The sequence below is a fragment of the Pseudomonas sp. B21128 genome, assembly GCF_044218865.1.
Classification (GTDB): domain Bacteria; phylum Pseudomonadota; class Gammaproteobacteria; order Pseudomonadales; family Pseudomonadaceae; genus Aquipseudomonas; species Aquipseudomonas iridis.
This window is the reverse complement of record NZ_CP162590.1, coordinates 2,993,641-3,108,983: the sequence shown is the minus strand read 5'-3', so window position 1 is coordinate 3,108,983 and position 115,343 is coordinate 2,993,641. Positions and strand designations below refer to the sequence as shown.

The following is a 115,343-nucleotide window of genomic DNA, read 5'->3' as shown; positions in this document are numbered from 1 at the left end:
CTGGCAGGAACGCACGGATGCCGTTAACGTCGACAGTGAAGCCGCCTTTAACCTTACCGTTGATAACGCCCTTGACCACTTCCTCGGCTGCGAAGGCAGCTTCCAGAACGATCCAGCATTCAGCGCGCTTGGCTTTTTCACGGGACAGCTTGGTTTCACCAAAACCGTCTTCAACCGAGTCCAGAGCAACGTGAACTTCGTCACCGACATTGATAGTCAGATCGCCAGCGTCGTTGTAGAACTGCTCAAGCGGGATGAGTGCTTCAGACTTCAGGCCAGCGTGAACGGTTACCCAGCGAGCCTGGTAATCGATATCAACGATAACACCGGTGATGATGGAGCCTGCCTGAAGGTTCAGGGTTTTTAGGCTTTCTTCAAAGAGTTCCGCAAAGCTTTCGCTCATTTTAATTCCTGTAAATGAGGGCGAAGGATACGCCCATCTCCACACCCCAGACGGTGTGGGTTAGTTTCATATAGAAGAAGCGCCGCAGGACTATGACTGGTCCCCTGCGACCTTCTTGGTCACCCGGCGATATCGCGAATGGCGATCTCGCTCATGATGCGTTCAAGCACCTGATCGATGGACAACTCCGTGGAATCCAGCTGTATGGCATCAGCCGCCGGCTTGAGCGGGGCTACTGCGCGCTGGGTATCACGCTCATCGCGTGCACGGATCTCATCTAGCAGACTCGACAGACTAACACCCTCGACTTTGCCCTTCAACTGCAAATATCGACGGCGCGCCCTCTCCTCGGCACTGGCGGTCAGGAAAATCTTCAGCGGTGCGGTCGGAAAAACCACCGTACCCATGTCGCGACCATCGGCCACCAGACCCGGCGCCTCCTGGAACGCGCGTTGACGCTGCAGCAGCGCCTCGCGTACAGCCGGCAACGCAGCCACTTGCGAAGCGCCGGAACCGACGCTTTCAGTGCGAATGACATCGCTGACTTCGTCACCTTCCAGAATGATGCGTTGCAGCTGACCGTCGGTCGCCGCAATGAACTGCACATCCAGATGAGCGGCAAGTTTCTTCAGCAACTCCTCATTGGTCAGGTCGACACCATGGTTGTGCGCAGCAAACGCCAGCAAGCGGTAAAGCGCACCGGAATCCAGCAGATTCCAGCCTAGACGCTTGGCCAGAATCCCGGCGACCGTGCCTTTGCCCGAGCCGCTTGGCCCATCAATGGTGATGACCGGTGCAATGTTTTTCACGACTGAGCCTCTTGTGCCACACGAATGCCGACCTGAGCGCACAGCGCGAGGAAGTTCGGGAACGATGTCGCGACGTTGGCGCAATCATGGATGCGAATCGGTGCGGTAGCGCGCAATGACGCAACACTGAAAGCCATGGCAATGCGGTGATCGCCGTGACCATGCACTTCGCCGCCACCGATCTGGCCGCCGTCGATGATGATGCCGTCCGGGGTCGGTTCGCACTTGACGCCCAGCGCCAGCAAACCGTCCGCCATGACCTGGATACGATCCGATTCCTTGACCCGCAGCTCTTCGGCGCCGGTCAGCACTGTGCGCCCTTCGGCACAGGCGGCGGCCACGAAGAGCACCGGGAACTCGTCGATGGCCAGCGGAACCAGCTCCTCCGGAATCTCGATACCTTTGAGCTTGGCTGCTCGCACGCGCAAGTCAGCCACTGGCTCGCCGCCGACTTCACGCTGGTTTTCCAGCGTGATGTCCGCACCCATCAGGCGCAGGATGTCGATGACACCGGTACGGGTCGGATTGATGCCAACGTGCTCAAGCACCAGCTCGGAACCTTCGGCGATCGAAGCCGCCACCAGGAAAAACGCTGACGATGAGATGTCGCCCGGCACTTCGATATGAGTTGCGGTCAACTTGCCGCCGGACTCGACCGAAGCCGTCGCGCCGTCAACGCTCACCGGGTACCCGAAGCCACGCAGCATGCGCTCGGTGTGGTCGCGGGTTGGCGCAGGCTCGGTGACAGTGGTCTTGCCTTCAGCGTACAGACCCGCCAGCAGCAGGCAGGATTTCACCTGCGCACTGGCCATCGGCATGGTGTAGGTCAGGCCTTTGAGCTTGTGACCGCCACGAATAGTCATCGGTGGACGACCTTCGGCGGCGGTTTCGATCACGGCGCCCATTTCACGCAGCGGATTGGCCACGCGATTCATCGGACGCTTGGACAGCGAAGCATCGCCCGTCAGGGTACTGTCGAAATTCTGCGCCGCCAACAGGCCGGACAGCAGACGCATCGATGTACCGGAGTTGCCCAGATAGATCGGGCCCGGCGCAGGCTTCAGGCCATGCAGGCCGACACCGTGAATGGTCACGCGACCATGATGCGGGCCTTCGATGACGACGCCCATGTCGCGGAACGCCTGCAAGGTTGCCAGAGCGTCTTCGCCCTCAAGGAAACCTTCGACTTCGGTGACGCCTTCGGCCAGCGAACCGAGCATGATCGAGCGGTGGGAAATGGATTTATCGCCCGGTACGCGAATCCGACCGGACAGGCGGCCACCAGGTTGAGCCAGGAAGATCAGATCGTTGGAATTCATAGCGTCCACATAGGCCCTGCGGGCCAGGATTTTACTGAAATGCTCACGGGCAACCCGGGCGCGAGTGAAAACGCCCAACAATTGGTGCCCATCCCCTGCATCGACCGCGTCGCGCAAGGCGTCGAGGTCGCTGCGAAATGTATCGAGTGTGCGCAGAACAGCCTCGCGGTTGGCGAGGAAGATGTCGTGCCACATCACCGGGTCGCTTCCGGCGATTCTTGTGAAATCGCGGAAGCCACCGGCAGCGTAACGGAAGATCTCAAGGTTTTCATTGCGCTTGGCCAACGAGTCAACCAGACCAAAAGCCAGCAGGTGCGGCAAATGACTGGTTGCGGCCAACACTTCATCGTGACGCTCGACCTGCATGTGCTCGACGTCAGCCCCCAATTCGCGCCACAACCGATCAACGATCGCCAGCGCAGCCGGATCGGTTTGCTCAAGCGGCGTCAGGATCACTTTATGACGACGGAACAGTTCGGCATTGGAGGCTTCCACCCCACTCTGCTCGGAGCCGGCAATCGGATGGCCCGGCACGAACCGCGCAGGCATGCCGCCAAACGCCTCGGTCGCTGCGCGCACCACATTGCCTTTGGCGCTGCCGACATCAGTCAGAATCGCCTGCCCCAGGTCCATGCTCGCCAAACGCGCGAGGACTTTTTCCATGGCCAGAATCGGCACCGCCAACTGAATCACATCAGCGCCCTGACACGCAGCCGTCAGATCCTCTTCACAGCGATCCACTACACCCAACTCGACCGCCAGCTTGCGCGATTGCGGATCGAGATCGACCCCAACCACTTCGCGGCAAACACCGCTTTCGCGCAAACCCTTGGCAAACGAACCACCGATCAACCCCAGACCAACCACCACAAGGCGACCGATCATAGGTGCAGCATATTGCAGCGCAGTGACATCACCCACGAGCCAGAACCTTGCGCAGCGCTTCAAGGAAACGGCTGTTTTCGGCCGACAGACCAATGGTGACCCGCAGGTGATTCGGCATGCCGTAATTGGCCACCGGACGCACGATCACACCTTCGGCCAGCAAACCCTGGAACACCGGAGCCGCCACCTGAGCGAGATCGACGCAAATAAAGTTGCCTTTGGACTCGATCCAGCCCAGACCCAGCTCACGGAAACCCGCTTGCAACTGATGCATGCCGGACCCATTGAGCTGACGGCTTTGCGCCAGGTACTCCTCGTCTTTCAACGCCGCACAGGCAGCCGCAAGGGCCAGGCTGTTGACGTTGAATGGCTGTCGAACACGGTTCAGCACGTCCGCCACTACCGGAGTCGACAGACCGTAGCCGACGCGCAATGCCGCTAGGCCATAGGCCTTGGAGAAGGTGCGCGAAACCAGCAGGTTCGGATACGCCGCCAAGAAGTCCAGACCATCCGGCAAGTCGCTGCCTTCGGCGTACTCGATGTAGGCCTCATCCAAGACCACCAGCACATGCTCCGGAACGTCCTGCAGAAACTCGTCCAGCGCTTCAGCGCCGAACCAGGTGCCGGTCGGGTTGTTCGGGTTGGCGATGAACACTACGCGGGTGTTGGCATCGATGGCCGCCAGCATTGCAGGCAGGTCGTGCCCCCAATCCTTGGCTGGCACTACTTTGGCCTGAGCGCCGACCGCTTGAGTCGCGATCGGATACACCGCGAACGCATGTTCGCTGAACACAGCGTTGAGGCCCGGCGCCAGATAGGCGCGCGCCACCAGCTCAAGAATGTCGTTGGAGCCGTTGCCCAGGGTGACCTGGTTCAGCTCGACGCGGCACTGCTCGGCCAGCAAGGACTTCAGCGCGAAGCCGTTGCCATCGGGATAACGAGTCAGCTCGGCCAGCTCTTCGCGGATCGCCGCCAAGGCTTTGGGACTGGCACCCAGCGGGTTTTCGTTGCTTGCCAGCTTGACGATTTTTGCCGGGGCCAGATCCAGCTCGCGCGCCAGTTCGTCCACAGGCTTGCCCGGAACGTAAGGCGAAAGTTGTTGCACGCCCGGCTGTGCCAGAGCGAGGAAATTGCCACTCATTACTACCGCCCCTTACAGAACTGCTTTCGGGTAGGAACCCAGCACTTTGAGTGCTACTGCTTCCTGACTGATCTTTTCCAGTACACCTTTGATCAACGGATCACGGTGGTGGCCAACGAAGTCGATGAAGAACACGTAGGTCCATTTGCCGCTGCGCGACGGCCGGGTTTCGATGCGGGTCAGGTCGATCCCGTTATCATGGAAAGGCACCAGCAGCTCGTGGAGCGCGCCGGGTTTGTTGCTCATGGACACGATGATCGAGGTCTTGTCGTCGCCGGTCGGCGGCACTTCCTGGTTACCAATCATCAGGAAGCGCGTGGAGTTGTCCGGGCGATCTTCGATCTTTTCGGCCAGACGCGTCAGGCCATAAAGGCCCGCCGCCATGTCGCCGGCAATCGCCGCCGAATTCCACTCGCCTTTAACCCGCTTGGCCGCCTCGGCATTGCTGGACACTGCAACGCGCTCAACATTCGGGTAATGCGCGTCCAGCCACTTGCGGCACTGGGCCAGCGACTGAGCATGGGAATAGATGCGGCTGATGCTGTCGGTCTTGGTGTTTTCACCGACCAACAGGTGATGGTGGATCCGCAGCTCGACTTCGCCACAGATCACCATGTCGTGCTCGAGGAAGCTGTCGAGGGTGTGGTTGACCGCGCCTTCGGTGGAGTTTTCCACCGGCACCACGCCAAAATTCACCGCACCGGCCGCCACTTCACGGAACACTTCGTCGATCGCCGCCATCGGCTTGCTGATCACCGCGTGACCGAAGTGCTTCATGGCCGCAGCCTGAGTGAAGGTGCCTTCAGGGCCGAGGTAAGCCACTTTCAGCGGCTGCTCCAGCGCCAGACACGAAGACATGATTTCGCGAAACAACCGCGCCATTTCTTCGTTGCCCAACGGCCCCTGATTGCGCTCCATCACTCGCTTGAGCACCTGGGCTTCGCGCTCGGGACGATAGAACACCGGCACTTCGCCTTCGGCCAGCGAGGCCATCTTTACTCGCGCGACTTCCTGAGCGCAACGCGCACGCTCACTGATCAGCTCCATGACTTTGGTGTCCAGAGCGTCAATGCGAACGCGCAGTGCCTTGAGTTCTTGCTCGGACATCAGCCGTGTTCCTTCTCGAATTCAGCCATGTACGCCACCAGCGCGTTAACGGCGGTGATGTCGACGGCGTTATAGATGGAGGCGCGCATGCCGCCCACAGAGCGGTGGCCCTTGAGGTTGAGCAGACCACGCTCTTCGGCACCGACCAGGAACGGCTTGTCGAGACGATCATCGGCCAGACGGAACGGCACGTTCATCCACGAGCGATCCGACTTGTTGATCGGGTTGCTGTAGAGACCGCTGGCGTCGATGAAGTCGTACAGCGTGCGCTGCTTGGCATCGTTCAGCTTGGCGATGGCTTCGACACCACCCTGCTCTTTCAGCCACTGGAACACCAGACCGGACAGATACCAGGCCAGCGTCGGCGGCGTGTTGTACATCGAGCCATTATCCGCCGCAACCTTGTAGTCAAGCATGGTCGGGCACAGCGCGCGGGCCTTGCCCAGCAAGTCTTCACGAATGATGTTGACGACGATGCCGCTCGGACCAATGTTCTTTTGTGCGCCGGCGTAGATCATGCCGAAACGCGAGACATCGACTGGACGCGACAGAATGTCCGAAGACATGTCAGCAACCAGCGGCACGTCGCCGACCTCCGGGATCCACTGGAATTCCAGACCGCCGATGGTCTCGTTCGGGGCGTAATGAACGTAAGCGGCGTCTTTCGACAGGTTCCACTCGTTCTGGCCGGGGATGGCGAAATAGTCGTAAGGCTTGGCGGTGGCGGCAACGTTGACATGGCCGTAACGCGAGGCTTCTTCGATGGCTTTCTGCGACCAGATACCGGTGTCGATATAGTCGGCCGAGCCGCCCTCAGGCAACAGGTTCAGTGGAATCTGCGCAAATTGCTGGCTGGCGCCACCTTGCAGAAACAGCACTTTATAGTTCGACGGGATATTCAGCAGGTCACGCAGATCCTGCTCGGCCTGGGTGGCAATGGACACGAACTCATCGCTGCGATGGCTCATTTCCATGACCGACAAGCCCTTGCCGTGCCAATCAAGGAGTTCACCCTGGGCGCGCTGCAGAACAGCTTCAGGAAGCGCCGCAGGACCGGCGCAGAAGTTATAGGCTCGCTTGCTCACATCCAATCTCGCTCTGATTTGGTGGTATCACATATCAGTCGGCGCCGATCTCATGCGGGAGCGAGCTTGCTCGCGAAGGCGGACTGACATTAACCAGCGATGTCGCCTGATACTCCGCCTTCGCGAGCAAGCTCGCTCCCCCAAGGATCTTGATGGGCGCCGAAATTTCATACCGGACAAATAACAAGGGGGCGAATTCTCATCCGCCCCCTCGCTTGTCCGCTTATTCTTGCGGTTCTTCGTCTGCTGCGGCGTCGAGCTGCTGGTCTTCGACTGCGTCGTCAATCACGACATTGCCTTCGAACTCCTCGCCCTCTTCACCTTCGAGCTCTTCACCTTCGACTTCCGAAGGCTCCTGAACCCGCTCCAGGCCGACCAGGGTTTCATCCTTGGCCAGTTTGATCAGCGTGACACCTTGGGTGTTACGACCCAGGCTCGACACTTCGTCGACACGGGTACGCACCAGCGTGCCCTGATCGGAGATCAGCATGATCTCTTCGCCGTCCTGCACCTGAACCGCACCGACCAGACGACCGTTACGCTCGTTGCTGACCATGGCGATAACGCCCTGACCGCCACGCTTGTACTCAGGGAACTCGGTGATGGCGGTACGCTTGCCATAACCGCGCTCGGAAGCGGTGAGAATCTCGCTGCCTTCTTCCGGGATCAGCATGGAAATCAGCTTCTGACCTTCCGGCAGACGCATACCACGCACACCGCGGGCGGTACGGCCCATGGCGCGAACTTCGGATTCCTTGAAGCGAGTGACCTTGCCGCCGTCGGAGAACAGCATGATCTCCTGCTCGCCGTCGGTGACGGCCGCGGAAATCAGGATGTCGCCTTCGTCCAGCTCCAGCGCGATCAGACCAACGCTACGCTGACGACTGAAGGCCACCAGCGGGGTCTTCTTGACGGTACCGTTGGCAGTCGACATGAAGATGAACGGCGCTTTCTTGCGATCGGCTGCCTTGATGCGCGCGCGGCGCTCTTCGTCGGTCTCGTTGCTGTTTTCGATTTCTTCTACATCAGCCTCGGCGCCTTCGGCTTCTTCTTCATCAGCCTGACGCTTCATGGCTTCGAGATCGACCGGCAGCATGGTGGTGATGTATTCGCCCTCGCTCAATGGCAAGAGGTTGACCAGCGGACGACCACGGGCAGCGCGCGACGCTTCCGGGATCTCGTAGGTCTTGAGCCAGTACACCTTGCCTTTGCTGGAGAACAGCAGCAGCGTGGTGTGGCTGTTGGCAACCAGCAGGTGAGCGATGTAGTCCTCATCCTTGACGCCGGTCGCCGATTTGCCTTTACCGCCACGACGTTGAGCCTGGTACGCAGCCAATGGCTGGGTCTTGGCGTAGCCACCGTGGGAAATGGTCACGACGCGCTCTTCTTCCGGGATCATGTCACCCAGGGTCAGATCGAGGCGTGCATCGAGAATTTCGGTGCGACGCACATCGCCGTATTCGGCACGGATCACTTCCAGCTCTTCGCGGATCACTTCCATCAGGCGCACGGCGCTGTTGAGGATGCGGATCAGCTCGCCGATCTGGTTGAGGATCTCTTGATACTCGGCCAGCAGTTTCTCGTGTTCCAGACCGGTCAGACGGTGCAGACGCAGTTCCAGGATGGCTTGCGCCTGTTCTGGCGACAGGAAGTATTTGCCTTCACGCAGACCGTATTGCGGATCGAGGGTCTCCGGACGGCACGAATCAGCACCGGCACGCTCAACCATCGCGACCACGGCGGAGGATTCCCACGCGGTCTTGATCAGCGCTTCCTTGGCTTCCGACGGGGTCGGCGAAGCCTTGATCAGCGCGATCACCGGGTCGATGTTCGACAGGGCAACCGCTTGACCTTCAAGGATGTGACCACGCTCACGGGCTTTACGCAGTTCGAACACGGTACGGCGGGTGACGACTTCGCGGCGGTGACGCACGAAGGCTTCCAGCAGATCCTTGAGGTTAAGGATCCGTGGACGGCCGTCGATCAGCGCGACGATGTTGATGCCGAACACCGCTTGCAGCTGGGTCTGGGCGTAGAGGTTGTTGAGGATCACCTCTGGCACTTCACCGCGACGCAGTTCGATCACGACGCGCATACCGTCCTTGTCGGACTCGTCGCGCAGCTCGGTGATGCCTTCCAGCTTCTTCTCTTTAACCAGCTCGGCGATCTTCTCGATCAGACGCGCCTTGTTCAACTGGTAAGGGAGTTCGGTGATGACGATCTGCTGACGGCCACCGACCTTGTCGATGTCCTCGATGATCGAGCGGGCACGCATGTAAATGCGCCCGCGACCGGTGCGGTAGGCTTCGATGATGCCGGCGCGACCGTTGATGATCGCGGCGGTCGGGAAGTCCGGGCCGGGGATGTATTGCATCAGTTCATCGACGGTCAGCTCAGGGTTGTCGATGAGCGCCAGGCAACCGTCGATGACTTCACCGAGGTTGTGCGGCGGAATGTTGGTCGCCATGCCCACGGCGATACCGCTGGAGCCGTTGACCAGCAGGTTGGGAATCCGCGTCGGCATGACCGCCGGGATCATCTCGGTGCCGTCGTAGTTCGGCACCCAGTCCACGGTTTCCTTGTGCAGGTCGGCCAGCAGCTCGTGCGCCAGTTTGGTCATGCGTACTTCGGTGTATCGCATGGCCGCGGCGTTGTCGCCGTCCACCGAGCCGAAGTTGCCCTGACCGTCGACCAGCAGGTAGCGCAGGGAGAAAGGCTGAGCCATGCGGACGATGGTGTCGTACACCGCCGTATCACCGTGCGGGTGATACTTACCGATCACGTCACCGACAACACGGGCAGATTTCTTGTACGGCTTGTTGTAGTCGTTGCCCAGCTCGCTCATCGCGAACAGTACGCGACGGTGCACGGGCTTGAGGCCATCGCGCGCATCCGGCAGTGCACGGCCGACGATCACGCTCATCGCGTAGTCGAGGTAGGACTGCTTCAGCTCGTCTTCGATATTGACCGGGAGGATTTCTTTGGCCAGTTCGCCCATGAGAAGCCTGATTCCTTTTTCTGGTGAAACTTCGTCATCTCCATGTGGGAGCAACGAAGCTCGTCGGGCACGGCAGAGTGCCGTGCGCCGACTTACGACAAATCAACATTCCGGAGAGTGGATTTGCGCAGTAAAGACAGCTCCGTGGAGCGGCCTCGGAAAACGCCGGATGTTATCACAAAGGCCGCCACGCACCTATCCCCCAGACGCGCATGGAGCATAGTTAGTTGACTGGTGACAGGCTTAACGGGGACGAGAGAGGCTCAGAGCTTCTTTGAATGCAGAATTCGGCCCTGGTTTGAGGATGTTTATTGACTTTTAGGGCCTCATCGCTGGCAAGGCAGCTCCTACAGGATCGGCGGCGAGCACAAAACCTGTGAGAGCTGGCTTGCCAGCAATGATGTTCAGCCAGACGCCACAGCCAATCAATGCAGGCGCTTGCGGCACATCAACTGTGCCATTTTTGCCGTGTCCGGCCGCTCGACGATGCCCTTTTCGGTAACGATGGCATCGATCAGGTCCGCCGGTGTCACGTCAAACACCGGGTTGAACGCCTCAACGTCAGGACCAACACGCTTGCCGCCGACTTCCAGCAATTCGGCACCATCGCGCTCTTCAATCGGAATTTCGTCGCCGCTGGCCAGATTCATGTCGATGGTCGAACTCGGCGCCACCACCATGAAACGCACGCCATGGTGCATGGCGTTGACCGCCAGTTGATAAGTGCCGATCTTGTTGGCCACGTCGCCATTGGCGGCGATCCGGTCAGCGCCGACGATCACCCAGGTCACGCCTTTGGTTTTCATGATGTGCGCGGCGGCAGAATCGGCATTCAGAGTGACGGGGATGCCTTCGTTGGCCAGTTCCCATGCTGTCAGGCGCGAGCCCTGCAGCCACGGCCGGGTTTCGTCGGCATATACGCGCTCGACCATGCCCTCGAGATATGCCGCACGAATGACGCCAAGCGCCGTGCCAAAACCGCCGGTCGCCAGAGCACCGGTGTTGCAGTGGGTGAGAATCGCCTGAGCGTTGCCCTGATGCTTGCGGATCAGATCGACGCCGAGCTGGGCCATGGTCAGGTTAGCCTCGCGATCACTTTCGTGGATGGCGATGGCCTCGGCTTCCAGCGCCGCCAGCGGATCGGCATTGCCTTTGAGGCGATCGAGCCGATCGTGCATGCGGCCCAGCGCCCAGAACAGGTTGACCGCCGTCGGCCGGGATGCGGCCAGCAGGGCAAAATCCTCTTCCAGCGCCGCGTACCAGTCACCGCCCTCGGCTACCCGCGTACGCGCCGCCAGCACAATGCCGTAGGCCGCGCTGATACCGATCGCCGGTGCACCACGCACCACCATCGAACGAATCGCCTCGGCCACGCCGGCGGCGCTGGTGTAAGCGATCCAGGTTTCCTCGAACGGCAAAATACGCTGATCCAGCAGGTGCAGCGCGCCATCTCGCCAATCGATGGCCTTCACTTTCTCCGCAGCCAACAGTCGATCGCGCATCCCACACCCCGCACTCATGAACAAAAGCCGCCGATTATAGCGATCCCCCCGCGAAGACGCTCGGGTATACTTCGCCATCCTTTACAAAAGCACTGGAACCGACCCTCGATGCCGAAACCTGCCATTGCGCTCGACTTATTATTGCTGCCGACCTGGCTGGTACCCGTCGAACCCGCAGGCGTTGTGCTCAAGGAGCATGGCCTGGGCATCCGCGACGGTCGCATCGTGTTTATCGGCCCGCGCAGCGAAGCGTTGAAGTGTAACGCCACTGAAGTGCGCGAATTGCCGGATGTCCTGCTCAGCCCCGGCCTGATCAACGCTCACGGCCACGCGGCCATGACGCTGTTCCGTGGCCTGGCCGATGATCTGCCGCTGATGACCTGGCTGGAAAACCACATCTGGCCGGCCGAAGCCAAATGGGTCGATGAAGACTTCGTTCGTGACGGCACCGATCTGGCCATCGCCGAGCAGATCAAGGGCGGCATTACCTGCTTCTCGGACATGTATTTCTTCCCCAAAGTCGCCAGCGAACGCGTGCATGACAGTGGAATGCGCGCGCAGATCGCCATTCCGATCCTCGACTTCCCGATTCCCGGCGCCGCCAGCGCCGATGAGGCCATTCGCCAAGGTGTCGAGCTGTTCGGCGATCTGAAGCATCACGAGCGCATCAAGATCACCTTCGGCCCTCATGCACCCTACACCGTAGGCGATGAAAATCTCGAAAAAATCCGCGTGATCGCCGAGGAGCTGGATGCGTCGATTCACATGCACGTCCACGAAACCGCGTTCGAAGTGCAGCAAGCGGTCGAGCAGCGCGGTGAACGGCCGCTGGCCCGTCTAGGCCGACTGGGCCTGCTCGGCCCGCGCTTCCAGGCGGTGCACATGACGCAGATCAGCGATGACGACCTGGCGTTGCTGGTAGAAAGCAACACCAGCGTGATCCACTGCCCGGAATCGAACCTCAAACTGGCCAGCGGTTTCTGCCCGGTCGAGCGTTTGTGGCAGGCTGGTGTGAATGTCGCGGTCGGCACCGATGGTGCAGCGAGCAACAATGACCTCGACCTGCTCGGCGAAACCCGTACTGCAGCGCTACTGGCCAAAGCTGTCGCCGGTTCCGCCACTGCACTCGACGCCCATCGTGCGTTGCGCATGGCCACGCTCAACGGTGCCCGGGCACTGGGAATCGAGGCGCAGGTTGGCTCACTGGAAATCGGCAAGGCCGCAGACATCGTCGCCTTCGACCTGTCCGGCCTGGCGCAGCAGCCGATCTATGACCCGGTTTCGCAGCTTATATATGCCACCGGGCGCGATTGCGTGAAACACCTGTGGGTCGCCGGCAAACAACTGCTCGACGACCGGCGTCTGACACGCATGGATGAACAGCAACTGGGCGCCACCGCCCGGGCCTGGGGCCAGCGCATCAGCGGCCGCACCGAATCGTAAACACCTCGCAGCCAACCTGTGGGGCTACAGCCTTTTTCAAGTTTTAGAGGATTCAACCATGAGCAACGTCGACCACGCCGAAATCGCCAAATTCGAAGCCCTGGCCCATCGCTGGTGGGACCGTGAAAGCGAGTTCAAACCACTGCACGACATCAATCCGCTGCGGGTCAACTGGATTGACGAACGGGTCAATCTGGCCGGCAAGAAGGTCCTCGACGTCGGTTGCGGCGGCGGCATCCTCAGCGAAGCCATGGCCCAGCGCGGCGCGACCGTCATGGGCATCGACATGGGCGAAGCGCCGTTGGCGGTCGCGCAGTTGCATCAACTGGAGTCCGGCGTGAGCGTCGAGTACCGCCAGATCACCGCTGAAGACCTGGCTGAGGAAATGCCCGAGCAGTTCGACGTCGTGACTTGCCTGGAAATGCTCGAACACGTGCCTGATCCATCGTCGGTCATCGCCGCTTGCTACCGCATGGTCAAGCCGGGCGGCCAGGTGTTCTTCTCGACCATCAACCGCAACCCGAAGGCGTACCTGTTCGCGATCATCGGCGCCGAATACATCATGAAGCTGCTGCCGCGCGGCACCCACGACTTCAAGAAATTCATTCGCCCATCCGAGCTGGGGGCCTGGAGCCGCCTGGCCGGCCTGACCGTCAAGGACATCATCGGCCTGACCTACAACCCGCTGACCAAGCATTACAAACTGGCCAACGACGTTGACGTCAACTACATGATCCAGACCCTGCGTGAGGAATAAGCCGATGGCCATCAGAGCAGTTCTTTTCGACATGGACGGTACTCTGCTCGACACCGCGCCGGATTTCATTGCCATCTGCCAGGCGATGCGCGCGGATCGCGGCTTGCCGCCGATCAACGACAAGTACATCCGCGACGAGATTTCCGGGGGCGCCAAAGCCATGGTCGCGGTGACGTTCTCGATGGACCCGGAGTCGCCGGGCTTTGAGGAACTGCGCCTGGAGTTCCTTGAGCGTTACCTCGTCGGTTGCGCGGTGCACAGCAAACTGTTCGACGGCATGAGCGAACTGCTGGCCGACATCGAACAGGCCAACCTGATCTGGGGCGTGGTCACCAACAAGCCTGTGCGTTTCGCCGAGCCGATCATGCAGCAACTGGGGTTGGCCGAGCGCTCGGCGCTGCTGATCTGCCCGGATCACGTGAAGAACAGCAAGCCGGATCCGGAGCCGCTGATTCTCGCGTGCAAGATGCTTGATCTGGATCCGTCGACCGTTCTGTTTGTGGGCGATGATCTGCGCGATATCGAATCGGGGCGCGATGCCGGGACCAAAACGGCCGCGGTAACCTACGGCTACATCCATCCGGACGACAACCCGCGGCATTGGGGCGCGGATGTGGTGGTGGATCATCCGCTGGAATTGCGCAAGGTACTGGATAGCGCGCTCTGCAGCTGCTGATCAAAGTCAAAAGATCGCAGCCTGCGGCAGCTTCTACACGGGAGTTATCCAACTCACGCAGGAGCTGCCGACGGCTGCGATCTTTTAGCTATTAACGGATTGTGAGGTGTTTATGTTTGATTATTCCGCTCGCCCCGAATTGCTCAAGGATCGGGTCATTCTGGTCACCGGTGCCGGTCGTGGCATTGGCGCGGCCGCCGCGAAAACCTATGCCGCCCATGGTGCAACCGTGCTGCTGCTGGGCAAGACCGAAGCCAATCTGACGCAGGTCTACGACGAAATCGAAGCCGCCGGCCACCCGCAACCAGCAGTCATCCCCTTCAACCTCGAAACCGCCCTGCCCCATCAATACGATGAACTGGCAGCGATGATCGAGACTGAGTTCGGCCACCTCGACGGCCTCCTGCACAACGCCTCGATCATCGGCCCGCGTACGCCGATCGAGCAGTTGTCCGGGGAAAACTTCATGCGTGTCATGCAGGTCAACGTCAACGCCATGTTCATGCTGACCAGCACGCTGCTGCCGCTGCTCAAGCTGTCGCAGGATGCGTCGGTGGTGTTTACCTCCAGCAGCGTTGGTCGCAAGGGCCGTGCTTACTGGGGCGCGTACGGTGTGTCGAAATTTGCCACCGAAGGCCTGATGCAAACCTTGGCCGATGAGGTCGACGGCGTAGCGCCGGTGCGCTCCAACAGCATCAACCCGGGCGGCACCCGCACCAGCATGCGAGCGCAGGCTTATCCCGGAGAAAACCCGCTGAACAATCCGACCCCGGAGGACATCATGCCGGTCTACCTCTACTTGATGGGCCCCGACAGCACGGGTATCAACGGCCAAGCATTCAACGCACAGTAATTGCCATACGTCGCATTTGTGGCCGCGGCGGATTACTGCCGCGGCAGACATTTGCCGCTGTCGACCGTCACAATAAAGTCAAATATCCAGCACCCCTCTTCCTCAGGCAATCACAAGCCGTTGATTCATATGGGTTTAAATAAAACCGAACTGATGGCACGACTTTCGCTCTAATTTCCCACAAAGCATGCCGTGTGAAGGCAATGGGACAAGGCCTGTTTCGATAGCTTACTAATCGTCATCAGGCAGACTAAACTAACCCCAAACGTCCTACGGGACTGATGGATCAGTACGACGCGCAGCCCATAGTCGCTCTCACCCAGCCTGTAAGACAGACTTACTGCTTAGGGGCTCACGCCAAATGAAATCACCCTCCCAGACCAATGCAATTGACTTTGACAGTGCCAAATTGCAACGCCTGGGCTTCGGTCAGCTTCCTCCACTTCTGGAACGCCCGACCAGCCTGACGCAATTGCGCCAGCAAATGAGCCTGCAATTGCAAACCAGTCTCGAACCGCAACGCATACTCGGCCTGTTTTTCCGCGAGGTTCAACGCCTGGTGCCGCTGGACGCCTTGAGCTACGAGCACAAGGGCAGCGACTTGCGCCTGGAGTTCGGCGCACGCGGTCACCATTCCGTCAGCTACAGCCTGAGCCACGAAGGCGAGCACATGGGCGACGTGGTGTTCCGGCGCAATCGCCGCTTCAACGAGCAGGATCAAGGCAATCTCGAATCGCTACTGTCGTCGCTGCTCTATCCGATGCGTAATGCCCTGCTGTACCGAGCGGCCACCCAGAGCGCATTGCGTGATCCACTGACCGGCGCCGGCAATCGCATCGCAATGGAGCAGACGCTGCAACGCGAGATCGAAATGTCTCGACGGCATGTGCAACCGCTGTCGGTGTTGATGCTGGATATCGACCACTTCAAGCGCGTCAACGACAGTCACGGCCACAGCGCAGGAGATGACGTGCTTAAAGCCGTCGCTGCCTCGATCAAGAGCCAGTTGCGCAACGTCGACATGGTCTTCCGTTATGGCGGGGAAGAGTTTCTGATCATGCTGTCCAACACCAGCCGGGAAGCGGCGGCGATGGTCGGCGAGCGTCTGCGTTATGCGGCGCAAGCGGCGGAGTATTACGCCGATGGTCAACTGATCGAGCTGACGGTCAGCCTGGGTTGCTCCACCCTGCTACCGAGTGAATCGGCAGAAAGCCTGTTGCGCCGCGCGGACAGTGCGCTGTACGTGGCCAAGCGTGAGGGGCGTAACCGGTTGGCAATGGCGGGCTGAGCCCCTCCAGATAACACAAAACAGTGTGGGAGCAAGCTTGCTCGCGAAGGCGATCTGTCATTCAACAATGAGTTGCCTGACATTCTGCTTTCGCGAGCAAGCTCGCTCCCACATTAGTGTTGAGCGAAGCCGAGAATCAGTTCTCGAGCACAGCCCTGCGCTCACGGCTTACCAGCAAGCGTTCGGACGTTTCCAATTGCATGCACCGCTCCAGGAACAGGTACATGTAGTCGTAGCTCTTGCAGATGGCCTGACGCAAATCGGCCTGCAAGGCCTCGCTCGGGCTCATGCCCGCCAGGGTGCAGATGATTTCCAGCGCCTCCCATGGGTGAGCATCGTCGTACTGGGCGTGCATCTTCAGCCACTTCATCGCACGCTTGCGATCTTCTTCAGGGAATGCCGCGGCGTACACGCCATTGGAACAGACCAGCGCCGACCACTCCCCGGTCGCGCCTTCGATGGCGTAGTTGGTCGCGGCGATGGCCACAATCAGTGAATCGGCGGAACTGGTATGCCAGCACCAATGACTCAAGGCATGCAGTTCAGGCGGCACATGCTGGGCCTGAAGATCCTCAAGGCTTACACCGTGCGCGCGACTCCAGTGCACCCAATAATCGGCGTGATTGAGTTCGACGCGGATGTTGCGCATCAGCCAGCGCCGCGCCATGTCTTCGCCGGGATGACGGGCAAACCGGGTCTTGGTGAGGTTCTGCGCCATGTACAACGCGAACTGCTCAACCACCGGCCAGCCCCCGATCAGGTACTGGCGCATGGTTTTGGCGCTGAGTTTGTTATCACGCATGCGCAGGTAAAGTTCATGTTCGACAACCCGGCGCTTGCTCTCGCTGCAATCATCTATCAGCTGCTGTGCCCAGCCTGGATAACTTGCGGCTTCCATGAGTGGTCCGGTTCGGTTGAATGTGTCGATCACTGTTCGGCTCCTTTTGATTTGTGATTGTAAGGATCGGCGAAAGATTTCAACGGAACGTGCCAGGCGCTTTGAATAACAGCGGTTGCGGTCTGGCGGGCCAACTTTGCAAACTGTCACAGGTAAACAACTGCGGACGCTCAATAACATAACCTTGTGCGTAATCCACACCAATCTCAAGCAATGCCTGCTCGATCTGAGTTGTTTCAACAAACTCGGCAATTGTCTGCTTACCCATGACATGCCCGATGTGATTGATCACTTCGACCATTGCGCGGTTAATCGGGTCGTCCAGCATGTCCTTTACAAAACTCCCGTCGATCTTCAGGAAGTCTACAGGCAAATGTTTCAGATAAGCGAACGAAGACATTCCGGCACAAAAGTCATCCAGCGAGAAGTAGCAACCTAAGCCTTTGAGTTCATTAATAAATCTAATTGCACTGCCCAAGTTTGAAATTGCACTGGTTTCAGTAATTTCAAAACAAATCATTTCAGGCGGTATTGAATAGTTAACAAACTGCTCGCGCAGAAAGTTCAAAAACGCGTCATCTCCTATAGTAATGCCTGACAGATTAATCGCACACATCGCTAATGGGCCTTCATGTTCTTGCGCAATACATTGAGCAATCACCTTGAACACGTTTTGCACTACCCAGCGATCCAGCTGACTCATCAAGCCATATCGCTCTGCAGCGGGAATGAAACTGTCGGGCAGAATCATTCGGCCGGCTTCATCATGCAGACGCAGGAGAATCTCAATGTGCCCACCCTTGCCCTCACTTGGTTTAAGGGGGGCGATTTGCTGGGCAAAGAGGCAAAAACGATCCTCTTCCAGCGCCATGTGCAAGCGCTGCACCCAGGCCATTTCACCGAAGCGCAGCGACAGTTCGGAATCGTCGGCGTGATAGACCTGCACCCGATTGCGGCCCTTTTCCTTGGCCATGTAGCAGGCCATATCGGCTGCTCGCAGCGAGGTTTCGAGGGTCGTCGGGGTTTGCGTGATATGCACCAGGCCGATACTGACCGTGGTCTGGAATGGTCGCCCTTTCCATACGAAATGCAGGTTCTGCACGGTCTGACGCAGCACCTCGGCAATTTTCTCCGCCGCCTCCGGCGAGCAGTTCTGCAGCAGAATACCGAACTCGTCACCGCCAAGCCGCGCCAGCGTATCGCCCTCGCGCAGGCCTGATTGCAGCAGCGTGCAGATGTGTCGCAACAGTTCATCGCCCGCCGCATGGCCGCAGGTGTCGTTGACCAGTTTGAACTGGTCCAGATCGAGGAACATCAATGCGTGCCGCCCCGCCTGCCGCGTGAGGTTGTGCAGCGCCTGCTCCAGGCGATATTCGAACTCGCGGCGGTTAGCCAGCCCCGTCAGCGCATCGTGGGTGGCCTGCCAGGAGAGATTGGCGATGTATTGGCGTTCCTGGGTCATGTCGTGCAGCACCAGCACCGTGCCGCTGACCTTGCCCGCATTGCGGATCGGTGCGCCGACCAGCGTCACCGACAATGTGCTGCCGTCCAGGCGCTGGATCAGCTTCGAGTGTTCACTGCCGCCACCGAGTTGACCGCTGAGAATGTGTTCGATCAGCGTCAGACCTTCGGCCTGCGCGTTGTCATCAAGCAAATTGAACAGCGCCGCCAGCGGCAGGCCCGCGGCGTGCTCGGCGTTCCAGTGGGTCATGGCTTCGGCGGCGGGGTTCATGTAATCGATGGCCCCCGTCACGTCGGTGGTGATGACGCCATCGCCGATCGACTGCAGGGTGACCTGCGCGCGATCCTTTTCCAATTGCAGCGCCTCGGCAAAGGCGTGGCGCTGCTTGAGCAATTTCTGGGTGCGCAACAAGGCCAGCACGATCAGCCCCAGTGCCGTGGCCAGGTTGATCGCCAGCAGCAGACGCAGGATCATCCGCGAGCCTTCGCCCAAGGCATCGCTGAAGGCTTTCGCCGCCGGGGTCACGGCATCATTGATCGCAAAGATCTGCGCCTTCCAGCGCAGGATATCGGCGCTGCCGGCGGTATTCTCGGAAATACTGCGGTGCATCTCGCGCGCCAGATCATCCAGCTCGATCAGATAAGCGTCACCCACCGTCCAGCGGTCGATGGCAGTCTCCAGGTAACTGAAATGACGGAAGTTGAGGTACAGCCAGATCACGCTGGAGACGTCGTCCGGGTGGTTGCCACCCTTGAGGATGCCTTCGCGTGCAGCGGCCAGATCCGGCGATTGACGATCCAGTGCCAGACGCAGCTGATGACCGCCCTGAGGGACGCCTATCGCAGTCTGGTATTTGAGGAATATCTGTTCGTCACGACTGTCCGCGTACAGATTGAGGTAGTAGATGGCATCTTTCTGGCCCTTGGACCAGAGACTTTCCCCCGCAACGTAGCCGCGAACGGCCGACAGCACGTAAAGGCTCACGCCCCCCAATAACGCTTGAAACAACACGACGGCAATAAATGGCCAGACGATGCCCAACAATCGTGGCGTTGCGAAAGTCCGCTTTTGCTCCATGAGATCCCTTGCGCAAGTACTGCCCGATGAACAACCGTAAAATCCCGCTCCTGACAGCTCAGCCTAGGCTAATTTTTGATATGTCAAAGGGACAGCTTGGCCGTCTGCAACGCTGATCGTGCAACCGACTGATCTTTAGAGGCTTTCCGAGCAGGTTTGCTCAATGAGATTCTCACACTGAGGGCAAAAAGGGCTAGAGACTCAGGGACGCTGAATCTGCTGCAAATGGCCATACAACTTGGCGTACAGCCCGCCATCGGCAATCAACTGCTGGTGATCGCCATCCTCGGCCACTTGTCCACCGTCGAATACCAGCACCCGATCAGCCTGCTTCACTGCCGATAACCGGTGCGCAATGATCAGCGTGGTGCGGCCCTGAAGGAACCGTGCCATGGCTTGATGCAGGTTGTATTCGGTGGCGGCGTCGAGGGCCGACGTGGCCTCGTCGAGGATCACCACTTTTGGCTCGGCGAGGATCATCCGCGCAATCGCAAGGCGCTGGCGCTGCCCCCCGGACAAACGCACGCCGGAACGGCCAACGATGCTGTCGAGTCCATCCGGCAAGGCGCGGATCGCGGGTTCGAGCTGAGCGATTTCCAGCGCCTGCCAGCAGGCTTCGTCACTGCGCGTGCGGCCCATCGTCAAGTTGGCACGTACGGTGTCATTGAACAGCGCCGGATGCTGCAACACCACCGCGACGTTTTCCCGAACCGTCTCCAGACCGATTTCCTGCTGGGTCGAGCCGCCAAAGCGAATCGTCCCGGACAGCGGCGTGTATAGCCCCAGAAGCAATTGCACCAGAGTGCTTTTACCACCGCCACTGGCGCCGACAATCGCGACTTTCTCACCGGGCGCGATGGACAGATTCAACTGATCCAGCACCGGTTCATCGCCGTAACCGAAGCTCAGGCCTTGCACCTCGATGCCCACGGTGTCGCGGCCCTTGAACGGATCGACACCGCCCGGATACTGCGGCTCATCGGCCCGCGCCAGCAGTTCGTTGATCCGCGCCAGCGCCCCGCCCGCCGCGTAATAGGCGTATTGCAGGTTGAGCAGTTGCTCCACCGGGCCGATCATGAACCACAGGTAACTGAACACCGCGAGCATCTGCCCGATCGACAGGTCGGAGAACAGCACGGTGAGCATCGCCGCCGCGCGAAAGATGTCGATACCGAACTGGAACAGCAGGCCACTGGCACGGTTGGAAGCGTCGGTTTTCCATTGCGAATTGATCGCATAGTTACGCACCTCCTGCGCCCGCAAACCGAGCCGGCCGAGGAAGAACCCCTGACGGTTGCCCGCCCGTACTTCCTGAATCGAGTCGAGGGTTTCGCTCAGCGCCTGGGTGAAGCGCGCGGTGCTGTCGTTCTCGAGTTTCTTCAGGTGTTTGACGCGTTTGCCCAACTGCACCGTGGCGTAGATCACCAACGGGTTGAACAGCAGAATCAGCAGCGCCAGCTTCCAGTGCATCCACATCAGGATGCTCGCGGTGCCGACCAGCGTCAGCATCGCCACCAGAAACCGGCTGAGGGTTTCACCGACAAACTTGTCGAGGGTGTCGAGATCGGTGACCAGATGGGTGGTCACCGTGCCGCTGCCCAGACTTTCATATTCGGCGAGGGATATACGCTTCAGCCGTTCGATCAAGCGCACGCGGATGCGATAGACGATGTCCTTGGCCAAACGCGCAAACAGCCGCGACTGCAACACGCCAAAGCCTAACGCGCCGCAACGCAGGGTCAAGGTGACCACCAGCATCAGGCCGATATAGCCCGCCGCTTGCTGCCACATCGTCGGCAACAGGTGATTCATCACCTTCAGCGCCGCATCGCCGTGGCCGAGTAGGACTTCGTCCACCAGCAATGGCAGCAGCAACGGAATCGGCACGCTGCACAACGTGGCCAGAACGGCGACGCCGTTGGCGATCCACAGGGACTTTTTGTGAGTGAGTGCCAGTCGCCGGACTTCTGCCCAGCTCAGCCGGTCGATACGCTTTGCGGCTGGCGTGTCATCGGCCCGGTCAGGCACAGGCTGCGCGCTCCAGCCATCGGCCGAGCAATGGCGACAGTTCACTGAGCGGCTGGTAACCGTTGGTCAGCAATGCCAGCTGGCCGTTGCGTTCGGCGAGCAACGTGGGGAAACCGGCGATGCCAAGGTCCTGCACCCAGCTGAAATCGGCCTGAGTGGCTTTGTGTTGATCGGCATGGTCGAACAACGCAGCGAATTCGATGCGCGGCACGCCCGCCTGCTCCGCCAACTCGACCAGCACGCTGGCCTGAGTGACATCGCGCCCTTCAGCGTAAAACGCCTGCTGGATCAGTCCGACCAGTTTCCACGCACAATCCGGCGCCAGGCTGCGTGCAGTGACAATTGCACGGCAGGCAGGCTCGGTGTCGTAAACAAAACCCTCGGGCAACGCACCGTCAAGCTTGAACGGCTGCCCCGTGGCCTCGGTGACCGCTTGCCAGTGTTCAAGAATGTAGCGGCGGGTGGTCGGTTCCAGCGCCGAACCGCTGCCGGTGCGCAATCCGCCCACCACCAGATGCAGCTCGACGCCGGCTGCCTGCGCTTGCTCGACCAGTGCCTTGGCCACCGGAGCAAATCCCCAGCACCAGGAACACATCGGATCCATCACATAGAGCAGGCGCGCAGACATGGTTAAGCCTCGGTGGATGCTTGCTTGTAGTTAAAGCCGATCGGGTGCGGCTGGTTGCGGGCCTTGGCCAGTTCGATCTGCTTCTGCCGGTCGATGGCGCTGCGGCGAGTCTTCTCGCTCAGCGTGTTCCAGCAATGCGGGCAACTGACGCCAGCAACGTAGTGCTCGGAGGTGCGATCTTCAACGCTGATCGGTGTGCGGCAAGCATGACATTGATCGTAGTCGCCTTCGCTGAGGTCGTGGCGCACCGTCACCCGGTTGTCGAACACAAAGCAGTCGCCCTGCCACTTGGTTTCTTCCTGCGGCACCTCTTCGAGGTACTTCAGAATGCCGCCCTTGAGGTGGTAAACCTCTTCAAAACCTTCGCCCAACATGTAGCTCGATGCCTTTTCGCAGCGGATGCCACCGGTGCAGAACATTGCGACCTTCTTGTGCACGGCCGGGTCGAAGTGCGCTTTGATGTAGTCGGGGAATTCGCGAAAACTGGTGGTTTTCGGATCGATGGCGCCTTCAAAGGTGCCGATCGACACTTCGTAATCGTTGCGCGTGTCGATCAACAGCACTTCAGGGTCGCTGATCAACGCGTTCCAGTCTTGCGGATCAACGTAGGTGCCGACCTTTTTGTTCGGGTCGACGCCGTCAACACCGAGGGTGACGATCTCTTTCTTCAGTTTGACCTTGGTGCGGTAGAACGGCTGCTCGTCGCAGTACGACTCTTTGTGGTCGATGTCGATCATGCGCGGGTCGTTCTTCAGCCAGGCGAGCAGGCCATCAATGCCTTCGCGAGTGCCGGAAACAGTGCCGTTGATGCCTTCTTCGGCAATCAGCAAGGTGCCTTTGATGCCGTTGTCGACCATCGCTTGCAGCAGTGGCTCGCGCAGGTTGACGTAATCTTCGAGGGTGACGAACTTATACAGTGCCGCCACGACAATCGGTTGTGTCATGGGTATTTCTCCAGGTGGCTACCCTCGTAAAGGGTGAACCGGATGCGAAAAAAAACGCGCCGGGTGAGCGGCGCGTTGCGGATTCTAGCAAAAAAGCAGCTTCGAGCGGCGAGCATCAAGCGACAAGCCAATAGCGCTGTGCTTTAACTTGCGGCGTGAAGCTCAAAGCTTGCAGCTGCTGTTAATGCCCTCCTCCGGCACAGGTGGGCGACGCCGGGGCGGCGCCAGTCTCTGCCCATTCCTGCGGGGTGTAGGTGTGCAGCGCCAACGCATGGAACTCGCCCATCAGCTCGCCGAGCGTGCCGTAGACTTTCTGATGGCGCTTGACCCGGTTCAGCCCTTCGAACTGCGCGCTGACGACCACGGCCTTGTAGTGAGTCTGTAACCCACGACTGTGCATATGGCTTTCATCCAGCACCTGCAGATGCTCAGGCTGAAGCAGCGCCAGCGTCGATTCAATGCGTTGTTGCATGGTCATCACGAACTCCGCTTACTTCTTCTTGGCCGCAGGAGCTGCAGGAGCCAGCTCTTTGGTCATGTCTTCCAGCAGCTTGTTGACTACCGGCACGGCGCTTTCCAGCTTGGCCTGCGTCATCTGAGCCGATTGCTGAGTCAGCTGCGGCATTTTTTCCAGGACTTTCTTGCCCAGTGGCGACTTGTAGAACGCGACGAGGTCCTTGAGTTCGGACTCGCTGAAGTTGGTGGTGTAGAGCTTGACCATGTCCGGCTTGAGCTTGTTCCAGCCGATGGCCTGGTCCAGCGCAGCGTTAGCCTTGGCCTGATAGGTTTCCAGCACGGCTTTCTTGGCTTCCGGGGCTTTGGTCTGCTCAAAACGCTGGGCAAACATTTGCTGTACTTGCATGTACACCGGGGTGCCCAGTTTGTCAGCGTGCGCCAGAGTCAGGAAAGCTTCGGCACTGGCGTTGTGGCTGGCGGTATCGGCGAGGGCCTGGCCGCTGGCGCAAACCAGGGCTACTGCGGTACAGATGGCACGAAGACGAGTCATCGAGTTTCCTTTTCAGCTAGGCGAGGTAAAACCCCAAGGGCGCCCATTCTGCGCCTAACATTCATCGCGGCTCAACCCCCAAAGCCTTGCAGCGCTTGATTGGCGGGGTTTTACCGGTCAACAATCGATTCGAGGGAACCACCAGGGCCGACACCGGCCTAAACTGCGCAAACAGACCAACAGGAGTGTGCACGATGAGCCGTATCGAAACCGACAGCCTGGGCCAGATCGAGGTCCCGGACGACGCATACTGGGGTGCTCAGACGCAACGCTCGCTGATCAACTTCGCCATTGGCCAGGAACGCATGCCGCTACCGGTACTGCACGCCCTGGCCCTGATCAAGAAAGCCGCCGCGCGGGTCAACGACCGCAACGGTGACCTGCCCGCCGACATTGCCCGCCTGATCGAGCAGGCCGCCGACGAAGTCCTCGACGGCCAGCACGACGACCAGTTCCCGCTGGTGGTCTGGCAGACCGGCAGCGGCACGCAAAGCAACATGAACGTCAACGAAGTGATCGCCGGTCGCGCCAACGAACTGGCCGGCAATCCACGCGGCGGCAAGACCCCGGTCCACCCGAACGATCACGTCAATCGCTCGCAAAGTTCCAACGACTGCTTCCCCACTGCCATGAGCATCGCCACGGTCAAAGCCGTGCAAGAGCAGTTGCTGCCATCGATTGCCGAGCTGTCAGGTGGCTTGGCTGAACTGGCCGCACGGCACATGAAACTGGTGAAAACCGGCCGCACGCACATGATGGACGCGACGCCGATCACCTTCGGTCAGGAATTGTCGGGCTTCATAGCGCAACTGGATTACGCCGAGCGAGCGATCCGCGCGGCACTGCCGGCGGTGTGTGAGCTGGCGCAGGGCGGTACCGCCGTCGGTACCGGGCTGAATTCGCCGCACGGTTTTGGCGAGGCCATTGCGGCGGAGCTCGCTGCGTTGTCCGGCCTGCCCTTCGTCACCGCGCCGAACAAATTTGCCGCGCTGGCCGGTCATGAACCGCTGACCAGTCTGTCCGGTGCACTGAAAACCCTCGCCGTGGCCCTGATGAAAATCGCCAACGACTTGCGCTTGCTTGGCTCGGGCCCCCGCGCAGGTTTCGCGGAAGTGCGCTTGCCGGCCAACGAGCCGGGCAGCTCTATCATGCCGGGCAAGGTCAATCCGACCCAGTGCGAAGCGCTGTCGATGCTCGCCTGTCAGGTGTTGGGCAACGACGTGACGATCGGCATTGCCGCGAGCCAGGGCCACTTGCAGTTGAACGTGTACAAACCGGTGATCATCCACAACCTGCTGCAATCGATCCGCTTGCTGAGCGACGGTTGCAGCAACTTCCAGCAGCACTGCATCGCAGGACTCGAGCCGGATGCGCAGGTCATGGCCCAGCATCTGGAGCGCGGCCTGATGCTGGTGACGGCGTTGAACCCGCACATCGGTTATGACAAGTCGGCAGAAATTGCCAAGAAGGCTTACAGCGAAGGTCTGACCTTGCGCGAAGCGGCGCTGGAGTTGGGCTATCTGACGGATGAAGAGTTTGATGCCTGGGTACGGCCGCAGAACATGATCGAGGCTGGCGCCAAAGGCTAGAAGCAAAAAGATCGCAGCCTTCGGCAGTGTCTACAGGGGAACACATCTCCAACTGTAGGCGCTGCCGCAGGCTGCGATCTTTTGCCCTTCAAGCCATCCGCAGCCGCCTCGCCTTGAGCCCGGCAATCAACGAAGGCCCCAACGCCACCAGCGCCGAACCCAGCACCACCAGCACTGCCCCGCCATACCCCAGCGCATTGATCTGCTCGGCATGCACGTATTCCGGCCAGATCCCGGCCGCAATCGCCACCGCCACCAACGTCACCAACGGCGTGATCGCCAGCGTCGCACTGACCCGCGAAGCCTCCCAGTGCGCCAATGCTTCGGCAAACGCGCCGTAGGCAATCAACGTGTTCATGCAGCACGCCAGCAGCAGCCAGCCCTGCACCGGGCTCAACTCAAGCGCTTGGAGCGGATGCACCCACGGTGTCAGCAACAACGCGCAAAACAGGTAAATCACCATCATCACCTGCAACGAATTCCACACCGACAGCAATTGCTTCTGGCCCAAGGCGTAGAACGTCCACACGGTCGATGCCAACAGCACCAGCAATACGCCCGCGGTGTAATCCGACAATGAGGTCAGCAACTCCGCCAACCGCTGATTGAAAAACAGCACAAAACCGATCAGCAACACCGCCAGGCCAATGCCCTGCCCGATGCTGAAACGCTCCTTGAACACAAACAGACTGGCGATCAGCAACATAATCGGGCCCATCTGCACCACCAGTTGCGCGGTGCCGGGGCTGAGCAGGTTAAGCCCCATCAGGTACAGCACGTAGTTGCCGACCAGCCCGAGCACCGCCATCAGCACCAGCCAGCCGCCCTTGGGCCCGAGCACCTTGCGGCTCGGCAGGCGCTTGACCGCGGCCAGGTAAATGAACAGGCAGCCGCCGGACACCAGCAGACGAAACCAGGTCACCGTGACCGGGTCCATCACCAGCAACACTTGTTTGAGTTTGATGGGCAGGATGCCCCATAGAAACGCGGTCAGCAGCGCCAGGAACAAACCGTAGACCCAGCGCCCAGATGAAATGTGCATGCGAACCCCAAAAGCCTGCTGACTGTAGCGCTCATTCTAGGCTGCGCGCCTGATGCTACACAGGGACAGTTAGAGCCGGGCCGCAAATGAAACTGTACAGGTCGCAGCGTTAAGTTGACGCAGCGCCGTTGATCGGCCGGTCAGGCGGGCCAAGTGGTTCAGGCATAAGCTCATTCGATCCAGCCCAAGTTGCATTGACAGGGAGACCCATCATGTTAGGCATGCGCGCCCAAGACCCCGCCCCCGCCACGCACTTTCGCAGTGACCGAGTGTGTCGGGTCAATGGCGAACTGTTTTTCAGCACTCGGGAAAATACCCTTGAGGGGCCGTTTGACAGCCATGAGAAGGCTGAGCAGGAGATAAAGGCCTACATCGCGCGGATGCAACTTCAGGATTCCAATCGCTAATCCTTGGTGAACTCATTCGCGAGCAGGCTCGCTCCCACAGGGAACTGCATTCCAATGTGGGAGCGAACCTGCTCGCGAAAGCGGTAGATCATTCAACACATTTTTCCGCGTTTAACGCACCGCCTCAAACAACCCCGTCGCCCCCATCCCGCCGCCCACGCACATGGTGACGATGCCGTAACGCAAGTTACGCCGCTGCAACTCCCGCACCAGATGCCCGACCTGCCGCGACCCGGTCATGCCGAACGGGTGGCCGATGGAAATCGAGCCGCCATTGACGTTGTATTTGTCGTGATCGATCTCCAGCCGATCACGGCTGTACAGGCACTGTGAAGCAAACGCCTCGTTCAGTTCCCACAAGTCGATGTCAGCCACCTGCAAACCCTTGGCCTTGAGCAGTTTCGGCACCGAGAACACCGGGCCAATGCCCATCTCGTCCGGCTCGCAACCGGCCACGGTGAAACCGCGGAAGAACGCCTTCGGCTTGAGCCCCAGTTGCAGCGCCTTTTCCAGGCTCATCACCAGCGTCATCGACGCGCCGTCGGACAGTTGCGACGAGTTGCCAGCCGTCACCGAACCATCGTCGGCGAACACCGGTTTAAGCCCGGCAAGGCTTTCATAAGTAGTGTCCGGACGGTTGCAGTCGTCGCGCTCGACGACGCCATCGAGGATCTGCACCTCGCCCGTGTTCTTGTCCTCGACGCGATACTTCACCGCCATCGGCACGATTTCATCGTCGAACAAACCGGCCGCCTGGGCCTGAGCCGTACGCAACTGACTGTGCAGGGCGTAACGATCCTGCGCCTCACGGCTGACGCCATACCGACGTGCAACCACTTCGGCGGTCTGGCCCATCGTGTAATAGATGCCGGGGGTTTGCTGCTTGAGCACGGGGTTGATCAGGTGATCGGTGTTGACGCTTTTCATCGTCAGGCTGATCGACTCGACGCCGCCCGCGACGATGATGTCGCTGCAGCCAGAAGCGATCTGGTTGGCGGCAATCGCAATAGCCTGCAAGCCCGAGGAACAGAAACGATTGAGGGTCATGCCGGCGGTGCCGGTGCCCAGACGCGAGAGCACCGCGACGTTGCGACCGATGTTGTAGCCTTGCGCGCCTTCGTTGGAGCCGGCACCGACGATGCAATCCTCGACACTGGCCGGGTCGATGTCATTGCGCTCAAGCAGCGCGTTGACGCAATGAGCCGCCATGTCATCAGGGCGGGTCTGGTTGAACTTGCCGCGAAAGGATTTGGCCAGGCCGGTCCGTACGCTGTCGACGATCACCACTTCACGCATGGCATACCTCATTGTTGTTGTCGGTTGTGAGTGAACCTGAGCATAAGTCCACCCCATTACCGACCGCGACAATCATTCACCCCGCGTATGCGTGCCCATCGTTTCAATCCTTGTGCTTTTTGGCCTTCTTGTCGGATTTCTCGAAGGCTTCTTCCAAGGCAAGGTTGATCGTGCGCAACACTTTGACCCGCGCCCAGCGCTTGTCATTGGCCTCGACCAGCGTCCACGGCGAGATCTCGGTGCTGGTGCGATCAACCATGTCGCCCACTGCGGTGCGATAGGCGTCCCACTTGTCGCGGTTGCGCCAGTCGTCTTCGGTGATCTTGAAGCGCTTGAAGGGGATCTCTTCGCGCTCCTGGAAACGCTCCATTTGCGTGTCCTTGTCGATCGCCAACCAGAACTTGACCACGATCACGCCAGCATCGGCGAGCTGCTCTTCGAAGTCGTTGATCTCGCTGTAGGCGCGCAACCAGTCAGCCGGCGGGCAGAAACCTTCAATGCGCTCCACCAAAACCCGGCCGTACCACGAACGGTCGAACACGGTGAACTTGCCCCGCGCCGGCAGATGCCGCCAGAAACGCCACAGATACGGTTGCGCGCGCTCCTCTTCGGTCGGCGCGGCAATCGGCACGATGCTGTATTGGCGCGGATCGAGTGCCGCCGCCACCCGACGAATCGCTCCGCCCTTACCCGCCGCATCGTTACCTTCGAAAACCGCCACCAAGGCGTGCCGACGCATGCGCTTGTCACGCATCAGCCCGGACAGTCGTGCCTGCTCGGTGATCAATTGTTCTTCGTAGTCTTTTTTGTCCAGTCGTTGGCTCAGGTCCAGGCTGTCGAGCAGGTTCAATTGATCGACCGCAGTGCCCAGCGGCGCGGCGCTGACTTCGTGAGGATGAACGTCCGGACGCTTCAGAGCAGCTTGCAAACCTTCAAGAAGAATCTTGCCCACCGCCAGACTGCGATAGTTGGCATCCGCGCCTTCGATGACGTGCCACGGCGCATAGTCACGGCTGGTGCGGCGCAGCACGCGCTCGCCGTATTTGACGAACTTGTCGTAGGTCTGCGATTGGTGCCAGTCGAGCGGGCTGATGCGCCAGCTGTGCAGCGGATCGTCGGCGAGGGCCTTGAGCCGCGCCTTCATTTGTTTTTTGGACAGGTGAAACCAGAACTTGAAGATCAGCGCGCCTTCATCGCAAAGCATCTTTTCCAGACGCTCGGCGCCGGCGATTGCCTGATCCAGCCGCGGGTCCTTGAACAAACCATGCACCCGGCCCTGGAGCATCTGGCTGTACCAGTTGCCGAAGAAAATCCCCATCCGCCCCTTGGCCGGCAGCATCCGCCAGTAGCGCCACGCCGGTGGTCGCGCCAGCTCTTCATCCGTCTGCTGGTCGAAGGTGCGCACCTCGATCAGTCGCGGGTCCATCCACTCGTTGAGCAACTTGACCGTCTCGCCCTTGCCCGCGCCTTCGATGCCGTTGATCAACACGATGACCGGGAAACGCTTTTGCTGCTGCAATTCGAACTGGGCTTCGAGCAGTGCTTCACGCAGTGCAGGGACGGCAGCCTCGTAGGTGTCTTTGTCGATGGCATGACCGATTTCAGCGGATTCAAACATTGGACGGCTCCTTCCAGAATTCAGCAAGACTAGCGGATTGGGCACGGATACAGGGCACAAATTCCCACGCCACACAGACCTCCTGATTATGGAGGACCGCGATCTTCCGGGATTCCGTCAAAAAGCCAATTGCCATGGATCAAGCGCCCTGCGCCTGATCGGCTAGAATGGCCGCCTTGTCGTTGCCGAGCCTGCCATGAAACCTGTATCGCCCCACGCCCAACTCGACTGGGATGAAAACGGACGCCCGCGTTCACGTGTCTTCGATGACGTGTACTTTTCCGATCAGTCGGGGCTCGATGAAACCCGTTATGTGTTCCTTGAACAGAACCGTCTGGCTGAGCGTTTTGCGGCACTGCCGGCAGGTGGACGACTGGTTATCGGCGAAACCGGGTTCGGCACCGGGTTGAATTTTCTCTGCGCCTGGCAAGTGTTCGAACAGCATGCCGTGGCAGGTGCACAGCTGCAGTTTGTCAGTGTCGAAAAGTACCCCTTGAGCCCGGCGGATCTGCACCGTGCGCTGGCCCTGTGGCCGGAACTCAAGCCGCTGGCCGATCAGCTGTTGAAGCATTATGTGGCCATTCATCAGGGCTTCCAGCGCATCACACTGGCCGATGGTCGCGTCACACTGACACTGCTGATCGGCGATGCCCTTGAGCAATTGCCGCAGCTCGATGCCCAGGTCGATGCGTGGTTCCTCGACGGCTTCGCTCCGGCAAGAAACCCCGACATGTGGACGGCCGAACTGTTTGCCGAACTGGCACGTCTGGCGGCGCCCGGCTCGACCATCAGCACCTTCACCAGCACCGGTTGGGTACGGCGCTTGCTCAATGCCGCCGGGTTCAAGATGAAGCGCACGCCGGGCATCGGCCACAAATGGGAAATCCTGCGGGGTGAGTTCCTCGGCTGGCCCGAAGGCGTTGCGCCGCCCGCCGCCGAGAAACCCTGGTTCGCGCGCCCGAGGCCATTGACCGGTGAGCGGCGAGCGCTGGTGATCGGCGCCGGTCTGGCCGGCTGCGCCACGGCGGCCAGCCTCGCGTCACGCGGCTGGCAAGTGAGTGTGCTGGAGCGCCATGCTGGCGTTGCACAAGAAGCCTCGGGCAATCCCCAGGGCGTGCTGTATTTGAAACTGTCTGCCCATGGCACCGCGCTGTCGCAACTGATCGTCAGCGGTTTCGGCTACACCCGACGCTTGCTTGAAACCCTGCAACGCGGCACCGACTGGGACGATTGCGGCGTGCTGCAACTGGCGTTCAACGCCAAGGAAGCCGAACGCCACGCGCAATTGGCCGCCGCGTTCCCCGAAGATCTGCTGCAGTGGCTCGAACAGCCCGAGGCGCAAACCCGCGCCGGTGTCGGTCTGGCCCATGGCGGGTTGTACTATCCCGACGGGGGTTGGGTGCACCCGCCCGCGCTGTGCCAGGCACAAGCGACGCATCCGAGGATCAAATTGCTCAGCCATCAGGAGGCTGTCGAACTGCGCAGGGTCGATGACCAGTGGCAAGCCTTCGACGGCGACCATTTGCTCGCCAGCGCGCCGGTCGTGGTGCTGGCCGGCGCTGCCGAGATCAAGCGTTTCGCCCAAAGTGCCGAGCTACCGCTCAAGCGCATTCGCGGTCAGATCACTCGCCTCGCGCAAACAGTGCAAAGCCAGGCGTTGTCCACCGTGGTGTGCGCCGAAGGCTACGTTGCGCCCGCGCGACTGGGCGAACATACCCTCGGTGCCAGCTTCGATTTCAATAGCGATGACCTGACCCCGACCACTGCCGAACACCTGGGCAATCTGGCGATGCTTGAAGAGATCTCCAGCGACCTGGTTGCCCGTCTGGCCATCAACGAACTCAATGCTGAAGACCTTGAGGGGCGCGCAGCCTTTCGTTGCACCAGTCCGGATTATTTGCCGATTGTCGGCCCGCTCGCCGACCGTGAAGACTTCACTCAGGCGTATGCCGCGCTGAGCAAGGATGCCCGACAAGTGCCGGACATCACCTGCCCTTGGCTCGACGGTCTGTACGTCAACAGCGGCCACGGCTCGCGCGGACTGATCACCGCGCCGCTGTCGGGTGAGTTGCTCGCCGCGTGGCTGGACAATGAGCCGTTGCCGGTACCACGCAGCGTGGCCGAGGCCTGTCATCCCAATCGTTTTGCATTACGCCAACTGATTCGCGGCAAATGACCGTTACACCTCGGGCATCGCACAGATGCCCAGATCCACCAGGCGTATCGCGTCGTTGGTCAGGCGCTTGAGCACCGCCTCTTCGGCCTGCTCGCGCTTGAGCTTGATCGCGTCCATCTGGATCAGGTAGTCGGCGGAGGACAGCTTGCTCTCGTTTTCGAACAGCTTTTCCATGGCGGGCATGAAAACCTCATCGAGGCTGGCGAATTGTCGGGGAATTGTTCGCTTGAGGTACTCGCACCAGAACGGCTGGCGCACCATGAAAGTCAGCCATTCGGAAGACAGTTCAGCGGTAATCACCCTGTCCTTCGCCACTGTCAGATCCGCTTCAGTGACCTGGCCCAATCCGCTGAACAGCATGTGTTCCGGCTGACCCGGGAGCGCCAGTTCTTCGGCAAGCCCGATACGATATGCCAGGGTTACCTCCAGCGGATCGGCAGCCGTGTGGATGAGCGCATGTTCACGGGCAATCTGATCCAGTTTGTCCAGCCGAAACAGGCCCCGGCCTAGGGCAAGCAAAGGTTTTACGCTATTCCCACCCTTCGCCAGCCGCCGTGCGCGGCTCACCTCCACGGCAACTTCGAGATTGCTGAAGTTCACCGCAGCACTGTCAGTGCAGTTGATCGGATTGGCGGCCAGGCTCAGGACCTGATCACCGAGCGTCTCATCGGATTCAGCGGCCTCCAGCACCTCCCAAACCCGACGCCGCATATCTTCATTGACCCGTCGCGAGTCGGCGGTACTGCCCAGTTCCGCCATTAAATGAAACAAGCCCTGGGCCCGCGGGTCATCATTGAATGCAGCCCAGATCCGGTCACGTCGCGCCCAATCTTCACCCGCGCCATCGGTGAACCACAATGCTCGCGCCTGCTGCTCGTCCAGACGCACTAGATCGTTCTCCAGAAAGCCCATACCGATGCCTACATTATTTCGGTAATCCTGCAAATGCGTGCGGCTGCTCAACGACAAGGGGTTACCTCGAAGATCGAGTGCCCTGCTGAAACGTTGCGATGTGCTGAACAACCAATTGGGCAGAACCTTGATTGCGTTATCACGCAGATCCACCCACTCCAGCGAAGGCAGGCGCGCCAGGCCAAGGGGCAATTCGGTCGCGCCAGTGTCGCGCAGGGTCAGGCAACGCAGGTCGAACATGTTGCTCACGTTCGGCGTCGCCCCCAGCGGGTTGCCATTGAGGTTAAGGCTTTGCAGATCACGCAGGTAGCTCAACTTCGCCAAGGTGTACTCAGTCAACTTGATCTGGTTGTCGGCCAGGCTCAAGCGCCGGAGATCGGGCATGTGCGAAAGCACTTCAGGCAAACGGGACAGATTGTTACTGTCCAGCTCCAGCGACTCGACATGCTTGAAGGACTTGAGGAACGAAGCAATGTTGTCGCCCTGATCCATGTTTTGCAGCGACAGCTTCTTTATATGATCGAAGTTTAAACCGGCGGGTAATTCGGGCAATCGCCCAACACGAAGCCCGTCAAGACCCAGCACATAACGCGATATCCCACTTTCATCGGTCGCCTGGGAGACCCGCCGAAAACTGTCTTCGATCAATTCAGCGGTGTACCAACGGCTGCGCTGCACTTCAAGCCGCTCGCCGCCCAGCGTCTTGATGTCCGCTTGATCATTGCTCCAGACCTCCAGCACATCGCGCAGTTGCTCCAGGCCACGACGCAGCGCCCGCACTCGAGTGGCCCGGGTCATCAGGTCGTCGCCCAGTTGCTCGAGAAATGCAGTGGCCTGCGCCTCAGAGAATCGCGGGTAGAGCTTTGTGACCTTGCGCAGCAACGCACGCGGATGCGCCGTCGTCGCGGGCGCAAAATCGCCCTGAAGGCAGGCAGGTTCACTGAGCCGCGGCGCAAGCTCGCCGTCGGTCAATATCTGCGCGCAGGTCTCACGTTCATCGAGCCCGACATCGAGTAATTTTGCGCGCAGCCGCGCGCTGTCGGCGGCGACAGGGTCAGGAAAACCGGCGGCGATGCGCTGGCGCGGGGGCAGTGCCTTGAGGATAGCGGCATAGAGGCTGTCGGGGCCTGTCGCCACACGGCCGAGGGATTCACCGTCGCCGGCGAACGCTTCATAGCCCGCGCTGGATTTGACCAGCGTGCACGTATTCAAGAGGGAGGCCGACTCATCGCCGATCGCTTCCAGAACCGGCCCGGTCAATGTCCTGTCACGCACCGTCAGACGCAGCCCGGCATCCCAGCCACTCAATCGAGGCAACAACTGGATGGCCAGTTTTTCACTGTCGGGACTGGCGACCTGCGGCACATGGAACCCGCTCAGCGCGCGATCTACCCGCACCGCGGCCATGCCACTGCGGACTTTTCTTCCCAAGCGCAGAGACACCCGCCCGGTCGTTCGCAAATGTACACGGTCGACACTCGACGCCTGATCAATCAGACGTTGGGCATAACGCGCCGGGATCTCTGCAAATATGCTGCGCAACTTCCTCACTTCGTCAGCGTCACTCTGGTCGTAGCGTTGATACATGCGGTCGAAAACCCCACGACGATCAGCCTTGAAACTCGCCCCCAGCGTCTGCGCCAATGCCTCTCGCTGGCGTCCGACGCTGACCTTGGCCCCGAGCAGGGTTTCAACCCCTTTGGGGGGCAGCCCCTTGATCACAGTCTCAAGCAACCGCCCTTCCTGCAGCTGTGCCTGGCTGACCACCACACGCAGCGCAGCATCATGGGAAGCGTTGGACGGATAGGTTGCGCTGACAACACCTTCGGCATCGGTGACTTCGATGTAACGATCTGTGGGCCAGCTGCGCAGTGTCGGCAAGTCGTGCAGTTGTTCTGGCAAGGGCTGGCCGGAGTGAGTGTCACCGTTCTCCAGTTCGCGGATCAGTTGATCCAGTTGCCGCTCGATCCGAAGGCGTTCCACGGTGTCGCGCAGCCGGGGGGACAACGCCAGATTATCGATATAGGCGCGGTTTAACTCGTCATGGGTGCAGCCGCCGAGTCGCCGCATTACGTCCAGCTCCTTATCGACGAATTCACTCAGCCGTGGATCGATGCGTTTGAGGGTGTAAGGCGCGCTGTTCCATTGTTCGGGATCTTCAGCCGGGAGTCGCCAGCCTCCCTCAAGGTGTTGCTCCAGCACCGGGGAATAGGCCTGGGCGCGTGCAGGGTGTTCGAGTTGCCAGCGCTTCGTGGCCGGGTCGAAAACACCGGACAGGATCTGGTTATCGACACGACCAACGCTTTTGTCCCGAATCTGGTACAGCTCCACGGCGTCCTCCGCCACTGTGAACCCCGCGGGCAATTGATGCTCGTAAGCCTGAAGCGCAGGTTTCCACAATCGCGGCTTACCCTTCGGATCGAGAATGGCGGTGAACTGGCCGAAAAACTCCGGATGGGTCCGCCGTAATTTACGTCCCAACGTCCCCAACAACTTCTGCCCCCCGACAAAGACGCCCATCAGCGCAATGTTTTCCGCGACGCTGAGCAAGTGCGCCAGCGCTGCCTGGTGATCGCCCCGCTGCCAGTCTTCGACGCCCTCGTACACCTGCGCCAGCAGTTGCCCGACCGCAACGCCCATCATCAACTGCCCGACAACGGGAACGAACAAACCCGCAACCGTCGCCACCGTCACACCCAGTTCGAGATAATCGAGCAGGCGTTTTTTGCGCACGTCTTCATCAATATCAGCCGTCGGCACGGCGAGTTTGCGCGCATCGACCTGCAACTTGCCTACGTGGCTTTGCACCATGAATTCAAACAACGGCACGCTGATCGTCAACTGCCTGATGTGCCCCAGATCGGCGGTCTTGGCGAACGTCTTGAAGAAGTCCGCCTTGTCATCTTCGTCAAGGCTGTTGGCCAGGTATTGCTGGTAACTTTTCGCCCTCATTTTTTGCGTGAGGTATTGCTTGAACGCGGTAAAACTCGCGTACTCATACAACGGGCGTTCGGGCTCGTTTGCCATGTACACCAGGCACCATTCGTGCGGATACAACTCGAACGAGCGCTCGGAAAACACCACGACGCCCCAGATGCAACTGTCGAGTATCTCGATGCCTTGCATGATCAGTGGACGGTTCTTGTAATGCAGGGTTTTCGTAGCTATCACACCGTCAGCGGTAATCAGCCTTTGTACCGTTTGCAGGCCTGCCGATGTGAGGTGCTGCTTGAGCCCGGCCAGATGCGTGTCCATTTGCAACAGGTGTTTTTTCATCGTAGCGATGTCGCGGGTCATCGGGCTGGTTGCCACCACCTTGCCTGCTCTGTCGACGAGGCCGAACACGTTTTGAAAATGCTCCTGGTAACGTTTACCCAGATCCAGCTCACGGCAAAATTTTGCAAATGCCGCCGGCGTCAACCCGGCCATCCCCGAGGGTGAACTCACTAAACGCACCTGGCTGCCGGGGGGATAATCGTCAGCCTCTTCGTCTTTGGTGAAGTTCTGCATCGCAGCTTGCAGCAGGGTTTGTGTGATATGCGGGTAGGTTTCGATACCCGCCTCGTCGGTCGAGGTTGGCGAGCAACCGCATTCGAAACCCGGCAGGCTGAACAGATCTTTTTCAACATCAAAAACCGCCGGCCACCTGCTGCTCAGTGCGTTGGTCAATTCGCTGATACAGAAATCATGCAAGGGTTTGAGCTGGCGCAAATCCTCTTCGACTCTGAGCTGAACGGTGTAAAGGTCGCGGGCGGTTTGATCGAGAGCGATCAAGGTAGAGGCCGAGCCTTTGAGCAAACTGTCAGGCAGGCTTTTTTGCAATGCTTCGGCGCTGTCCAGATCGCCGGTGGCTTCGAGCAAGACATTTATAATGTTGCTCGGACCAGGCGGCTGCGGACCGGAGCTTTCCGTTTCGGTTTTCATGGCAATAATCCTTTATTGCAGGTTGGAGCCAATGAACCTATCGATTTGAAACCAAATTGCAACCTGACAATAACGATATATTGCAGATACATCATACGCAGCACAGGCCGACAACAATTGTGCACTACATATCTATATTAAACTTACAAAGTCTTGCACAAACCCGCCCTAAAACCATTCAATATTGCAGTTATATTTATCCATGAAACATCCGTAGGCTAGCTTCACATCCAATAGTTGAGCTTTCTTACATGACATCACTCACAGATAACGATCACGCCCCTGTAGCCGTCAACAACCGTTTCGAAAAAATCACCGATCGGGACAAAACAATGCCTGTGGAAAAATTCCTTTCCACAAAGCTGAGCAACTTTGAGCCTTCGCACAAAAGCAAGATTGATGAATATCGTGCGACACTGGAAGAAGCGTTTGTTCTTCAGAACGCTGTCGACCAATCACTTTCAACACTCGAGACACCCAGCATCTTCTGCAAGCGAAAGCTCAATATGATGATGCGAACCAAATACCCTTCTTGGGTCACGGCCAAACACAAAATCAAGCTCAAGCCCAAAACTTCCAGCGATGAGGCGGATTACAGTATTACCCTGCTGCAGGCTGCCATGTTGAACTTCACGGACACCGAAGCCGCTGCCGATTATTACTCGAGCGACAGCGAAATTGTGTTCAGTCCTGGCGACTTGTCTGATGACGATATTCCCAAGGAGAAAATCACCGCCGAGGAATTCTCTGCCCTGAGCCGCAGCCTTGATCTAGGCAACGAATACCAGAAAATGATTGAGGAAAAGTTTAATACTGCGCAAGCCCGAGCGGATGCCGTGCAACTGGCCATGCTCAACCTGAAACTGGCGGCATACACCAAATTCTTCAGCAAGGATATCGATGAAGAAAGCTGGTCGACGCTAAAGAACCTGACCGATAAAAAAGTCGACATTGCCAATGGTAGCGTCCCAGAACAAGAACGCATCCTGTTTTACAGCGTTCAACTTTTGGGCAAGTACGACACCAACACGGTCATGCTGATAGTGAGCAAAAACGATCCGACCAAAAACCAGTACATATTATATGTACCCAATGACAGGGGACCGGGCTTTTATGTGTACAACACTCCGGAGGATTTTCGTCGAAAGTTCGAATACCTGCTGCAACACGACACTCCCCTGCCAAAATTTTTAGCATCCCAGATGAACCTTGTCGACCAAGCGGCCTGCCTGGCTGAACTAAAGGAATTACAGAAAGCAAAGAATACCGGCACCGTTGACAGAAAAGAACGGAGCGTATCGACCATCGATTTGTCCGGCAGGGAATATGTAACGTTGACAAATTTGAAGGCCGAAAACCTGTTCGCCCATATTTCCACCCTGAACCTGAATACATTTATTACCGATACGAAACGAATTGCCGTGCCCGTCAATGAAGTCAATCTGCCAACCCATGCCAATCGTCGTGCACATAGTCATTTGCACCCACGCCCGCCGGTGTCCGAACAACTCACTTATTCCTTCCGCACGCGCTTGCGCTCTTCCCCTGTGGAAGCTCTGCTAAGCGAATTGTTTACCGGGGTAGAAGACTGGACAGTTAAAGAAAAAAAGGCGGGACTGCTGCAATTGCTGGATCTCAAGGAGCTGCGAAACCAGCAGCCCCCTTCCTCGACGGCTGAAGACGAAGAAAACGCCGATGCTCTAACCCGCTTACCGGATTACTTCAACGCGTTCGAGCTGGTAGGCGACCGTGAAAATGAATGCTTTTTGCTATGGAAACGCGATCTGGCCGGTTACCGACAACGAGACGTTGTGGCAAGCCGACTGAAGAATTCAGGGCAACCTTATGAAGGCGGTGCGCAGATCCTGCTCTTCAACAGCAGGTACTTTATCTGGATCAAGGACAGTGCCTATGAAGTGAAGCCGAGTCTCCTGGATTGGCGAGTCATCCACCCATTCAATAAAAGCGCTTATCGCCCGAGCGTCATGTACCGAGGTTGGGAGTTGGCTAAGTGAGCGTCCACCACACAAACACAAACCATGACCTGACCAGAACGGCACACGCGCCAGGCCCGAACGGTGACTGCCGTTTGTCTCAACGGGATGCTTATAACTTATCGTTCTAAAACTCCACTTACCGGGGCGGGTCAGTTTCTGAGTACCCGCCCTTTGGCGAGGTAGCGTTTGACCCCCTCCCCAACGGAAAAACCGGTAAGGATTTTATGTGTGGATTAGCTGGCGAGTTACGTTTTGATCATCAACCTGCAGACCTTGCAGCCATTGAGAGAATCACCCATCACCTGGCCCCTCGCGGCCCTGACGCGTGGGGTTTCCATGCCCAAGGGCCGATTGCCCTGGGCCATCGTCGCCTGAAAATCATGGACCTGTCGGACGGCTCGGCGCAGCCGATGATCGACAGTCAACTGGGTTTGTCCCTGGCCTTCAACGGCGCGATCTACAACTTTCCGGAACTGCGTGCCGAACTTGAAGCGCTGGGTTATGCCTTCTATTCCGGTGGCGACACTGAAGTGTTGCTCAAGGGATATCACGCTTGGGGCGAAGCACTGCTGCCGAAACTCAACGGCATGTTTGCGTTCGCCATTTGGGAGCGCGATGCGCAGCGTCTGTTCATCGCCCGTGACCGTCTCGGCGTGAAGCCGCTGTACCTGTCGCGCACCGGCCAGCGCTTGCGTTTCGCCTCTGCACTGCCGGCGCTGCTTAAGGGTGGCGATATCAACCCGATCCTCGATCCGGTGGCGCTTAATCATTACCTGAACTTCCACGCCGTTGTACCGGCGCCGCGCACGTTGTTGGCTGGCATTGAAAAACTGCCGCCAGCGACCTGGATGCGCGTTGAAGCCGATGGCACCACCGAGCAGAAAACCTGGTGGACCCTGCCTTATGGTCCACACGAGGATGAGAAAAACCTCAACCTCGAAGACTGGGTCGACCGCGTGCTCGACAGCACCCGCGAAGCCGTGGCAATTCGTCAACGTGCGGCGGTGGATGTCGGTGTGTTGCTGTCCGGCGGCGTCGATTCGAGCATGCTCGTAGGCCTGCTGCGTGAGGTCGGCGTGGAAAACCTGTCGACCTTCTCTATCGGTTTTCAGGATGCCGGTGGCGAGCGCGGCGACGAGTTCCAGTATTCCGATCTGATCGCCAAGCACTACGGCACCCAGCATCACCAACTGCGCATCGACGAGAAAGAGATCATCGAGCAACTGCCTGCCGCGTTCCGCGCGATGAGCGAACCGATGGTCAGTCACGACTGCATCGCGTTCTATCTGCTGTCCCGCGAAGTCGCCAAGCATTGCAAGGTTGTGCAGAGCGGTCAGGGTGCCGATGAGTTGTTCGCCGGTTACCACTGGTATCCGCAGGTGGATGGCGCAGCCGATCCGTATGCGGCGTATCGCAATGCGTTCTTCGACCGTAGCTACGACGACTACGCTGCCACTGTGCAACCGAAATGGCTGACCGCCAATGACGCTGCCGGGGATTTCGTCAAAGAACATTTCGCCCAGCCCGGTGCCGACGCCGCGGTGGACAAAGCCCTGCGCCTGGACAGCACGGTGATGCTGGTCGATGACCCGGTCAAACGTGTCGACAACATGACCATGGCCTGGGGTCTGGAAGCGCGCACGCCGTTCCTCGACTATCGACTGGTTGAACTCTCGGCCCGTGTGCCAGGCAAGTTCAAGCTGCCCGATGGCGGCAAGCAAGTACTGAAGGAAGCTGCGCGACGCGTCATTCCAAGTGAAGTGATCGACCGCAAGAAAGGCTACTTCCCGGTGCCCGGCCTCAAGCATTTGCAAGGTGACACATTGAGCTGGGTGCGCGAACTGCTGCTCGATCCAAGTCAGGATCGCGGCCTGTTCAACCCGGCCATGCTCGACAAATTGCTGACTGATCCGCAAGGCCAACTGACCCCATTGCGCGGCTCGAAGCTGTGGCAACTGGCAGCCCTGAACCTGTGGCTCAGTGAACAAGGAATCTGATTGATGAAACCTCACGCCACAGCCATCAACCAACGCCTGCTACGCGGCCAGACACCGTCGTATGAACGATTACAGGCGCGTCTGGCTGAAGACGGCAGCGAACTCAACACCGCCCCGATTGCCGTGCATTGCGGCTGGGGCCGGTTGCTGATCGGTCACACGTTTCCCGACCCTGCATCATTGGCCCAGGAACTGCTCAACGAGCAGCCGGGCGAGCGTGATATCGCCCTGTACGTCGCCGCGCCGCAGCAGATTCTTGGCCTCGAACCGACGCAGTTATTCCTCGACCCGTCAGACACGCTGCGCCTGTGGTTCAGCGACTATCGCCCCGCCACTCGCGTGTTTCGTGGCTTCCGCATTCGTCGTGCGCAAAGCGAAGCGGACTGGCAGGCGATCAATCAGCTGTATCAGGCGCGCGGCATGTTGCCAATCGACGCCGCGTTGCTGACCCCGCGTCATGAGGGCGGTCCGGTGTACTGGCTGGCCGAGGACGAGGACAGCGGCGCGGTAATCGGCAGCGTCATGGGCCTCAATCATTGCAAGGCGTTCAACGATCCGGAAAACGGCAGCAGTCTCTGGTGTCTGGCAGTTGATCCACAGTGCTCGCGACCCGGAGTCGGCGAAGTGCTGGTGCGGCACTTGATCGAACACTTCATGAGTCGCGGCTTGAGCTACCTGGATCTGTCGGTACTGCACGACAACCGTCAGGCGAAAAGCCTCTACGCCAAACTTGGTTTCCGCAACCTGTCGACCTTCGCGATCAAGCGCAAGAACGGCATCAATCAACCGCTGTTTCTCGGCCCGGGTCCTGAAGCGCAGTTCAACCCGTATGCGCGGATCATCGTCGAAGAAGCTCATCGGCGTGGCATCGATGTGCAGGTGGATGACGCCGACGCCGGCCTGTTCACGCTCAGTCACGGCGGCCGCCGCGTACGCTGCCGCGAATCGTTGAGCGACCTGACCAGCGCGATCAGCATGAGCCTGTGCCAGGACAAGAGCCTGACCCACAAAGTGCTGAAAGCCGCCGGGCTGAAACTGCCGTCGCAGCAACTGGCAGGCAACGCTGACGACAATCTGGAGTTTCTGGATGAGCATCAGCGGGTGGTGGTCAAACCGCTCGACGGTGAACAGGGTCAGGGCGTGGCCGTGGATTTGCAGAGCATCGAAGAGGTGCAGCAGGCCATCGAAACAGCGAAGCAGTTTGACAGCCGTGTGCTGTTGGAAAGCTTTCATGAAGGTCTGGATCTGCGGATTCTGGTGATTGGTTTTGAAGTGGTGGCGGCAGCCATTCGTCGACCGGCCGAAGTGATCGGCGACGGTCAGCATTCGATTGGCGCGCTGATCGAAGCCCAGAGCCGACGCCGGCAAGCGGCCACGGGCGGCGAAAGCAAAATCCCGCTGGACGCTGAAACCCAGCGCACGCTGCATGCAGCGGGTTACGACTACAGCAGCATCTTGCCGGCCGGCGAGCATTTGTTCGTGAGACGCACCGCCAATCTGCACACCGGCGGCACACTGGAAGACGTCACGGCGATTCTGCATCCAACGCTGGTCGACGCAGCAGTGCGGGCAGCACGGGCGCTGGACATCCCGATGGTCGGCCTCGATCTGATGGTGCCGGCGGCGGATCAGCCGGACTACGTGTTTATCGAAGCCAACGAACGGGCCGGTCTCGCCAACCATGAGCCGCAGCCCACGGCTGAACGCTTTGTGGATTTGTTGTTTCCGCACAGTCAGCCGGTTGTTTCCTGATTATGCGGCGCCGGAACTGACGCCTTCGCGAGCAAGCTCGCTCCCACATTTGAAATGCATTCCCCTGTGGGAGCGAGCTTGCTCGCGAAGGGGCCGCATCAGGCGCCAGACATTCTCCCTCCTCATCGAAACCATCGATGTGCTCAACCCATCAGGAGTTTCCATGACCCTCCAAACCCCCGAACCGGATCTCAACTATCTGCAAAAAGTTCTCCTGGAAATGCTCGCCATTCCCAGCCCCACCGGGTTTACCGACACCATCGTGCGCTATGTTGCCGAACGTCTGGAGGAGCTCGGCATCCCGTTCGAGATGACTCGCCGCGGCACCATTCGCGCGACGCTCAAGGGTAAAAAGAACAGCCCCGACCGCGCCGTTTCCGCGCACCTGGACACCATCGGTGCCGCCGTGCGCGCGGTCAAAGACAACGGTCGGCTGACGCTCGCACCGGTCGGCTGCTGGTCGAGCCGTTTTGCCGAGGGCAGTCGCGTCAGCCTGTTCACCGACAACGGTGTGATTCGCGGCAGCGTGTTACCGCTGATGGCCTCCGGGCATGCGTTCAATACCGCCGTTGACGAGATGCCGATCAGTTGGGATCACGTCGAACTGCGCCTGGACGCCTACTGCGCAACCCGGGCCGATTGCGAGTCGCTGGGCATCAACGTCGGTGACGTGGTGGCGTTCGATCCATTGCCGGAATTTACCGAAAGCGGCCACATCAGCGCCCGTCACCTCGATGACAAGGCTGGCGTCGCGGCACTGCTGGCGGCACTCAAAGCCATCGTCGACAGCGGTCAGGAACTGATGATCGACTGCCATCCGCTGTTCACCATCACCGAGGAAACCGGCAGCGGTGCAGCGGCGGCCTTACCCTGGGACGTCAGTGAGTTTGTCGGCATCGACATCGCACCGGTCGCACCGGGGCAGCACTCCAGCGAACACGCCGTGAGTGTGGCGATGCAGGATTCCGGCGGGCCGTACGACTATCACCTGTCGCGGCACTTGCTGCGCCTGGCCAGTGAAAACGAGTTGCCGGTGCGCCGTGATCTGTTCCGTTATTACTTCAGCGACGCGCATTCGGCGGTGACCGCCGGCCACGACATCCGCACCGCCCTGCTCGCCTTTGGGTGCGATGCGACTCATGGCTATGAGCGTACGCACATCGACAGCCTGGCAGCGCTGAGCCGCTTGCTCGGGGCGTACATCCTGAGCCCGCCGGTCTTCGCCAGCGACGCGGCCCCGGCGAATGCTTCGCTGGACCGCTTCAGTCATCAGATCGAGCACGATACGCAGATGGAAAGCGATACGCGGGTGCCACCGGTGGACAGTCTGGTGGGGCAGCGTTCAGACAGCTGATCGAGATGTTGTAGTGACATGACTGACCCCATCGCTGGCAAGCCAGCTCCCACAGCTATTTGGGTGGAACACAACTTTTGTGTACAGCATCAATCCCTGTGGGAGCTGGCTTGCCAGCGATTGGGGCCGGCCAAGACGACACAAAACTGGCAGGCGAAGATCAATCGCCGTAGCATCGCGACATTGATTTAGCCGAGGTGCCCATGCTCATTCCTTACGACGCTCTTGAAGTCGACACCCTCACCCGCCTGATCGAAGATTTCGTCACCCGCGACGGTACCGACAACGGCGACGACACTCCGCTGGAAACCCGCGTACTGCGTGTGCGTCAGGCGCTGACCAAGGGCCAGGCATTGATTGTTTTTGATCCCGACAGCGAGCAGTGCCAGTTGATGCTCAAGCATGACGTGCCCAAGCATCTGTTCGACTGAACCCTCAACGGGCCTTTTCCAGGGCCTGTTTGCGCTGGATCCGCTCATAGACTTCCGCGCGATGCACATTGACCTTCTTGGGTGCCTCGACGCCAAAACGCACACTTGCGCCGTTCACTGACAGAACGCGCACGGTGATGTCGTCACCAATTGAAATCAACTCACCAACGACACGGCTGAGTACAAGCATGAGATTCGTCCTTCAGGGTTAGCGAGCAATGAAGATGCGCGGCTTACGGCGCCGGTTCAATGCATCGCGGGCAAATCAGTAATGCCCTACAACCCTTCAGCGCGCCGCCCTTCAGACGTTTCCTGCAAATTGTTAAACAGCCCTCATCTCAAGCGGCAGAAAAGCGCGGCCCGAACAGAATCACGCTGGCACCGATCACGCACAGTGCCACGCCAATCCAGTCCGACCCCAATGGCCGAACCCGCTCGACCACGGCCAGCCAACCGATAGACGCCACGATGTAGATCCCGCCGTAAGCGGCATAGGCACGCCCGGCGTAGGCCGCTTCAACACGCGTCAACAACAGCGCAAACAACGTCAGGCTGAGCAGCGCCGGGATTACCCACAGCGCACTTTTGCCCTGACGCAGCCACATGAAGAAGGCGAAACAACCGGCGATTTCAAATAATGCCGCGAGGAAGAACCACAAGTAATTGAGCATTATCGCGTCTCGACAGGGTGACCATTGCGGCCACCCTAACGACGGGAAGTGCTACGGACAAGATCAACCGTTGTTTTGTTTGGCCTTGGCGCGCATTTTCTCGGCCATGGAGGTCATCTCGTTGTAGAGCAGTTGCGGATTCTTCTGTTTGATCGCCCACGCCATGCGCCCTTGTTCGTGGGGCAAGATCATGAATTCGCCGGCCGCTACTTGCTCATAGATGTACTCGGCGATGTCCGCTGCGCTGATCGGCGAACTTTCCAGCAACTTGCCGACCTGCGCTTTCATCGCCGGGGTCGGGCCACGGAACGAATCGAGCAAGTTCGTCTGGAAGAACGACGGGCAGACCACATGCACACCGACTTCCTGTTGTGCCAGTTCGATCAACAGGCTTTCCGACAATGCCACCACGCCCGCCTTGGCGACGTTGTAGTTGCTCATGGCCGGGCCTTGCATCAGCGCCGCCATGGAGGCGATGTTGATGATCTTGCCCTTGCTCTGCTCAAGCAGTGGCAGGAACGCCTTGCAGCCCTTGACCACGCCCATCAGGTTGATCGCTATCTGCCAGTCCCAGTCTTCCAGCGACAGTTCGCTGAAGAACCCGCCGGAAGCGACACCGGCGTTGTTGACGATGATATCGATACCGCCAAGTTTCTCTTCGCAAGCCTGGGCGAACGCGGTGAGCTGGCTGTAATCACGCACATCGCAGCGCTGGATGAAACCGTCGCCGCCAACCTCACGCACCCGTTTCAAGGTTTCCTGCAGACCGGGTTCGCTGACGTCGGACAAGGCCAGTTGCCAGCCTTCACGCGCCCAGCGCAGCGCGATTTCGCGACCCAGGCCTGAGCCCGCGCCAGTGATCATCATGCGATTTTGCATAGCAGACAGCCTTGTTGTTCCGGGAAAGATTCGCCGAGTGTAGCGAAGGAACGGTGTCCACCCACGCTCCATCAGATTGCTGAATGGTGAGGGCAAACCGTGGCGTAAAGATCAAAAGATCAACACCTTTAAAAGGAAATAAGCAAGCAATCCAAATAACTTAAAAAAACATTGAATTTTCTTTCATTCGTACCGGTCGGAATTTGTAAGCCGTCTGGAATTAGTTAGTCTCCAGTCGCCCTGGAATACCAAGACTTCTCGAACGCTATCAACAAGGAAATCACCATGGGCACAATTCTTATCATTATCCTGATCCTGTTGCTGATCGGTGGTCTGCCGGTCTTCCCGCACTCCAGAAGTTGGGGTTATGGTCCATCGGGCATTATCGGCGTGGTGTTGGTCGTGCTGCTGGTGCTGCTGTTACTCGGTCGGATATAACGATCCAGGCATAAAAAAAGAGGCCCTTTTCAGGGCCTCTTTTTTATTGTGCGGATCTTCGCAGCTGGATCAGTCCGGCTTGCCGTGGATTACACCGGCAGTGTTGTCCATCAGGCTCTTGGTCGCTGTTTGCAGGAACGCTTCGAGCTTGAGCTTCAACTCGGCAGTGCGCGGTGCATTCGGCACGACCTGGGCACCTGGATTGGCGCCCAACTGATAATTCCAGATCTTCGGCCCCATGTCCTTGTCTCTCGGCAGTACGAGGATCTGGTCAGCGGTAACGATCGCAGTGGTCTGCTCGCTACCCGACGGCTTGATCACACCGAAACCGGTATCGCCTTTTGGCAGATCGAGCAAGTCACGACCCCAGCATTGATGACGCACTTCGCCACCGAGGCGACCCATGATGGTCGGCACGATGTCGATCTGCGTACCCACGGTATGGTCGAGCGTACCAAACTTCTCCTGGATGCCTGGTGCGATCATCAGCATCGGCACGTTGAAGCGGCCCAGATCCATTTCGGTGATCTGGCGCTCGTTGCCGAAACCGTGGTCACCCACGATGACGAACAGGGTTTCCTTGAAGTACGGCTCTTTGCGCGCCTTCTCCATGAACTGGCCTAGCGCCCAGTCGGAGTAACGCATGGCGGTCAAGTGCTCGTTCAACGAGCCGCGGTCGGTCACGCGCTCAACCGGCAATGGCGTCGGCAAGGCGTACGGCGTGTGGTTGGACAGGGTTTGCAGCAGCGCGTAGAACGGCTTGCCGTTCTCCCGCGCCTTGAGCTCCTGCAGGCCACGATCGAACATGTCCTGATCGGACACACCCCACGTCGGATCGGAGAACACCGGGTTGACGAAGTCGTTACGGCCAACGAAGTTGGTCATGCCCTGGTTGCTGAAGAAGCCCGACTGGTTGTCCCAGGCAAAGTCGCCGTTATAGACGTAGACATCGTCGTAGTCACGGGCACTGAGCAACTGCGGCAGGCCAGACAGCTTGTGGCTGCCTTCCGGGGTCTGCATCAGGTATTCGAAACCCGGCAGGTTCGGGAAGCAGGCCATGGTCGCGAACATGCCCTGGTGGGTGTGCGTGCCGTTGGAGAAGAAGCGATCGAACAACAGACCTTCCTTCGACAGCTTGTCCAGATACGGGGTGATGTTACCCGGTGCACCCAATGCGCCGACCGAGTGACCGGCCATGCTTTCCATCAGGATCACGACAACGTTTTTGATCGGCAGGGTCTTGTCGGCGTCCGGCGTGTAGTCACGGCGCACGGCGGCGATGTCGGCATCGACCAATTGGTCTTGTGGCATCACCAGCATGTCGCGGACGATTTGCTGCGCCTGCTCTTGCGGCAGCGTGGCTTTCCAGATGTTATCGCGGTCCTCGCCCATGCGTGACTTGGCGGCAGCGATCAACGACAGCGTGCCGTTAAGGCCGAGCTGGTTGGCGAAGTTGGAGTCGGTGGTGTACACGTCACCCCAGCGCATTGGCGGGCCTTGACGCAGGGTGCCGCGTGCAGCGACCACGCAGATCAGCAGGCAAACCACGAACACCGCAAGACGGGTATACCACGGCGCCACCTGACGGGAGCTGACCGTGCCGCCGCTGAAAGGCCCGCGCGGACGCGTGGCCCGGTCGGCGCCTTTGAACGCCAGCGTCAGAATCACCGTGCCGATGACCCACGCCAACAGATAGCGCACCACCGGGAAACCGTACCAGAGCATGCTCATCACGGTTTTCGGGTCTTCCTTCACGTACTGGAAGACCAGACCGTTGAGGCGCTGGTGGAACTCACGGTAGAAGTCCATTTCCATCAGACCGAGGAACAGCGCGATGCTCGACGCAACGGTCAGCCACAGCCGGAAGAAGCCGCGCGCCGCCATGGCACGGGCACTGAACAACGCCAGTACCAGCGGAATGCTCAGGTAAACCACCAGGCGCAGGTCGAAACGCAAGCCGTTGGCGAACGCTTCGAGGAACGTCGCAGCCGGGGTGTCGAGGATCATCTCGCGGTTGTAGACCAGCAGCGCGAGGCGCAGCACGGAAAACATCACCATCATGACCAGCGCACAGAGCAGCGTGTAGGCCAGATGCGATTTGACGGTCGGTTGCAGCAGGCGACTGGAAGATCGCTGCTGATTCAGGGCGTCCGGGTTTGCCATGTCGTTTTAGGACCCATTGGAAGTTGAAGTTGCAAAAATACAGCGGCGCCATGCCCTCTATTGGTCATTCCAGACCCCGGGGCGTGCGCAGTGCGCAAATGTTGCACGATCACCGGCACCATTGCCATTGATTACTGCCCTGTCACCAGACACATTCAGTTGAAGTAATGACCATGGGACAGCACGGAAATAGCGCGGGCGGATTGTCTTGAACACGTTGTGAAAATTTCGTTCAACGCATATCTGGAAACACAATATAAACCGCAAAACAAAACGCCCCGAATCGATCGGGGCGTTTCATTGAAGACGGGAATTACTTCTCGGCGCGCTCTTTAAGAGCTTTAAGGGTATTGAAAGGCGCATCGACGACGAACTTGTTGGCAACCATCGCCGGGACACTGCCGCCTGGCTCGGTGTGCACTTGATAGGTCACTTCAACCTGATCGCCTTTTGGCACGAACTTCCAGAAGCCCTTGACCTGGGCCACGCGGACAAAGCCTTTTTCTTCCGGAACGTATTTCGGCACACCTTCAAGCGTGCGAGTCAGGCTGCCATCAGCGCCTTCGACGGTGGTGACATGCGTTGCCGAATCACGCGGGGTCACGGGCCACGGCGTATTGAACTGGGTGTAAGTCCAACTCTGATCACCTTCGTGCTTGAGCAGCTTCTGGGTTTTGCATTCGTAGATCCATGCACAAGCGCCCGTCACATCGTCCTGCAGTGCACGCAACTTGGCGACAGTGGTCTTCATCAACGCTACGCCCTGATAGGACTTGTAGTCCGAACCCGGGATTTCGCTCAGGGAAACCTTGATACCGTCCTCGTTCTTGGCGACTTTCCAGTCTTCAGCCTGCGCCAGCGACGTGGCCAGCACGGCGGTCAAACCACACAACACAGCAATACGATGCAGCGAACCCATAGTCTTTTTCCTTATTGTTGAAGTTCCGTTCGTTTGACACATCAGGCCGCCGTCATTTGCTCCCACCAGCCGATCAACTTGATCGCCTCTTCCTGGCTATCGCCACAGACTTCGACATCGGCGGCAAAGCCCGAACAGACAGCCGGGCGCTCCGGGCGGCCGAAAATGCTGCACAGGTTTTCGACCGAGAGTTGCACGCAACGTTCGCCGGCAGGTTTGCCATCAGGCATGCCGGGAATAGCCGAACTGATGGAGGGGGCAATGCAGCAGGCGCCACAGCCTTCACGGCATTTCATGACGAACAAATCCTCGCGAGGGGCGATGTGTGAAAGGGACAAGGACAGGGTAACCGCTAAAACGGCTGTTTAAAATTCCCTGCGCCGGGGTTTTTACGGATAAGTGAAGGTGACTGACCAGTCTCCGACAAAGCGTCTGGTTCAGGGCTCACAGATGCATTGGATTTACTGCTTGAATTCAAAATCCAGGGCTGCGCCGTCTACTTCACGACGCTCATCGTTGCGCAGTTGCAACTGCATTTCGTTGCTGAGCAAACGGCCATTGAGCTGGAACCCGCTGTTCTTCTCGCCAAACATTTGCGGCAGGATAGGTTCGCGCTTGGGCAGATTGACTGTGCCGAGTGGTTTCAACTCTTCAACCATGTCCTTGGGCAAGCTCAAGTCGAGTCCGGCTGACGGCAGTTTGGTTTTCGCCACTTCGCTGGCAGATTTCGACTTGGAAGCCACTGGCGGACGTTTCTTCACCGGCGCAGCTTTCTTCTTCTGGCCATTGGCCGGCGTATTTTTTTGGCTCCCCAGCGGTTTCTTCTGGGTCGCCACCGCGGCCGGTTTTTCCTGGACCGCAGCCGCCATGACACCCGGCGAATGACTGATCATCAGCAAGCAAAGGACAATCCCGGCGGCAGAAAAAATCGCTTTCATGAACCCAACGACACTAACGGCAGAGGGCCATATGCTCGCTTGTTGAGCGTCACAAGACAAGCCTGTCCGTACGTTCGTTCAGAAACCGACCGCCGTCTCCTGACACAGTTGGGTTGCCAACATTCCAAGGGTCATCAACGCCCGCTCCGCCTCGCGGTTCCACGGAATGCCGCAGTTCAGGCGGATACAGTGGTTGAATTGCTCGGTATTACTGAAGATCAGGCCGGGCGCGATACTGATGCCCTGCTGCAGCGCGCGCACGTGCAATTCCTGAGTATTGACCCGCCCCGGCAGACTCACCCAGAGGATAAAACCGCCCGTGGGCCGGGTCATTTGCGTGCCTTCGGGGAAGTGCTGCTGCACCGCCAACTGGAAGGCGCTGAGGTTTTTCCGGTATTCCTGGCGGATGTACCGCAAATGCCGGTCATAGCCGCCGTTTTCAAGATAGGCGGCAATCGCCATCTGCGTCACGCTGCACGCCGAATGGGTGCTGAAGGTCTGCAAGCGCTGGATTTCCTGCTGGTACTTACCGGCAATCATCCAGCCGATCCGCACACCGGGCGACAGGGTCTTGGAGAAGCTCGAGCAATAGATCACCCGATCGAGTCGGTCATACGCCTTGAGGGCCTTGGTACGACCCTGCTCAAACATCAACTCGCCATAGATGTCGTCTTCGACGATCTGGATATCGAAATCCGACGCCAGGCGCAGCAGTTGTTTTTGCCGCTCTTCAGGCATGGTGCCACCCAGGGGATTGCTCAGGCGCGTGGTCAACACCAACGCCTTGATCGACCACTGGTTGGCGGCCAGCTGCAGCGCTTCGAGGCTCATGCCAGTGGCGGGATCGCTGGGGATCTCGATGACTTTCAGGCCCAGCAGGTCGGCCAGTTGCAGCAGCCCGTAATAGGTCGGCGACTCGGCGGCGATCAGATCGCCCGGACGGGTCAGCACCCGCAGCGACATCTGCAACGCATCGACACAACCGTGAGTAATCACCACTTCGGACGGGTCGACCACCACACCGGCGTCGCGCATGCGGATCGCCACTTGCCGGCGCAGCGGTTCGAAGCCGGGACTGAACATGTAGCTGAACGCTCGCGGGCTGTGGAAGCGAGTGACTTTGGCCAGTTGCTGGTGCAGCGCCCGCACCGGCAAATAGTCCACGCTCGGCACGGCGGCGCCCAACGGAAATACGCCTTCGCGGCGCGACTCGACCAGAACCTGCTGAATGATGCTGCTGCGCGTGACCAGCCCTGGCCGTTCGACCCGGGCGATGTCCGGCGTCGGTGCCGTCAGCGCGGGCGTCTGGTGCACGTAATAACCAGATTGTGGCCGTGCGCGAATCAAGCCCTGGTCTTCGAGATTGGCGTAAGCCTGCAACACCGTCGCATGGCTGACATTGAGCTGCGAACTCATCTTGCGTACCGAAGGCACGCGCTCCCCCGGTTGATAAACACCACGGCGGATGTCTTCGGCCAGTTGCTGAGCAATACGTTGGTAGAGCAGGAGATTGGTCATGACGCAGCACTCGATTTCACGGGCATTTTATTCTTGTGTGAAACAATACCGGAACAGTTTAGAAGTGTACTGGGACAGTTGTCACCATAGACGACCATACAGTCGGTTGTCTGCCACAACTGTATTGATTCACTCGGTATTGCTCAGGCGTAAAAAAGCCCGGCACTGCAGGACAGTCCGGGCTTTCCAGAGACGCAACCCTCAACGGGCGGCGCCGAGCTGGCCTTTTTCATCGGAGAACACAATTTCCACACGACGGTTCTGTGCTCGCCCACGCTCGGAAGCGTTGGCGTCCACCGGGTATTCGTCACCGTAACCTTCGACCTGAATACGTTTGTCGTCGATGCCCAGGTCCATCAGCACGTCGGCCACCGACTGCGCGCGGTCGCGGGACAGTTTGAGGTTTTCCTGTTTGCCGCCAGTGCTGTCGGTGTAGCCCTCGATACGCACTACGCGCTTCGGATTCAACTGCAGGAACTGCACAATCTTCAGAACAACGCGGTTAGCCGAGTTTTTCAGCTCCGCTTCACCGGTGTCGAACAACACGTCACCCAAGGTCATCACCAGACCACGATCAGTCTGCGTGGTGGCCAGCGCAACAATCTGCTCTTCGAGCCACTTGCCCTGCTGTTGCACGCTCAACAGTTTTGATTCACGCAGGGCCAGTTGCAGGCGCTGACGATCCAGTTCGAGCTTGGCTGCACGCTCTTCGTTGAGCACTTGATTGGTGTGCTCGCGGGCAATCGCGCTATAACGCTGGCTCAGGTAGGCGTAGTGCACCACGTCCGAACCGCTGCCCCAGTAAGTGGACAGGCGATCGGCACGGGCCAGGGACTCACCGGCGCGGATCACGTCTTTAGGCGCGATGCGCAGCACGTTGGAATCCTCCTTGACCTTCTGGAAGTCGGCGCCGGCCTCTTGCAACGCGGACTCACTGTGCTGACCGGCGCAGCCGAACAGGCTCGCGCAACCGACGAGAATCAGACCACCGAGGACTTTGGATTTGAGGCTCATTGGGCATCTCCCAGTTGCTTGTGCAGACGGACGATGCGGGTGTTAAGCACATTCAACTGTTCTTCGCTTTTCTGGGTCAGCACTTTGGCTTCTGCCAGACGTGCGTCGAGTTCAGCCTGTTCGGAACGCATGCGCGCGTTCCGAAAGGATTCGTCTGCCATGTTGCCTTTGGCCCGGTTGTACTTGGTTTCGGCCAGTTTCATTTCCGGCACGTCATCGCCAGTGGCACCGACGGCCTTGGCCTGGGCGATGGCCTGCTCGGTCAAACGCATTTGTTCAATGGGTGCCGGATCGGTCGCGCAACCGGCCATGGCCAGAACGGCCACAGCCGCGAAAAGAGGTCGAATACTCACTAAGAATCCCTACTGTTTTGGGGCACTGACAGGCTGTTGCGGCTGTTGCTGCTGCGCCTTCCAGCGCTCGATATTGCGTTGCAGCGCGGCTTCCGTCAGTCCGGACGCGGGCAATTCTGTCATCTTTTTGGCCAGCTGTCCGCGCAACCACGGATCGTTGCACGCCGAGTTGTGGGAAACCGCGAGGAACAGACCGGGTCTGTCGATCGGTTGTTCAAACGCCAGCAGGTCATCGGCCATGCCCAATGCCTGGGCGGCGGCCATGCCCGAGTAGCGCCCGGCGAGTACATATTCCACTTCACCCAGCAGAAGTTTCTGAAAGGCCTGGGTGAGGTTTGCTGTCCGGGTCAGGGTCAATTGCTCAGCAGCGAAAGTGCCGAATGCCTGGGTCATTCGAGACTTTTCCGACACGCCACCGGTATGACCGTGCAGGTCGCTGGCTTCGCCGTAGGCCAGCGTAGAGCCTTTGCGCGTCCACACCAGATAGTCGTTTTCCAGCAGCGGCGGATGGATGTAGTCGAGGTTCTCCAGCTCATTGAGCGTCAACGACGCGTCGGCCAGCATGTCCATGCGTCCACTGCGCACCTCATCGAGGGCCTGCGAGCGCTTGCCGGCGTAGAGCAAGTCGACCTTGATGCCCAAGTCTTTGGCCACTTGCTGTAACAGGTCTGCGCTGGCACCGATCAAGTGCCTGGGGTTTTGCGGATCCTGCCACAGATACGGCGGAGCATCCGGGCTGCCGGTGACGATGAGGCGCTCGCACTTGCCCGCGGCCGAGGCCAATCCTGGCAACAGCGCCAATCCCAACAACAATCCGCAGCGCAGATCCATAGCGAAACGCTCCCACTCAAACCCGAGACAAAAAAAAGCCCGACCAAAAGGTCGGGCTCTTTATAAGTGAAGCCGCTGGATTAGACCAGCTTCTCCAGCTCAGGGATTGCTTCAAACAGATCCGCTACCAGACCGTAATCAGCGACCTGGAAGATCGGCGCTTCTTCGTCCTTGTTGATCGCAACGATCACTTTGGAGTCTTTCATACCGGCCAGATGCTGGATCGCGCCGGAGATACCGACCGCGATGTACAGCTGTGGCGCAACGATTTTGCCGGTCTGACCGACCTGCATGTCGTTCGGTACGAAACCTGCGTCGACTGCGGCGCGCGAAGCACCTACAGCAGCGCCCAGCTTGTCGGCCAAGGCGTACAGGTGCTTGAAATTGTCGCCGTTCTGCATGCCGCGGCCGCCGGAAACGACGATCTTGGCAGCGGTCAACTCAGGACGATCAGACTTCGCCAGCTCTTCACCCACGAAGCTCGAAGTACCGGCGTCGTGTGCAGCGCCAACAGCTTCAACAGCAGCCGAACCACCTTCAGCAGCAACCGGATCGAAACCGGTGGCACGCACGGTGATCACTTTGATCGCAGCAGTCGATTGCACGGTAGCGATGGCGTTACCGGCGTAGATCGGACGCTTGAAGGTGTCAGCGCTTTCTACCGAGATGATCTCGGAGATCTGGTCAACGTCCAGCTGCGCAGCAACGCGTGGCAGGATGTTTTTGCCGTTGGAGGTGGCGGCAGCCAGGATGTGGCTGTAGCCAGCGCCCAGTTCTGCGACCAGCGGAGCAACGTTTTCCGGCAGCTGATGCGCGTAAGCGGCGTTATCAGCATTCAGGACTTTGCTCACGCCAGCGATTTTCGCAGCGGCCTCAGCCACGGCGCCAGCGCCTTGACCAGCAACCAGAACGTGGATGTCGCCACCGATTTTGGCAGCAGCAGCCACGGTGTTCAGTGTGGCCGGGGCCAGCACTTTGTTGTCGTGTTCGGCGATTACCAAGATAGTCATGATTAGATTACCTTCGCTTCGTTTTTCAGTTTCTCGACCAGTTCAGCCACCGACTTGACCTTGATGCCTGCGCTGCGTGCAGCCGGCGCTTCGACTTTCAGGGTCTTGTTGGTGGAGGCGGTGGAAACGCCCAAAGCGTCCGGAGTCAGCACTTCGAGAGGCTTCTTCTTGGCTTTCATGATGTTTGGCAGGGACGCATAACGCGGCTCGTTCAAACGCAGGTCGGTGGTGACGATCGCCGGCAGTTTCAGCGAAACAGTCTGCGCGCCGCCGTCGATTTCGCGGGTCACGGCAACGCTGTCACCGGAGACTTCGACTTTCGAGGCGAACGTGCCCTGACCATAACCGCTCAGTGCAGCGAGCATCTGGCCGGTCTGGTTGTTGTCGCTGTCGATGGCTTGTTTGCCAAGGATCACCAGCTGAGGCTGTTCCTTGTCGACCACAGCCTTGAGCAGCTTGGCCACGGCGAGCGAGGTCAGATCTTCAGCGGATTCGACGAGGATGGCACGGTCGGCACCCAGAGCCAGTGCGGTACGCAGCTGCTCCTGAGCGGTGGTCGGGCCGATGGAGACGACGACGATTTCAGTCGCAACACCTTTCTCTTTCAGGCGTACGGCTTCTTCCACTGCGATTTCGCAGAACGGGTTCATCGACATCTTGACGTTGGCGAGGTCTACGCCGGAATTGTCCGCCTTGACGCGAACCTTGACGTTGTAATCCACAACGCGTTTGACAGCTACAAGAACCTTCATGGATTCCTCGTTACTCTCCGGTGAAAAGAAAGTCGCCTAGGCGAACCTGGCGGTTGATGCTCATCGGGCTACAAGGGCACCTCTAAAAACGCCGGCCTGTATACGCGGTGATTCCACGCGGCGAAGTGCTGTGACCGTTCGTCAGTGGTGACCGACGAGTCATGCCTCTTCACGATGTGTAAACTGCGCGCCGCACCTGCGCTGCGCATCACCTTGTACTGCCTACGCCCTGTCTTTAGAGGTGCTCTTGAAACCGCCAGTCTGCCTACGGCGAGCGCAAAACCGCCCGTATCTTGACCGGAACGCCTATTCCGGTCAATACAGCAAAATGACCATTCATAAGCCGCGCTTCTTTGATTTATCTGGGCTGGAGCCAATTCAAACAAACGTTTGTATTGGACGCTAGGAGTGGTGTAGATATAATGCGCCCCCTAGAGAGAAAGGTGGCTTCTCCTTTATCCCCTTGACGTTAACGTAAAGGCGTAGCGGAAGCGACATCAAACCTCCATATTAGAAAAAAAACTGTTGAGCCTTGAGTAGGAGATAGCCTGTGGAACGCGAATACATGGAATTCGACGTGGTCATCGTCGGTGCCGGCCCCGCTGGCCTGTCCGCCGCCTGCCGCTTGAAGCAGAAGGCCGCCGAAGCCGGTAAGGAAATCAGCGTCTGCGTGGTCGAAAAAGGCTCCGAAGTCGGCGCACACATCCTTTCCGGTGCCGTATTCGAACCCCGCGCACTGAACGAACTGTTCCCGGACTGGAAAGAACTCGGCGCCCCGCTGAACACGCCGGTTACCCGCGATGACATTTTCGTGCTGAAAAACGCCGAAAGCGCGCAGAAAATTCCAGACTTCTTTGTGCCCAAGACCATGCACAACGAAGGCAACTACATTATCTCCCTGGGCAACCTGTGCCGCTGGCTCGCCCAGCAGGCCGAGAACCTCGGCGTGGAAATCTACCCGGGCTTCGCTGCTCAGGAAGCGCTGATCGACGAGCAAGGCGTGGTTCGCGGGATCATCACCGGCGATCTCGGTGTCGATCGCGAAGGCAATCCGAAAGAAGGCCTGTATACCCCGGGCATGGAGCTGCGTGGCAAATACACGCTGTTCGCCGAAGGTTGCCGTGGCCACATCGGCAAGCAACTGATCAAGCGTTTCAACCTCGACAGCGATGCCGACGCCCAGCACTACGGCATCGGTCTGAAAGAAATCTGGGAAATCGATCCGGCCAAACACCAGCCAGGCCTGGTGGTTCACACCGCCGGTTGGCCACTGGAGATCATGGGCACCGAGAACACCGGCGGCTCGTTCCTCTATCACCTGGAAAACAATCAGGTAGTGGTCGGCCTGATCGTTGATCTGTCGTACAGCAATACCTACCTGTCGCCGTTCGACGAGTTCCAGCGCCTCAAACATCACCCGGTGCTGGCTCAGTATCTGGAAGGCGGCAAGCGCATCAGCTACGGCGCCCGCGCAATCTGCAAAGGTGGCCTGAACTCGCTGCCGAAGATGGTTTTCAAGGGCGGCGCGCTGATCGGTTGCGACCTCGGCACTCTGAACTTCGCCAAGATCAAAGGCAGCCACACCGCGATGAAATCCGGCATGCTCGCCGCTGAATCGGTGGCTGACGCGCTGTTCGCTGAAAAGGACGGCACTGAAGAGCTGACCACTTACGTCGACGCCTTCAAGAAGAGCTGGCTCTACGACGAACTGTTCGCCAGCCGTAACTTCGGCCCGGCGATCCACAAGTTCGGCGCGATCCTCGGCGGTGGTTTCAACTGGCTGGATCAGAACATCTTTGCCGGCAAACTGCCGTTCACCCTGCACGATAACAAGCCGGATTACGCTTGCCTCAAGCTCGCGGCCGACTGCAAGAAGATCGACTACCCGAAACCCGACGGCAAACTCAGCTTCGACAAACTCAGCTCGGTGTTCATCTCCGGTACCAACCATGAAGAAGAACAGCCTTGCCACTTGAAGCTGACCGACCCGAGCATTCCGATCAGCAAAAACCTGCCGCTGTACGACGAGCCGGCGCAGCGCTACTGCCCGGCCGGCGTGTACGAGGTGATCACCAAGGAAGACGGCGAGAAACGCTTCCAGATCAACGCCCAGAACTGCGTGCACTGCAAGACCTGTGACATCAAGGACCCTTCGCAGAATATCACCTGGGTGACGCCGGAAGGCGCTGGCGGCCCGACTTACCCGAACATGTAAGCCGAACCGCTGAACAACAAGGCTCCCGAAATGGGGGCCTTTTTGTTGCCCGCCATTCAGTGCATCACATCAAACCCTGTGGGAGCTGGCTTGCCAGCGATGGCAGTGGATCAGGCGACATCTTTGTTGAACGTGGCGGCCTCATCGCTGGCAAGCCAGCCACCACAGGACATTGTGCTATGCCTCAGGCAGCGCGTTCATCTGCGGGGCTGCGCTCGAAGTAGCGCTTGTATTCACGACTGAACTGCGACGTACTCTGATACCCCACCCGATGCGCCACTTGCGCCACACCCAATCCCTCAGCCACCAACAACGTCTGCGCTTTCAACAAACGTAAACGCTTCAAATACTGCACCGGCGACAACAATGTGCTGCGCTTGAAATGCTCATGAAAGGTCGACACGCTCATGTTCGCGCAACTGGCCAATGTCTCGACATTCAACGGTTCGGTGTAATGCGCGTGCAAATGACTGATCGACGCCGCCACCCGGGCGAACTGCCCCTGCTGCTCAACCAGCGCGCGCAACACATCGGCCTGCGGTCCGCGCAACGCGACGAACAGCAATTCGCGAATACGCGCTGGCCCCAGAATCTGACACTCCAGCGGATCGTGCAGACAACGGAGCAACCGTTCGACACAGCCGCGCATGTCATCGTCGAGCACCACCGAGGTCATCGACTCCGGCGTCTGTGCCGGAATATGCCGCCCCGGCGCCAGCCCCATGGCCAGCACCAGCTCGCCGAGCAAAACCCGGTCGATCGCCACCGACACACCCAACAGCGGCGCATCCGGCAAGGCAAAGGTTTCACACTCGAAAGGCACCGGCAGCGCCTGAATCAGATAGTGCCCGGCGCCATATTCCATGGTGCGCGGGCCGAGAAACGCCAGTTTGCTGCCCTGGGCGATGATCATCAGGCTCGGTTCGTAGATGTGCGGGCCACGGGCAACATCGCAACTGGCGCGCAGCACCTGCACGCCCGGCAGCCCGGTCGGGGAATAACCGTCGCGCAGTGCCAGCGGTTCAATCAGCGAAACCAGGGTGGCGTTGGCATCAAGGTGACGAGTTAATTGCATCGAGGTTCTTCAGAAAAAAGTAACGGAAAAAGGCATGAAAGCATCATCGCAGATCCTTTTGCCAATGCGACTGAACAAACCCGCTTGCCGGAGGATTAGGCATGAGACCCGGAGGAATCGCCATGGCCGGACAGTCGCGCGGCGCCCAAAATGCGCCGCCTCACTTGTCACTGCTTTTGCGAGGTTTCACATGTATACCGCTATCGGCTATGCCGCCCAATCGGCCACCACGCCCCTCGCCCCGATGAAATTCGAACGACGCAACCCTCGCGCCGACGACGTCGCCATCGAAATTCTATATTGCGGCGTCTGCCACTCCGACATCCACCAGGCACGCAACGAATGGGGCATCGCTGTTTACCCGTTGATGCCCGGCCACGAGATCGTCGGAAAAGTCACCGCAATCGGTGCGAATGTCACCAAACACAAAGTAGGCGATCTGGTCGGCGTTGGCTGCATGGTCGACTCCTGCCGCCGTTGCGAAGCCTGCCAGTCGAACCTCGAGCAGTATTGCCTCGAAGGCCCGACCATGACGTACGCCACCCCGGACCGGGTCGACGGCAGCAACACCATGGGCGGCTACTCCGACAGCATCGTCGTCAGCGAGCACTTCGTCGTCCGCATCCCGGAAAAACTCGCCCTGGCCAGCGCCGCGCCAATTCTCTGCGCCGGCATTACCACTTACTCGCCGCTCAAGCATTACGGCGTCAAGGCTGGCGACAAGGTCGGGATTCTCGGCATGGGTGGCCTGGGCCACATGGGCATCAAGTTTGCCAAGGCGATGGGCGCCGAAGTCACCCTGTTCACCCGTTCGGCGAGCAAAGCTGAAGAAGGTCGTCGTCAGGGCGCCGATCATGTGATCGTCTCCACCGACGCCGAGCAGATGAAGGCTGCCGCGGGTTACTTCGACTTCCTGCTGGACACCATTCCGGTGCAGCACGACCTCAACCCGTACCTCGATACCCTGCGCTTTGATGGCGTGCACATTCTGGTCGGCCTTATCGAGCCGGTTGATCCACCGGTACACGCCGGCAAACTGGTAATGAGTCGCCGCGTACTCGCCGGCTCATTGATCGGTGGGATTGCCGAAACCCAGGAAGTGCTGGATTTCTGCGCCGAGCACAACATCACCTGCGACATCGAAATGCTCGACATCCGCCAGATCAACGAGGCTTACGCCCGCATGATCGCCGGCGACGTGAAGTACCGTTTCGTGATCGATATGGCGACGCTCAAGGTTTAATCACACCTTTAAACCCAGCTCCGCCGAAAGCCGGGCTGTGACCTCTTTGATCAGGGGAATCAGCTCGGCCATTTTCTCCAGCGGCATATAGGGCACGGTGCTGGCGATGCTGATTGCCGCCACAATGCCCTTGCTCGCATCCCGAATCGGCGCCGCCACGCAGCGGATCGACGGTTCGTTGTCTTCCAGATCGAACGCGTAGCCACCGGCCACGTATTCGGTCATGCGCTGTTCAAGCTGTTCCCAGGACTGTTGGGGATGCTGCGGCCAGAACTGACTCTTCCCACCCGCCGGCAGGCTGATGTCGTACAGACGTTGCCAATCCTGCGGCGAATCATCGAGCATCAATGCCTTGCCGATCCCGGTGCGAGCCAGCGGCATACGATGGCCTACCCGCGAACGCATTTCCGGGCCGTTGCGCCCCGGGTTCTTCAGCAGATACAGCACTTCATCGCCTTCACGAATCCCCAGGTGAACCGTGTCCCCGGTCAGTGCCGACAACTCATCCAGATAAGGTCCGGCCAACGTCACCAGCGGCAACTCTTCACGCGCCTGAAAGCCCAGCTCGATCAGCTTCGGCCCCAGCAGGTAACCGACTTGCGGCACCACGCGCAGGTAGCGCTCATCCACCAGACAACTGGCCAGACGGTGGGTAGTGCTGCGCGTGGTGCCGATCAGCCGGGCAATCTCCTTGAGATCACGCGCGCCACTGGCCACGGCCTGCACCACACCCAGCCCGCGAAGCAGTGTCTGGGTGCCGGTGGGCGCGGCGTCCTTGATTTTTTCCGGGGCGTCTTCCTGCATATCCAGCCTTTACCGTTGAGCGAGGGAACGGGCGGCATTATGGTCGCCCGACGCTAAGCACTACAACTCGATACGTTCAACCTTGCCCACCAGCAGCACGTAGGACAAAGCACCGATCAACGCCAGAACCGCGATATAGGTGATCGCCGGGGCGAACGAATCCCCGCTGGCGAGGAAACCGATCACGATCGGCGTGGCAATCGCCGACAGGTTGCCGATGAAGTTGAACACCCCACCGGTCAGGCCGAGCAGGCGTGCCGGCGCCAGCGTCGACACCAGCGACCAGGTGATCGACGCCAATCCATTGCCAAAAAACGCCAGCGCCAGAAAGGCAATCACCAGCGGCGTCGACTCGACGAAGTTGGCGCCGATGATCGAAGTGGAAATCAGCAGCCCGCCAATGATCGGCAACTTGCGCGCAAAACCAATGGTGTAACCGCGACGAATCAAGAAGTCGGAAAAGAACCCCGAGCACAACACGCCTACGAACGCGGCGAGAAACGGCAACGAGGCCAGCAAGCCAGACTTGATGAAGTCCATGCCGCGATATTTCACCAGGTAAGTCGGGAACCACGTCAGGAAAAACCACAGTGTCGAGTTCAGGCAGAACTGGCCGAGGTAGATGCCCCACAACTTGCGTTTAGTGAGAACAATGCCGAGATCGGTCCAGCTGAATTTTGCTTTGACCTTGGCGCTGTCGGCCTGGATATCCACCAGCCCGCCGCCCTCGCGGATCAGCTCGATTTCTGCATCGTTGGCCCCTTTGAAATCCCGTGGCTCGCGATACACCGCGTACCAGATTGCCGCCCAGATAATGCCCACCGCACCTGTCGCGACAAACACCATGTGCCAGCCGAATTCGTGTTGCAGCCACGCGAGAACCGGCGTGAGGAAGGCCAGACCCACGAACTGCCCGGAGGTGTAGAAACCAATCGCCGTGGCGCGTTCACGCTCGGGAAACCATGTCGTCACCACGCGACTGTTGATTGGGTAGGCCGGGGCTTCCAGCGCGCCGACGGCCATGCGCAGGACAAACAGCGCGATGAAACTGGCGGCGAAACCCAGCATCACGGTGGCGATCGACCACAACAGCAACGCGACGCTATAAAGAATGCGTGGCGGCACGCGATCCACCAGCCAGCCACCGGGGATTTGCATGGCGGCGTAGGTCCAGCCGAATGCGGAGAAGATCAGGCCAACGTGAATCGGATCGATGCCCAGCTCGCTGGTCAGGGCCGGGGCGGCAATCGACAGGTTGCTGCGGTCGAGGTAGTTGATGACCACGGTGATAAACAGCAACACCATGATGAAAAAACGCTTTCGGCTGGGCGTGACTAAAGACGCCTGCCCGGTGAGGGTTTGCGGTTGCATGGGAGATGCCTCTTCTTATGTTTATTTGAGGACAGTCTTAAGACTTGCACGGAACCCTGTGGGAGCTGGCTTGCCAGCGATTGCGGTACATCTGTCACATCAGTGTTGGACGTGCCGCCGTCATCGCTGGCAAGCCAGCTCCCACAGGGATTAGTGGTGTGTCAGGCTGGACTCACCACTCGGCAAAACTGCCATCGGCATGGCGCCAGATCGGGTTGCGCCAGCGGTGACCGACGGCCGCGCGTTCGATCACGTACTCCTCGTTGATCTCGATACCCAATCCCGGCCCGTTCGGAATCTTCACAAAGCCTTTGTCGTAATCGAACACCCGCGGATCCTTCACGTAGTCGAGCAAGTCATTGCTCTCGTTGTAGTGAATGCCCAGGCTTTGTTCCTGGATAAACGCGTTGTAGCAAACCGCATCCAGTTGCAGACACGCCGCCAGCGCAATCGGCCCCAGCGGGCAATGCAGCGCCAGCGCCACGTCATAGGCTTCGGCCATGTTGGCGATCTTGCGGGTTTCGGTAATGCCGCCGGCGTGGGAGGCATCCGGCTGGATGATGTCGACGTAGCCTTCGCTCAACACGCGTTTAAAGTCCCAACGCGAGAACAGCCGCTCGCCCAGTGCAATTGGCGTGCTGGTCAGCGGTGCCAGTTCTTTCAGCGCTTCGTAGTTCTCGCTGAGCACCGGCTCTTCGATGAACATCAGTTTGTAGGGGTCGAGTTCCTTCATCAGCACCTTGGCCATCGGCTTGTGCACCCGACCATGGAAGTCGACACCGATGCCGACGTTCGGCCCGACCGCATCACGCACGGCGGCGACGTTGGCCAGGGCGAGATCGACTTTTTCGAAGGTATCGAGAAACTGCAGCTCTTCCGTGCCGTTCATTTTTACCGCGGTAAAACCACGGCTCACGGCCTCTTTCGCCGCACGCGCGGTGTCAGCCGGACGGTCGCCGCCGATCCACGAATACACGCGAATCTTGTCGCGCACCTGACCACCGAGCAGATCGCTGACCGACACACCCAGGGCCTTGCCCTTGATGTCCCACAGCGCCTGATCGATACCGGCCAGCGCACTCATGTGGATCGCGCCGCCACGGTAGAAGCCGCCGCGATACAACACCGTCCAGATGTCCTCGATGTTGCGTGGGTCTTTGCCGATCAGGTAGTCGGACAATTCCTCAACAGCCGCTGCCACTGTGTGCGCGCGACCTTCAACCACAGGCTCGCCCCAACCGGTCACGCCTTCGTCGGTTTCGATCTTGAGGAAGCACCAGCGCGGCGGAACGATGAAGGTTGTGAGTTTGGTGATTTTCATCTTGTTGTCTCTCTTGTAGATGCAGCGCTCGCAGCGCCAAAAAGTCTTAGCGAAGGGCTTTCCAGGCAGCTACATAGGCCTTGGCATTCGCCGCTACTTGTCCAACGCTCATCCCCGGTTTGAATAGCCCCGAGCCGAGACCGAAACCCTTGACGCCAGCGTCGATGAACACCTGCATGTTGTCCGGGGTGATGCCACCGACCGGCGCCAGAATCGTCCCGGCCGGCAATACCGCCAGCCAGGCTTTGACGACCGCCGGGCTCATCTGCTCGGCCGGGAACAACTTGAGAACGTCCGCGCCCTCCTCCAGCGCCGCGAAGGCTTCCGTCGGCGTGGCAACGCCCGGCGACAGGTAGAGCCCCGCCGCTTTCGCTGCGCGCAATACCTTGGCATCGCTGTGCGGCATGACGATGACCTGGCCGCCGGCCTCCTTCACCAATTCGACCTGTTCCGGGGTCAACACCGTGCCAGCACCGATCAGGCAATCGGCGGGCAAAGCCTTACGCAGGATGGCGATACTTTCGTACGGCGAAGGGGAATTGAGCGGTACTTCGATGACGCGAAATCCGGCCGCATACAGGACTTCTCCCACAGCAGCAGCTTCCTGCGGATGCAGGCCACGCAGAATCGCGATCAGACCGTTTTGCGCCAATGCTTGCTTGAGCATGTCAGGCCTCCAGTCGGGGTTAACGGGATGAGGAATCGATCAGTCCGGCGGCCAGCGCCAGTTGCCACAAGCCACGCTCGGTGGCCTGCTCGGCCAGCGTCACACTGGCGAAGCCACAGGCGTCGAGGGCACGGCTATAGCGTGTGCACAGTTGCGCATTGCCGATGAGGATGATCGAGGGAAGAGTTGGATTGTCACGGCGACGGCGCTGAGCGGTGGCAAGTGCCGCCAACTCATGACCAATCATCAGGCCGGACAAGTAATCCGCTTGCGCCGTCGGACTGAGTTCGCCGGTCAGACCCAAGGTGCGGGCACTGAACAACGTAGAGAGCACACCAAGTTCAGCGTCCGCCGACAGCGCAACCTGCACGCCGCGGTCAAAGGCCTGGCCATCGAACGCGGCGCCTTGCTGTTGGGTGCGGCCGAGAATGCTGTGTTCGCTGAGCACGGCGAACACTTCGCCGGTCATGAAGGTGTCGAAACGGGTGATGCAGCCATCGACCACTTCAACCCATTTCGAGTGACTGCCCGGCAGGCCGATCAACAGATCACCGGCCGCCTCGACAGGGAGGTTCTGCAGCACGCCCAGCACTTGAGTCTCTTCGCCGCGCATCACGTTCGGCAGACGGGAACGCTGAATCACGCCCGGCACGATATGCACTCGCGCGCCGCGAAGACTGATAACGGTTTGTAGGGAGTTTCCGAGATTGGCGACGTTCGCCGGCGTGTCGCAGTAGACGGCTTCACGCCAGCCTTGCGCGCTCCCGACCATGCCGCAGGCGATCACCGGCAGATCCGGCTGCGCCTCGAGCCAGTCGCCACAGGCCTCATCAAAGGCCAGTTCAAAACCGTCGGCACATTCGCGACCGTTGATGACTCGCGGGGTCTTCGGCAGTTGCATGATCCCGGACGACAGCGAGCGCTGTTCCAGCACCACACCGCCCGCCGCGAGTTTGTAAGCACGTAATGAGGTCGTCCCCCAATCGAGCGCGATCAATTGCGCCAGCATCGCTTCACCTGTTTTGTTTTTGGCAGTGAGTGCGACGGACTATAGACCTCTCAAGCTGAAAATCTCAATATGTAATTTTGCATCCCATATTATGGGACATATTCAATCCACGGCGTCCATCGCTCTACGGGTTGCAGTTTTTTATCGAGGATGACGCGCAGTACTTCATGTTCGCTGGCTCCGACTTCATGCGTCCGCCCTTCCTGATCGGTTACACCGGGCTCCAGGCGCCCATCCCCTCTGATGATGGTGTACGCCGCCAGCGGCGCGGGAGTTTCATCTACCTCTGAAACAAGTCGTAATTTGGTCTTGTATGGCGCGAATGAAGCGAGCATGCCGGCATAGGACACGTCGCTACATAAACCGAGACTGTCGATCTGGTCATACATCGGCGACCGTTCATAGCGCCAGCGCAGAATGCAAAGGGGGGCAAAGGGCACCCACGTTCGCGGTTGATCAGAGGGTTTGAGCGTCAGGCGTGAAGGCGCCACGCGCGGGTTTTCCACGGCGGCGATAAACCGCGAGGTGGGCAAATACATGACCTTTGAGTAATACGCCACGAACGCAAACGCAGTAATCACCACTTTGCATGGAATGTATTCCTGCGGTTTGAGGAGCTGCACCAACTCAACGGGCCTGACCTCGTTATGACCATCATTGATGACATGGTTCTCGACCCGGATACTCGCAAACATTTGATAACGACGATCACCTTCGATCAATCGCATTTCACTGACAGTTCCGGCAGCTTCAAGCGCGATTTGATGTTCGACGGAAAAGTCCAGATCGCCATCCAGCGAGCACTGGATCGAGGTGCCGATCTGACCTTGTCGCCCATGCACCTTATACAAGTCGATCAGATTTCTGTCGGATGTGAAACGCAGATCGTAATAGGAAGAACTCAGGTGATCGATCGAGACAAACTCAAGCCTGGCGGGAGGGACATCCAGATGCATGCAAGCCGCACACGATAAAAAACCACCGAACAAAAGCCATTTAAAAATTCGCAAACTCAACATTCAGCCCTCTGTTCGATAACACGCTCTAGCTCGTTGCGGCCAGCCAGAGCACGAAAAGCACTATCATCAGAAACGTACATCACATTGGAAAAACCGGCATCTCTTACTACATGTTATCCAGCTATCCTCACCTGCCGAGTGCCCTTGTAAAGTCCTCTGAAGGGATGCGCATAAACTCCGAAAAGTAGGTTTTATATTTCGTTGTATTCACTCTAAACGTACATACGACAAATGAGTGCACCCTCAAGGCACCGCGCAACCTTTCGCCCTCGAGAATAAGTTCCTTGCCCTGCACGTCTCCGGTCTCTCGAAAAATAACCCGGGCGATATATTGTCCTTTCGAAGAATTCTCACTCACCTCAACGATACCGCTACCATATCGTTTCTGGTAATGACCAATAGAAAAATCCAGATCATCATCCAGGGTACAAACCAGCTCCTCGCCGATTTTAGACTGGAATAACCCTAACAGATCCGTATCACTTGAGAACCAAACGAAAAACGAACTCCCGCTCGGCGTAATTGAAACGCTTTGAAAGTCAAGCACCGCTATTTGCCTGCCATGATTCGAGGAACATGAACTGCATAGCAATATGGCGATTGCCAAAAAAATTCTATTCACAGTCTATTTCTCCCTGAGATAACCGAGTATCGAGTCCGCCAGCAATTGACGGGCCGACTTCCCACCCTCCAGTTTTTGATCAAACATAATATCCGCATCTGCGTGATTGACATCGACTCGACCACTGACATTGGGACCTGAAGTTATCTCCCACTGTTCACCAAAGTCTGCAACAGTATCCGATATGTCCCGATTCTGGATTTTCGCCGCGCGGATATTTATCCAGAACTCCGCCTTTGGCTCAGGTTTTCGCCTGTAAATGGTTGATATACCATAGACGATCTTTCCCTGGCCCACGGGGTCTATCGTGATCAACATTCTGACTTTGTAGCCCTTATCCGTTAAAACACTGGAAAGGTGTGCACCGTTCCAACCGCCCAAACTATGCCCGATGATATAAACAGGTGTCGTTTTATCAGGAGCTTCAACCAGTACATTTTTCGCCAGATCGTCATCCGTCAAGAACTTATTATAGGCCAATGCTTTCATATCGCATTTCGACAAATAGCAAAGCGCATCAGCATCAGCCACTACTTTAGTTTGAACATGGGTCACGTTCCAGTTCGGCCCGCTCATGTAGTAACTTTCCTGATCTCCAGCCCCACCGACAAATAAAATAAATACCTTCTTCATGCTGATGGCAATGATTTTGGCGCACTTATCTTCTGGCTTGGTTAATTCAACGTTTCCTACGTCTCTTTTAGCCAAAGGTTCCAGGCACGCCGTATTTTCTCCTGCCATGTCCGTCACTCAACAAATAATTTAATCGTTTCAGGTAAATGCGAACTAACGGTATGGGTATATCCCGAAGCATCCGTAATGCCATGTTCCTCACTGCCATTGCCACGCTGAATCGTGTAGGGGTGGTAGGGCACGGGTTCTCCAGTCGCGTCATTCACCACTTGCAACCTGTCCGTAAAATGCACCGGCATCGGCAACAGCCCACTAAACGCCGCCCCTCCGCCACTCTGGCCAATAATCACCGTCCCCGAACCACCGACCACGACATTGCCGTGTCCTCCGGTGCTGTCGAGCGTTGCGGCGTTCAGGCCATTGATGAAAACGGTGCCGGAGACGGCGCCGGTGATCGGACTGCCGCAGGCCGATTTATCAGTCATGCGCGCAGCGGCGAGGCCGTCGAAGAAGACGTTCGGCGAGCCGGAAACAATCGGGTTAGTGCCGTGGCACTGGCAATGGGCATGCCGTCGGATCGGTGACGCGTGCGGCGGGTTTTCCACTCAATTCAAAGCTCCTTGCTTCAGAGGTTCCGGGTGTGGCTGGTAGATGTCGACTTCGGTCGCGGCGAAGCGCCAGCGATTGTCGACGGGGTCGAACAGTGCGTGGCGGTGCTCGTGGCTTTCGGGGGATATAGCGGTTTGCAGGTGCTGCCAGGCTTCGTCGACATGCCAGGTGAGTTCATCGGGCGTGGCGTCATCGAGTTCGTTGAGCCAAGCGTTGTAGTTTCGCAGGCGATTCAGCTCGTAGCTACTTTGCAGCAACTCAGCCATTTGCGTGCCGAGGTCCAAATGATGTTCGGCCGTCCACTGGCCGATCTCGGAGTAGACGTTCCACCCCATCGGCATCAATGCGCCATCCTTGATCAGCGAATGCCCCGCCGGAGCGACGAAACCGCAACTGATGTGCAGCGTTAGCCAGCCTTGGTGCGCGTCGATGAACGTATTCGGCTCGAAGTTGCGCAACGGGATTACGTGATAATCGTGAAGGCCTGCGCTGCGAGTCATGAGTTCGGCACCCAGTCGCGAGACAAATGCGCGGATGGCTTTGCCGCCCAGGCGATTGACCATGCAGAGAATGTCTACCGGTTGGCGCTGGGGGTTGTCGGTGTAGCCCGAGTTTTTCACCAGGCCATACAGACGTATTGACGCCCGTAGTCCGCTCATCGCCAGCCACTCATTGACGCAGCGAAGGCTCCACGGGCGTGGAGAGTTGTTGCCAGAGGCATTGCAGGTGTCGTCCGTGAGCGCGCAAAAATGCGCGCGTAGAATGCCGGACTAGAGCCTTTGCGACAATCGAATAAACACTAAATAGCCATCATCGTTCACTGGCCTTCGGCGAACTCGCGCAACACCTTGCCGTCCATGCGATAGCGCACCCATTCTTCCTGCGGTTGCGCGCCGAGGGATTTGTAGAATTCGATGGCCGGGGTGTTCCAGTCGAGTACGCTCCATTCGAAGCGCCCGCAGTCGTTGGCACAGGCGATTTTCGCCAGTTGCCGCAGCAGGGTTTTGCCCGCGCCGCCGCCGCGTTGTTCAGGGGTGATGTAGAGGTCTTCGAGGTATAGGCAGTTGCTGCCGAGCCAGGTCGAATAGCTGAAGAAGAACACCGCGAAACCGATGGGCAGGCCGTCGCGCAGACAGATCAGACCATGGGCGGTCGCGCCTTCGCCGAACAGGCTGCGCTCGATGTCGGCAACGCTGGCGATGACTTCGTGGCGAGCCTTTTCGAAATCCGCGAGTTCAGTGATGAAGGCGAGGATTTGGGGTGCATCGCTGGGAGTCGCCGGGCGGATCTCGATCGTCATGGACGGGCCTTGTCGGGGGAGGAAAACGCCATAGTAAAACGCGTTGAAGCGCTCGTCATATGGCAACAACGCATTATCCTGCTCGATGTGGCAAAACATCACCGCTCCCACAGGTTCTGCATTCGCTTAAAAGGATGTTTATGAATAACTACGCCTTCGCACCACTGCCGGCGCTCGCGGCAGAACTGCTACCCCATGCTCTGGAGCCCTCGGATGACGGCGCGCACGACCTCGCACACCTGCACCGTGTGTGGCACAACGTGCGGACTTTGCAAACCGAAGAAGGTGGCGATCTGGAAGTGCTGCTCGCCGCCGTGCTGCTTCACGATTGCATAGCCGTCGAAAAGAACTCGCCACTGCGCTCGCAAGCTTCACGTCTGGCCGCGGAAAAAGCCTCGGTGGTGCTGACCGAGTTGAACTGGGCTGACGCTAAGATCGACGCCGTCGCCCACGCCATCCAGGCCCATAGTTTTTCCGCCAACATCACCCCGCTCACCCTCGAAGCGAAACTCGTCCAGGACGCCGATCGTCTCGACTCGCTGGGCATGCTCGGCGTCGCTCGCACGTTCTATGTGGCCGGACGCATGGGGGCGGCGCTCTACGACCCGCAAGATCCGGAAGCGAGGGCGCGCGACTACAACGACACACGTTTTTGCCTCGACCACTTCCAGACCAAACTGCTGCACCTCGCCGACGGTTTCCAGACTGTCGCCGGCCAGCGCCTGGCGCAGATTCGTCATCAGCGTCTGAAGGGTTTCATGGAACAGTTCAAAGAAGAGATCGGCATCGTCTGAAGCATTACTCCGGCCTGCCGCGATCCTGACTTCGCCAACCTCGCACCTAATCCCTGACCATGGCGTGGTAAACAGAGGCTGTTCACTATCCCGGGTCAAGGAACCGCGTCATGTCGCAAGCAACACCCCAAGTGTCGAGCAAGCTGTTCGGCCTGTTCTGCCTCGCCAGTTATCTGCTGTCGCTGTCCTACGGCTCGACGTTTTTGCTGGCGCTGTTGATCGGTTCTCGCGGTGGCAATGAACACGATGCGGGCAGCGTGATTTCTGCGGCGATGCTCAGTACGTTTGTCGCGGTACTGGTGTCCGGGCATTTGTCGGATCGGCTGGGGGCGGCGCGTTCGATTGCCTTGTTTGGTCTGCTGCTTGTTGCCGCAAGCCTGGGCTTTGCGATGACGCCGGGGTTTGGGCATCTCTTGCTGTTTTTCGGCTTGATGCTCGGCCTGGGCTGGGGTGTGTTTTACACGCTGGGCCCGATTATTGTGGCGAGTCTGGTGACCCCGGCGCAGCGGGCGAAGTACTTTGCCTTGCTGTCCGGCAGCATGATGACCGGTATTGGCAGCGGTCCATTGCTCGGGCGTACGGCCAGTGCGCTGGAATTGCCGGTGACCTCGGCGTTTTATCTGGCAGCGGCGGCGAGCCTGATCGGCGTGTTGTTGTTCTGGCGTCTCGGCTCGCGACTGAAAAGCACCCAAGCCACAACAGCGGCAAGTATCACTTGGCCAGCGACGACTCAGGTGCTCGGTTCCCGCGCCGTGTTTCCAATCATCATGGTGGCTCTCGGTGGCTCCGTATTCGGCGGTTTGTCGAGTTTCCAGACCAGTTACGCTGCCGCCCATTCGCTGGATTATTCGCTGTTCTTTCTCGGCTTCATGAGCGCGGCAATCAGCAGTCGCCTGTTGATCGCAGGGTTTGTGGTCAAGCGTGATCCGTTGCGGGCGTCGTGTCTGTTGTCGGGTTTGATGCTCGGCTCGATTGTGCTGTTCGCCTTCGGCGTGCACAGCGCTTTCAGCTATCTGCTGGCGGCGGTCATGCTCGGTGTCGGATACGGCCTGACCTATTCGGTGATCAACGGATTGGCGGCCAACGAAGCGCCCGTCGGCACCACTTCGCAGGCCTTGCTGCTGTTCAGCCTGGCGTACTTTATCGGCGTGTTCGGCTTTCCGCTGCTGGCCGGAAAGATCATCGTCGAACACGGAATGGCGGCGCTGCTGTACACCGTATTGGCTGTGGCGCTGATCAACTGGCTGATCACCATCGGACGCTTGCTCTGGCGACGACTTAACGTCAGCATCGCGCCAGCGATGTAGACCGTTCGTCGCTCATCAGGCACCAATCGACGACGAGGGCAGACCAACAAAGGGTATGGATTCCAATCACTGGAGAAGCCCTATGATCCCGTCAAGGTTGACCGCTTTTGTATTCAGCGCCCTGCTCTGCCCCGCGGTGTTCGCCGCCACCGCTGCAGACACCGGCCCTACCGATCCGACACCACCGCGATCCCCCGTCATCAACAGTGCTCCCGGCATCAACACCGATGGCTCTGGCGTGCCCCTGATCAACCAGCCACCGGCCACCGGTACTGACCCGCGCACGCAGGGCAGTGATCCCGGCCGCCAGGGTGGCATGAACACCCCCGATGCCCCGGCAACCCCAGACAACGCGGGCCCGGGCATCGGTTCGAAAACCACCACCGGTGGCTCCGGTTCTGAAGGATCCGGCCAGTAGTTCGCCGACGCGAGCGTCCTATTCACACCCATGAAGAGGTAACCATGAACGTCGATAAAAACCTGGAAAAAGAAGTCCTCACCCGCCTGCTGCACGCCCACCCGAGTGGACTGGGCAAGGAGGTGCTGGACAATTACCGGGGCGAAAAAGTCGTCGCCAGCGCCCTCGCCTCATTGCAGGAACGCGGTTTGATACACCATGGCCATATCACCTGCAACGAGGCTGGCGAACACTCGCTGAATTTGCCGATCAAGCTCAGTGCTGCCGGGGTTGAAGCCGCCCGAAAGCTCGATAGCTAAAAGCCGTGCAGGCGCTGTCGCAGTGCTGCGTTCTCTGATGTTAAAAATCAACAGATCGCAGCCTCTGGCAGCGCCTGCATTGAAACGCCATCTTTCGGTGCAAGGAGAAATTCCATGCCTCGTGGAAGTAAACACAAGTACACCGCCGAGCAAAAGCGCAAAGCCGCACACATTGAAGACAGCTACGAGCAAAAAGGCCTGTCGAAGGATGAAGCCGAAGCTCGAGCGTGGGCGACGGTGAACAAACAATCGGGCGGCGGGGACAAGGCCGGCGGTGCTGGACGCAAGAAGCCAGCGAAAGCCCAGGCTGAAGATCGCAAGGAGTCGTCACGGCGCGCGGTGGCCACTCGCGACGGGCATTCGCGTAACAGCAACGCGTCGCGGGATGTGCAGACCGTTGACAGCTTGATGAAAGAAGCCCGGGCGAAACAGATTCCCGGGCGTTCTTCGATGCGTAAGCAGGAGCTGATTGAAGCGCTGCGAAAAGCCAGCTAAGTGCGGTGAGGCTGATGGCCTCATCGCAGGCAAGCCAGCTCCCACAGTTTTTCTGCTGGACGCAAAATTGTGCACCCCTCTGAGCTCTGTAGGAGCTGGCTGGCCAGCGATAACGGTGGATCAGCCGCCGCTGGATTCACGGATCAGCGCGTCCACTTCAGCAGTCCCCGGCGCTGTCGCCGGCCCCCAACGGGTCACCGCCAAAGCCGCCGCCGCATTCGCTCGCCGCGCCGCTTCATAAGCAGCCAAACCCTGCGCCAGACCCGCAACAAACACCCCGGCATGCGCATCACCGGCACCATTGCTGTCCACCGCTTTGACGGCAAACCCCGGGACATGCCGACGCTCGTCACGTTGATGAATCCAGCAACCCTGCGGCCCATCGCGCACCACCATCAACACGTCTCGCGGCAGATGTTCAGCCAAACGATCCAGTGCTACACCGATGTCTTCAGCGCCGGTAAAACGCAACGCCTCGACACTGTTGCTGGTCCACACATCAATGCGCGGCAACAGCGCCTGCATCAGGGGTGAATCCGGCGATTCCACCAACGGGCCCGGATCGAACACCACGCGGATCGTGGTGGGCAATGCCAACGTCCAGTCAAGCAGAGCCTGCGCCTTACCCTCGTGCAGCAAGCTGTAACCGCTGAGATAAACATAGTCCCCGGCCTCAAAAGCCACGCTGTTCAAATCATCGACGGTCACCTCGCCCTCGGCACCGATGTAGGAAATGAAACTGCGCTCAGCCGATGCATCGGTCAGCGCCACGCACAACCCCGTGTCGCGCTCGGCAGGCTGGCTGATACCGATGTGAATCCCCTCGGCCTGCATCGCCTGCCGCGCCAGATCGCCGAAACGCCCGGTGCCATGGCGACCGAGGTAAACCACCGGCAGGCCATTGCGCACCGCCGCCGCCATCACGTTGAAACCGCCGCCGGCCTCGAACCCGGCGGACTGCGCCAGGACGTCGCCGCCAATCTGCGGCAGTTTATCCACGGCCATGACCAGGTCGATGATGACCTGGCCGGTGTGCAACATCTTAGGCATGAGCGTTCTCGACGGGGGCGGCACGGCGATCTTTCGCCCCGCCGAGGAGGAAATAGATGCCACCGGCGACCACGAACGTCACGATCCAGCCAAGGCCGTTGTGGCCCAGCCACGAGTCGGAGAGGAAACCTTTGAACCAGACATTCTCCGCGGTGGTGCCGATGGTGGTGAAGCTGAAACCGAGCACAATGGCAATCGCCCACGCCCCGAATGCGCGCCACTCGATGCCGCCGCGATACCAATAGGCGCTGCTTGGGCTGACGTCGAGCAGGTCTTGCGGGCTGTAATAGTGACGATGAATCAAGTCGACCACGAAGATCCCGACCCACGCGGTGATCGGCACCGCCAGTAAAGAAATGAAGGTGATGAACGGGCCGTAGAAACTGTCGGCGATCAGCATGAAGTAGATCGAACCGGCGAAGATCGCAACGATGTCGACCACCACGGCGTAGACGCGCTTGACCTTGAGGCCGAGCGTCAACGTGGTCAAACCGGCAGAGTACACCGACAGATTATTCGACAGCAGCAGACCACCGAACGCCGTGATCAGGTAAGGCACGGCCATCCAGGTCGGCAGCATGTCGCGGATCGCCACGATCGGGTCAGTCGCCGAGGCGAGATCGTTGTTACCCACCGACAGCAGACCGCCAAGGGTGATCAACAGCACCAGCGGAATGCCCGCGCCGAACGCTGCGGACGCGACCAGGCGCACGGCTTTGACGCTGCGATGCTGATAGCGCGACATGTCGGCGCCCGCGTTGGCCCAACCGATGCCGGTGCCCGCCGCCATGGTACCGATGCCGATGATCATTGCGCTGACCGGCGCCGGTGTGGCGTTGAACACCGCGCTCCAGTCGATGGTGGCGCAGAGGAAGCCGCCGACCAGAATGTTCAGCGCGCCGAAGACATACGTCGCCCACTTCTGGATCACCAGCAAAGTCGCATGGCCGAGGCCCGAGACCGCCAAGGTCAGCAGCACGAAAATCGCGATGAAGAGCAGCGTCAGCACGGGTGCGCTTTTCGCCTCAACCGGTGAGCCGAACAGGATCGAGCACAGCGACAGCAGCACGAATGCAGCGGTGGTGGTGTTGACGGTTTCCCAGCCCAGACGCGACATCAGCGAGACCAGTGTCGGGCCGATATTGCCGCGCACGCCGAAGATCGCCCGCGACAAGGTCAGGCTCGGCGCGCGGCCACGGCGGCCGGCAATCGAGATGATCCCGACCACCGCGAAGGAGCCGGCGGCACCGATGATCGCGACGATGATTGCCTGCCAGATCGCCAGACCGCGAAACGCGACCAGCGTGGCACCCAGCGGCAGGCCGAGAATGGAAATGTTGGCGGCGAACCAGACCCAGAACAGTTGTAGCGGATGACCGTTGCACTCGGCTTCCGGCACCGGCTCGATGCCACGGGTTTCCAGCTGCCCGGCGCTCTGCCCGGCGTTCGATGGACTCATGAAAATGCTCCTGTTTGCCTTTTTTGTGGTTGTGGCAATGATGCGAAACGACAAGACATCGCGGCCATCCTCGGCCTGTCTGCGCGATCCATTGCGGGTAAATATTCGATTAGGCGGTGCGCCTATCGCTGGCAAGCCAGCTCCCACAGGTCCAGCGTAAACCTTAAGGTGTGCACTTTCCCTGTGGGCGCTGGCTTGCCAGCGATGGCGTCAGTTCAATCAGCGCAAGGCCAAAAGCCCCTGCACCAACGGCTCAAGCTGCAGATGGTTGACGGCTTTCACCGTATTGATCATCTCGGTCGGCCAACACTCAAGCCCCAGGCAGGCCCCGAGCATGGCGCCGAGAATCGCGGCGATGGTGTCGGTGTCGCCACCGAGACTCGCCGCCATGCACAACGCATCGAACGCGCTCATTTCACCGATGGCCACCTGCTGCGCCAAGGCGAACGAAACCACCACCGATTCCTGCGACGCCACGGAAGTGCCGATCACGTCGTAGAGCAGATCGGCGAGCAATGCCTTGTCGCTGTCGACGCTGACGCTGCGCGCCCAACTGATGCGCGAAGCGATGCGCCCACCGGCCACCCAGTGACCGTGTTCTTGCGCTTGTTGCGCAATTTGTTGGCCGAGGTTCAGCGCCTCGCCCAGATCCATGCCATTGATCCCGGCCGAGACCACCGCCGCCACCGCCGCCGCGCTGGAGATCCCCAACGTGGTGTTGTGCGTGACCTGACAGGCCTGCACCACTGCGGCGATAAACGTTTCAGGATCGCTGACGTCTGCCGCGATCCCCACCGGAGTAATGCGCATGGCCGCGCCGTTGGTCGTGCCGTAGCGCCCGGACTCTTGCGGCGAATGACCGGCGAGGATCATTTCGATGGCGCGCTTGGTCGACGGGCCCAGCAGGTCCTGCGAGCCTTTGGCCTGCATCTGCGCTTCCCACTCGATCAGCCGTTGCGCCAGGATGGCCGGCTCGATATGGCCCTTGCCTTCGACCAGCAACTCACCGACCAGAATCGCCTGTTCGGTGTCGTCGGTGATCGAGCCTTTGGGCATGTTTGCGGCGATCGGTTGCAGGGGGCCTGCGTCTTGCAGATCGGTAATCTGGCCGAAGCGCGTCTTGATCGTTTCGCGGTTCAGCGATTGCGTTGGCATGCCCAGCGCATCACCGAGGGCCAGGCCATAAAACGCACCGAGGGCACGGTTGAGCGGGGTCACTTCGATTCTCCAAATTGCAGATGCAGACGGAAATGCACCGGGTCGAGCAGGCTTTCAACCTGCTCCATGAAACGGTTCTGCCGGTCGTAGGTCGTGCGCAGGGCTTTGAGAAATACCGTGCCTGGTGGGCGGCCGAGCAATTCGGCGTCTTCGGCAGTCAAGGGTTCGGCGCCGAGCCACTGATCGCCGCGCTCGCCGATGTAACCGTAGGCGGCCAGGGTGATGGTCAGGGAGTTGTCGATCAGGCCGACACGCGGCAGGCTTTCCAGGCCGCCGTTGGCCGGCATCAGCGAGCGTTCGAGGGACACCAGTGTGCCGTCGTTGGAGCGGCGACGGCGCTCGAGCAGAATGAATTGATCGGAGCCGAACACAGCCGAAAGATCGGTCCGGGTCACGGCTTCGAGGCGCAATACTTCGGTGTTGATCAACGCGCCAGTGTCCGCCAGTGCCTGAGCCCAGCCGCTGCGTTGGTCGAGGACCACACCGTCAAAGGTGACGATGGAACCGACCCCGCTTTGCGTGGCGATGTATTTGCGCCGCTTCAGTTCGGCCAGTGCTTCGCGCAACGTGCCACGGCTGACGTTGAATTCTTGAGCCAACTGATGCTCACCGGGCAACAGAAAGCCGTCCTCCATGAGGCCACTTTCGATGCGCCGGACGAGCTCGTCGACCACCCGTTGTTTCTTGTCGAATCGTACCTGTCTAATCATGTACAAAGTGATAACCGAAACGTGCGTGGGTGGGCAAGGGAAATTTAAGGAAGATGACGGAAGGCCGGAGATCACAAGCCCCTCACCCTAGCCCTCTCCCTGAGGGAGAGGGGACTGAATGCAGGATGCTCAGGAGGTGCACCGACCTGAAAGTGCTTTGCCGAATCCATAGTCGACTGTACTTATCAGGTCGATGCAGGACGCCAGACACCTCGGTCGGCTCCCTCTCCCTCTGAGAGAGGGCTGGGCGGGCGGCGTTCCGATGAGGGGCGCCTGATCTTAGCGTTGCTTGAGGCGGTCAATAACCACAGCCAACAGCAAAATCGAACCGCGAATCACGTACTGATAAAACGTATCGATGTTCTTCAGGTTCATCGCATTCTCAATGATCGCCAGAATCAACACCCCGGCAATCACATGCCGAATCATGCCGATCCCGCCACTCAGCGACACGCCGCCCAGCACACAAGCGGAAATCACTGTCAGCTCGAAACCCTGCCCGATCATCGGCTGCCCGGAGGTCATGCGCGACGCCAGAATCACACCGGCCAGCGCACCGATCACACCGTGCACGGCAAAGATGATGATCTTGGTGCGATCAACGTTGACCCCCGCCAGCAACGCCGCTTCCTGATTGCCACCGATGGCCATGGTGTTGCGCCCGTAGGTGGTGTAATTCAGCAGCCAGCCGAAAAACAGGAAGCAGACGATGGTGATCAGGATCGGCACCGGCACGCCGAACAACTGGCCATTGCCGAACACGAAGAACGACTCCTGCGACACGCCCACCGCTTTGCCGTTGGCAAAAATGTAGGCCAGGCCACGCACGATCTGCATGGTCGCAAGCGTCGTGATCAGAGCGTTGACGCGTAACTTGGCGATCACGATCCCGTTGATCAGCCCGACGATCAAGCCCATCACCAGCGCCGCACTGACGCCAAGGAATACGCTGTCGGTGTCACGCATCACCACCGCCGCCACCACCCCGGCGCAGGCAATCACCGAGCCCACCGACAAGTCGAAATGCCCCGACGCCAGGCAATACAACATGGTGCAGGCAGCAATGCCGGTGGTGGAAATCGCCAGGCCCAATCCGCGCATGTTCAGCGGCGAAAGGAAGTTATCGATCAGCAGCGTACAGGCGACAAAAATGCCTACCGCCGCCAACAGCATGACCCAGTCATCGAGGAAGCGGCGCATGTCCAAAGGTTTGCGCTCTTTCGGCAGGGTTTCGTTTTGGGTTGTCATCATAGTCACCTCTCAGTTCGCCACGCCGTCAGCGCGGTGGCGCGGCAAAGCCAGTTGCAGCAGGTTGGATTCATTGGCCTGGTCGCGGCTGACTTCGCCGCGCAGGGCGCCTTCGCACAGCACCAGGATGCGGTCGGAAATACCCATCACTTCCATCAAGTCGCTCGACACCACAATCACCGAAATACCATCAGCAGCGAGGTTATGGATGATCTGGTAGATCTCGGCTTTGGCGCCGATGTCGATGCCACGGGTCGGCTCGTCGAGCAGCAGGACTTTCATCGGCATCGACAACCAGCGACCGAGAATGGCCTTCTGCTGATTGCCGCCGGAAAGAAACTTGATCTGCTGACCGGCGTGGGGCGTTTTGACTTTCAGCGCCTTGATCTGTTTGTCGGCGTTGCCCTTCTCCCACAAACCTCGAATCAGGCAGCCAAGACCCGAATGCGCACCGCGCGCACTGATGTTGATGTTCTCGGCAACGCTGGCCAGCGGAATAATCCCTTCTTTCTTGCGATCCTCGGGGCACAGCAGAATCCCGGCGGCAATGGCATCGCGCGGTGAGCGCAGATTCAGTTCATGGCCACGCAGTTCGAGGCGTCCGGCGGTTTTGCGTTCCAGGCCACTGAGCAAGCGAAACAACTCGGTGCGCCCTGCCCCGACCAATCCGAACAAACCAAGAATCTCGCCTTTGTGCGCCTCGAAACTGATCGGTTCACGCAGGCCCGGGCCGAGCAGGCCGTTGACTTTCAGCGCCACTGCGCCGCGTGGGCGGTTGCGGTAATCGTAGATGTCCTGAATGTCGCGCCCGACCATGCAGGTCACCAGTTGATCGTGGCTCAACTGGCTCATGTCCTCGAAGGTGCGCACGTAGCGGCCGTCCTTGAACACCGTCACCGCATCGCAGATACGGAACACTTCTTCCATGCGATGGGACACGTAAAGCACGACTTTGCCCTCGTCCCGCAGACGCCCGATGATCGCCATTAATCGGTCGATCTCGCGCGCCGAAAGGCTGCTGGTTGGCTCGTCGAAGGCGATCACATGAGCGCCACGCGACAGGGCCTTGGCGATTTCCACCAGTTGCCGTTGGCCCAGCGACAAACGCCCGACTTTGGTCTGCGGGTCGATTTCATCGGCCAGGCCTTTGAGGCAATCCAGCGCTTGCTGACGCAGCGTGCCGCGATTGATCAAACCGAAACTGGCCGGCAGATGGCCGAGGAACAGGTTTTCGGCGACGCTCATTTCCGGCACCAGATGCAGTTCCTGATGGATCACCGCCACGCCGCTGCCGATGCTGTCGGCGGTCGACTTGAAGGCCATCGTCTGCTCGCCGATCTGCAACTCGCCGCTGCTCGGAATGTAAGCGCCACCGAGGATTTTCAGCAGGGTCGACTTGCCGGCGCCGTTCTCGCCCATCAAGGCGTGGACCTGGCCGGGATGGGCGACGAAGCTGATGCCGTCCAGCGCCTTCACGCCGGGAAAGGTTTTGCCGATCCCGTTGAAGCGCAGACTGCCGCCGGCGCTGTTTTCTTGTCTTTGTAATTGCGCGTGCATTTAAGCCACCTCTTCACACCGTTCAAACGGCCCGGCTGCCCGGGCCGTCGCTACGTCAGTTCCACAAGCCGATTTTTTCCAGCTCTTGCTTGAAGTTCTCGCGGGTGATCAGGGTGACGTCGTCCATGGCGGTGTATTTCGGCGGTTCTTTGCCGGTGGTGACCCACTCGTACATCATCTCGGCGGTCTTGTAGCCTTCGATGTGTGGGCTCGGCAGCATCGAACCGAAGAAGCCGCTGTTAGGCTTTTTCAGTTCGCCGATGGCGTCGGTGCCGTTGATGCCAATGCCGATCACGTTGGCCGCGGCAAACCCGGCGGCTTCTGTGGCGCGCACGCCCCCAAGCACGGTGTTGTCGTTCATGCCGCCAATGATCAGGTTCTTCGCCGCGCTCGGCAGTTTCACCAACGCCGAGTTGGTGGCGTCCATGCTGCCTGGCACATCGAGGGTTTTCAGTGCGGCGAAGAGGATGTGATCCTTCGGCATGCCGGCGTCTTCGAGGGATTTGACCGAGCCGTCCGTGCGCTTCTTGCCGGTGTCGAGTTCGTTGTAGGTGTTGACGACCGCGTAGGTGTCTTTCCAGTCCCAGTTGCGTTTTTTCGCTTCGGCAGCCATGGCGGCGCCCTGCTTCTGACCGACTTCAAACGCGGCCATGCCCAGGTACGGCACGTCCTCCATGAACTTGCCGTTGGCGTCGACAAAACGGTCGTCGACGGCAATCACCTTGAGGTCATTGAGTTTGGCTTTGGCCATGATCGCCGGGCCGAGCGACACGTCAGGCGGGCAGATCACAAAGCCTTTGGCACCGTTGGCGGCGAGGCTGTCGATGGCCGACAGGGTTTTTTCGCCATCCGGGACGGCGATCTTGATCAGTTCAAACCCCCTGTCCTTGGCGGCTTTTTCAGCGAAGACCCACTCGGTCTGGAACCACGGCTCCTCGGCCTGCTTGACCAGGAAACCGATCTTCACGGCATCGGCGGCGAGCAGCGAACTGCTCAGGCTGAACGCGGTGACCGCGAGCGCGGCACTGCACAGGGTACGAATCCCGAAACGACGTTTCATAAGCTGACTCCTTGTTATTTTTTTTGAGCAATGTTTGAAAAGCGGTAAAGCACGGTCCTGCAAAGCCTGTTGAAAATAGTCATATCGTATGATGATTGGATTTCAGGCGGATTTCTTCGCGTGGAACCCGATCGATCAGTCGTGGTACATCACCGAGCGGCCACCATCGATGGTGATGCACGACGCATTGATGAATGGCGCTTCATCGCTGGCCAGAAACACCGCCGTCATCGCCACTTCAATCGGCTGACCAATGCGTTTGGGCGGGTGCAGGTCGAGCGCGCGTTGACGCTCGGCATGCGGGTCGGCGAAGCCGTTCCAGTAATCGACGTTCAGCTGCGTTTCGATGTAGCCGGGGGCGATGGCGTTGACGCGAATACCTTTCGCTGCGTATTCGATCCCGAGTGCGCGGGTCAGTCCCAGCAACCCGTGTTTGGCCACCGGATACGGGAAACAGCCGGGAATAATGTGCGAAGAATGGGTCGAGGCAATGTTGATGATGCTGCCGATGCCCTGCTCGATCATTTGCGGCAGGACCGCTTTGCAGCCGTACCACGCGCCGTCAAGGTCGATGGCGAAGCAGCGACGCCAGTCTTCTTCGGTCATTTCCAGCGGATCGCGGAACACATTGACCCCGGCGCAGTTGACCAGCACGTCGATGCGCCCGTGCAGTTCAACAGCGCGTCTGGCCATGGCGTGCAGATCGGGCTGGCGCGACACATCAGCCTTGATCGCCTGAACGTCAAAGCCTTGCTCGCGCCAATGGGCGGCAACCTTCTCGACTTTTTCGGCCTGAATATCACTGACCAGCAGTTTGGCCTGCTGCGAAGCGAAGGCTGCGACGATGGCTTCACCGATACCCTGAGCGGCACCGGTGAGCAGCACGACCTTGTTTTTCAGACGCTCGCCCTTCGGCGGTGCGGGCACCGGCGGCAGGGAAAGAGGTTCAGCCATGGTTCAAGGACTCCTGTTCGCAAGCGCAAAAAAACCGGGCATCTGACGATGTCCGGTCTGTAGAGCGTTTAGAACTGAACAGGCAGGCGCCACTGACGGCATTGGACCGTTGCGTGGCACGGACTCCGCGTGGGAGTGCGATGGAAATTCGCTGCATCACTTCACCTGTTTTGTTCTTTTTAAGTGTGAGTGCGTGTTACTGCTGGAGCCGACTATAAACCCGACCGCCAAATAATCTCAATATATAATTTTGCATCCCATATTTTGGGATTTAGCCAGCGAAACGCGTACAGAGCTTTCCTGCAACATCAACGCGCATCGACAGCACTGCGCCGTCCAGAGGATGGTTGTGCGGGCTTTCGGCGCTGGTGATGTACAGGGTTTTCAGGTCTTCGCCGCCGAACACGCAACTCGTCGGGCGACTGATCGGCAGATCGATTTTGCGGTCGACCTTGCCATCAGGGGCCAGTCGCAACAGACAGCTGCCGCCCCAACGGGCGTTCCACACATAGCCTTCGACATCCATCGCCGAACCGTCAGGGCCGCCCTGTTCATCCGGGCCGTACCAGAGGTTGGCGACGTCGAGGTTGCCGTCGGTGTGGATGAAGTAGCTGTACAACGTGGCGTCCATGCTGTCACCGAACACCAGCCTGGTGCCGTCGTCGCTCCACAGCAGCGTGTTGGGAATCCCCAGATTGCGCAGCAATGGCGTAACGCGTTTGTCGGGATCGATACGGAACAGGGCACCGGAACGCCGTACGATCGGCAGATCTTCGCCCTGCTCGCCGATGTTGTTTTGCATGGTGCTGAGCCACAGTCGGCCTTGTGCGTCACAGCGGGCTTCGTTGGGACGATTGCCAGGTTGCGGGTCGGCGACACAGAACAGCGTCAGGCGCGGTCCCAGTCCCGGGGAGTCGAGATCGAGACGGTAGACGCCGCTGCTTAGCGTAACCAGCGCATCGCCGCTGGCGCAGGGAATGAACGCAGAAACGTGCTCGGGCATTTGCCAGATCTGCACGTTCTGGCCGATCAGGCGCAGGGCTTGTTGGCCGGCGATATCGACCCAGTACAGCGCTTGGGTCGGCGCGTCCCAGAACGGGCCTTCACCGAGTTGGGCGCGGTGCTGGGTCAGTGCGGTCCAGGTCATTTCAACTCCTTGGATCTTGTAGATTTTTTCAATGTGGGAGCGATATTGGCTATTTAGCCGGCCTTTTTGTCAGCCATGACTTTTGGGTAAAACCGTTTGATCGCAAGGTCTGCGTTGTCGATCAGGGTCATGCAGGCCCACACTCCGCGCGCAGAATCGCGAGCGGCGATGGCGTCGGCCATGTCTTTGTGGATTGGCAAGGTGCGGCGCAGTTCATCCGGATCGGCCGCCGAGACTTCGAACGATACGGCCAACAACGCCCCGAGCGCCGGGACCATTTGTTCAATGAACTGATTATGGCTGGCGGCAAGAATGCACTCGTGGAAGGCCTGATCGGCACGGTTGTAATCGCCACCGCTGTCGACCGCGCGCTCGAGGGCGTTGTAGGCCAGTTGCACGGCGTCGATCTGCTCCAGCGTCGCCCGCTCGCAGGCCCAGCGCACGGCCATGGGTTCAATGGTGCGGCGCAGGTCGAGCAAATCATCGACGAAGTTTTCCGGCAGACCATTGCGTGACAGCCAACCGACGACCTGGGGATCGAACAGGTTCCAGCGGCGCACCGGCAACACGCGGGTGCCGACCTTCGGCCCGACTTCAAGCATGCCTTTGGCGACGAGGGTTTTGATCGCTTCACGGATGACGGTGCGGCTGACGCCGAGCTGTTCGCCCAGATCAGCTTCGACCTTGATGGTCTGCCCCGGTTTTATCTGGCCAGCGGCAATCCAACTGCCCAGCCAGTCAACCGTTGATGCATGAAAGCTGCTGGACATGAACACCTCAAAGCGGATCGCGATGGGTGATCAAGCTAATGATCATACGATTGGGTGTCAAATCAGATTTTTGTGATCACACAAAAACAATGTGGGACCGAGCATGCTCGCGAATGCGATGGATCAGTCAATGCTTTGGTCGACTGATACACCGCTTTCGCGAGCAAGCTCGCTCCACAGGGATTTATGTCAGGGTTCGAGGCCGATACGGAAGAACTCGCCGCCACTCCACACACCGAGCCAGTTCTGCCCATCGATTTTTCGACTGACCGCCAGTTCGACCAATTGGTAGAACACATTGCGATGAATCAACGCTTCAAGGTTGGTGCGCACGTGTACATAAGGCGCAGGCTCTTGAGTGACCGGATCGATCTCGACCCGAATCGGATGCTCCGGCCCAGCCTCAGCGGTTTCGTCAACGTTGGTGGTAAAGCGCAGCACCTGCGCCTCACCCTCGCCTTCAACCTCGACGGCAATCGCCACAAACGGCGCGTCGTCGACCTTGATCCCGACCTTCTCGACCGGCGTAATCAAAAAATAATCATCGCCGTCGCGGCGGATGATCGTGGAGAAGAGCTTGACCATCGGCTTGCGCCCGATCGGCGTGCCCAGGTAATACCAGGTGCCGTCCCGGGCGATGCGCATGTCGATATCGCCGCAGAAGTCCGGGTTCCACAAGTGCACCGGTGGCAGGCCTTTGGTTTTGGGGATTTGTCCCAACAGGTCATTGGCTTTTTGCGGGCCACTCATGGCGTACTCCTTGAAATTACTGGTTGCCGATCCCCAACAGGCTGCGCGCGTACTGCGCCAGCGGTGGGCCGATCAGGTCTTCGGGTTTGCTGTCGTGGAACGTCAGTAAACCGCCACGACTCTTGATCCGTGCAGTATCAATCAAATACTGGGTGCTGGTCTCGATCAACATGATCTGAATCACGCCGCCGTCAATACCGAGGCGATCCACAGCCTCCTCATCCAGCCACTCATCAGAGTTACCAATGCGGTCGTCTGCCTTGGCGAAGCGCGTGTAGAGCAGGTAATGCGCACCCGCGTCACGGGCTTCACCCATTGCCTGATCGAGGCCTGCCGGCGCGCGGGCGCGGCGAACCATCGGGAAGTATTCGATAAAGCCTTTGAACGCTTCTTCAGCGACCACGTTCGGCCGCGGATACGAACCACCCGGCGGCGCAAACGCACCCTGGGCGATGTAGATAAACGAATCCGGCTGAATACGAAAGTTGTTCACGCGGCGGCTGTCGCTGTGATCCAGCAGCCCCGCGTCGCTCATCTGATAGCGAGTGCCTTCGGCCATATCGCTGACAGTCATACAGCCGCCAAGCGCCAAAATGGCCAGCAGCAAAACCAGGCTACGCATCCTTATCCTCCAGAAGCCGGTGACGGAAAACCGGCGAATGGGCGTTGAATGCAGCTTTTGCGCCAGCTCATGAACTTCGTGGAGTTATAGATCGCATTCGCGAGCAAGCTCGCTCCCACAGGGAAATGCATTCCCACTGTGGGAGCGAGCTTGCTCGCGAATTCAGCCGCCGATGATTTTCATGATGGTTGCGCCGCCGGAAAATGCCACTTCCTGCTTGTCGCCCAAGGCCTTCACCAGCAAGCGTTGTAGTGCAGGCAGTGCCTCGTGACGCGGTTTGTCGAGCAGATCGCCGACATAGTGGCGGTTGCTCGACGACAGGCACCCATGCAGCCAACCGGTCGACGACAGGCGCAGGCGTGAGCAGGTTCGGCAGAAAGGCACACTTTCATTGGCAATCACCCCAAAATGGCCCACCCCGGCAATCGCGTAACGCACAGCCGTAGCATCGACAGGGGCATCAGCTTGCGCGTACTCATAACGCTCACCGATCAGCGCCAGCAGTTGTTGAAGACTGACAAACTGTTGCAGGAAGGCATTGGAGTCTTTGGCCAGATGGCCCATGCGCATCAGCTCGATAAAGCGCAGCTCGTACCCGCGCGCCAGGCAGTAGTCGAGCAACGGCATGACCTGATCGAGATTCTGGCCGCGCAACGGCACCATGTTGACCTTGATCTTCATCCCCGCCGCTGCGGCCTTATCCATGCCGTCGAGCACGGTGGCCAGGTCGCCCCCGCGGGCAATGCTGCGGAATGCGTCGGCGTCGAGGGTGTCGAGAGAAACGTTGATCCGGCGCAGACCGGCATCCACCAGCAGCGGAAGTTTCTTGGCGAGGAGTTGACCGTTGGTGGTCAGACTGATGTCTTCCAGCCCCATCTTGCCGACGGCGGTCATGAACGATTCAAGTTTGGGGCTGACCAGCGGCTCGCCACCGGTAATGCGCAGACGCTCGATGCCAGCAGCTTCGATGAGATACGCCACGCCGCGCGCCATGGCGTCGGCCGACAGCTCATCCTGCGCAGCCACCAACCGCTTGCCGTTGGGCACGCAGTAGGTACAAGCGTAATTGCAGGCTGAGGTCAGGCTGATCCGCAAATTGCGAAAACGCCTGCCTTGACGGTCAACGATCATGATCACTCCGGCGAAAGGAATTCGAGCGGCTAAAACTTGACTCACAAATCAAGTTTTAGCAAGCCCTATGCCTGAGTATATTCCTGCGGTACTGCGCCATGTAACGAAATCATCGCGCAATAAGGCAGCTGAATGGCTCAGCTGCTCGGCGTTTCGGGGTCGCGCTTGCGCTTGTTGCCCATGCGCACGCCGATGTCCATCAGGAACTGGAAGAAACCTTCCTGATCTTCCAGCACATTGCTCCAGAACGGCGAGTGGTACAGCGCGACAGCGCCATGCACCAATGCCCAGGATGCGCAGTAGTGGAAGTACGGCGGCACGTCTTCGAGCTTGCCTTCGCTGATGCGACCCTTGATCAACAGGGTCAGGCGTTCGAAGTTCGAGGCACGGATCTTGTGCAGTTCCTCGACCATTTCCGGCACCTGGTTGCCCTTGACCACCTTCTCTTCGAGACGATCGAACAGACGGTAGCGCTGCGGATCACGCATACGGAATTCGAAGTAGGCACGGGACAGTGCTTCCTTGTCCTTGTCGACATCGGCCGAATGCAGCAGCTCGTTCAAATCGCGCTCGTAATCGAGCATCAGGCGCAGATAGATCTCGGCCTTGGACTTGAAATGTTTATAGATCGTGCCTTTGCCGATACCTACGGCATCAGCAATCATCTCGACGGTGACACTGTCTTCACCTTGGTCGAGGAACAGCTTGAGCGCGGTATCGAGAATTTCTTGCTCGCGGCGACGAAACTCACGGACCTTACGAGGTTCTTTGTGCATAAGAAAAAGGTCTGAAGGGTCAAAATTCGAAGCCGCGTATTATGCCTAACTTGCGCAAAAATGCACGGATCATCCGACCACATCTGTGTTTCTTGTTCATTTTGAGAACGTTTTGGGCGCAATGAGAACTCAACTGAAGCGAACGTATTCCAAATTTGTTTAAAAACCACGACCCGCTAACTGGACTGCACGCCAGACTGATCAATACTTCAACTGTCGGACGGCATCTCCCCCAAGTGCCGCGCCGATAAAGGTACCAACGGACCGCGTGCCTTTGTTTTACTCCTAATGGTCTTAACCCGGATTCACCCCCCAGAACCCGGGTTTTTTTTGCCTGCGATTCAGGCTTTCACATGAGCCAGCGGGAACAGCCGCTTGAAGTTTTCGCTCGTCTGCTCGGCAAAACGCTCGTAATTCTCACCACGCAGCATCGCCAGGAACTCTGCCACTTCACGCACGTACTGCGGCAGGTTCGGCTTGCCGCGATAAGGGATCGGCGCCAGGTACGGTGAATCTGTTTCAACCAGCAGACGATCCGCCGGGACTTTGCTCGCGACATCACGCAGGGCATCGGCATTGCGGAACGTGACGATGCCTGACAGGGAAATGTAATAACCCATGTCCAGCGCAGCCTTGGCCATGTCCCAATCTTCAGTGAAGCAATGCAGCACCCCCGCCTGTGGCAACGCGGCTTCACGCAGCAGGTCGAGGGTATCGGCGCGGGCGCCGCGGGTGTGGATGATCACCGGTTTGCCCGTTTGCTGCGCCGCTTGCAGGTGCAGGCGAAACGACGCCTGTTGCAGCTCGGCGGCTTCCGGCTCGTAGTGGTAATCCAGACCGGTTTCACCGATCGCCACCACTTTCGGGTGATTGAGTTCGTGCAGCAACCAGTCCAGCGCGGGGGCGCCGCCGGGTTGCACATCGAGAGGATGCACGCCAACCGAACAATCGACATCGTCGTAACGCTCGGCGAGGGCTTTGACGTCAGCGGCGTTGTCGGCGCTCACGCCGATGCACAGAAAATGCCCGACCCCGCGCTCGCGGGCCGCATCGAGTGCGGCATCCAGCGAGCCGTCATGGGCGGTGAGGTCGAGGCGATCAAGGTGACAATGGGAATCTACGAGCATAAAAATACGGCTACTTACATCGTATGAGTGGGACGGTCGGATTTGAGGGCTCCGGCCAGATGGGTTTCGATGCGACTGCGCGCGGTGTTGTCGCCGTCGTTGAACTGCACGCCGACACCGGCTGCGCGATTGCCTTGTGCGCCTTTGGGCGTAATCCAGGTGACTTTGCCGGCAACCGGGATCTTTTCCGGCTCATCCATCAAGTTCAATAGCATGAACACCTCGTCGCCCAACTTGTAGCTCTTGTTGGTCGGGATGAACAGGCCACCGTTCTTGATGAACGGCATATAAGCAGCGTAAAGCACCGACTTGTCTTTGATGGTCAGGGACAAAATGCCGTTGCGCGGGCCCGGGCTGACGGGTTCATTCATGTTGACCTCCACTGCTGATGTTCAGAGTCTAGGCGCACACCATCGTTTTTGCGGGGTTCACCGCTGGCCTGGCAGTCCCGCCCATTGCACCAGCAGCGCTTCCAGCAACAGCGCCGGATTGAGATTGGCCTTGCTCAACACTTTCTGTCGCTGCGCGAGGATCCAGTCCTGAATATCGAGCACCTTGCCTTGGGCGCTTTTCTGCGCCAGGTACTGCACCACCTTGCGCATGTCGCTCAGACCGAGTCCGGCTTCATCCTCAGTCAGTTGATAACGCAGGATCAGGCTCGACCAGTCACAGAACCAGTCAAACAGGCGCAGCATCGGGATGTTTTTCCATTCTTCGGCCAATTGCGTTGGCGATTGCTGCTGCTTGAGCAACTTCTTCACCCCTTCGACCACTTGCGCGCGCTGTTCGCGTACGCCCTGAGACTGAAGAGTGACCGCCATCAACGGCGAACCGGCGGCCAGGGTCAGCAGTTCGACACGCTCCGCTTCGGAACACTCCGGCAGGGCCTGAGCCAGCCATTGCAGGCTCATCGCTTCTCCCGGGAGCGGGCAGGCCTGTTGCACGCAACGACTCTTGACCGTCGGCAACAAACGGCTCGGCTGGTGGCTGACCAGCAACAACACCGTATTGCCGGAAGGCTCTTCAAGGCTCTTGAGCAAGGCGTTGGCGGCGTTGATATTCATCGATTCCGTGGGCTCGATCAGCACCACCTTGCGCCCGCCCAGTTGCGCGGTCTGCACCACGAAACTGACCAGTTCGCGCACCTGATCGACCTTGATCGCCTTGTCGGCCTCTTCCGGCTCGAGAATGTAATTGTCCGGGTGGCTACCGGCCTTGAGCAGCAGGCAGGATTTGCATTCACCGCAAGCCTCCGGCGTCGGGTGCTTGCACAACAGACTGGCCATCAACCGCTCGGCCAGTGCGCGTTTGCCGATCCCGGCCGGCCCATGCAGCAGATAAGCGTGAGCATGCTGGCTCCGTCCGGCCAGTTGCTGCCAGAGGCTGTCCTGCCATGGATAGGCCTCAGCCACGGCTCAGCTCCAGCAAGTTCGGAATCAGCGTATCCAGCGATTGTTGAACCTTGACCAACGGCTGACCGGCATCGATGCGCACATAGCGCGCAGGATCGGCTTCAGCACGTTTGAGGAATGCACTGCGCACCGCCTCGAAAAATGCCCGGCCTTCCAGCTCGAAACGATCCAGACGTCCACGAGCGCTGGCACGGGCCAGGCCGATTTCTACCGGCAGATCGAAAATCAACGTCAGGTCCGGGCGCAGATCACCCTGCACGAAAGCCTCCAGCGTCGCGATACGCTCCAGCGACAAACCGCGACCGCCTCCCTGATAGGCATACGTCGAATCGGTGAAGCGATCACACAGCACCACCGCACCGCGTGCCAGTGCCGGGCGAATCACCTCGGCCAGATGCTGAGCACGCGCAGCGAACACCAGCAGCAGTTCGGTATCCGGGTTCATGACTTCGTCGGCCGGGGCCAGCAGCACATCGCGAATCCGCTCTGCCAGTGGCGTGCCACCGGGTTCGCGGGTCAGCACGACTTCGACACCGGCGGCGCGCAGACGCTCGGCGAGGTATTCGCGATTGGTGCTCTTGCCGGCGCCTTCCGGGCCTTCCAGGGTGATAAACAAGCCAGTCACGGGCAGTCCTTAATAAAAGTCATTGCGTGTTTTGTGGTGCGTCGGCGTCAGGAGTCGGCACGGATTCCTCAGTCGGAACCTGCGGCAGCGACTCGGGCGCAGTATTCGGCGATGCCGCAGGAATCGACTCCTCGGCGGCCGGTGCCGCTTCCGGCGTAGTTGCCGGCGCCGGGCTGGAGCGGTAATCGGCACGGCGCTTGAGCTGAAATTCACGCACCGCATTGTTGTGCGCATCGAGATCGTCAGAGAACACATGGCTACCGTCGCCACGGGCAACAAAGTAGAGGCTGGTGCCGCCCACCGGGTTCAGCGCCGCGTGAATGGCTTCACGCCCGACCATCGCAATCGGCGTCGGCGGCAAGCCGGGAATCACGTAAGTGTTATAGGGCGTCGGCTCCTTGAGGTGAGCGCGGGTCAACTTGCCGGTATAGCGATCGCCCAAACCATAGATCACCGTCGGATCGGTCTGCAGCTGCATGCCCAGCGCCATCCGGCGTACAAAAACCCCGGCAATCTCGCCGCGTTCCTGCGGTACACCGGTTTCCTTCTCGACCAGTGACGCCATGATCAGCGCTTGATAAGGTTCTTTGTACGGCACATCGGCAGCGCGTTTTTCCCACTCTTTGGCCAGCACTTCGTCGAGACGCTCAAAAGCCTTTTTCAGCAGCTCGGTATCAGACACGCCGCGCACGAAACGATAGGTATCGGGGAAGAAACGGCCTTCCGGGAACAGGCCCTTGTGGCCAATCTTCGCCATCACGTCGCTGTCGCTCAAACCATTGAGGGTCTGCTCGATTTTTTCATCTTTGGCCAGCGCAGCACGCACCTGGTGGAAATTCCAGCCCTCAACCAGCGTCAGGCTGTACTGAACCACGTCGCCACGCTTCCACGAATCGATCAGACCGTTGACGGTCATCCCGGGCTGCATGCGGTATTCGCCAGTGTGGATCGGCGTGCCAGCAAGGTTGAAACGCCAATAGACCCGTAGCCAGAAAGCGTCTTTGATGACGCCATCGCTTTCGAGTCCAAGGAAGGTACGGGTCGGTGTAGAGCCTTTCGGCACATCCAGCAGTTCTTCCTGCGTGATGTTCAGGGGCTGTTCCAGCGCGGAGTGAATCTTCCAGGCGCTGGCGCCCAACAGCAGCCCTGCCAGAACCAGTCCGGTTTCCAGCAGCAGCAATAATTTACGTCTCACAAATCAGGCATCCAGTAGGGCGCGGGCAATGGTTTGCAGTTTACGGGTGAGCGGGCCAACCGGCCAGCTCAGTGCAGCGTAGGCGCGTACCGGCCAGACGCCATATACGCTGTTGCAGACAAACACTTCATCGGCCCATTGCAGCTGTTCCAGGCCGATATCGACGGTTTGGGTGGGGATGGCCAATGACTCGGCCTGAAACAATATTTCCGCGCGCATCACACCGGCGACACCGCAGCGTTTCAGATCGGGCGTGATCAACACACCATCGCGCACCAGAAACACGTTGCTGAACACCCCTTCGATCACTCGACCGGCCTGATCAAGCATCAAGCCTTCAGCGTGCTCGCTGTCTTGCCATTCGGCGCGGGCGAGTACTTGTTCCAGTCGATTGAGGTGTTTGAGTCCGGCAAGCAATGGCTGCCTGGACAGACGCGTGTTGCACGGAAACAGGCGGATGCCATATTCGGCGTGCGCAGCAGGATAAGCCGCCGGCGGATTGCCTTGCAGAATGCGTCGACCCGGCGCCGCAGTGTCAGGCGCGTAACCGCGCAAACCGTCGCCACGGGTGAGGATGAGTTTAAGCACACCCTCGCCCATCGCGGCAGCGTAGCTCAGCAGTTCCTGGCGAATCAGTTCGATATCGGCAGTGATAGCCAGACGCGAGCAGCCATCGGCCAGCCGCGTCATGTGTCGATCAAGCAATACCGGCTGGCCGTCGTGCACGGCAATGGTCTCGAACAGACCATCGCCGTAAGCCAGGCCGCGGTCTTTGAGCGACAGAGTGTCTGCCGGTTGACCGTCGACCCAGCCGTCCATCAGCCTGCGAACCGACGGAACGCCAAGGTACCGTTGGTGCCGCCAAAGCCGAAGGAGTTCGACAGCACGACATCGATGTCCATGTTGCGCGCGGTGTGCGGCACGAAATCGAGATCACAGCCTTCGTCCGGCTCATCAAGGTTGATGGTTGGCGGCGCCACCTGGCTGTTGATCGCCAGGATGCTGAAGATCGCCTCGACCGCGCCCGCCGCACCCAGCAGGTGACCGGTCATGGACTTGGTGGAGCTGACCGCCAGTTTATAGGCGTGCTCGCCGAACACCGACCTGATCGCGTTGGCCTCGGCTAGGTCGCCGGCCGGGGTCGAAGTGCCGTGGGCATTGATGTACTGCACTTGATCGGCGTTGATCTTCGCGTCGCGCAAGGCGTTGGTGATGCAGCGAGCTGCACCCGCGCCGTCGGCAGGTGGCGAAGTCATGTGGAACGCATCGCCACTGGTGCCGAAACCGATCAGCTCGGCGTAAATGGTCGCGCCGCGCGCCTTGGCGTGTTCGAGTTCTTCGAGCACCAGTGCACCGGCACCGTCGGACAGTACGAAACCATCACGACCCTTGTCCCAGGGACGGCTGGCGCGAGTTGGCTCGTCGTTGCGCGTCGACAGCGCACGGGAAGCGCCGAAGCCGCCCATGCCCAGACCGCATGCGGCCATTTCGGCACCGCCGGCAATCATCACGTCGGCTTCGTCGTACATGATGTTGCGCGCCGCCATGCCGATGCAGTGCGTACCGGTGGTACACGCTGTAGCGATGGCGTAGTTAGGTCCCTGTGCGCCCAGATGGATGGACAGGAAACCGGAAATCATATTGATGATCGAGCCTGGCACGAAGAATGGCGAGATTCGACGCGGGCCCGTCTCATGCAAAGTACGGCTGGTTTCTTCGATATTGGTCAGACCGCCGATGCCCGAACCCATGGCCACGCCAATGCGTTCGCGGTTGGCGTCAGTGACTTCCAGACCAGCGTTGCGTACGGCCTGAAAGCCAGCCGCGAGACCGTACTGAATGAACAGGTCGAGCTTGCGCGCTTCCTTGACCGACAGGTATTCCTCGACATTGAAGCCCTTTACCGAGCCGCCAAAGCGGGTGGAATAGGCAGAAAGGTCGGTGTGTTCGATCAGACCAATGCCACTGCGGCCAGCCAGAATGCCCTGCCAACTGCTTGGCACATCCGTGCCCAGTGGCGACAACATACCCATACCGGTGACTACGACGCGTCTACGCGACACAGCACTCTCCTTTTTCAAATGACGACTTTGCATCAGGCCTAAAGAAAAAACCGCACGCCGTGATGGCAGTGCGGTTTTTCCATGACAGCAAGCAACGATTACAAGCTATTAAGCCTGGTGGTTTGTAACGTAATCGATTGCAGCTTGTACAGTAGTGATCTTCTCAGCTTCTTCGTCAGGGATTTCGGTCTCGAATTCCTCTTCCAGAGCCATCACCAGCTCAACGGTGTCAAGGGAGTCGGCACCCAGGTCTTCTACGAAGGAAGCGGTGTTAACCACTTCTTCTTCTTTAACACCCAGTTGCTCGGCAACGATTTTCTTGACGCGCTCTTCGATGGTGCTCATACCTTGTTTTCACTCCTAATGGACAAATTCAGGCAGCTGGCCAGTGGGTAAGTGTATAGAAAGACTTTTCAGTTTTTCAACTGAAAGCTTCACTCCTCAAACCCTGCGGCCCTCTGCCTATAAATAGATTGCAGCTTTATAACGGATTTTAGACAGCTCGTATGACATTTTTTTGAAGCAATCCGTCACATTTTACTTACATGTACATCCCACCGTTCACCGGGATTGTAGCCCCAGTTACGTATGCCGCACCGTCGGATGCAAGAAAAGCGACCACAGACGCGATCTCTTGAGCTTGTCCCAGACGACCCAGCGGAATCTGCGTCTGCAAGGCTTCACGCTGTGCTTCAGGCAATTCGCGGGTCATATCGGTGTCGATAAACCCTGGGGTTACCGAGTTGACCGTAATCGAACGCGAACCGACTTCACGCGCCATTGCACGGCTGAAACCTTCCAGACCGGCCTTGGCGGCTGCATAGTTTACTTGGCCTGCGTTGCCCATGGCACCCACCACCGAGCCAATACTGATAATTCGACCCCAACGGGCTTTGGTCATGCCGCGCAAAACGCCCTTGGACAGGCGATACAGACTGTTCAGGTTGGTATCGATCACGTCGTACCATTCGTCATCTTTCATGCGCATCATCAGGTTATCGCGGGTGATGCCGGCATTATTGACCAAAATTGCCGGTGCACCGAACTGCTCCTGAATGGTCGCGATCACTTTGCTGACGGATTCGTCGCTGGTGACGTTGAGTTCCAGACCGGTACCCTGAATGCCGTGCTCTTTGAGCGTCGCGGCAATCGCCTCGGCACCCTTGGCGGAGGTTGCGGTACCCACAACGATGGCGCCCTGACGGCCCAGTTCCAGTGCGATAGCCTGGCCGATACCGCGGCTTGCACCGGTGACCAGTGCAACTTTACCTTGCAGACTCATGCAAGTTTCTCCTGATTCAGGCCTGCGCTGCACGAGCGGCAGCGAAAGCGTCTGGGGTATTGAGGTTGGAAGTCGAAACGCCTTCGGCGCAACGTTTGTTCAGACCGGCCAGTACTTTGCCGGGGCCACATTCGACCAGATTGGTCGCGCCCCTGGCGGCCAGTGTCTGTACGGACTCGACCCAGCGTACTGGCTTGTAGAGTTGTTCGAGCAGATCGCGCTTGAGGGTTTCCAGATCGGCCGGCACTTGTGCGCTGACGTTCTGTACCACCGGGATCTGCGGCGCCTGCCAGTCAATGGCGGCGATGGATTCAGCAAAGCGCTCGGCAGCCGGACGCATCAGCTCGCAGTGCGACGGCACGCTCACCGGCAGCGGCATGGCACGCTTGGCGCCACGCGCCTTGCAGCCTTCAATGGCGCGCTCGACGGCAGCCTTGGCACCGGCCACTACAACCTGGCCCGGGGAGTTGAAGTTGACGGCACTGACCACTTCGCCCTGCGCCGCTTCAGCACAGGCCGCCAGCACGTCAGCGTCTTCCAGACCCAGAATGGCAGCCATGCCGCCCTGCCCGGCCGGAACCGCTTCCTGCATCAGCTGGCCACGGCGCTCAACGAGCTTTACCGCATCAGCCAGACTCAGGCTGCCGGCAGCCACCAGCGCGCTGTATTCACCCAGGCTGTGACCGGCAACAAATGCCGGACGCGCGCCACCTTCAGCCAGCCACAGACGCCACAAGGCGATCGATGCGGTCAGAATGGCCGGTTGGGTTTTGTCGGTTTGATTAAGCAGCTCTTCCGGCCCCTGCTGGGTCAGTGCCCACAGGTCATAACCCAGAGCAGCGGAGGCTTCTTGGAACGTTTCGAGGATCAGTGGATGTTGCGCGCCCAGCTCGGCCAGCATGCCGAGGGACTGCGAACCTTGTCCTGGAAAGACGAATGCGAGGGAAGCAGACATGTAACAAGCCCCTAATGATCTTGTCGTCGGAAAATGACGCCCCACTGGGGGACGCAAGAAACTGACAGTTGGATGGCCCTTTGAACCGGGCGGTCACATTTAAGCATTGTCCGACGAAAACGCCTAAGACAACAAATCCTCCAGACGCCCGTGAAGACGCTCTGGCAGGTTCTCCTGAATCTCGATCAGCGCACGCTGAATCGCACTCTGAAAGCCCTGAACTCCCGCCGAACCGTGGCTTTTCACCACAATGCCCTGCAAGCCAAGGAAGCTTGCCCCATTGTGTCGCGCCGGCGCCAGATCCGCCTGCAAGCGCTTCATCAATGGCAGCGCCAAGGCACCGATTGCGCGCGAAGCCATGTTCTTTTTGAACAGCGCCTCAATGCGCGCAGCAATCATCGTCGCCAGGCCTTCGCTGGACTTGAGCAGAATGTTGCCGACAAACCCGTCGCACACCACCACATCCGCCTCACCGCGATACAGGCCGTCACCTTCGACGAAACCGATGTAGTTGATGCCTCTGGCCGCCTGCAACAGCGTTGCCGCCAACTTGACCTGCTGATTGCCCTTGATGTCTTCGGTGCCGATGTTCAGCAACGCCACCCGAGGGCGAGCAATACCCAGCGTCTGTGCCGCCACCGAGCCCATCACCGCAAACTGCAACAGATGTTCCGCACTGCAATCGACGTTGGCGCCAAGATCAAGCAACTGGCAATAACCTTTCTGCGTCGGAATGGCGGCAACCATCGCGGGACGGTCGATACCCGGCAAGGTCTTCAGCACATACCGCGACAGCGCCATCAACGCACCGGTATTACCGGCACTGACACAGGCTTGAGCCTTGCCATCACGCACCAGTTCAAGGGCAACACGCATCGACGAGTCCGGCTTGCCACGCAGGGCCTGAGTCGGTTTTTCGTCCATGGTGATGACTTCGCTGGCCGCCACAATCGTCAGGCGCGCGCGATCGGCAGCCGATTGGCCGTTGATCAATTCTTCAAGAAGGGAGGGTTGACCGACGAGGGTCAGGTGCAGCGAGGGCGTAGCAGACAGGCAAGCAAGGCTGGCCTGAACAATGCTGCGGGGACCGAAGTCCCCGCCCATTGCGTCAATCGCGATGACTTGAGCAGACAAGTGATTACTCGTCAGCGCCCTTGTCGATCACTTTACGGCCACGGTATACGCCTTCTGGCGATACGTGGTGACGCAGGTGAATTTCACCAGTGGTTTTTTCTACAGACAGAGTGCTCGCCGTCAGGGCGTCGTGCGAACGACGCATGTCACGGGCAGAGCGGGATTTTTTGTTCTGCTGAACAGCCATAATTGATTAACTCCTAAACGTTTGGGTCACGCTTTAACTGCGCCAATACACTGAACGGGTTGGACCGCGTTACCTCGTCCTCGCTCGGTTCGGGCTCATCTGACCCCGCCGGCTGCTGGCATTCTTCCGGATGATGAGCAGGCACAATAGGCAAGGCAAGCAAAAGCTCCTCCTCGACCAGTGACTGCAGATCCAATGGATCTTCGCCCAGTTCCAGCACGTCATAACCTTTCGGTAACGACTGGGTATTCGCACCCTCCTTAACCACAGCGTAACTGCATTCGCTGTGGATCGGCAGGGTGACCAGCTCAAGACAACGCTGGCAAACCATTTTGACCTCGGTGTCGATAAAGCTGTGGATTACCACAGATTTACGTTCATCTCGTTCAAAAACGAATTTCGCCTGCACCGTACCGACAGTGTCGGAAAGCGGGTCGCAGAGTCTCTTCAAATCGGCCAGCAGCAGCTCACCTTGGATGGTGGTGCCACGATCAGCCAATTTGCGCGGGTCAACGTGAGGTGGAATCGGGTCATTCAACATAGGCGCAGCATTATAGGGATGCCCCCACCCATGTCAAAGGAAATTGTGCCCTGTCCGTCACTTGCGTGCCTCCGCTAGAATTCACACCTGCCTCAGGAGACGCAAATGCTGCCTTTATTACTTGCTTCAAGCTCGACTTATCGCCGGGAATTGCTCTCCCGCCTGCACCTGCCGTTCGTCTGCAGCTCGCCAGATATCGATGAAAGCCACCGCCCCGGCGAACCGGCAATCGAGCTGGTCAAACGTCTTGCCGAACAAAAGGCCCGAGCATTGGCCGACAGCCACCCTGCTCATCTGATTATTGGCTCCGACCAGGTGGCCGTCCTCGGCGACCGGATCGTCGGCAAGCCGCACACTTTCGACAAGGCCCGCGAGCAACTGATGGCCGCCAGCGGCGCCAGCGTGACCTTCCTGACCGGCCTTGCGCTGCTCAACAGCCAGACAGGGCAATGCCAGGTCGACTGCGTGCCGTTTACCGTGCACATGCGCCAGCTCGATCAGGCACGGGTCGAGCGTTATTTGCACATCGAGCAGCCTTACGACTGCGCGGGCAGCTTCAAGGCTGAAGGGTTGGGCGTGAGCCTGTTCCAGTCCACCGAAGGCCCTGACGCTACCAGCCTGGTCGGCTTGCCGCTGATTCGCCTGATCGACATGCTGCTACTTGAAGGCGTACAGATTCCTTAAAGCAAAAGATCGCAGCCTGCGAAAGCTCTTACAGGGTTCGCGTCATCGCAAATAATGCGAATGAACATCGAACCTGCAGGCGCTGCCGCAGACTGCGATCTTTTGATCGCTACAACCAATTAACGCAACGATGGCCCGTGGAAACCCATCCACATCGCCAACTGCTCGGCCACACTGGCGCCAAGTTTCTTCGAGAAGCGGTCAAACGGCGATTCCTGAACAGTAAAGTCGACCAACTCTTTCTCGCCGACCACATCACGCGCCACCGAACTGGCACTCCCCAGACCATCGATCAAGCCTAGCGGCAGCGCCTGCTCGCCAGACCAGACCAGCCCGGAGAACAGCTCCGGATGCTCTTTGTCCTTCAGGCGATCGCCACGCCCCTGCTTGACGCTGTTGATGAACTGTTTGTGCGTGGTGTCCAGCACACCTTGCCAGAACGCCGTTTCTTCAGGCTTCTGCGGCTGGAACGGATCAAGGAACGATTTGTGCTCGCCAGACGTGTACGTGCGACGCTCGACTCCCAGCTTCTCCATGGTGCCAACAAAGCCGTAACCGGCCGCTGTCACACCAATGGAGCCGACCAGACTCGCCTTGTCGGCGTAGATCTGATCCGCGGCGCTGGCGATGTAATACGCACCAGACGCGCCGAGATCGGAAATCACCGCGTACAGCTTGATCTCCGGGTGCAAGCCACGCAGACGCTTGATTTCGTCATACACATAACCGGACTGCACAGGACTGCCACCCGGACTGTTGATCCGCAGGATGACACCCTTCACCTTCTTGTCCTCGAACGCAGCGCGCAGGCTGCCGACAATGTTGTCGGCACTGGCCGGTTCTTTGTCGGCGATCACGCCGGTGACGTCGATCAGCGCGGTGTAGTTCTCGCCGCGAGTCGCGCTTTTTTCCATGTCCATCAGCGGCGTGAACAGGATCAACGCGACAAACAGGTAAGCAAACGTCAGAAATTTGAAGAAAATCCCCCAGCGCCGCGAACGACGCTGTTCCTGCACACCCGCCAGAAGGGTCTTTTCCAGCAGCTTCCAGCTCTTCTCGTCACCGCCGTCGGCACTTGCCTTGGCCGGTGCTTTCCATTCGTCGGTCATGCCATCCACCCCAGCAAAAACGTATTAAGCCTGCTGTGCCAGCCAAGCATGCAATTCGGAAAAACGGTCGATCGACAGACGCGGTTCAAACAGCTTCAACGCCTCGATCGATTGCGCGCCATAACTGACAGCCACCGAATCCATCCCCGCGTTACGCGCCATCAGCAGATCGAAGGACGAATCCCCGACCATCAGCGCCTGGTCCGCACGCACACCGCAATGAGCAAGTATCTGCTCCAGCATCAGAGGGTGCGGCTTGCTCGCAGTTTCATCGGCCGCACGGGTAATGTCGAAATACTCTTCCCAGCCGTTGGCCTTGAGCACCCGATCCAGTCCGCGCCGATTCTTGCCGGTCGCGACAGCCAGGTGATAACCCTGCTCACGAAAGGACGTCATCGATTCAACGACGCCCTCAAACAGCGGCGAAGGCACAGCCTCTGCCGCAATGTAGTGATCAGCGTAATACTCACGAAACAAGGTCATTTCGGCATCGCTGATTTCGGGATACAAGGTGCGTATCGCCTCGGGCAGGCCAAGACCGATGATGCCTTTGACGGCAAAATCATCACGCAACTCGAAACCGGAGCGCCCGGACGCCGAATGCATGGCCTCGACGATCCGATGAATGGAATCGGCCAGGGTGCCGTCCCAATCGAAAATCAGCAGTTTGTAATCAGATGGGCGCACTCAATCGCTCCACGGTCTTGGCCCACATTTCATCGACCGGCGCCTGCAAGGTCAGCTTGCCGCCATCCGGCAGCGGCACGGTCAGCATGTAAGCATGCAGGAACAGGCGCTTGCCGCCCAGATCGCGGATTTCCTTGGTGAAACCCTCGTCGCCATACTTGCTGTCGCCAGCAATGCAATGCCCGGCGTGCAGGGTGTGAACGCGAATCTGGTGGGTACGACCGGTCACAGGCTTGGCTTCGACCATGGTCGCGAAGTCGCCAAAGCGGCGCAGCACCTTGAACAGGGTCAGGGCTTCTTTGCCTTCTTCATTGACTTCAACCATGCGCTCGCCGGAACGCAAATTGCTCTTGAGCAATGGCGCGCTGACTTTCTTGATCGACGTCGCCCAGTTGCCCCGAACCAGCGCCATGTAGCGCTTGTCGATACCATCGCCGCGCAACTGCTCGTGCAAGTGACGGAGCATGCTGCGCTTCTTGGCAATCATCAGCAGGCCGGAAGTGTCGCGGTCGAGACGGTGGACCAGCTCCAGCTCTTTGGTATCCGGACGCAACTGACGAAAGGCTTCGATCACACCGAAGTTCAAGCCGCTGCCACCGTGAACCGCAATGCCCGCAGGCTTGTTGATCACGATCAGGGCTTTATCTTCGAAGACGATCGAGGCTTCGAGGCGCTGCAAAAGGCCCTGAGCCAGAGGCACCGGTTCGTCACGCTCAGGCACGCGAACGGGCGGCACGCGCACGACATCACCGGCCTGCAGCTTGTATTCGGGCTTGATCCGACCTTTGTTCACACGCACTTCGCCTTTGCGCAAAATGCGGTAAATCAAAGTCTTGGGCACACCTTTTAGCCGGGCGAGGAGAAAATTGTCGATTCGTTGGCCGGCATACTCCGGCGAGACTTCAAGCAGTTGAACGCCTGGAGTCGAAGGGGCAGTAGTTGTCATGGCGCGGATGATAACAATTTTTATGGATTTGAAGCACTTAATCATTGCTGCTATAGTCGCGAACGCCGCCAAAAGCGGCCTGGACAGCGGCACCACGGTCAAAAACCGGCCCTGACCAACGCAATTCACCAGGACGCGAGGCCGTCCTACGGGGCTTTCGCTACGTAACGGTGGAGTTTGCAGTTGTAACAAGCGCAGGTGACATAAGGCCTGAATCACACCGCCGAGCAGAGTTTTTACTCGCCTGGCAGGCAAACATTCAAGGCCAGTTCACAAAGTGCAGTCAGCTGTGAATGACCCCGAGCGAAGGCTTCGGAAACAACGCCTAAATTAGCCATGATGCGTGACCTCCCCTTTCGGAGCTCACGGTAAATGCCAACCCGTTGCGGATTCTGCGCGCGGCAGCACCCGAATTATCAGGGATACGTGTAGGGTGGAGATGCACAACCGCTGGACTGTGTAGCATTAGGCTTTATCAAGACGCTTCATCTCGTCCACAGCCACTGGTTGATTCCTCCTCCTGACTGAGTGCTTAAGTAGCCACAGCAAGCAGGACGCGTACGTCGCGGTCTCGGCCCAATTGGCCGCAATCGCTGGACACGGGAATGGCCAACCACTCCCGACGCACCTGACACCGACCGTGAGAAGTCGTGTGTGCCGAACGCCGTTTCCGGCAGCCCGGAAACCGACGGTACTACATGAAAAGAATGCTGATTAACGCAACTCAACCCGAAGAGTTGCGTGTTGCACTGGTAGATGGCCAACGCCTCTACGACCTGGACATCGAATCCGGTGCACGCGAGCAGAAAAAAGCCAATATCTATAAAGGCAAGATCACTCGCATCGAACCAAGCCTTGAGGCTGCCTTTGTCGACTTCGGCTCTGAGCGCCACGGCTTCCTGCCCCTCAAAGAAATTTCCCGCGAATACTTCAAGAAAGCCCCTGAAGGCCGCGTCAACATCAAGGACGTCCTGAGCGAAGGCCAGGAAGTCATCGTTCAGGTCGAGAAAGAAGAACGTGGCAACAAGGGCGCAGCCCTGACCACCTTCATCAGCCTGGCCGGTCGTTACCTCGTACTGATGCCGAACAACCCGCGTGCCGGCGGTATCTCCCGTCGCATCGAAGGCGAAGAGCGCAACGAACTGCGTGAAGCGCTGAACGGTCTGGTTGCTCCAGCCGACATGGGTCTGATCGTGCGCACTGCCGGCCTTGGCCGCAGCAGCGAAGAAATGCAGTGGGACCTCGATTACCTGCTGCAACTCTGGACCGCCATCAAAGAAGCCTCGCTGGATCGCGCCGCGCCATTCCTGATCTACCAGGAAAGCAACGTGATCATCCGCGCTATCCGCGATTACTTGCGCCAGGACATCGGCGAAGTGTTGATCGACAGCGTTGAAGCCCAGGACGAAGCCCTGACCTTCATCCGCCAGGTGATGCCGCAGTACGCCAGCAAGATCAAGCTGTACGAAGACAGCGTTCCGCTGTTCAACCGTTTCCAGATCGAAAGCCAGATCGAGACCGCTTTCCAGCGCGTCGTCGAACTGCCTTCCGGCGGCTCCATCGTTATCGATCCGACCGAAGCCCTGGTGTCCATCGACATCAACTCGGCCCGCGCCACCAAAGGCAGCGACATCGAAGAAACCGCTCTGCAGACCAACCTTGAAGCGGCTGAAGAAATCGCCCGTCAGTTGCGCCTGCGCGACATCGGCGGCCTGATCGTCATCGACTTCATCGACATGACCCCTGCCAAGAACCAGCGCGCCGTGGAAGAGAAAGTCCGCGAATGCCTGGAAGCCGACCGCGCTCGCGTGCAGATCGGCCGTATCTCGCGCTTCGGCCTGCTGGAAATGTCCCGTCAGCGCCTGCGTCCATCGCTGGGCGAAAGCAGCGGCATCGTTTGCCCGCGTTGCAACGGCACCGGCATCATCCGCGACGTTGAATCGCTGTCGCTGGCGATCCTGCGCCTGATCGAAGAAGAAGCACTGAAAGACCGCACCGCCGAAGTCCGCGCCCAGGTGCCGATCCCGGTTGCTGCGTTCCTGCTCAACGAAAAACGCAACTCGATCACCAAGATCGAACTGCGCACCCGTGCCCGCATCATCATTCTGCCGAACGATCACCTCGAAACGCCGCACTTCGAAGTTCAGCGTCTGCGTGATGACAGCCCGGAAGCCGCGACCAACCAGTCCAGCTACGAAATCGCTGCGGCCGCTGCCGAAGTCGAAGAAGTCCAGCCAGCCGCTGCGACCCGCACCCTGGTTCGCCAGGAAGCCGCGGTCAAGACTGCCCCGGCTCGCGCTAACGCTCCGGTTCCGACCGAAGTTGCTGCACCTGCCGCACCAGCGCCTGCTCCGGCTGCCATACCAGAACCAAGCCTGTTCAAAGGTCTGGTGAAGTCGTTGGTCAGCCTGTTCGCTACCAAGGAAGAGCCAGCCGCTCCGGTGGTGGTTGAAAAACCGGCCACCGAACGTCCGGCCCGTAACGAAGAGCGTCGCAACGGTCGTCAGCAGAGCCGCAACCGTAACGGTCGCCGCGATGAAGAACGCAAGCCGCGCGAAGAACGTGCACCGCGTGAAGAGCGCGCCCCACGTGAGCCGCGTGAAGAGCGTCAGCCTCGTGAACCCCGTGAAGTTCGCGAGCCTCGTGAAGCCCGCACCGAAGCGCCAGCCGCCCGCGAAGAACGCGCACCCCGCGCCCCGCGTGAAGAGCGTGCACCACGTGCTCCACGTGAAGATCGCAAGCCACGTGGCGAGCGTGAAGAACGTGTTCGTGAACTGCGCGAGCCACTGGATGCCGCTCCAGCTGTAGCCGCTGCCGCTGCCGTGACCGCTGAAGAGCGTCCGGCCCGTCAGCCACGTGAAGAGCGCGCACCGCGTCCACCGCGTGAAGAACGCCAACCGCGCGCCGAGCAGGCCGCTGCTGCCGTTGCCGATGAAGAAGAAGTCATCAGCAACGAAGAGCAATTGCCGGAAGACGGTTCGGAGAGCGCCGAAGGCGATCGCCCACGTCGTCGCTCCCGCGGTCAGCGCCGTCGCAGCAACCGTCGTGAGCGTCAGCGTGATGCCAATGGCAACGTGATCGAAGGTTCGGAAGAGTCCGAGTCCGACGAAAACGCTGAAGGCCCAAGCACTGCCGATCTGGCCGCTGGCCTGGCCGTGACCACCGCCGTCGCCAGCAGCGTGATCAGCGCTCCGGCTGAAGCACAAGCTCACGAGCAAGCCGAACGTGCCACCGCCGCGACTCTGGAAACTGCTCCAGTAGAAGCACCGGTTGTTGAAGCCACCACTCCAGTGGAAGTGACAGCAGCTCCGGAAGTTGAAGTAGCACCGGCTCGTGAAACCCAGGCTCAGTTTGAAGCATTTGCTGAACCTGCTGCCGAACCTGCGCCAGTCGTCGAGGCACCGGTCGTCGCTGCAGAGCCGGTTGTCAAAACCGTCGCTGAAACCGTGACCGAAACCGTGCGTGAAGTTCGCGAAGAGCAGACTGCATTCAACTGGGTAGCTGAGCCTGCGGCCGCTGAAACACCAGCGCCTGCATACGAAGCGCCAGTGGTTGAAGAAGCCAAGGTTGCCGAACCGGCTCCAGCGCCAATCGTTGAAGCGCCAGTCGTCGAGGCTCCAGTGATTGCCGAAGCACCCGCCCCAGTGGTTGAAACTGCTCCGGCCAGCGCCCTGGCACCAAACGGCCGCGCACCAAACGACCCGCGTGAAGTGCGTCGTCGCAAGCGTGAAGAAGAGCGTCTGGCGAAGGAAGCCGAGCTGGCAGCAGCTTCTGCTCCGGTCGTTGCCGAGCCAGTGGTTGCTGAAGTGGTTGAGGCAGCGCCTGCCCCGACTGCCGAAGAAGCTACGGTTGAATCGGTGATCGCTGAAGCGCCACGCTCCGTTCAGGACGCGGCACAGCAACACGAAGAGGCCCAGGAAAAAGAACACGAGCCTAAACCACTCGTCTGATTCCGTAAGCCATTAAAAAGCCCCGCCTGATTCGTCAGGCGGGGCTTTTTTTTCTCTCGATTTTTGTGGTGGGTTGTAGATCCATCCCCCTCACCCCAGCCCTCCCCCGGAGGGAGAGGGTTAGGGTGAGGGCGATTAAGCGAACACCAAAGCTTCAGGCACATCGATATCCCACATCACCCCAGGATCATCCACCGTCACCTCAACCACCCTTCCCTGCTTGAACAAGGGCCTGGCCCCGCGATCACCGCTCAACGCCAGCAACCCCGAGCCAAACGAACGTCCAAACCCCACAGGATGCCCAAACTCGCCATCCTGCACCGGCACACTCACCGCATCGTCAGCCATCGCAGCCGCCACCCGTTCGATACTCGACGGCAAGATAAACGGCATATCTCCCAGCACGATCAGCCAGCCATCAACCTCCGGACACGTCGCCACGCCTGCGGCAATGCTGTCGCCCATGCCGGTCGACTTGATCGAGACCACTTCACAGCCATAAGCCTGCGCCATGCGCATCGCTTGCGGTCGCGCTTCAGTCGTCACCAGCACGCGCTTGTCGAGACTGGCCGGCAGGTTCACCAGCACGTGCTCGATCACCGAACGCACGGCGCCATCGCGACCGGTGCAATCGGCCAGTAACTTGTCCTTGTCCGCGCCCGCCACCTGGCGAAAGCGGCTGCCCTCGCCCGCTGCCAACACGATCACCGCGATGGAATGACTCATACGCCCTCCATTGACTTCTTCTGTTTCAACTCGACTCCGTTCTTGATCGCCACGATCTCCGCGAGCAAGGACAAGGCAATTTCCGCCGGCGAGTGGCTGCCGATGTGCAGACCGATCGGCCCGTGCAAACGCTTGATCGCGTCTACTGACAAGCCTAGCTGAGCCAGATTCTCCCGGCGTTTCTGACTGTTGACCCGCGAACCCAGCGCGCCGACATAAAAGGCCGGCGAATCAAGCGCGGTGAGCAACGCCATGTCGTCCAGCCGCGGATCGTGGGTCAGCGCGACAATCGCCGTGCGCTCGTCGGTCTGAATGTTCAGCACCGCATCATCCGGCATACCCGGAACGAAACGACCGTGGTGTTCTTCCCAGCCGTAGACGAACTCGGTGCGCGGATCGCAGATCAGCACCTCGAAATCCAGCAGCCGCGCCATGTCCGCCACATACCGCGACAACTGACCGGCGCCGATCAACAGCAGACGCCAGCGCGGTCCGTAAATCGCGCGCAGGGTTTTGCCATCGAACGTCAGCGCGTCGGATTTGCTCGCGGGCGCCAACACCACGTCACCCGTTTCAATGTTCAACTCACGGGCAACGATCTCGTGGGCCTCACATCGCGCAAGCAGTTCGGCGACCCACGCCGGGTCGCCGACCCGCTCTTCTGTCAGGCGCAACGTGCCGCCACACGGCAAGCCGAACCGCGCCGCCTCTTCACGCGTGACGCCATAGGTGATCAGTTGCACCGGTGGCCCGTCGGTGGCAATGCGCCCGTCGTGCAGCCGGGCGATCAAGTCATCCTCGACACAGCCGCCGGACACCGAGCCAATTACCACGCCATCCTCGCGCAAGGCGAGCATGGCGCCGGGCGACCGCGGCGCCGTGCCCCAGGTCTGCACCACACTGAACAGCACCACCCGCTGACCGGCGCGGCGCCATTCAAGCACGCTGCGCAGGACATTCAGATCGACGCTGTCCATCAGGCCTCTGCCTTCTGCCAGCCCTGCAACTGATAACGCACCGGCAGGTTGCGGATGCGTTTGCCGGTAGCGGCGAAGATCGCATTGCACAGTGCCGGCGCAATCGGCGGTACGCCCGGCTCACCGACGCCGCCCAACGGCGCATCGCCCGGTGGCGTGACCAGATGCACGGCAACTTCCTTCGGCGCCAGCGACATGCGCGCCACTTCGTACATATGGAAATTGTCCTGCTGAACCTTGCCGTCCTCGAAACTGATTTCACCCAGCACGGCGTTGCCCAGGCCCATCACGCATGCGCCCTCGAACTGTGAGCGAATGCGTTCAGGATTGATCTGCGGCCCGCAATCCACAGCGATGTCAGCCTTGTGCACGATCAGCGTGCCATCATCCTCGACCTCGACTTCTATCACCGCCGCCACGTAAGTGACGAAGCTGTAATGCACCGCCAGCCCCAGGCCACGCCCCTTTGGCAGTTGACGACCCCAACCGGCTGCCTTGGCCGCGGTTTCGAGCACGGCGCGCATACGACCGGTGTCGATCGGATAACGCTCAGGGGATTCGCCGTAATTCCACTCTTCGCTCAAGGTGCGCGGATCGATCTGCCGGTCCGGGCCAAGCAGTTTGATCTGATATTTGAGCGGATCAACTCCGGCCTTGTGCGCCAGTTCATCGACGAAACTCTGGATCGCGAAACCATGAGGAATGTTCGACACCGAGCGATACCAGCCGACCCGTGTGTGCACCCTCGCTTCGGGGTTTTCCAGACGCACATTGGGAATGGCGTAGGCCATGTTGGTGAAGCCCATGCCCAGTTCGAACGCAGCTTCGTGGTTCATGCCCGGCGCAAACAGCGCGGTGATGCTCGGCGCCACGGTGCGATGCAACCAGCCGGACGGCATGCCGTCCTTGCCTACGCCCGCTTTCAGGTATTCAGCGGACACAGTATGGAAATACGAGTTGTGCACGTCGTCCTCGCGCGTCCACTGCACCCGCACGGCCTTGCCAGGAAACTCCTTGGCGAGGATGGCCGCTTCAATGACGAAGTCCGGTTTCGACTTGCGCCCGAAACCGCCACCCAGCAGCGTCACATTGACGGTGACGTTATCGAATGGCAGCCCCAGACGCTCAGCGATACGCTCACGCGTCACCTGCGGTGCCTGGCTCGGCGCCCAAGCCTCGCAAACGCCGTTATTGAAACGGGCGATGGCCACCATCGGTTCCATCGGTGCCTGCGCCAGATGCGGCAAATAATAAGAAGCTTCCAGGCTGCTGGCCGCACTGCTCAGCGCCTTGTCGATATCGCCGGTATTGCGCACCACTTTGCCGGGCTTCAGTGACGCGGCCTCCAGTTCCTTGCGATAAGCGATCGAGTCGTAACTGGCGTTCGGGCCGTCGTCCCACTCGATCTTCAGCGCCTCGCGGCCCTTGATTGCCGCCCAGGTGTTGCTGGCAACCACGGCCACACCGCCCAACGGTTGAAACTCCGAAGGCAGTGGACGGCCTTCGATCTGCATGACTTTTATCACGCCGGGCACTTTCAGCGCCGCGCTGTCATCCACGGATTTGACCTTGCCGCCGTACACTGCCGGACGGGCGATGGTCGCGTACAGCATGCCGTCGAAATGCACGTCGGCGCCGTATACCGCGCGGCCTTTGACGATGTCGTCACCGTCGATGGCTTTGGTGCCTTCCTTGCCGATGTAGCGAAATTCCGACGACTGCTTGAGGCGCAGACTGTCACGCGCCGGTACCGCCAACGCACTGGCCGCAGCGGCGAGCTCGCCATAACCCAGTTCACGTCCGGACGGCTTGTGAATGACTTTGTGCAATTGCGCATGGCATTCGCCCAGCGGCACTTTCCATTGCGCAGCTGCCGCTTGCTCAAGCATCGTACGGGCTGCCGCGCCGCAACGGCGCATCGGCTCGTACCAGTGACGCATACTGCGCGAACCGTCGGTGTCCTGGTTGCCGAAACGCACTTCATCGCCCGGCGCCTGCTGCACTTTGACGTGCGCCCAATCAGCTTCCAGTTCGTCGGCGACAACCATGGTCAGACTGGTGCGCACGCCCTGGCCCATCTCGGAGCGGTTGCACACAACAGTCACCGTGCCGTCGCTGGCGATGCTGACGTAGACCTTCGGATCGTCGATCCAGCCGTTGGGCATGCCATCGGCACCGAACTGCTTCGGCTTGTCTTCGGCCAACGCATCCTGCCAACCCCAACTCGCCGCCAGCACCAATGCACCGGTGGCGGTTGCGCCTTTAAGGAAGCCACGGCGACTGAGATTGCTCAGGGCGAAATCGTTCGGCAGGCGACTCATGCCTTGGCCTCCTTCAGGTGGGTGGAAGCCTGGCGAATCGCGGTTTTGATCCGGTTATAGGTGCCGCAGCGGCAAATGTTGCCGACCATGGCTTCTTCGATCTGCTCGTCGCTCGGGTCGGGATTGGTCTTGAGCAAAGCGGTGGCCGACATGATCTGCCCGCCCTGACAAAACCCGCACTGGGCCACGGCGCTGTCGAGCCAGGCTCGCTGGACGACTTGCCCGACAGGGTCGGCGTGCAGGTTGTCGATAGTAGTGACGTTCTGGCCGACTACCGAGCCGATCGGCGTAATGCAACTGCGCGCCGGCAAACCATCAATATGAATGGTGCAAGCGCCACACAGGCCCATGCCGCAACCGAATTTGGTGCCGTTGTAACCGGCGACATCACGAATCGCCCACAACAGCGGCATGTCTTCGGTGACATCAAGTGAATGGTCTTGGCCATTGAGTTTCAGGGTAATCATGGGCACGCCCGCATATTTTTGGAGGTTATGGGGTCGAGCAATCTGCCGCCGGAAAGTCAGCGGTGGGTTCGCGCAGATCGACTCAGGCTAATGGGCTCTCTTGTGCCGACGGGAAGGTCTGCACCGGGCCTTTGGTGGAGCAAATGAACGGTATCGTTAGCTCGCTAAGTTAACCCAGTATTAACAAAAAAGCCCTGCTGAGACAGGGCTTTTCAGTTGCGAGCTTTCAGCTACAAACTGCAAGGTGCAAAGTTGCTGGCTATAAGCTACAAGCTGCAAGAAAAAGCGGTTTGGCACTCATGACGCAGTGTAGCTTGCCGCTTGAAGCTTATAGCTTGTAGCTTGTAGCTGCCTCAATACCGATTGGGCTCCATTTCCAGTTCGACATTGAAACGTTCGCTAATGTCTTTCTGGATACGCTGCGCCAAATCGAGCAACTGCAGGCCGGTCGCCGCGCCGTAGTTGACCAGCACCAGCGCCTGCAACTTATGCACGCCGGCATCGGCCTCACGGAAACCCTTCCAGCCGGCACGTTCAATCAGCCAACCGGCGGCCAGTTTCATCTGCCCGTCCGGTTGGGCGTAGGCCACCAGATCCGGATGCTGCTTCTTGATCTGCGCCACCAGCGCTGCCGGCACCAACGGATTCTTGAAAAAGCTGCCGGCATTGCCGAGCACTGCGGGGTCCGGCAGTTTTTCGCTGCGGATGCTGCAGATTGCGCGGCTGACGTCAGTGGGCGTCGGTTGCTCGATGCCCTGTTCGGTCAGGCGCTGACGCACCGGGCCGTATTCCAGATGCAGATGCGCGACGCGGTCGAGCGTAAAACGCACCCGCAGAATCAGCCAACGCCCCGGCTGCTGCTTGAACACGCTGTCACGGTAGGCAAAGTTGCATTCTTCCAGGCTGAAATCGCGCAGTTCGCCAGTGTGGCGATCCAGCGCGGTGAGCCCGGCGAACACATCCTTGATCTCGACGCCGTAGGCACCGATGTTTTGCATCGGCGCAGCGCCAACGGTGCCGGGGATCAGGCTGAGATTTTCCAGCCCCGATAAACCCTGCGCCAAAGTGTGCTGTACGAAGGGGTGCCACGGCTCGCCCGCTTCGGCTTCGACCACCACGCGACTGCCGTCATCGCTGATCACGCGGATACCGCGCGTGGCCATGCGCAGCACCAGCGCCGCAATGTCAGCGGTCAGCAGCAAATTGCTGCCGCCACCGATGACCAGCAAAGGCACATCGTGAGACTCGGCATACGCCAGCGCTTCGCGGACATCGGCATCGCAGTGGGCTTCGGCGAACAGCTGCGCGTGAACGTCCACGCCAAAACTGTTGAACGGTTTCAGGGAAACCCGGGGTTGCACCAACAGACTCATAAGCGGCCCTTTACTTCGATCAGCAGTTGGTCACAGGCCGCTTCGATCAGATCCAGCACCTGCTCGAAACCCTGGTCGCCGTCGTAATACGGGTCCGGCACTTCATCGACGACACCGGCATAACGCCGCAGGAACAGATCCAGTTCGGCCTTGCCAGTGGACGGTTGCAGCGCCTTGAGGTTGCGCAGATTGCTGTTGTCCATGGCCAGGATCAAATCGTAACTGGCGAAATCGGCACAGCTGACTTGCTGCGCGCGTTGCGCCGACAAATCATAGCCGCGCACCTTGGCCGCCGCCTGGCTGCGCTTGTCCGGCGCGTTGCCAACGTGCCAGTCACCGGTGCCCGCGGAGGCCACTTCGACCTGATCCGCCAGCCCCGCTTCACGCAATTTGCGGCGCAGCACGCCTTCAGCCGTAGGCGAACGACAGATGTTGCCCAGGCACACAAACAGAACCCGCATCAGGCCCCCAGCAGGCGACGAACGCGCTCAAGGTCTTCGACGGTGTCGACACCGGTCGGCGGCGCGATCAGCGCATCGGCGACATGAATCCGCACGCCGTGCCACAGGGCACGCAGTTGCTCCAGCGATTCAGTGTTTTCCAGCCAGCACGGGCCCCAACTCACGAAGTCCTGAAGGAATCCGGCGCGGTAGGCATAAATGCCGATGTGGCGACGATACGGTACGCCATCAGGCATTTGCTCGCGGCTCTTGGCAAACGCATCGCGCGCCCACGGCAAGGTTGCACGGCTGAAGGTCAGCGCCAGACCATTGAGGTCGCTGACGACCTTGACCACGTTCGGGTTGAACAGGGTTTCCACGTCTTCGATCGGCTCGGCCAGCGTGGCCATGCGCGCTTCGGTGTGGGCCGCGAGGTTGGCGGCAACCTGATCGATCACGCTTGGCGGAATCAGCGGCTCGTCGCCCTGCACATTGACCACGATTGCGTCAGGCTCAAGGCCCAGTTTCGCCGCGACTTCGGCCAGACGATCGGTGCCGGAGTTGTGATCTTCACGGGTCAGCACCACTTCGGCGCCAAAGCTCTTGCAAGCCTCGACGATGCGCGCATCGTCGGTTGCCACTACCACACGAGTGGCGCTGCTTTTGCTCGCCTGTTCCCAGACATGCTGGATCATCGGCTTGCCGGCAATGTCCAGCAGCGGCTTACCCGGCAGCCGTGTCGAAGCGTAACGCGACGGAATGACAACGGTGAAGGCAGTGGTCATTTATCCAGACGCTCATCGGTGGTCAGGGTGCGGGCTTCGCTTTCGAGCATGACCGGGATGCCGTCACGGATCGGGTACGCCAGGCCGGCGCCCTTGCTGATCAGTTCGGTCTTGTCGGCGCTGAGCTTGAGCGGGCCTTTGCAGATAGGGCACGCGAGGATGTCGAGCAATTTGGTGTCCATGAACATTCCCTGGATAAAAGAGTTAAGGCAAAAGACGATCCGGCAACAGGCGTATCAGCTGTGTGTCGAACCAGGCCACGAAGGCCGGCGACGGCACGGCATCGACCGCTAGATACCACCAGTCGGCAGCCGCGAAGGCACGGCACTTCACCGCGTCCTTTTCAGTCATCACCAATGGCAATGACGGTGTGAAATTCAAGGCCTGCACGCTGTACTCGGCGTGATCGGCAAACGCATGGGGGACTGGCCGCCAGTCTAGCGCTTCGAGGGTATTGAAGAAACGTTGCGGATTACCGATCCCGGCCACCGCATGCAGCGCCTGCCCGGCCGCAAAATGATCAAGCGGTTTGCGTTCGCCACTGCACAGATTGATCAGCGCGGTGGGTTGCAGGCGGAAAGCGAAACCGTCTTCGCGGTCCTCGGCGGCACCGTTAAACAGCACGCCGTCAACGCTTTGCAGACGTTCGATCGGCTCGCGCAAAGGACCTGCCGGCAAGCAGCGCTTATTGCCCAGGCCACGGGCGGCGTCGATCAGCACCAGCTCCAGATCCCGCGCCAGTCGGTAGTGCTGCATGCCATCGTCGGAGAGGATCAGATCCAGCGGCTCACTGGCGCACAAGGCTTTGACGGCGGCGCTGCGATTGGGGTCGATCATCAGCGGCACGCCCGTGCGTTGCACGATCAGCAAGGGTTCATCGCCAGCAATCTCGGCGCTTTGATCGGCCTCGACCCGCCAGGGCAACTGCGGCGGTGTGGCGCCGTAACCACGACTGACCACGCCGACGCGCAACCCCCTGCGCCGGCAATGCTCGATCAACCAGAGAATCATCGGCGTCTTGCCGGTGCCGCCGACCGTGATGTTGCCAACCACGATCAATGGCACCGGCGGCTGATAGATTTCGCCTTCACCGTCGAGAAAACGCTGGCGCTTGCCGATGACGACGCGCCGATAGAGCATTTCCAGCGGCCGCAACAGCGTCAGGGCCGGGTGCCCCTGATACCACGCGGCGAGCAAGCGATCAGACAGGCTCATCAGGATTTAGGCGCCGCCTCGACCGTGGTCATGCGCAGATGGCTGAAACCGAGCTTGCCGGCAGCGTCCATGGCGGTGATCACTGATTGATGCTGGGCCTTGCCATCGGCACTGATCGACAACGGCATGCTGGTATCGCCGTTGGATTCCTTCTGCATGGCTTCCATCAGCGTCGCCAGATCGTTTTTCGGCAGAATCTTGTTATTCACCGAAAACACGCCTTCGGCGCTGATGGCGACATCCAGTTGCTTGAGTTGCTGATCTTCGGCCGGCGAGCCGCTGACGGCTTCCGGCAGATCCACGCGCAATTGGGTTTCGCGAGTAAATGTGGTGGTCACGACGAAAAACAGCAGGAGGATGAACACCACGTCGATCAGCGACGCGAGGTTGATGTCTACGGTTTCCCGGGGCTTGCGACGGAATTTCACGCGCGGCCCTCAGCCAGGTCGACGTCACGGTCGCCCTGCACCACTTCAACCAGTTTGATCGCTTCCTGCTCCATGCCCACCACCAGCTCGTCGATGCGGCGTTGCAGGAAACGGTGGAAGAACACCGCCGGAATACCGACCATCAGGCCCGCAGCCGTGGTGATCAGCGCTTTGGAGATACCACCGGCCAGAACCGAGGCATTGGTGGTCATGCCGGAACCGGTGAACGCGCTGAAGATGTCGATCATGCCGAGCACAGTGCCGAGCAAACCCAGCAACGGCGCCATGGCAGCAATGGTGCCGAGTGCGTTGATGTAGCGCTCGAGCTCGTGAATGACCCGGGCGGCGGCCTCTTCGATGCACTCTTTCATGATCTCGCGACCATGCTTGGAGTTGGCCAGGCCTGCGGCGAGGATTTCCCCCAGCGGCGAATTGGCGCGCAATTCCTTGAGTTTTTCTTTATTGAGCTGCTTGTCCTTGATCCAGACCCAGACCTGGCCCAACAAGTGCTCGGGGGTGACGCGACTGGCGCGCAGGGTCCACAGGCGCTCGGCGACAATCGCCATGGCCGCGATGGAACTCAGAATGATCGGCAGCATCATCCAGCCGCCGGATTTGACCAATTCCCACACAGTGACAGTCCCCTCGAAAAAGTGCGCCACTTTACCATACCGGTTCGCGATTAAGACCCGCCGCTCCGACGACCGTGATGTCGCCTTCACGCTTGCCTCGCTCAAGGCGAGGACAGCGGCGGTTCACGCCAGAAACGCG

Annotated in this window: 108 protein-coding genes and 1 pseudogene (2 of these 109 only partly in view); 23 read left to right on the top strand and 86 right to left on the bottom strand. The window is 59.3% G+C overall.

Annotation, left to right across the window (positions count from 1 at the left end):
* From rpsA to mtnA, 8 genes are all read right to left on the bottom strand, one after another.
* Positions 1-403: the 5' end (the start) of a 30S ribosomal protein S1 gene (gene rpsA, locus AB4P91_RS13850; RefSeq protein WP_053122458.1), read on the bottom strand. 1,280 nt of this gene lie to the left of the window's left edge; only the first 403 of its 1,683 coding nucleotides appear in the window; the start codon lies at positions 401-403; the stop codon falls past the left edge of the window.
* 119 nt (positions 404-522) lie between these two features.
* Positions 523-1,212 carry a (d)CMP kinase gene (gene cmk, locus AB4P91_RS13845; protein ID WP_047302446.1) on the bottom strand — a complete coding sequence of 230 codons (690 nt, stop codon included), beginning with the start codon at positions 1,210-1,212 and terminating at the stop codon, positions 523-525.
* Entirely contained in the window at positions 1,209-3,416 is a 2,208-nt protein-coding gene (locus tag AB4P91_RS13840; RefSeq protein ID WP_395604964.1) for a bifunctional prephenate dehydrogenase/3-phosphoshikimate 1-carboxyvinyltransferase, read from the bottom strand. Before AB4P91_RS13840 ends, cmk begins: the two co-directional genes overlap by 4 nt.
* A gap of 28 nt (positions 3,417-3,444) precedes the next feature.
* Complete coding sequence (gene hisC / locus AB4P91_RS13835) at positions 3,445-4,557, bottom strand: histidinol-phosphate transaminase (protein ID WP_395603008.1); 1,113 nt, start codon at positions 4,555-4,557, stop codon at positions 3,445-3,447.
* A gap of 12 nt (positions 4,558-4,569) precedes the next feature.
* Positions 4,570-5,664 (bottom strand): prephenate dehydratase, encoded by a 1,095-nt coding sequence (gene pheA / locus AB4P91_RS13830; protein WP_007908404.1) that lies wholly within the window; start codon positions 5,662-5,664, stop codon positions 4,570-4,572.
* Positions 5,664-6,749, bottom strand: a complete 1,086-nt coding sequence (serC, locus tag AB4P91_RS13825; protein ID WP_042560363.1) for a 3-phosphoserine/phosphohydroxythreonine transaminase — start codon at positions 6,747-6,749, stop codon at positions 5,664-5,666. The genes pheA and serC overlap by 1 nt, the downstream gene beginning before the upstream one ends.
* A gap of 223 nt (positions 6,750-6,972) precedes the next feature.
* The gene (gyrA, locus tag AB4P91_RS13820) at positions 6,973-9,747 is read right to left on the bottom strand and encodes a DNA gyrase subunit A (protein WP_042560364.1); all 2,775 of its coding nucleotides are present in this window, start codon (positions 9,745-9,747) and stop codon (positions 6,973-6,975) included.
* A gap of 425 nt (positions 9,748-10,172) precedes the next feature.
* Positions 10,173-11,249, bottom strand: a complete 1,077-nt coding sequence (gene mtnA / locus AB4P91_RS13815; protein ID WP_395603007.1) for an S-methyl-5-thioribose-1-phosphate isomerase — start codon at positions 11,247-11,249, stop codon at positions 10,173-10,175.
* 108 nt (positions 11,250-11,357) lie between these two features.
* Here mtnA and AB4P91_RS13810 point away from each other — a divergent pair, with 108 nt between their 5' ends.
* The 5 genes from AB4P91_RS13810 (at position 11,358) to AB4P91_RS13790 (ending at position 16,266) form a co-directional block, all read left to right on the top strand.
* Positions 11,358-12,692 (top strand): TRZ/ATZ family hydrolase, encoded by a 1,335-nt coding sequence (locus AB4P91_RS13810; RefSeq protein ID WP_395603006.1) that lies wholly within the window; start codon positions 11,358-11,360, stop codon positions 12,690-12,692.
* Positions 12,693-12,750: 58 nt separating this feature from the next.
* Positions 12,751-13,449 (top strand): bifunctional 2-polyprenyl-6-hydroxyphenol methylase/3-demethylubiquinol 3-O-methyltransferase UbiG, encoded by a 699-nt coding sequence (gene ubiG, locus AB4P91_RS13805; RefSeq protein ID WP_150593092.1) that lies wholly within the window; start codon positions 12,751-12,753, stop codon positions 13,447-13,449.
* Positions 13,450-13,453: 4 nt separating this feature from the next.
* The gene (gene mupP, locus AB4P91_RS13800) at positions 13,454-14,125 is read left to right on the top strand and encodes an N-acetylmuramic acid 6-phosphate phosphatase MupP (protein ID WP_150593091.1); all 672 of its coding nucleotides are present in this window, start codon (positions 13,454-13,456) and stop codon (positions 14,123-14,125) included.
* A 112-nt stretch (positions 14,126-14,237) separates the two neighbouring features.
* Positions 14,238-14,978, top strand: a complete 741-nt coding sequence (locus tag AB4P91_RS13795; protein ID WP_042560369.1) for a YciK family oxidoreductase — start codon at positions 14,238-14,240, stop codon at positions 14,976-14,978.
* A gap of 361 nt (positions 14,979-15,339) precedes the next feature.
* On the top strand, positions 15,340-16,266 hold the full coding sequence (locus tag AB4P91_RS13790) for a GGDEF domain-containing protein (protein ID WP_395603005.1): 927 nt from the start codon (positions 15,340-15,342) through the stop codon (positions 16,264-16,266).
* Positions 16,267-16,402: 136 nt separating this feature from the next.
* On the opposite strand, the gene AB4P91_RS13785 is transcribed toward AB4P91_RS13790, so the two are convergent.
* The 7 genes from AB4P91_RS13785 to AB4P91_RS13755 form a co-directional block, all read right to left on the bottom strand.
* Positions 16,403-17,164, bottom strand: coding sequence for a TenA family transcriptional regulator (locus tag AB4P91_RS13785; protein ID WP_395603004.1), 762 nt, complete (start codon positions 17,162-17,164; stop codon positions 16,403-16,405).
* A gap of 79 nt (positions 17,165-17,243) precedes the next feature.
* Entirely contained in the window at positions 17,244-19,703 is a 2,460-nt protein-coding gene (locus AB4P91_RS13780; protein WP_395603003.1) for an EAL domain-containing protein, read from the bottom strand.
* 201 nt (positions 19,704-19,904) lie between these two features.
* Positions 19,905-21,731 carry an ABC transporter ATP-binding protein gene (locus AB4P91_RS13775; RefSeq protein WP_395603002.1) on the bottom strand — a complete coding sequence of 609 codons (1,827 nt, stop codon included), beginning with the start codon at positions 21,729-21,731 and terminating at the stop codon, positions 19,905-19,907.
* Complete coding sequence (locus AB4P91_RS13770) at positions 21,724-22,326, bottom strand: DsbA family protein (protein ID WP_181818512.1); 603 nt, start codon at positions 22,324-22,326, stop codon at positions 21,724-21,726. The genes AB4P91_RS13775 and AB4P91_RS13770 overlap by 8 nt, the downstream gene beginning before the upstream one ends.
* A gap of 35 nt (positions 22,327-22,361) precedes the next feature.
* On the bottom strand, positions 22,362-23,303 hold the full coding sequence (locus tag AB4P91_RS13765) for a rhodanese-related sulfurtransferase (RefSeq protein WP_150593086.1): 942 nt from the start codon (positions 23,301-23,303) through the stop codon (positions 22,362-22,364).
* Positions 23,304-23,484: 181 nt separating this feature from the next.
* Positions 23,485-23,781, bottom strand: coding sequence for a BolA family transcriptional regulator (locus AB4P91_RS13760; RefSeq protein ID WP_150593085.1), 297 nt, complete (start codon positions 23,779-23,781; stop codon positions 23,485-23,487).
* Between the two features lie 12 nt (positions 23,782-23,793).
* Positions 23,794-24,309: a DUF2059 domain-containing protein gene (locus tag AB4P91_RS13755; protein ID WP_042560377.1), complete on the bottom strand. Its 516-nt coding sequence runs from the start codon at positions 24,307-24,309 to the stop codon at positions 23,794-23,796.
* A 194-nt stretch (positions 24,310-24,503) separates the two neighbouring features.
* Here AB4P91_RS13755 and AB4P91_RS13750 point away from each other — a divergent pair, with 194 nt between their 5' ends.
* A complete protein-coding gene (locus tag AB4P91_RS13750; RefSeq protein ID WP_150593084.1) occupies positions 24,504-25,898 on the top strand; it encodes a class II fumarate hydratase in 1,395 nt (464 codons plus the stop codon).
* An 88-nt stretch (positions 25,899-25,986) separates the two neighbouring features.
* On the opposite strand, the gene AB4P91_RS13745 is transcribed toward AB4P91_RS13750, so the two are convergent.
* Entirely contained in the window at positions 25,987-26,940 is a 954-nt protein-coding gene (locus AB4P91_RS13745; protein WP_395603001.1) for a DMT family transporter, read from the bottom strand.
* 212 nt (positions 26,941-27,152) lie between these two features.
* Here AB4P91_RS13745 and AB4P91_RS13740 point away from each other — a divergent pair, with 212 nt between their 5' ends.
* Complete coding sequence (locus AB4P91_RS13740; protein ID WP_042560379.1) at positions 27,153-27,347, top strand: DUF6316 family protein; 195 nt, start codon at positions 27,153-27,155, stop codon at positions 27,345-27,347.
* A 111-nt stretch (positions 27,348-27,458) separates the two neighbouring features.
* On the opposite strand, the gene AB4P91_RS13735 is transcribed toward AB4P91_RS13740, so the two are convergent.
* Together AB4P91_RS13735 and pap are read right to left on the bottom strand one after the other, a co-directional pair.
* Positions 27,459-28,643 carry a thiolase family protein gene (locus AB4P91_RS13735; RefSeq protein WP_150596245.1) on the bottom strand — a complete coding sequence of 395 codons (1,185 nt, stop codon included), beginning with the start codon at positions 28,641-28,643 and terminating at the stop codon, positions 27,459-27,461.
* Positions 28,644-28,746: 103 nt separating this feature from the next.
* Positions 28,747-30,261 carry a polyphosphate:AMP phosphotransferase gene (pap, locus tag AB4P91_RS13730; RefSeq protein WP_395603000.1) on the bottom strand — a complete coding sequence of 505 codons (1,515 nt, stop codon included), beginning with the start codon at positions 30,259-30,261 and terminating at the stop codon, positions 28,747-28,749.
* 196 nt (positions 30,262-30,457) lie between these two features.
* Here pap and mnmC point away from each other — a divergent pair, with 196 nt between their 5' ends.
* Positions 30,458-32,437, top strand: a complete 1,980-nt coding sequence (gene mnmC / locus AB4P91_RS13725; RefSeq protein WP_395602999.1) for a bifunctional tRNA (5-methylaminomethyl-2-thiouridine)(34)-methyltransferase MnmD/FAD-dependent 5-carboxymethylaminomethyl-2-thiouridine(34) oxidoreductase MnmC — start codon at positions 30,458-30,460, stop codon at positions 32,435-32,437.
* A gap of 3 nt (positions 32,438-32,440) precedes the next feature.
* On the opposite strand, the gene AB4P91_RS13720 is transcribed toward mnmC, so the two are convergent.
* The gene (locus AB4P91_RS13720; RefSeq protein ID WP_395602998.1) at positions 32,441-37,273 is read right to left on the bottom strand and encodes an NEL-type E3 ubiquitin ligase domain-containing protein; all 4,833 of its coding nucleotides are present in this window, start codon (positions 37,271-37,273) and stop codon (positions 32,441-32,443) included.
* 251 nt (positions 37,274-37,524) lie between these two features.
* Here AB4P91_RS13720 and AB4P91_RS13715 point away from each other — a divergent pair, with 251 nt between their 5' ends.
* From AB4P91_RS13715 to AB4P91_RS13695, 5 genes are all read left to right on the top strand, one after another.
* Positions 37,525-39,288 carry a dermonecrotic toxin domain-containing protein gene (locus AB4P91_RS13715; protein WP_395602997.1) on the top strand — a complete coding sequence of 588 codons (1,764 nt, stop codon included), beginning with the start codon at positions 37,525-37,527 and terminating at the stop codon, positions 39,286-39,288.
* 206 nt (positions 39,289-39,494) lie between these two features.
* On the top strand, positions 39,495-41,267 hold the full coding sequence (locus tag AB4P91_RS13710; protein WP_042560385.1) for an N-acetylglutaminylglutamine amidotransferase: 1,773 nt from the start codon (positions 39,495-39,497) through the stop codon (positions 41,265-41,267).
* A 3-nt stretch (positions 41,268-41,270) separates the two neighbouring features.
* Positions 41,271-43,019, top strand: coding sequence for an N-acetylglutaminylglutamine synthetase (gene ngg / locus AB4P91_RS13705; protein ID WP_150593077.1), 1,749 nt, complete (start codon positions 41,271-41,273; stop codon positions 43,017-43,019).
* Between the two features lie 163 nt (positions 43,020-43,182).
* A complete protein-coding gene (locus AB4P91_RS13700; protein WP_150596250.1) occupies positions 43,183-44,373 on the top strand; it encodes an osmoprotectant NAGGN system M42 family peptidase in 1,191 nt (396 codons plus the stop codon).
* A gap of 203 nt (positions 44,374-44,576) precedes the next feature.
* Positions 44,577-44,804: a YheU family protein gene (locus tag AB4P91_RS13695; RefSeq protein WP_003236706.1), complete on the top strand. Its 228-nt coding sequence runs from the start codon at positions 44,577-44,579 to the stop codon at positions 44,802-44,804.
* Positions 44,805-44,808: 4 nt separating this feature from the next.
* On the opposite strand, the gene csrA is transcribed toward AB4P91_RS13695, so the two are convergent.
* The 3 genes from csrA to AB4P91_RS13680 form a co-directional block, all read right to left on the bottom strand.
* Complete coding sequence (gene csrA / locus AB4P91_RS13690) at positions 44,809-44,994, bottom strand: carbon storage regulator CsrA (RefSeq protein WP_047302530.1); 186 nt, start codon at positions 44,992-44,994, stop codon at positions 44,809-44,811.
* Positions 44,995-45,142: 148 nt separating this feature from the next.
* Positions 45,143-45,475: a YnfA family protein gene (locus AB4P91_RS13685; RefSeq protein WP_003226957.1), complete on the bottom strand. Its 333-nt coding sequence runs from the start codon at positions 45,473-45,475 to the stop codon at positions 45,143-45,145.
* A 63-nt stretch (positions 45,476-45,538) separates the two neighbouring features.
* Positions 45,539-46,354, bottom strand: coding sequence for an SDR family oxidoreductase (locus tag AB4P91_RS13680; protein ID WP_150596251.1), 816 nt, complete (start codon positions 46,352-46,354; stop codon positions 45,539-45,541).
* Between the two features lie 279 nt (positions 46,355-46,633).
* Here AB4P91_RS13680 and AB4P91_RS13675 point away from each other — a divergent pair, with 279 nt between their 5' ends.
* Positions 46,634-46,792 carry a DUF3309 family protein gene (locus AB4P91_RS13675; protein ID WP_181818456.1) on the top strand — a complete coding sequence of 53 codons (159 nt, stop codon included), beginning with the start codon at positions 46,634-46,636 and terminating at the stop codon, positions 46,790-46,792.
* Between the two features lie 69 nt (positions 46,793-46,861).
* On the opposite strand, the gene AB4P91_RS13670 is transcribed toward AB4P91_RS13675, so the two are convergent.
* The 10 genes from AB4P91_RS13670 to AB4P91_RS13625 form a co-directional block, all read right to left on the bottom strand.
* Positions 46,862-48,955, bottom strand: coding sequence for an LTA synthase family protein (locus AB4P91_RS13670; RefSeq protein ID WP_395602996.1), 2,094 nt, complete (start codon positions 48,953-48,955; stop codon positions 46,862-46,864).
* Between the two features lie 313 nt (positions 48,956-49,268).
* Entirely contained in the window at positions 49,269-49,874 is a 606-nt protein-coding gene (locus tag AB4P91_RS13665) for an START domain-containing protein (protein WP_150593073.1), read from the bottom strand.
* Positions 49,875-49,915: 41 nt separating this feature from the next.
* Positions 49,916-50,170, bottom strand: a complete 255-nt coding sequence (locus tag AB4P91_RS13660; RefSeq protein ID WP_042560393.1) for a YkgJ family cysteine cluster protein — start codon at positions 50,168-50,170, stop codon at positions 49,916-49,918.
* Positions 50,171-50,335: 165 nt separating this feature from the next.
* A complete protein-coding gene (locus AB4P91_RS13655; RefSeq protein ID WP_395602995.1) occupies positions 50,336-50,812 on the bottom strand; it encodes a translation initiation factor 2 in 477 nt (158 codons plus the stop codon).
* Between the two features lie 78 nt (positions 50,813-50,890).
* Positions 50,891-52,330: a PLP-dependent aminotransferase family protein gene (locus AB4P91_RS13650; protein ID WP_042560395.1), complete on the bottom strand. Its 1,440-nt coding sequence runs from the start codon at positions 52,328-52,330 to the stop codon at positions 50,891-50,893.
* 201 nt (positions 52,331-52,531) lie between these two features.
* Positions 52,532-53,344, bottom strand: a complete 813-nt coding sequence (locus tag AB4P91_RS13645; protein ID WP_042560396.1) for an OmpA family protein — start codon at positions 53,342-53,344, stop codon at positions 52,532-52,534.
* Positions 53,341-53,697 carry a DUF4398 domain-containing protein gene (locus tag AB4P91_RS13640; RefSeq protein WP_150593071.1) on the bottom strand — a complete coding sequence of 119 codons (357 nt, stop codon included), beginning with the start codon at positions 53,695-53,697 and terminating at the stop codon, positions 53,341-53,343. Before AB4P91_RS13640 ends, AB4P91_RS13645 begins: the two co-directional genes overlap by 4 nt.
* A gap of 9 nt (positions 53,698-53,706) precedes the next feature.
* Positions 53,707-54,528 (bottom strand): substrate-binding periplasmic protein, encoded by an 822-nt coding sequence (locus AB4P91_RS13635; RefSeq protein ID WP_395602994.1) that lies wholly within the window; start codon positions 54,526-54,528, stop codon positions 53,707-53,709.
* A gap of 80 nt (positions 54,529-54,608) precedes the next feature.
* The gene (locus tag AB4P91_RS13630; protein WP_042560399.1) at positions 54,609-55,538 is read right to left on the bottom strand and encodes an electron transfer flavoprotein subunit alpha/FixB family protein; all 930 of its coding nucleotides are present in this window, start codon (positions 55,536-55,538) and stop codon (positions 54,609-54,611) included.
* A gap of 2 nt (positions 55,539-55,540) precedes the next feature.
* A complete protein-coding gene (locus AB4P91_RS13625; RefSeq protein WP_007908338.1) occupies positions 55,541-56,290 on the bottom strand; it encodes an electron transfer flavoprotein subunit beta/FixA family protein in 750 nt (249 codons plus the stop codon).
* Positions 56,291-56,840: 550 nt separating this feature from the next.
* Between AB4P91_RS13625 and AB4P91_RS13620 the strand changes: the two genes are divergently transcribed.
* On the top strand, positions 56,841-58,505 hold the full coding sequence (locus AB4P91_RS13620) for an electron transfer flavoprotein-ubiquinone oxidoreductase (RefSeq protein WP_042560400.1): 1,665 nt from the start codon (positions 56,841-56,843) through the stop codon (positions 58,503-58,505).
* A 184-nt stretch (positions 58,506-58,689) separates the two neighbouring features.
* Here the strand turns inward: AB4P91_RS13620 and AB4P91_RS13615 are convergent, their stop codons facing one another.
* Positions 58,690-59,580, bottom strand: a complete 891-nt coding sequence (locus AB4P91_RS13615) for an AraC family transcriptional regulator (protein WP_339475777.1) — start codon at positions 59,578-59,580, stop codon at positions 58,690-58,692.
* Between the two features lie 190 nt (positions 59,581-59,770).
* Between AB4P91_RS13615 and AB4P91_RS13610 the strand changes: the two genes are divergently transcribed.
* On the top strand, positions 59,771-60,823 hold the full coding sequence (locus AB4P91_RS13610) for an NAD(P)-dependent alcohol dehydrogenase (protein ID WP_150596253.1): 1,053 nt from the start codon (positions 59,771-59,773) through the stop codon (positions 60,821-60,823).
* On the opposite strand, the gene AB4P91_RS13605 is transcribed toward AB4P91_RS13610, so the two are convergent.
* The 11 genes and pseudogenes from AB4P91_RS13605 to AB4P91_RS13555 form a co-directional block, all read right to left on the bottom strand.
* Positions 60,824-61,627: an IclR family transcriptional regulator gene (locus AB4P91_RS13605; RefSeq protein WP_150593067.1), complete on the bottom strand. Its 804-nt coding sequence runs from the start codon at positions 61,625-61,627 to the stop codon at positions 60,824-60,826.
* Positions 61,628-61,687: 60 nt separating this feature from the next.
* Positions 61,688-62,998 carry an MFS transporter gene (locus tag AB4P91_RS13600; protein ID WP_150593066.1) on the bottom strand — a complete coding sequence of 437 codons (1,311 nt, stop codon included), beginning with the start codon at positions 62,996-62,998 and terminating at the stop codon, positions 61,688-61,690.
* Positions 62,999-63,170: 172 nt separating this feature from the next.
* On the bottom strand, positions 63,171-64,319 hold the full coding sequence (gene dgoD / locus AB4P91_RS13595) for a galactonate dehydratase (protein WP_095188559.1): 1,149 nt from the start codon (positions 64,317-64,319) through the stop codon (positions 63,171-63,173).
* A gap of 46 nt (positions 64,320-64,365) precedes the next feature.
* On the bottom strand, positions 64,366-64,986 hold the full coding sequence (locus tag AB4P91_RS13590; protein WP_395602993.1) for a 2-dehydro-3-deoxy-6-phosphogalactonate aldolase: 621 nt from the start codon (positions 64,984-64,986) through the stop codon (positions 64,366-64,368).
* A 19-nt stretch (positions 64,987-65,005) separates the two neighbouring features.
* Positions 65,006-65,995 carry a 2-dehydro-3-deoxygalactonokinase gene (locus AB4P91_RS13585; RefSeq protein ID WP_395602992.1) on the bottom strand — a complete coding sequence of 330 codons (990 nt, stop codon included), beginning with the start codon at positions 65,993-65,995 and terminating at the stop codon, positions 65,006-65,008.
* Positions 65,996-66,084: 89 nt separating this feature from the next.
* On the bottom strand, positions 66,085-67,014 hold the full coding sequence (locus tag AB4P91_RS13580) for a hypothetical protein (protein WP_150593063.1): 930 nt from the start codon (positions 67,012-67,014) through the stop codon (positions 66,085-66,087).
* Between the two features lie 127 nt (positions 67,015-67,141).
* Entirely contained in the window at positions 67,142-67,561 is a 420-nt protein-coding gene (locus tag AB4P91_RS13575) for a hypothetical protein (RefSeq protein ID WP_224795346.1), read from the bottom strand.
* Between the two features lie 78 nt (positions 67,562-67,639).
* Complete coding sequence (locus AB4P91_RS13570) at positions 67,640-68,377, bottom strand: alpha/beta hydrolase (RefSeq protein ID WP_150596258.1); 738 nt, start codon at positions 68,375-68,377, stop codon at positions 67,640-67,642.
* Between the two features lie 5 nt (positions 68,378-68,382).
* Positions 68,383-68,878 (bottom strand): annotated as a pseudogene (locus AB4P91_RS13565) (PAAR domain-containing protein).
* On the bottom strand, positions 68,875-69,537 hold the full coding sequence (locus AB4P91_RS13560; protein WP_395602991.1) for a hypothetical protein: 663 nt from the start codon (positions 69,535-69,537) through the stop codon (positions 68,875-68,877). The pseudogene AB4P91_RS13565 and the gene AB4P91_RS13560 overlap by 4 nt, the downstream one beginning before the upstream one ends.
* 158 nt (positions 69,538-69,695) lie before the next feature.
* Complete coding sequence (locus tag AB4P91_RS13555) at positions 69,696-70,178, bottom strand: GNAT family N-acetyltransferase (protein ID WP_042562173.1); 483 nt, start codon at positions 70,176-70,178, stop codon at positions 69,696-69,698.
* Between the two features lie 140 nt (positions 70,179-70,318).
* Between AB4P91_RS13555 and AB4P91_RS13550 the strand changes: the two genes are divergently transcribed.
* The 5 genes from AB4P91_RS13550 to AB4P91_RS13530 all read left to right on the top strand — a co-directional run bounded on the left by AB4P91_RS13550 (position 70,319) and on the right by AB4P91_RS13530 (position 73,491).
* Positions 70,319-70,972, top strand: coding sequence for an HD domain-containing protein (locus AB4P91_RS13550; RefSeq protein WP_395602990.1), 654 nt, complete (start codon positions 70,319-70,321; stop codon positions 70,970-70,972).
* Between the two features lie 110 nt (positions 70,973-71,082).
* Entirely contained in the window at positions 71,083-72,279 is a 1,197-nt protein-coding gene (locus AB4P91_RS13545) for an MFS transporter (RefSeq protein WP_395602989.1), read from the top strand.
* A gap of 82 nt (positions 72,280-72,361) precedes the next feature.
* Entirely contained in the window at positions 72,362-72,697 is a 336-nt protein-coding gene (locus AB4P91_RS13540; protein WP_150593056.1) for a hypothetical protein, read from the top strand.
* Positions 72,698-72,741: 44 nt separating this feature from the next.
* The gene (locus AB4P91_RS13535; RefSeq protein ID WP_150593055.1) at positions 72,742-72,996 is read left to right on the top strand and encodes a hypothetical protein; all 255 of its coding nucleotides are present in this window, start codon (positions 72,742-72,744) and stop codon (positions 72,994-72,996) included.
* 114 nt (positions 72,997-73,110) lie between these two features.
* A complete protein-coding gene (locus AB4P91_RS13530; RefSeq protein WP_395602988.1) occupies positions 73,111-73,491 on the top strand; it encodes a Rho termination factor N-terminal domain-containing protein in 381 nt (126 codons plus the stop codon).
* Positions 73,492-73,611: 120 nt separating this feature from the next.
* Here the strand turns inward: AB4P91_RS13530 and AB4P91_RS13525 are convergent, their stop codons facing one another.
* The 27 genes from AB4P91_RS13525 to AB4P91_RS13395 form a co-directional block, all read right to left on the bottom strand.
* Positions 73,612-74,541, bottom strand: coding sequence for a PfkB family carbohydrate kinase (locus AB4P91_RS13525; RefSeq protein WP_395602987.1), 930 nt, complete (start codon positions 74,539-74,541; stop codon positions 73,612-73,614).
* Positions 74,534-76,000, bottom strand: coding sequence for a purine-cytosine permease family protein (locus tag AB4P91_RS13520; protein WP_395602986.1), 1,467 nt, complete (start codon positions 75,998-76,000; stop codon positions 74,534-74,536). The genes AB4P91_RS13525 and AB4P91_RS13520 overlap by 8 nt, the downstream gene beginning before the upstream one ends.
* A gap of 219 nt (positions 76,001-76,219) precedes the next feature.
* Complete coding sequence (locus AB4P91_RS13515; RefSeq protein ID WP_395602985.1) at positions 76,220-77,218, bottom strand: ADP-ribosylglycohydrolase family protein; 999 nt, start codon at positions 77,216-77,218, stop codon at positions 76,220-76,222.
* Positions 77,215-77,928 carry a GntR family transcriptional regulator gene (locus tag AB4P91_RS13510; RefSeq protein WP_395602984.1) on the bottom strand — a complete coding sequence of 238 codons (714 nt, stop codon included), beginning with the start codon at positions 77,926-77,928 and terminating at the stop codon, positions 77,215-77,217. The genes AB4P91_RS13515 and AB4P91_RS13510 overlap by 4 nt, the downstream gene beginning before the upstream one ends.
* 279 nt (positions 77,929-78,207) lie before the next feature.
* Positions 78,208-79,176 (bottom strand): L-arabinose ABC transporter permease AraH, encoded by a 969-nt coding sequence (gene araH / locus AB4P91_RS13505; RefSeq protein WP_261736494.1) that lies wholly within the window; start codon positions 79,174-79,176, stop codon positions 78,208-78,210.
* A 12-nt stretch (positions 79,177-79,188) separates the two neighbouring features.
* On the bottom strand, positions 79,189-80,733 hold the full coding sequence (gene araG / locus AB4P91_RS13500) for an L-arabinose ABC transporter ATP-binding protein AraG (RefSeq protein ID WP_395602983.1): 1,545 nt from the start codon (positions 80,731-80,733) through the stop codon (positions 79,189-79,191).
* Positions 80,734-80,788: 55 nt separating this feature from the next.
* The gene (locus AB4P91_RS13495; protein ID WP_395602982.1) at positions 80,789-81,793 is read right to left on the bottom strand and encodes a substrate-binding domain-containing protein; all 1,005 of its coding nucleotides are present in this window, start codon (positions 81,791-81,793) and stop codon (positions 80,789-80,791) included.
* Between the two features lie 135 nt (positions 81,794-81,928).
* Complete coding sequence (locus AB4P91_RS13490; protein WP_150593047.1) at positions 81,929-82,747, bottom strand: SDR family oxidoreductase; 819 nt, start codon at positions 82,745-82,747, stop codon at positions 81,929-81,931.
* 271 nt (positions 82,748-83,018) lie between these two features.
* A complete protein-coding gene (locus AB4P91_RS13485) occupies positions 83,019-83,894 on the bottom strand; it encodes an SMP-30/gluconolactonase/LRE family protein (RefSeq protein WP_395602981.1) in 876 nt (291 codons plus the stop codon).
* Positions 83,895-83,947: 53 nt separating this feature from the next.
* Positions 83,948-84,664 (bottom strand): FadR/GntR family transcriptional regulator, encoded by a 717-nt coding sequence (locus AB4P91_RS13480; RefSeq protein ID WP_042560422.1) that lies wholly within the window; start codon positions 84,662-84,664, stop codon positions 83,948-83,950.
* 189 nt (positions 84,665-84,853) lie between these two features.
* Entirely contained in the window at positions 84,854-85,414 is a 561-nt protein-coding gene (locus tag AB4P91_RS13475; RefSeq protein WP_042560423.1) for a DUF1285 domain-containing protein, read from the bottom strand.
* A 16-nt stretch (positions 85,415-85,430) separates the two neighbouring features.
* The gene (locus AB4P91_RS13470; RefSeq protein WP_150593043.1) at positions 85,431-86,036 is read right to left on the bottom strand and encodes a DUF4823 domain-containing protein; all 606 of its coding nucleotides are present in this window, start codon (positions 86,034-86,036) and stop codon (positions 85,431-85,433) included.
* Between the two features lie 162 nt (positions 86,037-86,198).
* Positions 86,199-87,167, bottom strand: a complete 969-nt coding sequence (locus AB4P91_RS13465; RefSeq protein WP_395602980.1) for a GTP 3',8-cyclase MoaA — start codon at positions 87,165-87,167, stop codon at positions 86,199-86,201.
* Between the two features lie 137 nt (positions 87,168-87,304).
* Positions 87,305-87,943, bottom strand: a complete 639-nt coding sequence (locus AB4P91_RS13460) for a TetR/AcrR family transcriptional regulator (protein ID WP_007908276.1) — start codon at positions 87,941-87,943, stop codon at positions 87,305-87,307.
* Positions 87,944-88,284: 341 nt separating this feature from the next.
* Positions 88,285-89,070 (bottom strand): TatD family hydrolase, encoded by a 786-nt coding sequence (locus AB4P91_RS13455; protein WP_395602979.1) that lies wholly within the window; start codon positions 89,068-89,070, stop codon positions 88,285-88,287.
* 14 nt (positions 89,071-89,084) lie between these two features.
* The gene (locus AB4P91_RS13450) at positions 89,085-89,441 is read right to left on the bottom strand and encodes a PilZ domain-containing protein (protein WP_042560427.1); all 357 of its coding nucleotides are present in this window, start codon (positions 89,439-89,441) and stop codon (positions 89,085-89,087) included.
* A 57-nt stretch (positions 89,442-89,498) separates the two neighbouring features.
* On the bottom strand, positions 89,499-90,482 hold the full coding sequence (locus AB4P91_RS13445; RefSeq protein WP_150596271.1) for a DNA polymerase III subunit delta': 984 nt from the start codon (positions 90,480-90,482) through the stop codon (positions 89,499-89,501).
* The gene (gene tmk / locus AB4P91_RS13440) at positions 90,475-91,107 is read right to left on the bottom strand and encodes a dTMP kinase (protein WP_042560429.1); all 633 of its coding nucleotides are present in this window, start codon (positions 91,105-91,107) and stop codon (positions 90,475-90,477) included. Before tmk ends, AB4P91_RS13445 begins: the two co-directional genes overlap by 8 nt.
* A gap of 19 nt (positions 91,108-91,126) precedes the next feature.
* A complete protein-coding gene (gene mltG / locus AB4P91_RS13435; protein WP_150596272.1) occupies positions 91,127-92,302 on the bottom strand; it encodes an endolytic transglycosylase MltG in 1,176 nt (391 codons plus the stop codon).
* 3 nt (positions 92,303-92,305) lie between these two features.
* Positions 92,306-93,121 (bottom strand): aminodeoxychorismate lyase, encoded by an 816-nt coding sequence (gene pabC / locus AB4P91_RS13430; RefSeq protein ID WP_395602978.1) that lies wholly within the window; start codon positions 93,119-93,121, stop codon positions 92,306-92,308.
* On the bottom strand, positions 93,121-94,365 hold the full coding sequence (fabF, locus tag AB4P91_RS13425) for a beta-ketoacyl-ACP synthase II (RefSeq protein ID WP_042560432.1): 1,245 nt from the start codon (positions 94,363-94,365) through the stop codon (positions 93,121-93,123). Before fabF ends, pabC begins: the two co-directional genes overlap by 1 nt.
* Before the next feature lie 108 nt (positions 94,366-94,473).
* Positions 94,474-94,710, bottom strand: a complete 237-nt coding sequence (gene acpP, locus AB4P91_RS13420; RefSeq protein WP_003442511.1) for an acyl carrier protein — start codon at positions 94,708-94,710, stop codon at positions 94,474-94,476.
* 196 nt (positions 94,711-94,906) lie between these two features.
* Complete coding sequence (gene fabG / locus AB4P91_RS13415) at positions 94,907-95,647, bottom strand: 3-oxoacyl-ACP reductase FabG (RefSeq protein ID WP_042560433.1); 741 nt, start codon at positions 95,645-95,647, stop codon at positions 94,907-94,909.
* 16 nt (positions 95,648-95,663) lie between these two features.
* Positions 95,664-96,602, bottom strand: coding sequence for an ACP S-malonyltransferase (gene fabD, locus AB4P91_RS13410; RefSeq protein ID WP_150596273.1), 939 nt, complete (start codon positions 96,600-96,602; stop codon positions 95,664-95,666).
* Positions 96,603-96,725: 123 nt separating this feature from the next.
* A complete protein-coding gene (gene plsX, locus AB4P91_RS13405; protein ID WP_080896053.1) occupies positions 96,726-97,736 on the bottom strand; it encodes a phosphate acyltransferase PlsX in 1,011 nt (336 codons plus the stop codon).
* 4 nt (positions 97,737-97,740) lie between these two features.
* Positions 97,741-97,923, bottom strand: a complete 183-nt coding sequence (rpmF, locus tag AB4P91_RS13400) for a 50S ribosomal protein L32 (protein ID WP_008152339.1) — start codon at positions 97,921-97,923, stop codon at positions 97,741-97,743.
* 13 nt (positions 97,924-97,936) lie between these two features.
* Positions 97,937-98,464, bottom strand: a complete 528-nt coding sequence (locus AB4P91_RS13395; protein ID WP_042560436.1) for a YceD family protein — start codon at positions 98,462-98,464, stop codon at positions 97,937-97,939.
* Positions 98,465-98,569: 105 nt separating this feature from the next.
* Between AB4P91_RS13395 and AB4P91_RS13390 the strand changes: the two genes are divergently transcribed.
* Positions 98,570-99,148, top strand: coding sequence for a Maf family protein (locus tag AB4P91_RS13390; protein ID WP_395604932.1), 579 nt, complete (start codon positions 98,570-98,572; stop codon positions 99,146-99,148).
* Positions 99,149-99,267: 119 nt separating this feature from the next.
* Here AB4P91_RS13390 and sppA read toward each other — a convergent pair whose 3' ends face one another.
* The 3 genes from sppA to rluC are packed head-to-tail and all read right to left on the bottom strand — an operon-like array spanning position 99,268 to position 101,890.
* Positions 99,268-100,257 carry a signal peptide peptidase SppA gene (gene sppA, locus AB4P91_RS13385; protein ID WP_150593036.1) on the bottom strand — a complete coding sequence of 330 codons (990 nt, stop codon included), beginning with the start codon at positions 100,255-100,257 and terminating at the stop codon, positions 99,268-99,270.
* Between the two features lie 24 nt (positions 100,258-100,281).
* Positions 100,282-100,944, bottom strand: a complete 663-nt coding sequence (locus tag AB4P91_RS13380; protein ID WP_150593035.1) for an HAD-IA family hydrolase — start codon at positions 100,942-100,944, stop codon at positions 100,282-100,284.
* A complete protein-coding gene (rluC, locus tag AB4P91_RS13375; RefSeq protein WP_150686830.1) occupies positions 100,931-101,890 on the bottom strand; it encodes a 23S rRNA pseudouridine(955/2504/2580) synthase RluC in 960 nt (319 codons plus the stop codon). The genes AB4P91_RS13380 and rluC overlap by 14 nt, the downstream gene beginning before the upstream one ends.
* Before the next feature lie 698 nt (positions 101,891-102,588).
* Between rluC and rne the strand changes: the two genes are divergently transcribed.
* Positions 102,589-105,840, top strand: a complete 3,252-nt coding sequence (gene rne, locus AB4P91_RS13370; protein ID WP_395604931.1) for a ribonuclease E — start codon at positions 102,589-102,591, stop codon at positions 105,838-105,840.
* A 135-nt stretch (positions 105,841-105,975) separates the two neighbouring features.
* Here the strand turns inward: rne and AB4P91_RS13365 are convergent, their stop codons facing one another.
* The 12 genes from AB4P91_RS13365 to AB4P91_RS13310 all read right to left on the bottom strand — a co-directional run.
* Positions 105,976-106,566, bottom strand: coding sequence for a nucleotidyltransferase family protein (locus AB4P91_RS13365; RefSeq protein ID WP_395604930.1), 591 nt, complete (start codon positions 106,564-106,566; stop codon positions 105,976-105,978).
* Positions 106,563-107,543 (bottom strand): XdhC family protein, encoded by a 981-nt coding sequence (locus tag AB4P91_RS13360; protein ID WP_150593031.1) that lies wholly within the window; start codon positions 107,541-107,543, stop codon positions 106,563-106,565. Before AB4P91_RS13360 ends, AB4P91_RS13365 begins: the two co-directional genes overlap by 4 nt.
* Entirely contained in the window at positions 107,543-109,864 is a 2,322-nt protein-coding gene (locus tag AB4P91_RS13355) for a molybdopterin cofactor-binding domain-containing protein (RefSeq protein ID WP_395604929.1), read from the bottom strand. Before AB4P91_RS13355 ends, AB4P91_RS13360 begins: the two co-directional genes overlap by 1 nt.
* Entirely contained in the window at positions 109,861-110,331 is a 471-nt protein-coding gene (locus AB4P91_RS13350) for a (2Fe-2S)-binding protein (RefSeq protein ID WP_150593029.1), read from the bottom strand. Before AB4P91_RS13350 ends, AB4P91_RS13355 begins: the two co-directional genes overlap by 4 nt.
* Positions 110,332-110,684: 353 nt before the next feature.
* A complete protein-coding gene (gene murB, locus AB4P91_RS13345; RefSeq protein ID WP_150686834.1) occupies positions 110,685-111,704 on the bottom strand; it encodes a UDP-N-acetylmuramate dehydrogenase in 1,020 nt (339 codons plus the stop codon).
* Complete coding sequence (locus AB4P91_RS13340; protein WP_395604928.1) at positions 111,701-112,165, bottom strand: low molecular weight protein-tyrosine-phosphatase; 465 nt, start codon at positions 112,163-112,165, stop codon at positions 111,701-111,703. The genes murB and AB4P91_RS13340 overlap by 4 nt, the downstream gene beginning before the upstream one ends.
* The gene (gene kdsB / locus AB4P91_RS13335; protein ID WP_150593026.1) at positions 112,165-112,929 is read right to left on the bottom strand and encodes a 3-deoxy-manno-octulosonate cytidylyltransferase; all 765 of its coding nucleotides are present in this window, start codon (positions 112,927-112,929) and stop codon (positions 112,165-112,167) included. Before kdsB ends, AB4P91_RS13340 begins: the two co-directional genes overlap by 1 nt.
* Positions 112,926-113,111: a Trm112 family protein gene (locus tag AB4P91_RS13330; protein WP_003174668.1), complete on the bottom strand. Its 186-nt coding sequence runs from the start codon at positions 113,109-113,111 to the stop codon at positions 112,926-112,928. Before AB4P91_RS13330 ends, kdsB begins: the two co-directional genes overlap by 4 nt.
* Before the next feature lie 22 nt (positions 113,112-113,133).
* Entirely contained in the window at positions 113,134-114,144 is a 1,011-nt protein-coding gene (gene lpxK / locus AB4P91_RS13325) for a tetraacyldisaccharide 4'-kinase (RefSeq protein WP_150593025.1), read from the bottom strand.
* The gene (locus tag AB4P91_RS13320) at positions 114,144-114,572 is read right to left on the bottom strand and encodes a biopolymer transporter ExbD (RefSeq protein WP_042560450.1); all 429 of its coding nucleotides are present in this window, start codon (positions 114,570-114,572) and stop codon (positions 114,144-114,146) included. Before AB4P91_RS13320 ends, lpxK begins: the two co-directional genes overlap by 1 nt.
* A complete protein-coding gene (locus AB4P91_RS13315; protein WP_042560451.1) occupies positions 114,569-115,204 on the bottom strand; it encodes a MotA/TolQ/ExbB proton channel family protein in 636 nt (211 codons plus the stop codon). The genes AB4P91_RS13320 and AB4P91_RS13315 overlap by 4 nt, the downstream gene beginning before the upstream one ends.
* 101 nt (positions 115,205-115,305) lie before the next feature.
* Positions 115,306-115,343: the final stretch of a DNA internalization-related competence protein ComEC/Rec2 gene (locus tag AB4P91_RS13310; RefSeq protein WP_395604927.1), read on the bottom strand. Its footprint extends 2,197 nt past the window's final position; the window shows 38 of its 2,235 coding nt (coding positions 2,198-2,235); its start codon lies off the right edge, out of view; its stop codon occupies positions 115,306-115,308.

Excerpts from the sequence above, each read along its gene's own strand:
- AB4P91_RS13840 (WP_395604964.1), bottom strand. The coding sequence starts at position 3,416 with ATGATCGGTCGCCTTGTGGTGGTTGGTCTGGGGTTGATCGGTGGTTCG.
- hisC (WP_395603008.1), bottom strand. The coding sequence starts at position 4,557 with ATGAGTGGCAATTTCCTCGCTCTGGCACAGCCGGGCGTGCAACAACTT.
- pheA (WP_007908404.1), bottom strand. The coding sequence starts at position 5,664 with ATGTCCGAGCAAGAACTCAAGGCACTGCGCGTTCGCATTGACGCTCTG.
- gyrA (WP_042560364.1), bottom strand. The coding sequence starts at position 9,747 with ATGGGCGAACTGGCCAAAGAAATCCTCCCGGTCAATATCGAAGACGAG.
- mtnA (WP_395603007.1), bottom strand. The coding sequence starts at position 11,249 with ATGCGCGATCGACTGTTGGCTGCGGAGAAAGTGAAGGCCATCGATTGG.
- AB4P91_RS13810 (WP_395603006.1), top strand. The coding sequence starts at position 11,358 with ATGCCGAAACCTGCCATTGCGCTCGACTTATTATTGCTGCCGACCTGG.
- ubiG (WP_150593092.1), top strand. The coding sequence starts at position 12,751 with ATGAGCAACGTCGACCACGCCGAAATCGCCAAATTCGAAGCCCTGGCC.
- mupP (WP_150593091.1), top strand. The coding sequence starts at position 13,454 with ATGGCCATCAGAGCAGTTCTTTTCGACATGGACGGTACTCTGCTCGAC.
- AB4P91_RS13795 (WP_042560369.1), top strand. The coding sequence starts at position 14,238 with ATGTTTGATTATTCCGCTCGCCCCGAATTGCTCAAGGATCGGGTCATT.
- AB4P91_RS13790 (WP_395603005.1), top strand. The coding sequence starts at position 15,340 with ATGAAATCACCCTCCCAGACCAATGCAATTGACTTTGACAGTGCCAAA.
- AB4P91_RS13785 (WP_395603004.1), bottom strand. The coding sequence starts at position 17,164 with ATGGAAGCCGCAAGTTATCCAGGCTGGGCACAGCAGCTGATAGATGAT.
- AB4P91_RS13780 (WP_395603003.1), bottom strand. The coding sequence starts at position 19,703 with ATGGAGCAAAAGCGGACTTTCGCAACGCCACGATTGTTGGGCATCGTC.
- AB4P91_RS13770 (WP_181818512.1), bottom strand. The coding sequence starts at position 22,326 with ATGTGTTCCTGGTGCTGGGGATTTGCTCCGGTGGCCAAGGCACTGGTC.
- AB4P91_RS13765 (WP_150593086.1), bottom strand. The coding sequence starts at position 23,303 with ATGACACAACCGATTGTCGTGGCGGCACTGTATAAGTTCGTCACCCTC.
- AB4P91_RS13760 (WP_150593085.1), bottom strand. The coding sequence starts at position 23,781 with ATGACCATGCAACAACGCATTGAATCGACGCTGGCGCTGCTTCAGCCT.
- AB4P91_RS13755 (WP_042560377.1), bottom strand. The coding sequence starts at position 24,309 with ATGACTCGTCTTCGTGCCATCTGTACCGCAGTAGCCCTGGTTTGCGCC.
- AB4P91_RS13750 (WP_150593084.1), top strand. The coding sequence starts at position 24,504 with ATGAGCCGTATCGAAACCGACAGCCTGGGCCAGATCGAGGTCCCGGAC.
- AB4P91_RS13745 (WP_395603001.1), bottom strand. The coding sequence starts at position 26,940 with ATGCACATTTCATCTGGGCGCTGGGTCTACGGTTTGTTCCTGGCGCTG.
- AB4P91_RS13740 (WP_042560379.1), top strand. The coding sequence starts at position 27,153 with ATGTTAGGCATGCGCGCCCAAGACCCCGCCCCCGCCACGCACTTTCGC.
- AB4P91_RS13735 (WP_150596245.1), bottom strand. The coding sequence starts at position 28,643 with ATGCGTGAAGTGGTGATCGTCGACAGCGTACGGACCGGCCTGGCCAAA.
- pap (WP_395603000.1), bottom strand. The coding sequence starts at position 30,261 with ATGTTTGAATCCGCTGAAATCGGTCATGCCATCGACAAAGACACCTAC.
- mnmC (WP_395602999.1), top strand. The coding sequence starts at position 30,458 with ATGAAACCTGTATCGCCCCACGCCCAACTCGACTGGGATGAAAACGGA.
- AB4P91_RS13720 (WP_395602998.1), bottom strand. The coding sequence starts at position 37,273 with ATGAAAACCGAAACGGAAAGCTCCGGTCCGCAGCCGCCTGGTCCGAGC.
- AB4P91_RS13715 (WP_395602997.1), top strand. The coding sequence starts at position 37,525 with ATGACATCACTCACAGATAACGATCACGCCCCTGTAGCCGTCAACAAC.
- AB4P91_RS13710 (WP_042560385.1), top strand. The coding sequence starts at position 39,495 with ATGTGTGGATTAGCTGGCGAGTTACGTTTTGATCATCAACCTGCAGAC.
- ngg (WP_150593077.1), top strand. The coding sequence starts at position 41,271 with ATGAAACCTCACGCCACAGCCATCAACCAACGCCTGCTACGCGGCCAG.
- AB4P91_RS13700 (WP_150596250.1), top strand. The coding sequence starts at position 43,183 with ATGACCCTCCAAACCCCCGAACCGGATCTCAACTATCTGCAAAAAGTT.
- AB4P91_RS13695 (WP_003236706.1), top strand. The coding sequence starts at position 44,577 with ATGCTCATTCCTTACGACGCTCTTGAAGTCGACACCCTCACCCGCCTG.
- csrA (WP_047302530.1), bottom strand. The coding sequence starts at position 44,994 with ATGCTTGTACTCAGCCGTGTCGTTGGTGAGTTGATTTCAATTGGTGAC.
- AB4P91_RS13685 (WP_003226957.1), bottom strand. The coding sequence starts at position 45,475 with ATGCTCAATTACTTGTGGTTCTTCCTCGCGGCATTATTTGAAATCGCC.
- AB4P91_RS13680 (WP_150596251.1), bottom strand. The coding sequence starts at position 46,354 with ATGCAAAATCGCATGATGATCACTGGCGCGGGCTCAGGCCTGGGTCGC.
- AB4P91_RS13670 (WP_395602996.1), bottom strand. The coding sequence starts at position 48,955 with ATGGCAAACCCGGACGCCCTGAATCAGCAGCGATCTTCCAGTCGCCTG.
- AB4P91_RS13665 (WP_150593073.1), bottom strand. The coding sequence starts at position 49,874 with ATGGGTTCGCTGCATCGTATTGCTGTGTTGTGTGGTTTGACCGCCGTG.
- AB4P91_RS13660 (WP_042560393.1), bottom strand. The coding sequence starts at position 50,170 with ATGAAATGCCGTGAAGGCTGTGGCGCCTGCTGCATTGCCCCCTCCATC.
- AB4P91_RS13655 (WP_395602995.1), bottom strand. The coding sequence starts at position 50,812 with ATGAAAGCGATTTTTTCTGCCGCCGGGATTGTCCTTTGCTTGCTGATG.
- AB4P91_RS13650 (WP_042560395.1), bottom strand. The coding sequence starts at position 52,330 with ATGACCAATCTCCTGCTCTACCAACGTATTGCTCAGCAACTGGCCGAA.
- AB4P91_RS13645 (WP_042560396.1), bottom strand. The coding sequence starts at position 53,344 with ATGAGCCTCAAATCCAAAGTCCTCGGTGGTCTGATTCTCGTCGGTTGC.
- AB4P91_RS13635 (WP_395602994.1), bottom strand. The coding sequence starts at position 54,528 with ATGGATCTGCGCTGCGGATTGTTGTTGGGATTGGCGCTGTTGCCAGGA.
- AB4P91_RS13630 (WP_042560399.1), bottom strand. The coding sequence starts at position 55,538 with ATGACTATCTTGGTAATCGCCGAACACGACAACAAAGTGCTGGCCCCG.
- AB4P91_RS13625 (WP_007908338.1), bottom strand. The coding sequence starts at position 56,290 with ATGAAGGTTCTTGTAGCTGTCAAACGCGTTGTGGATTACAACGTCAAG.
- AB4P91_RS13615 (WP_339475777.1), bottom strand. The coding sequence starts at position 59,580 with ATGCAATTAACTCGTCACCTTGATGCCAACGCCACCCTGGTTTCGCTG.
- AB4P91_RS13610 (WP_150596253.1), top strand. The coding sequence starts at position 59,771 with ATGTATACCGCTATCGGCTATGCCGCCCAATCGGCCACCACGCCCCTC.
- AB4P91_RS13605 (WP_150593067.1), bottom strand. The coding sequence starts at position 61,627 with ATGCAGGAAGACGCCCCGGAAAAAATCAAGGACGCCGCGCCCACCGGC.
- AB4P91_RS13600 (WP_150593066.1), bottom strand. The coding sequence starts at position 62,998 with ATGCAACCGCAAACCCTCACCGGGCAGGCGTCTTTAGTCACGCCCAGC.
- dgoD (WP_095188559.1), bottom strand. The coding sequence starts at position 64,319 with ATGAAAATCACCAAACTCACAACCTTCATCGTTCCGCCGCGCTGGTGC.
- AB4P91_RS13590 (WP_395602993.1), bottom strand. The coding sequence starts at position 64,986 with ATGCTCAAGCAAGCATTGGCGCAAAACGGTCTGATCGCGATTCTGCGT.
- AB4P91_RS13585 (WP_395602992.1), bottom strand. The coding sequence starts at position 65,995 with ATGCTGGCGCAATTGATCGCGCTCGATTGGGGGACGACCTCATTACGT.
- AB4P91_RS13580 (WP_150593063.1), bottom strand. The coding sequence starts at position 67,014 with ATGTTGAGTTTGCGAATTTTTAAATGGCTTTTGTTCGGTGGTTTTTTA.
- AB4P91_RS13570 (WP_150596258.1), bottom strand. The coding sequence starts at position 68,377 with ATGGCAGGAGAAAATACGGCGTGCCTGGAACCTTTGGCTAAAAGAGAC.
- AB4P91_RS13560 (WP_395602991.1), bottom strand. The coding sequence starts at position 69,537 with ATGAGCGGACTACGGGCGTCAATACGTCTGTATGGCCTGGTGAAAAAC.
- AB4P91_RS13555 (WP_042562173.1), bottom strand. The coding sequence starts at position 70,178 with ATGACGATCGAGATCCGCCCGGCGACTCCCAGCGATGCACCCCAAATC.
- AB4P91_RS13550 (WP_395602990.1), top strand. The coding sequence starts at position 70,319 with ATGAATAACTACGCCTTCGCACCACTGCCGGCGCTCGCGGCAGAACTG.
- AB4P91_RS13545 (WP_395602989.1), top strand. The coding sequence starts at position 71,083 with ATGTCGCAAGCAACACCCCAAGTGTCGAGCAAGCTGTTCGGCCTGTTC.
- AB4P91_RS13540 (WP_150593056.1), top strand. The coding sequence starts at position 72,362 with ATGATCCCGTCAAGGTTGACCGCTTTTGTATTCAGCGCCCTGCTCTGC.
- AB4P91_RS13535 (WP_150593055.1), top strand. The coding sequence starts at position 72,742 with ATGAACGTCGATAAAAACCTGGAAAAAGAAGTCCTCACCCGCCTGCTG.
- AB4P91_RS13530 (WP_395602988.1), top strand. The coding sequence starts at position 73,111 with ATGCCTCGTGGAAGTAAACACAAGTACACCGCCGAGCAAAAGCGCAAA.
- AB4P91_RS13525 (WP_395602987.1), bottom strand. The coding sequence starts at position 74,541 with ATGCCTAAGATGTTGCACACCGGCCAGGTCATCATCGACCTGGTCATG.
- AB4P91_RS13520 (WP_395602986.1), bottom strand. The coding sequence starts at position 76,000 with ATGAGTCCATCGAACGCCGGGCAGAGCGCCGGGCAGCTGGAAACCCGT.
- AB4P91_RS13510 (WP_395602984.1), bottom strand. The coding sequence starts at position 77,928 with ATGATTAGACAGGTACGATTCGACAAGAAACAACGGGTGGTCGACGAG.
- araH (WP_261736494.1), bottom strand. The coding sequence starts at position 79,176 with ATGACAACCCAAAACGAAACCCTGCCGAAAGAGCGCAAACCTTTGGAC.
- araG (WP_395602983.1), bottom strand. The coding sequence starts at position 80,733 with ATGCACGCGCAATTACAAAGACAAGAAAACAGCGCCGGCGGCAGTCTG.
- AB4P91_RS13495 (WP_395602982.1), bottom strand. The coding sequence starts at position 81,793 with ATGAAACGTCGTTTCGGGATTCGTACCCTGTGCAGTGCCGCGCTCGCG.
- AB4P91_RS13490 (WP_150593047.1), bottom strand. The coding sequence starts at position 82,747 with ATGGCTGAACCTCTTTCCCTGCCGCCGGTGCCCGCACCGCCGAAGGGC.
- AB4P91_RS13485 (WP_395602981.1), bottom strand. The coding sequence starts at position 83,894 with ATGACCTGGACCGCACTGACCCAGCACCGCGCCCAACTCGGTGAAGGC.
- AB4P91_RS13480 (WP_042560422.1), bottom strand. The coding sequence starts at position 84,664 with ATGTCCAGCAGCTTTCATGCATCAACGGTTGACTGGCTGGGCAGTTGG.
- AB4P91_RS13475 (WP_042560423.1), bottom strand. The coding sequence starts at position 85,414 with ATGAGTGGCCCGCAAAAAGCCAATGACCTGTTGGGACAAATCCCCAAA.
- AB4P91_RS13470 (WP_150593043.1), bottom strand. The coding sequence starts at position 86,036 with ATGCGTAGCCTGGTTTTGCTGCTGGCCATTTTGGCGCTTGGCGGCTGT.
- AB4P91_RS13465 (WP_395602980.1), bottom strand. The coding sequence starts at position 87,167 with ATGATCGTTGACCGTCAAGGCAGGCGTTTTCGCAATTTGCGGATCAGC.
- AB4P91_RS13460 (WP_007908276.1), bottom strand. The coding sequence starts at position 87,943 with ATGCACAAAGAACCTCGTAAGGTCCGTGAGTTTCGTCGCCGCGAGCAA.
- AB4P91_RS13455 (WP_395602979.1), bottom strand. The coding sequence starts at position 89,070 with ATGCTCGTAGATTCCCATTGTCACCTTGATCGCCTCGACCTCACCGCC.
- AB4P91_RS13450 (WP_042560427.1), bottom strand. The coding sequence starts at position 89,441 with ATGAATGAACCCGTCAGCCCGGGCCCGCGCAACGGCATTTTGTCCCTG.
- pabC (WP_395602978.1), bottom strand. The coding sequence starts at position 93,121 with ATGGACGGCTGGGTCGACGGTCAACCGGCAGACACTCTGTCGCTCAAA.
- acpP (WP_003442511.1), bottom strand. The coding sequence starts at position 94,710 with ATGAGCACCATCGAAGAGCGCGTCAAGAAAATCGTTGCCGAGCAACTG.
- fabG (WP_042560433.1), bottom strand. The coding sequence starts at position 95,647 with ATGAGTCTGCAAGGTAAAGTTGCACTGGTCACCGGTGCAAGCCGCGGT.
- fabD (WP_150596273.1), bottom strand. The coding sequence starts at position 96,602 with ATGTCTGCTTCCCTCGCATTCGTCTTTCCAGGACAAGGTTCGCAGTCC.
- rpmF (WP_008152339.1), bottom strand. The coding sequence starts at position 97,923 with ATGGCTGTTCAGCAGAACAAAAAATCCCGCTCTGCCCGTGACATGCGT.
- AB4P91_RS13395 (WP_042560436.1), bottom strand. The coding sequence starts at position 98,464 with ATGTTGAATGACCCGATTCCACCTCACGTTGACCCGCGCAAATTGGCT.
- AB4P91_RS13390 (WP_395604932.1), top strand. The coding sequence starts at position 98,570 with ATGCTGCCTTTATTACTTGCTTCAAGCTCGACTTATCGCCGGGAATTG.
- sppA (WP_150593036.1), bottom strand. The coding sequence starts at position 100,257 with ATGACCGACGAATGGAAAGCACCGGCCAAGGCAAGTGCCGACGGCGGT.
- rluC (WP_150686830.1), bottom strand. The coding sequence starts at position 101,890 with ATGACAACTACTGCCCCTTCGACTCCAGGCGTTCAACTGCTTGAAGTC.
- rne (WP_395604931.1), top strand. The coding sequence starts at position 102,589 with ATGAAAAGAATGCTGATTAACGCAACTCAACCCGAAGAGTTGCGTGTT.
- AB4P91_RS13365 (WP_395604930.1), bottom strand. The coding sequence starts at position 106,566 with ATGAGTCATTCCATCGCGGTGATCGTGTTGGCAGCGGGCGAGGGCAGC.
- AB4P91_RS13360 (WP_150593031.1), bottom strand. The coding sequence starts at position 107,543 with ATGGACAGCGTCGATCTGAATGTCCTGCGCAGCGTGCTTGAATGGCGC.
- AB4P91_RS13355 (WP_395604929.1), bottom strand. The coding sequence starts at position 109,864 with ATGAGTCGCCTGCCGAACGATTTCGCCCTGAGCAATCTCAGTCGCCGT.
- AB4P91_RS13350 (WP_150593029.1), bottom strand. The coding sequence starts at position 110,331 with ATGATTACCCTGAAACTCAATGGCCAAGACCATTCACTTGATGTCACC.
- murB (WP_150686834.1), bottom strand. The coding sequence starts at position 111,704 with ATGAGTCTGTTGGTGCAACCCCGGGTTTCCCTGAAACCGTTCAACAGT.
- AB4P91_RS13340 (WP_395604928.1), bottom strand. The coding sequence starts at position 112,165 with ATGCGGGTTCTGTTTGTGTGCCTGGGCAACATCTGTCGTTCGCCTACG.
- kdsB (WP_150593026.1), bottom strand. The coding sequence starts at position 112,929 with ATGACCACTGCCTTCACCGTTGTCATTCCGTCGCGTTACGCTTCGACA.
- AB4P91_RS13330 (WP_003174668.1), bottom strand. The coding sequence starts at position 113,111 with ATGGACACCAAATTGCTCGACATCCTCGCGTGCCCTATCTGCAAAGGC.
- lpxK (WP_150593025.1), bottom strand. The coding sequence starts at position 114,144 with ATGAGCCTGTCTGATCGCTTGCTCGCCGCGTGGTATCAGGGGCACCCG.